117 protein-coding genes and 1 tRNA gene (1 of these 118 only partly in view) are annotated in these 115,343 nt (G+C 34.4%); 78 read left to right on the top strand and 40 right to left on the bottom strand.

Annotated elements, in window-relative coordinates; all coding sequences use genetic code 11:
• Positions 1-86: 86 nt before the first annotated feature.
• The 30 genes from rplB to VB798_RS06105 all read left to right on the top strand — a co-directional run bounded on the left by rplB (position 87) and on the right by VB798_RS06105 (position 18,090).
• Positions 87-914: a 50S ribosomal protein L2 gene (rplB, locus tag VB798_RS06250; RefSeq protein ID WP_323257066.1), complete on the top strand. Its 828-nt coding sequence runs from the start codon at positions 87-89 to the stop codon at positions 912-914.
• A gap of 4 nt (positions 915-918) precedes the next feature.
• Positions 919-1,197, top strand: coding sequence for a 30S ribosomal protein S19 (rpsS, locus tag VB798_RS06245; RefSeq protein WP_184128536.1), 279 nt, complete (start codon positions 919-921; stop codon positions 1,195-1,197).
• Between the two features lie 74 nt (positions 1,198-1,271).
• Complete coding sequence (gene rplV, locus VB798_RS06240) at positions 1,272-1,637, top strand: 50S ribosomal protein L22 (protein WP_184128552.1); 366 nt, start codon at positions 1,272-1,274, stop codon at positions 1,635-1,637.
• Positions 1,638-1,664: 27 nt separating this feature from the next.
• Positions 1,665-2,552 carry a 30S ribosomal protein S3 gene (gene rpsC, locus VB798_RS06235; protein WP_323257064.1) on the top strand — a complete coding sequence of 296 codons (888 nt, stop codon included), beginning with the start codon at positions 1,665-1,667 and terminating at the stop codon, positions 2,550-2,552.
• A gap of 106 nt (positions 2,553-2,658) precedes the next feature.
• The gene (gene rplP, locus VB798_RS06230; RefSeq protein WP_184128559.1) at positions 2,659-3,084 is read left to right on the top strand and encodes a 50S ribosomal protein L16; all 426 of its coding nucleotides are present in this window, start codon (positions 2,659-2,661) and stop codon (positions 3,082-3,084) included.
• Between the two features lie 94 nt (positions 3,085-3,178).
• The gene (gene rpmC / locus VB798_RS06225; protein WP_323257062.1) at positions 3,179-3,364 is read left to right on the top strand and encodes a 50S ribosomal protein L29; all 186 of its coding nucleotides are present in this window, start codon (positions 3,179-3,181) and stop codon (positions 3,362-3,364) included.
• A gap of 86 nt (positions 3,365-3,450) precedes the next feature.
• Positions 3,451-3,714: a 30S ribosomal protein S17 gene (rpsQ, locus tag VB798_RS06220; RefSeq protein ID WP_184128565.1), complete on the top strand. Its 264-nt coding sequence runs from the start codon at positions 3,451-3,453 to the stop codon at positions 3,712-3,714.
• Between the two features lie 69 nt (positions 3,715-3,783).
• Complete coding sequence (rplN, locus tag VB798_RS06215; RefSeq protein ID WP_309913324.1) at positions 3,784-4,152, top strand: 50S ribosomal protein L14; 369 nt, start codon at positions 3,784-3,786, stop codon at positions 4,150-4,152.
• Positions 4,153-4,166: 14 nt separating this feature from the next.
• Positions 4,167-4,499 (top strand): 50S ribosomal protein L24, encoded by a 333-nt coding sequence (rplX, locus tag VB798_RS06210; protein WP_323257060.1) that lies wholly within the window; start codon positions 4,167-4,169, stop codon positions 4,497-4,499.
• A gap of 87 nt (positions 4,500-4,586) precedes the next feature.
• Positions 4,587-5,141 (top strand): 50S ribosomal protein L5, encoded by a 555-nt coding sequence (gene rplE, locus VB798_RS06205; protein WP_323257058.1) that lies wholly within the window; start codon positions 4,587-4,589, stop codon positions 5,139-5,141.
• Positions 5,142-5,247: 106 nt separating this feature from the next.
• A complete protein-coding gene (gene rpsN / locus VB798_RS06200; RefSeq protein ID WP_109741979.1) occupies positions 5,248-5,517 on the top strand; it encodes a 30S ribosomal protein S14 in 270 nt (89 codons plus the stop codon).
• A gap of 134 nt (positions 5,518-5,651) precedes the next feature.
• Positions 5,652-6,047 (top strand): 30S ribosomal protein S8, encoded by a 396-nt coding sequence (rpsH, locus tag VB798_RS06195; protein ID WP_184128579.1) that lies wholly within the window; start codon positions 5,652-5,654, stop codon positions 6,045-6,047.
• Positions 6,048-6,126: 79 nt separating this feature from the next.
• Positions 6,127-6,681 carry a 50S ribosomal protein L6 gene (gene rplF / locus VB798_RS06190; RefSeq protein ID WP_323257056.1) on the top strand — a complete coding sequence of 185 codons (555 nt, stop codon included), beginning with the start codon at positions 6,127-6,129 and terminating at the stop codon, positions 6,679-6,681.
• Positions 6,682-6,799: 118 nt separating this feature from the next.
• On the top strand, positions 6,800-7,147 hold the full coding sequence (gene rplR, locus VB798_RS06185; RefSeq protein WP_184128585.1) for a 50S ribosomal protein L18: 348 nt from the start codon (positions 6,800-6,802) through the stop codon (positions 7,145-7,147).
• A gap of 61 nt (positions 7,148-7,208) precedes the next feature.
• A complete protein-coding gene (gene rpsE, locus VB798_RS06180) occupies positions 7,209-7,727 on the top strand; it encodes a 30S ribosomal protein S5 (protein ID WP_309913337.1) in 519 nt (172 codons plus the stop codon).
• A gap of 87 nt (positions 7,728-7,814) precedes the next feature.
• A complete protein-coding gene (rpmD, locus tag VB798_RS06175; protein ID WP_323257053.1) occupies positions 7,815-7,994 on the top strand; it encodes a 50S ribosomal protein L30 in 180 nt (59 codons plus the stop codon).
• Between the two features lie 81 nt (positions 7,995-8,075).
• On the top strand, positions 8,076-8,522 hold the full coding sequence (gene rplO, locus VB798_RS06170; protein ID WP_323257051.1) for a 50S ribosomal protein L15: 447 nt from the start codon (positions 8,076-8,078) through the stop codon (positions 8,520-8,522).
• 207 nt (positions 8,523-8,729) lie between these two features.
• Positions 8,730-10,052: a preprotein translocase subunit SecY gene (secY, locus tag VB798_RS06165; RefSeq protein WP_323257049.1), complete on the top strand. Its 1,323-nt coding sequence runs from the start codon at positions 8,730-8,732 to the stop codon at positions 10,050-10,052.
• Positions 10,053-10,088: 36 nt separating this feature from the next.
• Positions 10,089-10,895, top strand: coding sequence for a type I methionyl aminopeptidase (gene map / locus VB798_RS06160; RefSeq protein ID WP_323257047.1), 807 nt, complete (start codon positions 10,089-10,091; stop codon positions 10,893-10,895).
• A gap of 18 nt (positions 10,896-10,913) precedes the next feature.
• Positions 10,914-11,132 carry a translation initiation factor IF-1 gene (infA, locus tag VB798_RS06155; RefSeq protein ID WP_095160735.1) on the top strand — a complete coding sequence of 73 codons (219 nt, stop codon included), beginning with the start codon at positions 10,914-10,916 and terminating at the stop codon, positions 11,130-11,132.
• An 89-nt stretch (positions 11,133-11,221) separates the two neighbouring features.
• Positions 11,222-11,338, top strand: coding sequence for a 50S ribosomal protein L36 (gene rpmJ / locus VB798_RS06150; protein WP_109324399.1), 117 nt, complete (start codon positions 11,222-11,224; stop codon positions 11,336-11,338).
• 60 nt (positions 11,339-11,398) lie between these two features.
• Complete coding sequence (rpsM, locus tag VB798_RS06145; protein ID WP_323257045.1) at positions 11,399-11,776, top strand: 30S ribosomal protein S13; 378 nt, start codon at positions 11,399-11,401, stop codon at positions 11,774-11,776.
• Positions 11,777-11,891: 115 nt separating this feature from the next.
• Positions 11,892-12,287: a 30S ribosomal protein S11 gene (gene rpsK, locus VB798_RS06140; RefSeq protein WP_184128614.1), complete on the top strand. Its 396-nt coding sequence runs from the start codon at positions 11,892-11,894 to the stop codon at positions 12,285-12,287.
• A gap of 111 nt (positions 12,288-12,398) precedes the next feature.
• On the top strand, positions 12,399-13,004 hold the full coding sequence (rpsD, locus tag VB798_RS06135; protein ID WP_309914672.1) for a 30S ribosomal protein S4: 606 nt from the start codon (positions 12,399-12,401) through the stop codon (positions 13,002-13,004).
• A 326-nt stretch (positions 13,005-13,330) separates the two neighbouring features.
• Positions 13,331-14,320 carry a DNA-directed RNA polymerase subunit alpha gene (locus tag VB798_RS06130; protein WP_309913354.1) on the top strand — a complete coding sequence of 330 codons (990 nt, stop codon included), beginning with the start codon at positions 13,331-13,333 and terminating at the stop codon, positions 14,318-14,320.
• A gap of 176 nt (positions 14,321-14,496) precedes the next feature.
• Entirely contained in the window at positions 14,497-15,033 is a 537-nt protein-coding gene (rplQ, locus tag VB798_RS06125; protein WP_323257043.1) for a 50S ribosomal protein L17, read from the top strand.
• Between the two features lie 120 nt (positions 15,034-15,153).
• Positions 15,154-15,693: a hypothetical protein gene (locus VB798_RS06120; protein ID WP_323257042.1), complete on the top strand. Its 540-nt coding sequence runs from the start codon at positions 15,154-15,156 to the stop codon at positions 15,691-15,693.
• A complete protein-coding gene (locus tag VB798_RS06115; RefSeq protein ID WP_323257040.1) occupies positions 15,690-16,649 on the top strand; it encodes a hypothetical protein in 960 nt (319 codons plus the stop codon). The genes VB798_RS06120 and VB798_RS06115 overlap by 4 nt, the downstream gene beginning before the upstream one ends.
• A gap of 121 nt (positions 16,650-16,770) precedes the next feature.
• Complete coding sequence (gene rsmH, locus VB798_RS06110) at positions 16,771-17,700, top strand: 16S rRNA (cytosine(1402)-N(4))-methyltransferase RsmH (RefSeq protein ID WP_323257038.1); 930 nt, start codon at positions 16,771-16,773, stop codon at positions 17,698-17,700.
• A gap of 12 nt (positions 17,701-17,712) precedes the next feature.
• Complete coding sequence (locus tag VB798_RS06105) at positions 17,713-18,090, top strand: FtsL-like putative cell division protein (RefSeq protein WP_323257036.1); 378 nt, start codon at positions 17,713-17,715, stop codon at positions 18,088-18,090.
• Between the two features lie 16 nt (positions 18,091-18,106).
• Here VB798_RS06105 and VB798_RS06100 read toward each other — a convergent pair whose 3' ends face one another.
• Entirely contained in the window at positions 18,107-18,691 is a 585-nt protein-coding gene (locus VB798_RS06100; protein WP_323257034.1) for a Crp/Fnr family transcriptional regulator, read from the bottom strand.
• A gap of 297 nt (positions 18,692-18,988) precedes the next feature.
• A complete protein-coding gene (locus tag VB798_RS06095; RefSeq protein ID WP_323257032.1) occupies positions 18,989-19,330 on the bottom strand; it encodes a hypothetical protein in 342 nt (113 codons plus the stop codon).
• A 160-nt stretch (positions 19,331-19,490) separates the two neighbouring features.
• On the opposite strand from VB798_RS06095, the gene VB798_RS06090 reads away from it, so the two are divergent.
• The 11 genes from VB798_RS06090 to VB798_RS06040 all read left to right on the top strand — a co-directional run bounded on the left by VB798_RS06090 (position 19,491) and on the right by VB798_RS06040 (position 36,078).
• Entirely contained in the window at positions 19,491-20,477 is a 987-nt protein-coding gene (locus VB798_RS06090) for a Kelch repeat-containing protein (RefSeq protein WP_323257030.1), read from the top strand.
• A gap of 272 nt (positions 20,478-20,749) precedes the next feature.
• The gene (locus VB798_RS06085) at positions 20,750-22,840 is read left to right on the top strand and encodes a penicillin-binding protein (RefSeq protein ID WP_323257028.1); all 2,091 of its coding nucleotides are present in this window, start codon (positions 20,750-20,752) and stop codon (positions 22,838-22,840) included.
• Between the two features lie 165 nt (positions 22,841-23,005).
• Complete coding sequence (locus VB798_RS06080; RefSeq protein ID WP_323257026.1) at positions 23,006-24,466, top strand: UDP-N-acetylmuramoyl-L-alanyl-D-glutamate--2,6-diaminopimelate ligase; 1,461 nt, start codon at positions 23,006-23,008, stop codon at positions 24,464-24,466.
• A gap of 150 nt (positions 24,467-24,616) precedes the next feature.
• Positions 24,617-25,831 carry a phospho-N-acetylmuramoyl-pentapeptide-transferase gene (gene mraY, locus VB798_RS06075; RefSeq protein ID WP_323257024.1) on the top strand — a complete coding sequence of 405 codons (1,215 nt, stop codon included), beginning with the start codon at positions 24,617-24,619 and terminating at the stop codon, positions 25,829-25,831.
• 322 nt (positions 25,832-26,153) lie between these two features.
• On the top strand, positions 26,154-26,417 hold the full coding sequence (locus tag VB798_RS06070; protein WP_323257022.1) for a DUF4834 family protein: 264 nt from the start codon (positions 26,154-26,156) through the stop codon (positions 26,415-26,417).
• A 203-nt stretch (positions 26,418-26,620) separates the two neighbouring features.
• Entirely contained in the window at positions 26,621-27,106 is a 486-nt protein-coding gene (locus VB798_RS06065; RefSeq protein WP_323257020.1) for a hypothetical protein, read from the top strand.
• Positions 27,107-27,413: 307 nt separating this feature from the next.
• On the top strand, positions 27,414-28,517 hold the full coding sequence (locus VB798_RS06060) for an efflux RND transporter periplasmic adaptor subunit (RefSeq protein ID WP_323257018.1): 1,104 nt from the start codon (positions 27,414-27,416) through the stop codon (positions 28,515-28,517).
• Positions 28,518-28,602: 85 nt separating this feature from the next.
• Positions 28,603-31,749 carry an efflux RND transporter permease subunit gene (locus tag VB798_RS06055; RefSeq protein ID WP_323257016.1) on the top strand — a complete coding sequence of 1,049 codons (3,147 nt, stop codon included), beginning with the start codon at positions 28,603-28,605 and terminating at the stop codon, positions 31,747-31,749.
• A 3-nt stretch (positions 31,750-31,752) separates the two neighbouring features.
• Complete coding sequence (locus VB798_RS06050) at positions 31,753-33,198, top strand: TolC family protein (RefSeq protein ID WP_323257015.1); 1,446 nt, start codon at positions 31,753-31,755, stop codon at positions 33,196-33,198.
• A 162-nt stretch (positions 33,199-33,360) separates the two neighbouring features.
• Positions 33,361-34,953 carry a M28 family peptidase gene (locus VB798_RS06045; protein WP_323257013.1) on the top strand — a complete coding sequence of 531 codons (1,593 nt, stop codon included), beginning with the start codon at positions 33,361-33,363 and terminating at the stop codon, positions 34,951-34,953.
• Between the two features lie 96 nt (positions 34,954-35,049).
• Positions 35,050-36,078 carry a M28 family peptidase gene (locus tag VB798_RS06040; RefSeq protein WP_323257011.1) on the top strand — a complete coding sequence of 343 codons (1,029 nt, stop codon included), beginning with the start codon at positions 35,050-35,052 and terminating at the stop codon, positions 36,076-36,078.
• Here VB798_RS06040 and purN read toward each other — a convergent pair whose 3' ends face one another.
• Complete coding sequence (gene purN, locus VB798_RS06035; protein ID WP_323257008.1) at positions 36,079-36,648, bottom strand: phosphoribosylglycinamide formyltransferase; 570 nt, start codon at positions 36,646-36,648, stop codon at positions 36,079-36,081.
• A 98-nt stretch (positions 36,649-36,746) separates the two neighbouring features.
• Between purN and VB798_RS06030 the strand changes: the two genes are divergently transcribed.
• Positions 36,747-37,280: an META domain-containing protein gene (locus VB798_RS06030; RefSeq protein ID WP_323257006.1), complete on the top strand. Its 534-nt coding sequence runs from the start codon at positions 36,747-36,749 to the stop codon at positions 37,278-37,280.
• A 238-nt stretch (positions 37,281-37,518) separates the two neighbouring features.
• Here VB798_RS06030 and trxA read toward each other — a convergent pair whose 3' ends face one another.
• Positions 37,519-38,232 carry a thioredoxin gene (gene trxA / locus VB798_RS06025; protein ID WP_323257004.1) on the bottom strand — a complete coding sequence of 238 codons (714 nt, stop codon included), beginning with the start codon at positions 38,230-38,232 and terminating at the stop codon, positions 37,519-37,521.
• A gap of 226 nt (positions 38,233-38,458) precedes the next feature.
• Between trxA and eno the strand changes: the two genes are divergently transcribed.
• The 5 genes from eno to gpmI all read left to right on the top strand — a co-directional run bounded on the left by eno (position 38,459) and on the right by gpmI (position 43,108).
• Positions 38,459-39,736 (top strand): phosphopyruvate hydratase, encoded by a 1,278-nt coding sequence (eno, locus tag VB798_RS06020; RefSeq protein WP_323257002.1) that lies wholly within the window; start codon positions 38,459-38,461, stop codon positions 39,734-39,736.
• A gap of 112 nt (positions 39,737-39,848) precedes the next feature.
• Complete coding sequence (locus VB798_RS06015) at positions 39,849-40,157, top strand: FtsB family cell division protein (protein ID WP_323257000.1); 309 nt, start codon at positions 39,849-39,851, stop codon at positions 40,155-40,157.
• Between the two features lie 135 nt (positions 40,158-40,292).
• Positions 40,293-40,790, top strand: coding sequence for a low molecular weight protein-tyrosine-phosphatase (locus VB798_RS06010; protein WP_323256998.1), 498 nt, complete (start codon positions 40,293-40,295; stop codon positions 40,788-40,790).
• Positions 40,791-41,393, top strand: coding sequence for a DUF1684 domain-containing protein (locus VB798_RS06005; RefSeq protein WP_323256996.1), 603 nt, complete (start codon positions 40,791-40,793; stop codon positions 41,391-41,393).
• A 194-nt stretch (positions 41,394-41,587) separates the two neighbouring features.
• Positions 41,588-43,108, top strand: a complete 1,521-nt coding sequence (gene gpmI / locus VB798_RS06000; protein ID WP_323256994.1) for a 2,3-bisphosphoglycerate-independent phosphoglycerate mutase — start codon at positions 41,588-41,590, stop codon at positions 43,106-43,108.
• Between the two features lie 268 nt (positions 43,109-43,376).
• On the opposite strand, the gene VB798_RS05995 is transcribed toward gpmI, so the two are convergent.
• From VB798_RS05995 to VB798_RS05980, 4 genes are all read right to left on the bottom strand, one after another.
• The gene (locus VB798_RS05995) at positions 43,377-44,075 is read right to left on the bottom strand and encodes a LysM peptidoglycan-binding domain-containing protein (RefSeq protein WP_323256992.1); all 699 of its coding nucleotides are present in this window, start codon (positions 44,073-44,075) and stop codon (positions 43,377-43,379) included.
• A gap of 78 nt (positions 44,076-44,153) precedes the next feature.
• Positions 44,154-44,639: a 5-(carboxyamino)imidazole ribonucleotide mutase gene (purE, locus tag VB798_RS05990; RefSeq protein ID WP_323256990.1), complete on the bottom strand. Its 486-nt coding sequence runs from the start codon at positions 44,637-44,639 to the stop codon at positions 44,154-44,156.
• Positions 44,640-44,753: 114 nt separating this feature from the next.
• On the bottom strand, positions 44,754-45,734 hold the full coding sequence (locus tag VB798_RS05985; RefSeq protein WP_323256988.1) for a DUF2167 domain-containing protein: 981 nt from the start codon (positions 45,732-45,734) through the stop codon (positions 44,754-44,756).
• A 254-nt stretch (positions 45,735-45,988) separates the two neighbouring features.
• Positions 45,989-47,122, bottom strand: coding sequence for a 5-(carboxyamino)imidazole ribonucleotide synthase (locus VB798_RS05980; protein WP_323256986.1), 1,134 nt, complete (start codon positions 47,120-47,122; stop codon positions 45,989-45,991).
• A 246-nt stretch (positions 47,123-47,368) separates the two neighbouring features.
• Here VB798_RS05980 and VB798_RS05975 point away from each other — a divergent pair, with 246 nt between their 5' ends.
• Positions 47,369-47,935 carry a DUF6580 family putative transport protein gene (locus tag VB798_RS05975; protein WP_323256982.1) on the top strand — a complete coding sequence of 189 codons (567 nt, stop codon included), beginning with the start codon at positions 47,369-47,371 and terminating at the stop codon, positions 47,933-47,935.
• 454 nt (positions 47,936-48,389) lie between these two features.
• On the opposite strand, the gene VB798_RS05970 is transcribed toward VB798_RS05975, so the two are convergent.
• The 3 genes from VB798_RS05970 to VB798_RS05960 all read right to left on the bottom strand — a co-directional run bounded on the left by VB798_RS05970 (position 48,390) and on the right by VB798_RS05960 (position 50,790).
• The gene (locus tag VB798_RS05970; protein WP_323256980.1) at positions 48,390-49,625 is read right to left on the bottom strand and encodes a 3-phosphoshikimate 1-carboxyvinyltransferase; all 1,236 of its coding nucleotides are present in this window, start codon (positions 49,623-49,625) and stop codon (positions 48,390-48,392) included.
• A gap of 141 nt (positions 49,626-49,766) precedes the next feature.
• Positions 49,767-50,234: a hypothetical protein gene (locus VB798_RS05965; RefSeq protein WP_323256978.1), complete on the bottom strand. Its 468-nt coding sequence runs from the start codon at positions 50,232-50,234 to the stop codon at positions 49,767-49,769.
• A 1-nt stretch (position 50,235) separates the two neighbouring features.
• On the bottom strand, positions 50,236-50,790 hold the full coding sequence (locus VB798_RS05960; protein WP_323256976.1) for a YqgE/AlgH family protein: 555 nt from the start codon (positions 50,788-50,790) through the stop codon (positions 50,236-50,238).
• Between the two features lie 141 nt (positions 50,791-50,931).
• Here VB798_RS05960 and folK point away from each other — a divergent pair, with 141 nt between their 5' ends.
• Positions 50,932-51,441 carry a 2-amino-4-hydroxy-6-hydroxymethyldihydropteridine diphosphokinase gene (folK, locus tag VB798_RS05955; RefSeq protein WP_323256974.1) on the top strand — a complete coding sequence of 170 codons (510 nt, stop codon included), beginning with the start codon at positions 50,932-50,934 and terminating at the stop codon, positions 51,439-51,441.
• Here the strand turns inward: folK and VB798_RS05950 are convergent.
• The 5 genes from VB798_RS05950 to bshA all read right to left on the bottom strand — a co-directional run bounded on the left by VB798_RS05950 (position 51,420) and on the right by bshA (position 56,906).
• Positions 51,420-52,793 (bottom strand): HAMP domain-containing sensor histidine kinase, encoded by a 1,374-nt coding sequence (locus VB798_RS05950; RefSeq protein ID WP_323256972.1) that lies wholly within the window; start codon positions 52,791-52,793, stop codon positions 51,420-51,422. The two genes, folK and VB798_RS05950, sit on opposite strands and share 22 nt — an antisense overlap.
• Positions 52,794-52,827: 34 nt before the next feature.
• On the bottom strand, positions 52,828-53,511 hold the full coding sequence (locus VB798_RS05945; protein WP_323256970.1) for a response regulator: 684 nt from the start codon (positions 53,509-53,511) through the stop codon (positions 52,828-52,830).
• 93 nt (positions 53,512-53,604) lie between these two features.
• Positions 53,605-54,255, bottom strand: coding sequence for a sterol desaturase family protein (locus VB798_RS05940; RefSeq protein ID WP_323256968.1), 651 nt, complete (start codon positions 54,253-54,255; stop codon positions 53,605-53,607).
• 181 nt (positions 54,256-54,436) lie between these two features.
• On the bottom strand, positions 54,437-55,729 hold the full coding sequence (locus VB798_RS05935) for an NAD(P)/FAD-dependent oxidoreductase (RefSeq protein WP_323256966.1): 1,293 nt from the start codon (positions 55,727-55,729) through the stop codon (positions 54,437-54,439).
• Between the two features lie 7 nt (positions 55,730-55,736).
• Positions 55,737-56,906: an N-acetyl-alpha-D-glucosaminyl L-malate synthase BshA gene (gene bshA / locus VB798_RS05930; protein ID WP_323256964.1), complete on the bottom strand. Its 1,170-nt coding sequence runs from the start codon at positions 56,904-56,906 to the stop codon at positions 55,737-55,739.
• Between the two features lie 183 nt (positions 56,907-57,089).
• Between bshA and VB798_RS05925 the strand changes: the two genes are divergently transcribed.
• Positions 57,090-57,983, top strand: coding sequence for a geranylgeranylglycerol-phosphate geranylgeranyltransferase (locus tag VB798_RS05925; protein WP_323256962.1), 894 nt, complete (start codon positions 57,090-57,092; stop codon positions 57,981-57,983).
• 73 nt (positions 57,984-58,056) lie between these two features.
• Here VB798_RS05925 and thiL read toward each other — a convergent pair whose 3' ends face one another.
• Positions 58,057-59,085 (bottom strand): thiamine-phosphate kinase, encoded by a 1,029-nt coding sequence (thiL, locus tag VB798_RS05920; RefSeq protein ID WP_323256960.1) that lies wholly within the window; start codon positions 59,083-59,085, stop codon positions 58,057-58,059.
• A gap of 114 nt (positions 59,086-59,199) precedes the next feature.
• Positions 59,200-59,670 (bottom strand): hypothetical protein, encoded by a 471-nt coding sequence (locus VB798_RS05915; protein ID WP_323256959.1) that lies wholly within the window; start codon positions 59,668-59,670, stop codon positions 59,200-59,202.
• Between the two features lie 85 nt (positions 59,671-59,755).
• Between VB798_RS05915 and VB798_RS05910 the strand changes: the two genes are divergently transcribed.
• Positions 59,756-59,998, top strand: a complete 243-nt coding sequence (locus VB798_RS05910; protein ID WP_323256956.1) for a cytochrome b5 domain-containing protein — start codon at positions 59,756-59,758, stop codon at positions 59,996-59,998.
• A 43-nt stretch (positions 59,999-60,041) separates the two neighbouring features.
• On the opposite strand, the gene VB798_RS05905 is transcribed toward VB798_RS05910, so the two are convergent.
• Complete coding sequence (locus VB798_RS05905) at positions 60,042-62,627, bottom strand: YCF48-related protein (RefSeq protein WP_323256954.1); 2,586 nt, start codon at positions 62,625-62,627, stop codon at positions 60,042-60,044.
• 137 nt (positions 62,628-62,764) lie between these two features.
• Between VB798_RS05905 and VB798_RS05900 the strand changes: the two genes are divergently transcribed.
• Entirely contained in the window at positions 62,765-63,619 is an 855-nt protein-coding gene (locus VB798_RS05900) for an N-acetylglucosamine kinase (RefSeq protein ID WP_323256952.1), read from the top strand.
• 195 nt (positions 63,620-63,814) lie between these two features.
• Positions 63,815-65,239 carry a TonB-dependent receptor gene (locus VB798_RS05895; protein WP_323257253.1) on the top strand — a complete coding sequence of 475 codons (1,425 nt, stop codon included), beginning with the start codon at positions 63,815-63,817 and terminating at the stop codon, positions 65,237-65,239.
• Between the two features lie 91 nt (positions 65,240-65,330).
• Here the strand turns inward: VB798_RS05895 and mnmD are convergent, their stop codons facing one another.
• The 4 genes from mnmD to atpD all read right to left on the bottom strand — a co-directional run bounded on the left by mnmD (position 65,331) and on the right by atpD (position 69,446).
• Positions 65,331-65,984 carry a tRNA (5-methylaminomethyl-2-thiouridine)(34)-methyltransferase MnmD gene (gene mnmD / locus VB798_RS05890; protein WP_323256951.1) on the bottom strand — a complete coding sequence of 218 codons (654 nt, stop codon included), beginning with the start codon at positions 65,982-65,984 and terminating at the stop codon, positions 65,331-65,333.
• Positions 65,985-66,159: 175 nt separating this feature from the next.
• Positions 66,160-67,257: a glutamine-hydrolyzing carbamoyl-phosphate synthase small subunit gene (gene carA / locus VB798_RS05885; RefSeq protein WP_323256949.1), complete on the bottom strand. Its 1,098-nt coding sequence runs from the start codon at positions 67,255-67,257 to the stop codon at positions 66,160-66,162.
• Positions 67,258-67,620: 363 nt separating this feature from the next.
• Positions 67,621-67,851 carry an ATP synthase F1 subunit epsilon gene (gene atpC, locus VB798_RS05880; protein WP_309913518.1) on the bottom strand — a complete coding sequence of 77 codons (231 nt, stop codon included), beginning with the start codon at positions 67,849-67,851 and terminating at the stop codon, positions 67,621-67,623.
• A gap of 77 nt (positions 67,852-67,928) precedes the next feature.
• Positions 67,929-69,446 carry a F0F1 ATP synthase subunit beta gene (gene atpD / locus VB798_RS05875; protein WP_323256947.1) on the bottom strand — a complete coding sequence of 506 codons (1,518 nt, stop codon included), beginning with the start codon at positions 69,444-69,446 and terminating at the stop codon, positions 67,929-67,931.
• A gap of 935 nt (positions 69,447-70,381) precedes the next feature.
• On the opposite strand from atpD, the gene VB798_RS05870 reads away from it, so the two are divergent.
• The 7 genes from VB798_RS05870 (at position 70,382) to VB798_RS05840 (ending at position 78,109) form a co-directional block, all read left to right on the top strand.
• Positions 70,382-72,835 carry a tetratricopeptide repeat protein gene (locus VB798_RS05870; protein WP_323256945.1) on the top strand — a complete coding sequence of 818 codons (2,454 nt, stop codon included), beginning with the start codon at positions 70,382-70,384 and terminating at the stop codon, positions 72,833-72,835.
• Between the two features lie 37 nt (positions 72,836-72,872).
• Complete coding sequence (locus tag VB798_RS05865) at positions 72,873-73,334, top strand: hypothetical protein (RefSeq protein WP_323256943.1); 462 nt, start codon at positions 72,873-72,875, stop codon at positions 73,332-73,334.
• A gap of 81 nt (positions 73,335-73,415) precedes the next feature.
• Positions 73,416-74,144: an ABC transporter ATP-binding protein gene (locus tag VB798_RS05860; protein ID WP_323256941.1), complete on the top strand. Its 729-nt coding sequence runs from the start codon at positions 73,416-73,418 to the stop codon at positions 74,142-74,144.
• A gap of 165 nt (positions 74,145-74,309) precedes the next feature.
• A tRNA-Met gene (locus VB798_RS05855) sits at positions 74,310-74,382 on the top strand.
• Between the two features lie 158 nt (positions 74,383-74,540).
• Positions 74,541-75,446 carry a GTPase Era gene (gene era, locus VB798_RS05850; RefSeq protein ID WP_323256939.1) on the top strand — a complete coding sequence of 302 codons (906 nt, stop codon included), beginning with the start codon at positions 74,541-74,543 and terminating at the stop codon, positions 75,444-75,446.
• Positions 75,447-75,722: 276 nt separating this feature from the next.
• Complete coding sequence (gene der, locus VB798_RS05845; RefSeq protein ID WP_323256937.1) at positions 75,723-77,045, top strand: ribosome biogenesis GTPase Der; 1,323 nt, start codon at positions 75,723-75,725, stop codon at positions 77,043-77,045.
• A 152-nt stretch (positions 77,046-77,197) separates the two neighbouring features.
• Complete coding sequence (locus tag VB798_RS05840) at positions 77,198-78,109, top strand: DMT family transporter (protein WP_323256935.1); 912 nt, start codon at positions 77,198-77,200, stop codon at positions 78,107-78,109.
• A gap of 131 nt (positions 78,110-78,240) precedes the next feature.
• Here VB798_RS05840 and VB798_RS05835 read toward each other — a convergent pair whose 3' ends face one another.
• Together VB798_RS05835 and VB798_RS05830 are read right to left on the bottom strand one after the other, a co-directional pair.
• Positions 78,241-79,281, bottom strand: a complete 1,041-nt coding sequence (locus VB798_RS05835) for a WD40/YVTN/BNR-like repeat-containing protein (protein ID WP_323256933.1) — start codon at positions 79,279-79,281, stop codon at positions 78,241-78,243.
• 99 nt (positions 79,282-79,380) lie between these two features.
• The gene (locus VB798_RS05830) at positions 79,381-82,320 is read right to left on the bottom strand and encodes a T9SS type A sorting domain-containing protein (RefSeq protein WP_323256931.1); all 2,940 of its coding nucleotides are present in this window, start codon (positions 82,318-82,320) and stop codon (positions 79,381-79,383) included.
• Positions 82,321-82,760: 440 nt separating this feature from the next.
• Between VB798_RS05830 and VB798_RS05825 the strand changes: the two genes are divergently transcribed.
• The 3 genes from VB798_RS05825 to VB798_RS05815 all read left to right on the top strand — a co-directional run bounded on the left by VB798_RS05825 (position 82,761) and on the right by VB798_RS05815 (position 86,769).
• Positions 82,761-84,431, top strand: coding sequence for a fatty acid--CoA ligase (locus VB798_RS05825; protein WP_323256929.1), 1,671 nt, complete (start codon positions 82,761-82,763; stop codon positions 84,429-84,431).
• Positions 84,432-84,648: 217 nt separating this feature from the next.
• A complete protein-coding gene (locus VB798_RS05820; protein ID WP_323256927.1) occupies positions 84,649-85,242 on the top strand; it encodes a precorrin-2 dehydrogenase/sirohydrochlorin ferrochelatase family protein in 594 nt (197 codons plus the stop codon).
• 9 nt (positions 85,243-85,251) lie between these two features.
• Entirely contained in the window at positions 85,252-86,769 is a 1,518-nt protein-coding gene (locus tag VB798_RS05815) for an NAD(P)H-hydrate dehydratase (protein WP_323256925.1), read from the top strand.
• A gap of 1 nt (position 86,770) precedes the next feature.
• Here VB798_RS05815 and VB798_RS05810 read toward each other — a convergent pair whose 3' ends face one another.
• The 3 genes from VB798_RS05810 to VB798_RS05800 form a co-directional block, all read right to left on the bottom strand.
• A complete protein-coding gene (locus VB798_RS05810) occupies positions 86,771-87,415 on the bottom strand; it encodes a TIGR04282 family arsenosugar biosynthesis glycosyltransferase (RefSeq protein ID WP_323256923.1) in 645 nt (214 codons plus the stop codon).
• A 168-nt stretch (positions 87,416-87,583) separates the two neighbouring features.
• Positions 87,584-89,704, bottom strand: a complete 2,121-nt coding sequence (feoB, locus tag VB798_RS05805) for a ferrous iron transport protein B (protein ID WP_323256921.1) — start codon at positions 89,702-89,704, stop codon at positions 87,584-87,586.
• Positions 89,705-89,860: 156 nt separating this feature from the next.
• Positions 89,861-90,079 (bottom strand): FeoA family protein, encoded by a 219-nt coding sequence (locus tag VB798_RS05800; protein ID WP_184134924.1) that lies wholly within the window; start codon positions 90,077-90,079, stop codon positions 89,861-89,863.
• A 267-nt stretch (positions 90,080-90,346) separates the two neighbouring features.
• Between VB798_RS05800 and VB798_RS05795 the strand changes: the two genes are divergently transcribed.
• The 7 genes from VB798_RS05795 (at position 90,347) to VB798_RS05765 (ending at position 97,159) form a co-directional block, all read left to right on the top strand.
• A complete protein-coding gene (locus tag VB798_RS05795) occupies positions 90,347-91,012 on the top strand; it encodes a heme exporter protein CcmB (RefSeq protein ID WP_184134922.1) in 666 nt (221 codons plus the stop codon).
• A 266-nt stretch (positions 91,013-91,278) separates the two neighbouring features.
• Positions 91,279-91,938, top strand: a complete 660-nt coding sequence (locus VB798_RS05790) for a cytochrome c biogenesis protein (protein ID WP_323256916.1) — start codon at positions 91,279-91,281, stop codon at positions 91,936-91,938.
• Between the two features lie 4 nt (positions 91,939-91,942).
• Entirely contained in the window at positions 91,943-92,164 is a 222-nt protein-coding gene (locus tag VB798_RS05785) for a CcmD family protein (RefSeq protein ID WP_323256914.1), read from the top strand.
• A 120-nt stretch (positions 92,165-92,284) separates the two neighbouring features.
• Positions 92,285-92,722: a cytochrome c maturation protein CcmE domain-containing protein gene (locus tag VB798_RS05780; RefSeq protein ID WP_323256912.1), complete on the top strand. Its 438-nt coding sequence runs from the start codon at positions 92,285-92,287 to the stop codon at positions 92,720-92,722.
• A 119-nt stretch (positions 92,723-92,841) separates the two neighbouring features.
• Complete coding sequence (gene ccsA, locus VB798_RS05775) at positions 92,842-95,415, top strand: cytochrome c biogenesis protein CcsA (protein ID WP_323256910.1); 2,574 nt, start codon at positions 92,842-92,844, stop codon at positions 95,413-95,415.
• Positions 95,416-95,488: 73 nt separating this feature from the next.
• Positions 95,489-95,776: a hypothetical protein gene (locus tag VB798_RS05770; RefSeq protein WP_184134906.1), complete on the top strand. Its 288-nt coding sequence runs from the start codon at positions 95,489-95,491 to the stop codon at positions 95,774-95,776.
• A gap of 81 nt (positions 95,777-95,857) precedes the next feature.
• Positions 95,858-97,159 carry a hemolysin family protein gene (locus VB798_RS05765; protein WP_323256907.1) on the top strand — a complete coding sequence of 434 codons (1,302 nt, stop codon included), beginning with the start codon at positions 95,858-95,860 and terminating at the stop codon, positions 97,157-97,159.
• Between the two features lie 7 nt (positions 97,160-97,166).
• On the opposite strand, the gene VB798_RS05760 is transcribed toward VB798_RS05765, so the two are convergent.
• Entirely contained in the window at positions 97,167-98,417 is a 1,251-nt protein-coding gene (locus tag VB798_RS05760; protein ID WP_323256905.1) for a chorismate-binding protein, read from the bottom strand.
• Between the two features lie 144 nt (positions 98,418-98,561).
• Complete coding sequence (locus VB798_RS05755) at positions 98,562-98,984, bottom strand: hotdog fold thioesterase (RefSeq protein ID WP_323256903.1); 423 nt, start codon at positions 98,982-98,984, stop codon at positions 98,562-98,564.
• Positions 98,985-99,131: 147 nt separating this feature from the next.
• On the opposite strand from VB798_RS05755, the gene VB798_RS05750 reads away from it, so the two are divergent.
• The 4 genes from VB798_RS05750 (at position 99,132) to VB798_RS05735 (ending at position 102,681) form a co-directional block, all read left to right on the top strand.
• Complete coding sequence (locus VB798_RS05750) at positions 99,132-99,791, top strand: histidine phosphatase family protein (protein WP_323256901.1); 660 nt, start codon at positions 99,132-99,134, stop codon at positions 99,789-99,791.
• Positions 99,792-99,994: 203 nt separating this feature from the next.
• Positions 99,995-101,095, top strand: a complete 1,101-nt coding sequence (locus VB798_RS05745) for a sensor histidine kinase (protein ID WP_323256899.1) — start codon at positions 99,995-99,997, stop codon at positions 101,093-101,095.
• Positions 101,096-101,254: 159 nt separating this feature from the next.
• The gene (locus VB798_RS05740; protein ID WP_184134900.1) at positions 101,255-101,992 is read left to right on the top strand and encodes a LytR/AlgR family response regulator transcription factor; all 738 of its coding nucleotides are present in this window, start codon (positions 101,255-101,257) and stop codon (positions 101,990-101,992) included.
• A gap of 56 nt (positions 101,993-102,048) precedes the next feature.
• The gene (locus VB798_RS05735; RefSeq protein ID WP_323256897.1) at positions 102,049-102,681 is read left to right on the top strand and encodes a DUF3267 domain-containing protein; all 633 of its coding nucleotides are present in this window, start codon (positions 102,049-102,051) and stop codon (positions 102,679-102,681) included.
• Position 102,682: 1 nt separating this feature from the next.
• Here the strand turns inward: VB798_RS05735 and VB798_RS05730 are convergent, their stop codons facing one another.
• Both VB798_RS05730 and VB798_RS05725 read right to left on the bottom strand, forming a co-directional pair.
• The gene (locus VB798_RS05730; RefSeq protein WP_323256895.1) at positions 102,683-103,741 is read right to left on the bottom strand and encodes a response regulator; all 1,059 of its coding nucleotides are present in this window, start codon (positions 103,739-103,741) and stop codon (positions 102,683-102,685) included.
• Between the two features lie 103 nt (positions 103,742-103,844).
• A complete protein-coding gene (locus tag VB798_RS05725; RefSeq protein WP_323256893.1) occupies positions 103,845-105,434 on the bottom strand; it encodes a sensor histidine kinase in 1,590 nt (529 codons plus the stop codon).
• Positions 105,435-105,590: 156 nt separating this feature from the next.
• On the opposite strand from VB798_RS05725, the gene VB798_RS05720 reads away from it, so the two are divergent.
• The 4 genes from VB798_RS05720 to VB798_RS05705 all read left to right on the top strand — a co-directional run bounded on the left by VB798_RS05720 (position 105,591) and on the right by VB798_RS05705 (position 109,135).
• Positions 105,591-106,001: a hypothetical protein gene (locus VB798_RS05720; RefSeq protein WP_323256891.1), complete on the top strand. Its 411-nt coding sequence runs from the start codon at positions 105,591-105,593 to the stop codon at positions 105,999-106,001.
• A gap of 12 nt (positions 106,002-106,013) precedes the next feature.
• On the top strand, positions 106,014-106,385 hold the full coding sequence (locus VB798_RS05715; protein WP_323256889.1) for a hypothetical protein: 372 nt from the start codon (positions 106,014-106,016) through the stop codon (positions 106,383-106,385).
• Between the two features lie 293 nt (positions 106,386-106,678).
• Positions 106,679-107,413: a hypothetical protein gene (locus VB798_RS05710; RefSeq protein WP_323256887.1), complete on the top strand. Its 735-nt coding sequence runs from the start codon at positions 106,679-106,681 to the stop codon at positions 107,411-107,413.
• A 126-nt stretch (positions 107,414-107,539) separates the two neighbouring features.
• Positions 107,540-109,135 carry a hypothetical protein gene (locus tag VB798_RS05705; protein WP_323256885.1) on the top strand — a complete coding sequence of 532 codons (1,596 nt, stop codon included), beginning with the start codon at positions 107,540-107,542 and terminating at the stop codon, positions 109,133-109,135.
• 67 nt (positions 109,136-109,202) lie between these two features.
• Here the strand turns inward: VB798_RS05705 and VB798_RS05700 are convergent, their stop codons facing one another.
• The 8 genes from VB798_RS05700 to VB798_RS05665 all read right to left on the bottom strand — a co-directional run.
• Positions 109,203-110,228, bottom strand: coding sequence for a 2-hydroxyacid dehydrogenase (locus tag VB798_RS05700; protein ID WP_323256883.1), 1,026 nt, complete (start codon positions 110,226-110,228; stop codon positions 109,203-109,205).
• Positions 110,229-110,401: 173 nt separating this feature from the next.
• Positions 110,402-112,303: an AAA domain-containing protein gene (locus tag VB798_RS05695; RefSeq protein ID WP_323257251.1), complete on the bottom strand. Its 1,902-nt coding sequence runs from the start codon at positions 112,301-112,303 to the stop codon at positions 110,402-110,404.
• 52 nt (positions 112,304-112,355) lie between these two features.
• Positions 112,356-112,631 (bottom strand): SdpI family protein, encoded by a 276-nt coding sequence (locus tag VB798_RS05690; RefSeq protein ID WP_323256881.1) that lies wholly within the window; start codon positions 112,629-112,631, stop codon positions 112,356-112,358.
• Positions 112,631-112,945: a hypothetical protein gene (locus tag VB798_RS05685; protein ID WP_323256879.1), complete on the bottom strand. Its 315-nt coding sequence runs from the start codon at positions 112,943-112,945 to the stop codon at positions 112,631-112,633. Before VB798_RS05685 ends, VB798_RS05690 begins: the two co-directional genes overlap by 1 nt.
• A gap of 52 nt (positions 112,946-112,997) precedes the next feature.
• The gene (locus tag VB798_RS05680; RefSeq protein ID WP_323256877.1) at positions 112,998-113,390 is read right to left on the bottom strand and encodes a hypothetical protein; all 393 of its coding nucleotides are present in this window, start codon (positions 113,388-113,390) and stop codon (positions 112,998-113,000) included.
• A gap of 206 nt (positions 113,391-113,596) precedes the next feature.
• On the bottom strand, positions 113,597-114,421 hold the full coding sequence (locus tag VB798_RS05675) for a universal stress protein (protein WP_323256875.1): 825 nt from the start codon (positions 114,419-114,421) through the stop codon (positions 113,597-113,599).
• An 87-nt stretch (positions 114,422-114,508) separates the two neighbouring features.
• A complete protein-coding gene (locus VB798_RS05670) occupies positions 114,509-115,222 on the bottom strand; it encodes a sulfite exporter TauE/SafE family protein (RefSeq protein WP_323256873.1) in 714 nt (237 codons plus the stop codon).
• 79 nt (positions 115,223-115,301) lie between these two features.
• On the bottom strand, positions 115,302-115,343 hold the end of the coding sequence (locus VB798_RS05665) for a FixH family protein (protein WP_323256871.1). Its footprint extends 384 nt past the window's final position; the window shows 42 of its 426 coding nt (coding positions 385-426); the start codon falls outside the window, past its right edge; the stop codon is at positions 115,302-115,304.

The raw sequence follows: 115,343 nt of genomic DNA, 5'->3' as shown, positions 1-115,343 counted from the left end.
GGAATTCGATTTCATCTTCAAGTTATCAAATCTTCAAATTACTTAACTATGGGAGTTCATCCCGATAAATTGAACAAAGCACAGAAATGGCAGCTACTAGAAAATTAAAACCAACAAGCCCGGGCTCACGCCACAGGATTGCTGCGACTTTCGAGGAAATAACAGCCTCAAAGCCGTACAAGCCTTTGTTAGCCCCAGTAAAAAGAACAGGTGGTCGTAATGCAGATGGACACCGTGCCATGCGTTATATCGGTGGGGGTCACAAACGTCGTTATCGTTTAGTTGATTTCTTCCGTAACAAATTCGATGTTGAAGCAACAGTTTTAACAGTTGAATACGATCCAAACCGTACAGCTCGTATCGCTCTTATCGAATATGTCGATGGCGAAAAAGCATACATCATCGCTCCAGCAGGAATCGTTGTTGGACAGAAAGTAATCTCAAGTGCTACAGCAGCACCAGAAGTAGGTAACACTATTCCATTAGCAAATATCCCAACAGGTACAATTGTTCACGCAATTGAACTTCGTCCAGGTGGTGGTGCTGAAATGGCTCGTTCTGCAGGTACTTATGCACAATTGTTAGCTCGTGATAGCAAATATGCTACGTTAAAATTGCCTTCAGGTGAGATGCGTATGGTATTGTCAAGATGTTTAGCAACAGTAGGTTCGGTATCTAACAGTGATCACATGAATACCGTAATGGGTAAAGCAGGTCGTCATCGTTGGTTAGGTCGCCGTCCAAGAGTTCGTGGTGTAGTGATGAACCCAGTCGATCACCCAATGGGTGGTGGTGAGGGTCGCTCATCAGGAGGTCACCCTCGTTCACGTAAAGGTTTATTAGCGAAAGGTAAGAAAACTCGTACGCCGAAGAAACAATCAAATCGTCTAATCATCAGTAGAAAGAAAAAATAGGTAGATGGCACGTTCATTAAAAAAAGGACCTTATATTGACTACCGCCTTGACAACAAGGTGCAAGTCATGACCGAATCAGGAAAAAAGTCAGTTATTAAGACTTGGTCACGTCGTTCGATGATTTCACCTGATTTCGTTGGGCACACTTTCGCAGTGCATAATGGAAACAAATTTATTCCAGTATTTGTGACAGAGAATATGGTAGGTCATAAATTGGGTGAATTTGCTCCAACACGCAACTTCCGAGGTCACACGGCAAAAAAAGATAAAGGCAAACGTTAAAATTATGAATAATGAGTTATGGATTACTTAATATCAATTCATAATTCAAAATTCAAAATTCATAATTCAAAAAAATGGAAGCAGTAGCTAAGTTAAATAATGTTCCGACTTCACCTCAGAAAATGAGAATCGTGGTAGACATGATTAGAGGTCAGAAAGTAAATAAGGCTCTCGGTATTTTGAAATACGAGCCTAAGGTTGGCGCAAGACACGTTGAGAAATTATTACTCTCGGCTATCGCTAACTGGCAAAATAAAAATGAGGATGTAAAGTTAGAAGATGCTGACTTATACGTTAAAACCGTTACAGTAGATGGCGGTAGCTCATTAAAGCGTTTGCGTCCAGCTCCACAAGGTCGTGGTCATAGAATCTTAAAACGTTCTAACCACATTACACTTGTAGTTGCTTCAGCAACCGCACCAACAATAATCACAGAATAATTAGAGAAAAAATCTAAATATCAAAAAATGGGACAGAAAATAAACCCCGTTGGTTTTAGACTTGGTATCGTCAGAGGTTGGGATTCTAACTGGTATGGTGGTAAGAGTTTTGCCGATAAATTAGTTGAAGACGATAAGATTCGTAAATATGTTGCCGCACGTATTCCAAAGGGTGCAATCTCTAAGGTAATCATTGAGCGTACTTTAAAACGAATTACTTTGACTATCAATACTGCTCGTCCGGGCGTTGTAATTGGTAAAGGTGGTCAAGAAGTTGATAAAATCAAGGAAGAATTAAAGAAAATCACAGGCAAAGATGTTCAAATCAACATTTTTGAAATCAAACGTCCTGAGATTGATGCTAAATTAATTGGTGAGGCTATCGCACAACAATTAGAAGCTCGTATTTCATTCCGTCGTGCTATGAAGCAAGCTATCGCATCAGCAATGCGTGTAGGTGCTCAAGGTATCAAATTGAAACTTTCAGGTCGTTTAGGAGGTGCTGAAATGGCACGTTCTGAAGGATACAAAGAAGGTCGTATTCCTTTGCACACACTTCGTGCTGATATTGATTATGCAATTTCTGAAGCATTAACTGTTTACGGAAAAATCGGTATCAAAGTATGGATTTTCCGTGGTGAAGTTTATGGTAAGCGTGATTTATCTCCAAATGCTGGAATGGCTGCTCAACAAGCTGCTGGTGGAGCGGATGCTCGTGGAGGTAATAACCGTGGTGGACGTGGCGAAGATGGCGATCGTAAAGGTCGTGGTGGACGTGACAACCGTGGCGGTGCTGGTGGTCGTGACGATGCACAACGTCGTAATAACAACAATAACAACCGTGGTGGCGGAGCTAACAAACCTGGCGGAAATCGTCCTGGCGGTGGCAACAAACCAGCGGGTGGTAAGAGATAATTCGTAAATTCTCGTCAGTGGTCAGTAGTAAATATAAGAGAAGAGTGTTTTTAACAACTCATTTTCTTAATTCTTGAAACCACCGACCCATAGACTTAATAAGAAAATGTTACAACCAAAAAGAACCAAGTTCCGTAAGCAACAAAAAGGTAGGATTAAAGGAAACGCTACTCGTGGTCATGAACTTGATTTCGGTACGTTCGCTATCAAAGCTTTGGAACCAGGACGCATCACTGCTCGTCAGATTGAAGCGGCTCGTATTTCAGTAACTCGTGCCATGAAACGTGAAGGTCAAGTTTGGATTCGTGTATTCCCTGACAAACCTATTACGAAGAAACCAGCAGAGGTACGTATGGGTAAAGGTAAGGGTGCTCCAGAATACTGGGTGGCACGTATCAAGCCAGGAACAATTTTGTTTGAATCGGCTGGTGTACCTTTAGAATTGGCACAAGAAGCGCTTCGTTTAGCAGCTCAAAAATTGCCACTTCGTACTTCATTCGTAGTGCGTAGAGATTATCAAGAAGCACAATAATTTGAAAATTTGGTTAGTTATGATTTGATGGCTTTCCAAAGTTTATCAAATCAATTAATTAGTATTCAGATTATAATATTTCATAATCAAAGTCATGAAAAACGCAGAAATCAAAAAATTAAGCGCAGAAGAATTAGTAAGTACTTTAGCCTCTGAAAAAGAGGCTTTAGCTCGCCTAAAGTTTGCTCACGCTATTTCTCCAATTGAAAATCCATTACGTATCCGTGAGGCTCGTAAAGTTATCGCTCGATTGGAAACTGCTATCTCAGCAGCGAAATAAATCGAATTACTGAAAAGTAATTATAACAGACCTCATCAACATAACGCTTGAGGTCAATCGTGTAACAACAATTAAAAAATCCAACGATGGAAGAATTAAAAAGAAATCTGAGAAAAATCAGAGTAGGGCGTGTAGTGAGCGACAAGATGGATAAATCAATCACTGTAGCCGTAGAAAGAAAAGTAAAACATCCACTTTATGGTAAGTTTATGAAAAAAACTTCAAAGTTGATGGCTCATGATGAGAACAATGAATGTGGTATTGGTGATACAGTGAAAGTGATGGAAACTCGTCCACTTTCAAAAAATAAACGTTGGAGATTAGTTGAAGTTATCGAGAAAGCGAAATAATTTCCTTCCCAACAATCAATATTATTAAGAAGTTAAATTTTTCGTTAAAATCAGTATTCCAATCATAAAATGGTACAGCAAGAATCAAGACTCGGCGTAGCAGATAACTCAGGAGCTAAAGAAGTTCTAGTTATCCGTGTGTTGGGCGGTACAGGAAAAAGATACGCTTCAATTGGTGATAAAATTGTAGTGACTGTTAAATCAGCACTTTCATCATCAAATATGAAGAAAGGTACGGTTTCTAAAGCCGTAGTAGTAAGAACTAAAAAAGAGATTCGTCGTAAAGACGGTTCATATATTCGTTTCGAGGATAACGCAGCCGTTTTGTTGAATGCCAACGACGAGCCACGTGGTACTCGTATTTTCGGGCCAGTAGCACGTGAATTACGTGATGCAGGTTTCATGAAAATCGTTTCATTAGCCCCAGAGGTGCTTTAATCATAATTCGTATCATGGAAAGAAAGTTTAATAAGCAGCCAAAACTGCACATCAAATCTGGTGATACAGTTATCGTTATCGCTGGAAACTCAAAAGGTAAGACAGGCGTAATCAAAAAAGTATTGGTTGATAAGAACCGTGCAATCGTTGAAGGTGTGAATCTTCAAACAAAACACGTAAAACCAAATGCTAATACTCCGCAAGGTGGTATTGAGAAACGTGAAGGTTCTATTCACATTTCAAATTTGGCAATCGCTGAAAATGGTAAGCCAGTTCGTACTGGTCGTAAATTGAACGAAGAAGGAAAGTTGCAGAGATTTTCGAAAGCAACTGGAAAATTCATTTAATTAAATCTCAAATAATAGTTTTGGTACATAATCAATAACTATTCAAATTGAAAAAGTGGGTCGGAAATCCACATAAATTTTCATAAAATGACAACTACAAGACTGAAAGATAAGTATGTAAATGAAATCGTTCCTGCTTTAAAGGAAAAATTTCAATACAAATCAGTAATGCAAGTTCCAAAAGTTACTAAAGTTGTAATCAACAAAGGTATTGGTGCTGCTGTGGCTGACAAGAAATTGATTGATACGGGTGTTGAAGAAATCACTCTTATCGCTGGACAGAAAGCTGTTGCAACAATTTCTAAGAAAGCAATTTCGAACTTCAAATTACGTGAAAACATGCCAATTGGTGTTAAAGTAACGTTGAGAGGACAAAAAATGTACGAATTTCTTGACCGTTTGATGACTGTATCACTTCCACGTGTACGTGACTTCAAAGGAGTATCGGACAAAGGATTCGATGGTCGTGGTAACTATACATTAGGTGTTAAAGAACAAATTATCTTCCCTGAAATTTCTATTGATAAAGTAAATAAAATTTCTGGTATGGATATCACTTTTGTAACTACCGCAAAAACTGACGAAGAAGCGAACGCATTGTTATCAGCAATGGGAATGCCTTTCTCAAATCAGAAGAAGTAATTGATTCAAGTTATCTGTGAACTGTTATTATTGATATTATTTTCTAAATAACATTTACCGATAACGGATACAGATAACCGATAACAAATAAAGATTCTCAACACAAATGGCAAAAGAATCAGTAAAAGCAAGAGAAAGAAAAAAAGAAGCAACAGTTGCTAAGTATGCCGCAAAGCGTGCAGCCTTAAAAGCAGCTGGAGATTATTTAGGACTTGATAAGTTACCTAAAAATGCTTCACCAGTTCGTTTACACAACCGTTGTAAGCTTACAGGACGCCCAAGAGGTTATATGCGTAAGTTCGGTATCAACCGTGTTACTTTCCGCCAAATGGCTTCTGATGGGTTGATTCCAGGGGTAACTAAATCAAGCTGGTAATATCAAACGACTTCAGATAATTGATAATTAAGTAATTAGATTTATTTTAATTATCAATTAACTTGTCTTCTTAATTTTTATTCCGTAATTTTGCGAGCCTTTTCAGGAAGGGTTCGTTTCAAATATCGAAAACAATGACAGATCCAATAGCAGATTACTTAACACGATTGAGAAATGCCATCAAGGCACGCCATAGAATCGTTGAAATCCCTGCTTCTAACATCAAAAAGGAAATCACTAAGGTGCTTTTTGATAAAGGATATATTCAAAACTATAAATTTGACGATACAACTGTTCAGGGTACCATCAAAGTTGCTTTGAAGTATAACCCGGTTACTAAGCAGTCGGCAATCGTTAAATTAGAAAGAATTTCTAAGCCAGGTTTACGTAAATACAAAGGTGCAACTGAGTTGCCACGTGTATTGAATGGTTTAGGTATTGCAATTCTTTCGACATCAAAAGGGGTTATCACCGACAAAGAAGCTCGTGTGTTAAACGTAGGTGGTGAAGTACTTTGCCACGTTTATTAATATTTCTTAACGCTGAAAGAAGCTTCAATTTAATCTTTTGATTTTATTGACTTCCATTTAAGCAAAACAATTAACAATTATGTCAAGAATTGGTAATAAAATCATTACGTTGCCAGCGGGAGTTGTTGTAACGATTGATAAAAATCATGTATCGGTTAAAGGTCCTAAAGGAACTTTGGAGCGTACAATTGATCCAGATATTATCGTTGAAGTAGAAGGTGTTGAACTTGCAGTTAAACGTCCTACTGAACAAAAACGTCACAAAGCTCTTCATGGTTTGTATCGTTCTTTAATCAATAACATGGTTATTGGTGTAAGTGAAGGATATAAATCTCAGATGGAAATTGTTGGGGTTGGTTACAAAGCATCTAATCAAGGAAACATTCTTGAGTTAAGTTTAGGATATTCTCACGCTGTATTTGTTCAAATTCCTAACGAATTGAAAGTGACAACTGCAATGGAGAAAGGTCAAAACCCTAAAGTAACTTTAGAAGGAATTGATAAAGAATTAATTGGCCAAGTTTCAGCGAAAATTCGTTCATTACGTAAAATCGAGCCTTACAAAGGTAAAGGTATTCGTTTTGTTGGTGAGCAAATTCGTAGAAAAGCTGGTAAAACTGGTGGTAAAAAATAATCATAATTTGAAGATATTTGAATATTTGAGAGTTTTGTTTGATTTTCAAATATTCAAATTATTAAGTTTTCAAATTGAAATCGTGGGTCGGTAATCCACAAAACATACAAATATTACAATGGCTACGCAAAAAGATTCAAGAAGATTACGCATAAAACGATCAATAAGAGCAAAGGTTTCTGGTACAGCTACCAAGCCAAGATTATCTGTGTTTCGTTCAAACACAGGTGTGTATGCACAAATTATTGATGACGTTCAAGGACATACATTAGCAGCAGTTTCTACAAAGGAACTAGGCTTAGCTAATGGTAACGTCGATAATGCTAAACAAGTAGGAGTAAAAATCGCAGAGAAGGCATTAGCGGCTGGTATTTTAGCGGTTGTTTTCGATCGTAACGGATACTTGTATCATGGTCGTGTAAAAGCAATTGCTGATGGTGCAAGAGAAGGTGGTCTTAAATTCTAATTAGTTAATTTGACAGTATTTTATATATTTTCAAATTCACAAATTTTCAAATTCAGAAAAAATGTCGCAATTAATATCAAAGCCAATAAAGGTTAACGAAGGCGAATTAAAAGAAAAAGTTGTTGCTATCAATCGTGTAGCGAAAGTAGTAAAAGGTGGACGTCGTTTCAGCTTCTCTGCAATCGTTGTAGTTGGTGACGGAAAAGGTATCGTAGGTTTCGGATTAGGAAAAGCTAATGAAGTAACTGATGCTATCGCTAAAGGTATTGAGGATGCGAAGAAAAACGTATTCCAAGTAGCTTTATTGAAAAATTCTGTTCCACACGAACAAATTGGTAAATTCTCAGGTGGTTTCGTATTGTTGAAGCCTGCAGCTCCGGGTACTGGAGTAATCGCTGGTGGTGCAATGCGTGCTGTATTAGAATCTGCTGGTGTGCATGACGTATTAGCTAAATCTAAAGGTTCTTCAAACCCACATAACGTGGTTAAAGCAACAGTTGATGCTCTTGTGAAAATGAGAAACCCACATACAGTTGCTTTCCAAAGAAGCGTTTCCTTAGCAAAAGTATTCAACGGATAAGATAAGAGATATGAAATCTGAATTATGAGATATGAAGTCAATAATAATTCACAATTCATAATTCAGAATTCACAATTCAAATAAGCCATGTCAAAGGTAAAAATTACACAAGTAAAGAGTACAATCAGACGTCCACAAGTTCAAAAACGTACTATGCAAGCACTAGGCTTGGGTAAGATGAACAAAAGCGTTGAAGTAGAGGTGAATCCTGCAATCCAAGGTATGATTCGTGCTGTTCAACACATGATTGTAGTTGAAACTATCTAATATTACTGAGTTAAGCTCATTAATATAAGCGAGTTACTCCACAGGGGAGTAGCGTTTAGCAAACATTTAACAAAAAATACAATGAATCTTTCTTCATTAAAGCCTGCTGAAGGCTCAACAAAAGTTAGAAAAAGAGTTGGTCGTGGTGCTGGTTCTGGTTTAGGTGGAACTTCTGCTCGTGGTCACAAAGGTGCAAAGTCTCGTTCAGGTTATTCTCGTAAAGCTGGTTTTGAAGGTGGTCAAATGCCTTTACAACGTAGAGTTCCTAAGTTCGGATTTAAAAATATTAATCGTGTAGAATACAAGGCTATTAACCTTGATACTTTACAAGCTTTAGCTGATGCTATTGGTGTAACAGTAATCAATCATGATGTACTTTACAATAATGGATTAGTTTCTAAAAATGATTTAGTGAAAATCTTGTCACGTGGTGCAGTAACTTCTGCATTAGAAGTAACAGTAAAAGGTTTCTCTGAATCTGCCAAAACTGCTATCGAAGCAGCAGGAGGTAAAGCAATTGTGGGGTAGTTTGAAATTATGAAAATTTGATACTGAAAATCTTTTTTATATTTTTGTAGGTATTCATTTTTCAAAATCCCGATTTTCAAATTAATTAGATAGGCAACAGAAATATTTGAGTAATCGTGTAAAAACTGGCAACAGATTTGTGATTAAAGAAAAAGTTGAACAATTTCAGTTTTCATTCATTATTTGACGATTATTTAAACAGATAGCATGAACAAGTTTATTAACACTATCAAAAACATTTTCTCAATAGAGGAGCTAAGAGGTAGAATCCTTAACACTCTGTTGTTTATCACCTTTTTTCGCTTAGGTTCTTATATTGTTTTACCAGGTATTGATGCTGCAAAATTAGAACAAAAAGGAGAAGGCGGTTTATTAGGATTATTGAATATGTTTTCGGGTGGAGCATTTAACAATGCTTCTATATTTGCGTTAGGTATCATGCCTTACATCTCTGCTTCTATCGCTATTCAATTGTTAACAATTGCATTGCCATATTTTCAGAAGATGCAAAAGGATGGAGAATCAGGAAGAAAAAAGTTAAATCAAATTACCAGAGTTTTAACTATTTTTGTTACTGCTGCTCAAGCAACTGCTTATTTACAAACAACAATCCCTGCTGATGCCATTATCGTAAGTGCGTGGTCTTTCCGTTTATTTGCTGTGATTATCTTGATTGCTGGAACAATGTTCTGTATGTGGTTAGGAGAGAAAATTACTGATAAAGGTGTTGGTAACGGTATTTCAATGCTAATTATGATTGGTATTGTATCTCGTTTCCCAGGCTCAATCATCGGTGAAGCTCAATCTCGTGGTATGTCAGGTGCTTTATTATTTGTAATAGAAATTGTAGCGCTTTTCTTCGTTGTAATGGGTGCTGTAATGGTTACTCAAGCAGTTAGAAGAATCCCTGTTCAATATGCTAAACAAGTAGTTGGTAACAGAACTTCATCAGTAGGAGGTGAACGTCAGTATATTCCTTTAAAACTTAATTCTGCTGGTGTAATGCCAATCATCTTTGCACAAGCTTTAATGTTTGTTCCGGGATTATTAGCAGGTTCTTTTGCAGAAAAAAGTGAATTTGCTCAATCAATTGCTCAAAAATTTAGTGACTTCACTTCATTAGAATACAATTTGTTATTTGCTTTCTTGATTATCGTATTTACATTTTTCTATACGGCAATTTCAATTAATCCAACACAAATTTCTGATGATATGAAAAGAGGTGGTGGTTTTGTTCCAGGTGTTAAACCAGGTGAAGCAACATCTACTTTTATCGCTGATATTTTAGATAGAATTACATTGCCAGGAGCTTTTATGTTGGCATTAATCGCTATCCTTCCAGCTTTAGCAAGTTTATTCGGAATTACTCGTGGTTTTGCATCTTTCTTTGGAGGTACTTCTTTACTTATCTTAGTTGGTGTAGTGCTAGATACTTTACAACAAATAGAAAGTTACTTATTGATGCGTAAATATGAAGGATTGATGCAATCAGGTAGAGTAAAAGGTAGAACAGAGGCGGTTGCTCAGTAATAATTTTAGGATTTTAAATTCCTAAGCGCAATAAGAATGATTTATTTAAAAACAAATAGCGATTTAGAAGTAATTAGAGCAAACGGTATTATACTTGGTCAAACTCATGCAGAGGTTGCCAAAATGATAAAACCAGGTGTGACGACTAAAGAGTTAGATAAAGTAGCTTACGAGTTTATTAAAGATAACAATAGTATTCCTTCGTTTCTTAATTATAATGTAAGCGGAAACAAGTTCCCAGCATCTTTATGTATTTCTGTAAATGATGTAGTTGTTCATGGAATTCCTAATAATTATCAATTAAAAGACGGAGATATTGTTTCAATTGATTGTGGTGTATTCAAAAATGGTTTTCACGCTGATAGTGCTTATACTTACGCTATCGGGAATGTAAATGAAGAAACGCTTCGTTTATTGAAAACTACAAAAGAATCATTGTATGAAGGCATTGAACAAGCGGTACTAGGAAAAAGAATTGGTGATATTGGTTTTGCTATTCAAACTTACAGTGAAAAATTAGGTTTTACGATTGTGAGAGAATTAGTTGGACATGGAGTAGGTAAATCTCTTCATGAAAAGCCAGAAGTAGCAAATTACGGTAGAAGAGGCGATGGTGCAAAGCTAAAGGAGAACATGGTTATTGCCATTGAACCAATGGTAAATCAAGGAAAGAAAGCTATTCATCAAGAAAATGATGGCTGGACTATCAGAACTCAAGATAGAAAGCCTTCTGCCCATTTTGAACACACAGTAGCAATTAAAAAAGACAAAGCAGATATATTAACTACTTTTAAATTTATAGAAGAAGTAATCGCTAAGTCAGAGTACATCGTTAATATTTGAAATTTTCAAATTGAATTTATGGCAAAACAATCATCAATAGAAGTAGATGGAATTATCATTGAGGCTCTTTCAAATGCTATGTTTAGAGTAGAGTTAGAAAATACCCATCAAGTGATTGCCCATATTTCTGGTAAGATGCGAATGAATTACATCAAAATCTTACCTGGTGATAAGGTGAAGTTAGAAATGTCTCCTTATGACTTAAGTAAAGCAAGAATTGTGTATCGTTACAAGTAAAATAGGCAGTTGGCAATTGATAGTTTATTCAAACTTTAGCGATGCTTTTGCAAAACTGTAATTAATAGAAACATTAATTAAATACTACAATGAAAGTTAAAGCGTCTATCAAGAAGCGTAGTGCTGAATGTAAAGTAATCCGTCGTCACGGAAAACTTTATGTTATTAACAAAAAAAATCCAAAGTTCAAACAAAGACAAGGATGATTATTAACATGAGGTAGTTGAGAAACTTCCTTCATTTAAAATCTAAAAAGCTAAAAAAGTATGGCTCGTATTGCAGGGGTTGATATTCCCGACAAAAAAAGAGGCGAAATTGCTCTGACTTACATCTTCGGAATAGGTCGTAGCACTGCTCAGAAAATTTTAACACAAGCTAATATTTCTTTCGACAAAAAAGCTGGCGAATGGAACGATGATGAGGCAAGTGCAATTCGTGCGATTATCGCTGGAGAATTCAAGACTGAAGGTCAACTTCGTTCTGAAATCCAGTTGAACATCAAGCGTTTGATGGACATCGGTTGTTACCGTGGTCTTCGTCACCGTAAAGGTCTTCCATTACGTGGTCAGAGAACTAAAAACAACTCTCGTACTCGTAAAGGTAAGCGTAAGACTATTGCGAACAAGAAAAAAGCTACTAAGTAAAAATTAGGCTGAGTTTAAGGATATAATATTCTTAATTCGTCGAGTTCTAAGATGAGAAGGTTGCTCTTCGGAGAATGTACGAACTCAAAACTGGAATTGAAAAACAAATCTAACAATGGCACAGGCTAAAAGAAAAGACAAAGCAAAGAAGAGAGTTGTTGTAGTTGAACAGCATGGTCAAGTACACATCAAAGCTTCTTTTAATAACATCATTATTTCTATTACTAACAGTCAAGGACAAGTAATCTCTTGGGCTTCTGCTGGTAAAATGGGCTTCAAAGGTTCTAAGAAAAACACTCCTTATGCTGCACAAACAGCCGCAACAAACTGCGCTGCCGTAGCTGTAGAAGCTGGAATGAAAAAAGCTGATGTTTTTGTAAAAGGACCAGGTTCAGGTCGTGAATCAGCAATTAGAACTATTTCTAACGCTGGTATCGAAGTAATCTCTATCAAGGATATTACTCCACTTCCTCACAACGGATGTCGTCCTCCAAAACGTCGTAGAGTTTAATCTTCTTAAAAATTTACTGGAAACGTTAATTAGTAATTATTAACGTTTTCTTTTATTTATCCTAATTACTTCATCGAACAAAAGAGGTTTGATGACTTATTAATTTTAGAAATGGCAAGATATACAGGTCCAAAATCAAAAATTGCTCGTCGTTTTGGTGAGCCAATCTTAGGTCCAAGTAAAGCGTTAGCTCGCAAAAACTATGGTCCAGGTCAGCACGGTAAAGGTAAACGTGGTAAAGTTTCAGAATATGCTTTGCAATTAAAAGAAAAGCAAAAAGTGAAATATACTTACGGTATCCTTGAAAAGCAATTTGAAAACTTATACCACAAAGCGGCTGTAAGAGAAGGTATCAAAGGTGAAAACCTTTTGAAACTTTGTGAAGCTCGTCTTGATAACACTGTTTATCGTTTAGGAATTGCTCCTACTCGTCGTGCAGCTCGTCAGTTGGTTATTCATAAGCATATTCTTATTGACGGTGAAATTGTAAACATTCCATCGTATTCTCTTAAGCCAGGACAATTAGTAAGTGTACGTGAGAAATCTAAATCATTAGAGGTAGTTTCTAACTCACTTGCTGGAAAAGCTGGAAAACGTTTCAACTGGTTAGAATGGGATACTCCTACAATGACTGGTAAATTCGTTTCTTATCCAGAACGTTCTGATATTCCAGAGAACTTCAATGAGCAAGCAATCGTTGAACTTTATTCTAAGTAATCATATATTTTGACAGAGTAAATGGTCAAAAATATTCTGACAATTTAATTGAAAACTTTGTGACTTAGATTTTACATATTTGTTTGTAAAATCTAAGTTTGTTTGATTTTGTGTTTATTCAATATTAGATGTACAATAATTAATATTGTTTATTCTAAGGGGGCTTAAATTTTCTGTAAACTTGTAATATAGATGATTTCTTCTGAAATGTCAAGGTTTTATCGAAAAAATAGTAACCCTAAATGCTAAAATTACAGAGTTAATTCGTAAATTGCGAATTGATTACTCTATTCTTACACATTCCAAGGTAAATTACGCTACGAAATATGTCAATATTAGCATTCCAAATGCCCGATAAAGTTGTCATGGAAAAAGCTGACGACTTTCACGGGTTATTTGAGTTTAAGCCACTCGAAAAAGGCTATGGCGTTACAATCGGTAATGCACTTCGTAGAATCTTGTTGTCTTCATTAGAAGGCTACGCTATCACAAGCGTAAAGGTTGGCGGAGTTTTGCACGAATTTTCAGCCATTGAAGGAGTAATTGAGGATATGACTGAAATTATTTTGAATTTGAAGAAAGTTCGATTCAAAAAAAGTCAGGAAATCCTTGAGAATAAAATCAATGTTAGAGTGAAAGGTCAAAGCACTCTAAAAGCAGGCGATATTGCTAAGTTTACAAATTATTTTGACATCTTAAATCCAGATTTAGTTATCTGTAATTTAGATGAGTCAAAAGAATTTGAGATGGAGATTATCGTTGAAAAAGGTCGTGGATATGTTCCTTCAGACGAAACTAGAAACTCAGAACCTCCTTTTGGTCACATTCCGATTGATGCAATCTTTACGCCAATCAAAAATGTGAAATTCAGCATCGAGAATACTCGTGTTGAACAAAAGACGGATTATGAGAAATTAGTTTTGGATATTGAAACTGACGGATCAATTCACCCTGAAGACGCATTGAAAGGTGCAGCTTATATCTTGATTCAACACTTTATGTTGTTCTCTGACCAAACTATGACTTTCGAGTCTATGAAGGCAGAAGAAGATAACGTGGTAGATGAAGAAATGCTTCACATGAGAAAATTATTGAAGACTGCTTTAGCAGATTTAGACTTGTCAGTTCGTGCTTACAACTGTCTAAAATCAGCTGATGTTAGAACTTTAGGAGACTTAGCTAGATTAGAAATTTCTGACATGATGAAATTCCGTAACTTCGGTAAGAAATCATTGACTGAATTAGAACAACTAATCGAAGAAAAAGGACTTCACTTCGGTATGGATGTTGCTCGTTATCGTTTAGACGAGGATTAATATCCAATACTTACTTAGTAATTAGAAAATTTTAGTGTTTGCTACAATGTAGTAAGCACTAAAATTTTAATTTTTAATAGTAGTAATAGGTGAGTTGATGTGAATTAACTTAACCGCAATGATAGCTTCTTTCCGCTGGGAATTAAGTGATTCATTTTAAACTTACGAACAACACAATGAGACACGGTAAAAAATTCAACCATTTAGGTAGAACTGCTCCTCACAGAGCCGCTATGTTATCGAACATGGCATCTTCTTTGATTCTTCACAAAAGAATCGAAACTACAGCTGCTAAAGCTAAAGAATTAAGAAAATACATCGAGCCTTTGATTACTAAATCAAAAGACGATAGCACTAACAACCGTCGTGTAGTATTCTCTTATTTACAAAACAAAGAGTCTGTTAAAGAACTTTTTGGTATTGTTTCTGAAAAAGTTGCTAACCGTCCAGGTGGTTACACTAGAATTATCAAATTGGCGAATCGTCTTGGTGATAATGCTGAAATGTGCTTAATGGAATTAGTTGACTTCAACGAAACTTTATTAGCAGCTACAGCTGAGAAAGCAGTGAAAACTCGTCGTGGTCGTCGTTCTGGAGCTAAGAAAACTGAAGATACTATCGAGGCTGCACCAGTAGCTGAGGTTCCTTCGGCTGAAGTAGTAGAAGATGAAACTCCTGCTGCTGAAACTTCGGAAGAAAAAGCTGAAGAATAATCTAATTTAGATTTTTCTATTTTTCAAAAGGACTTTGACTTTGGTCGAAGTCCTTTTGTTATTTTTGGTCGATTGTAAATTTACACTACTTATATCAATAGACATCCGTAATTTTGTAATATGAAATCATCCATTACAATACTTGTTATGCTTATGTTGTTTGTTTCTTGTAAAGAGGAATCTACAACTAAGATTCATAAATACTATGATTTGAAAATTGCCATTACTAATCAAATCAGTGTGCTTGATAAAAGGAAACCTACTTTTTCTAAAACAGTTTGGAGTGAGAATGTTCCTGAAACAAAGAATGTAAAGATTGAAGACTGGTCTAAAGAGTTTGAATTATTCTTACAAACAGATTTAAACAAACCTGCTTATTTGAATAGCTACGAAATCAATCAGTCTGACTCTTCGATTGTTTATCAGCTAAAGAAATCTGAAAACTTACCCGTAAAAGACATCAAAATTCTACTAAAAAATAATCAGTTGACTGCAATGGAAGCAACGATAGCTAATCAGAATTATCTTTATGAAACTGATAAGCATGTTAAAATGACTTTAGCAGATAATGCTGTGAATTATTATTTAATAGAAGGTACACAAAAATTAGTTTTTGGAGATAAAAAAGCATTTAAGATTGAAGCGAAATTAATAAAATGATAAAAAGGTTTTTCAAGAAAATAGCTTTGTTGTCTTTCCTAATTATCATTAGTTTGTATGCTTTGGCTTTTGTGGTTGATAATGGTTTAAGGAAATCTAGGAATGAGTATTATGCTGCTTGGAATGATTTATTCGACGCTAAAATCAATGCTGATTTACTCATCTTAGGTTCATCAAGAGCTGAGTTTCATATTTCCCCTAAAATTATTGACAGTACTCTTCACCTCAATTCTTATAATTTGGGTATGTCTGCTTGGCATTTTGATATGCAATTGGCTCGTTTTAAATTATACTTAGCGCATAATAAAAAACCCGATTATATTATCCACAATGTTGATGTATATGGTTTTGCCAAAAGAGCAGATGTAGTGAATCCTGAACAATTTTTGCCTTTTATCAACGAACCCATTTTATTAGCAACTACTCGTGGGCATAAAGGTGAGTTTGATATTTATCAACAAAATATTCCTTTATTGAAGTATAAGAATCAACAATCTTTGGCTTGGGAAGGCATTTGTAATTTTGTACATCTTACTGCTTTGTATGATACTACTTCAAAATACAAAGGTTACAAAGGTAATGTTTATGAATGGAACCAAGATTTTGAGCGTTTCAAAAAGCGTTATCCAAAAGGAGTAAAGTATTCTTTTAACAAAGAAATTAAAAAACAGTTTGAAGAATATCTCGCTTTTTGTGAACAGCAAAATATTAAAGTTGTGCTTTTGTATGCACCAGAATATTATGAAGTTCAACCTTTCTATAAAAACAAAGCTACAATGATTGAAATGTGTAAAAATGCTTCAAAACGTTATCATTGTTACTTTTTAGATTATTCAAACGATTCACTTTGTTATCAAAGAAAGTATTTCTACAATTCTCAACATTTGAATAAACGTGGCGCTGAGATTTTCTCTCAGAAATTAGCATTAGATGTAAAGCGTTTACTTCATCTTTAATAAAAATCAACCGATGGTTTCTTTGATGCTATGTTTATACAAAACATCTTGCTCGATTGAAATCCTTTATCAATTTCCATTAAGTTTATCCATAAATTTGTATTCTAAGATTCAAGAAATAATGACTATCAATACTGATTACCATCGCCCAATTATGCTTCAAGAATGTCTTGATGGACTTAATATTCGTCCTGATGGCGTTTATGTAGATGTTACTTTTGGTGGCGGTGGTCATTCAAGAGCTATTTTAGCACAATTAGGAGAGAAAGGTAAGTTATATGGTTTTGACCAAGACCCCGACGCTAAAGTAAATGCTCAGGCTTTCAATGACCCACGTTTTACTTTTATTGAAGCCAATTTCAGAAACATTAAAAAATATTTGCGTTTATATGGCGTAAAGAAAGTAGATGGCATTTTAGCCGATTTTGGTATTTCGTCGCATCAAATTGATGAACCAACTCGTGGATTTTCGACACGCTTTGAAGGAGATTTAGATATGCGCATGAATCAAAAGGCAGATGTTTCGGCATATACTATTGTCAATGAATATTCTGAAGCACAATTACATAAAATTCTGGGTATGTATGGCGAAATCAAGAATGCCCGAACTTTGGCAAATGCTATTCATAGTGCAAGATTGAATGCACCCATCAAAACAACGGGAGAATTGAAGGCTATTTTAGAAAAATATGCTCCAAAGTTCAAAGAGTTCAAGTATTTTGCACAGGTTTTTCAAGCCATTAGAATTGAAGTAAATCAGGAATTGGAAGTGATTGAAGAGTTTTTGGAACAGATTCCTGATTTATTGAAAGATGATGAAAGTAGATTATGTATCATGACTTTCCATTCACTTGAAGATAGATTGGTGAAGAATTATATCAAAGCTGGAAACTTCAAAGGAGAGCCTGATAAGGATATTATTTATGGAACTGTGACTAAGCCTTTGATGGCAATCAATAAAAAGCCAATAGAAGCTTCTCCTGAAGAATTATCTATCAATGGAAGAAGTAGAAGTGCTAAACTTAGAATTGCAGCTTTGTCTGAAAAATAAAAAGAAATAACTATGGCAAAAAATGTTTCACGTGCACCTAAAGTTAGTCAGCCAAGTAATAGACCTAGCAAGGGTATTTTTGCTTTTTTTGATAAGATTTTTAACATGGATAGAATATTGGGTGGCGAATTTCCTGCCAGCCAATTACGCTATGTATTGTGGGTTTCGGCATTGATTGTGATTTACATCGTTTCATCACTGAATGCCGAAAGTTTGATACATAAAATAGACAAAGCGAAATTTGCTTTAGAAGAGAAAAGAGCAGATTATACTACTCAAAAAGCTGATTTTATGAAAGCAGGAAAGCAGTCTGAAATCATTAAAAAGGTAGAATCAATGGGTTTGGAAGAAAACAAAGTGCCACCAACCAAAATTGTGGTAGAAGAATAAGATAAACTGCTAATGTTTATATCTTAATACTGTTGATTAATTTACTGAAATTGCTTGGGTCTATACCAATGTAATTTGCTAAGTATTTATGTGGCACAATTTGTAAAATGTGTGGACTTCTTCGTAATAATTGCTGAAACTTTTCTTCCGACGAAAAGCATTGTAGTTCTACCAATCTCTCTAATATACCAGAAAAAGCTCCCGTTAATCCTTTTCGTAATAAAACTTCTATAGATGGTTTGCTGGTCAACAATTCCTCTATTTGAGAATATGAAGCCCGCAAAAAAATGGATGGACTTAGCGTTTCATAATAGTATTTTGAAGGTTTTTGATTCATCATTGAATCCAACACTCCACCGAAATTTGCTTGATAAGAGAATACCAAAGTCGCTTCACGATGATGCTCGTCCAAATAATACAATCTTTGTAAGCCCTCCAATACAAAATACAAATACTTTTCCACACTCCCAGCTTGTGTTAACACTTCTTTTCTTTTTGCAGTATAAGGTTTAAACAAAGCATAGAAAGCCTCAAAGTCTTCTTCTGATAACGGATGAATATGATTGACTGTTTGTTGTAGTAAAAGCTTTTGATGATTCATTGTTTATTACATTGGGAATAAAGCGAAGATAAGGCAATTTGTAAATTGAATAGGTTGAAATTATCATAGTACTAGCAATTTTTATGAGATTAATTTTCATGTTGTAACAAAAAGAGAAATTTTTGTCAATACTTTAGGCTATAGTTTAAGAAGATTGAGAAATCTATTTTTTAACAATAGTTAAGTTTTTCAAAAGATGAAAATATGTATTTTTTCATTCTGATGGAATTTTTCCTATAAGCGAAGAGATTTTCCGTATAGGAAACAGAGCATTTCTTATACGAAAAATTGTTTTTCCTATAGGAAATGAAAGTTTTCCTGTAGGATATAAGCATTTTCTATAAGCGAAACTATTTTTCCTATAGATAATAAATCATTTCTTATAAGCGAAACTATTTTTCCTATAGATAATAAATCATTTCTTATAAGCGAAACTATTTTTCCTATAGATAATAAATCATTTCTTATAAGCGAAACTATTTTTCCTATAGATGATAAATCATTTCTTATAAGTGAAACTATTTTTCCTATAGATGATAAATCATTTCTTATAAGCGAAATCATTTTTCCTATAGATGATAAATCATTTCCTATAGGCGAAACCATTTTTCCTACAGGAAATAAAGCTAAATAAATCATTAAAGGCTGATGTTAGATATTTTTACATTTTGAATAATAGCTTTTAAACACCATAATTACAGATGGATAATTAACCAATGTAAGCGACAGAAAAGGCTTGAAATATTAAAGAACCTCATTAAATTGAAGCAAATAATACTTTTAAACAATTTAATTTATCATGAAAATTAATCGACACATTTTAACGCTTTCTTTGTTGTTTATTGCTTTGATAGACAATCACTTGCATGCCCAAACTTGGGAGAAAATTTATTCTGAAAACAATTGTACTAAGCGATTAGAAAATACATTAGCTGCTGTTGGGGATAAATTAGTTTTATTGGGTGGAAGAACAGTGAAATCTACCGAAGTATTTGACATTAAAACAAAAACTTGGACTAAACTTGCAGATGCACCCTTAGAAATACATCATTTACAAGCTGTTACTTTTCAAAATGAAGTTTATGTAATGGGAGCTTTGACGGGACAATATCCGCATGAAACGCCCATCCCTAATATTTACATTTTTAATCTTCAAAAGAATGAATGGAGAAAAGGACCAGAAATTCCTAGCGATAGATTAAGAGGTTCTGCGGGTTGTGTAGTGTATAAAAATAAAATTTATATGGTTTGTGGTATTCAGGATGGACATTGGGACGGTCACGTTGCATGGTTAGATGAATATGACCCACAGAAAAATACTTGGCGTAAGCTTGCCGACGCTCCGCATGTTCGTGACCACTTGAGTGTAGCCGTGATTAAAGATAAATTATACTTGGCGGGAGGCAGACGTTCAACAGCTAAGATTAATCAAGTATTAAATCTAACAGAAGCTGCTGTAGATGTTTATGATTTTAAGCAGAAGACATGGGAAACATTGCCCGAAAACTTAAACATTCCAACACAAAGAGCGGGCTATTCAGCAGTAGCATTAGGGAATAAAGTGTTGATTATTGGTGGCGAAAGCCCTGCGCAAGTTCCTGCACATAGCGAAGTAGAAGCTTATGATGTTGATAAAAAAGTATGGTTAAAATATCCAAGTTTAAATCAAGGTCGTCATGGAACAGGAGCAGTTGTGGTAAAAGGGAAAGTTTATACCATAGCAGGTTCAGGAAACAGAGGTGGAGGACCTGAACTTGAAGCGATTGAAGTGTTGGTTAAGGAATAGCTAGTTGTAATTAAAATAATAAGTAAGAGGTTCATTTAAGGTTTTATTTCAATGTTAATTTATATAGATGAAGCCTTTATCTGAATGATAATCAAAGGATAGTAGATTGAGAAATATTTCAATCTACTATTTTCATTTCATCCCCTTCATGCTTTCTTCAAGCCTAATTTCCAATTTTTAGTATATTTGTGGATATTGTAGCGTGAAAATACGTGCTGAAGCGTTTCTCTATCAGATTTCTTATATCAATGAACATCAAAAAAGACATAGTAATGAGGCTACGCCTCGTGTTTTTGCTAATCCTTTGCTTTGCAGGAGGTATCATTTGGCGTATTGTTCAATTGCAAAATATTGAAGGTGAAAAATGGCGTAAAGCATCTAGTCTCAGATACGTTAGTGAAAGAACGATTGAAGCTGTTCGTGGGAATATTTATGCAGACGATGGTAGTTTGCTGGCTACTTCTTTGCCTAAATATCGTTTAGGTTTCGACCCGCTCGTTTCTTTATCAGATAAAAACAAAAGGATTTTTGATGATGGAATCGAAGAACTTTGTAAAAAGCTCTCCAACTTTTATGGTGATAAAGATTGGAAAGATTATTACTCTATGATTAATCTGGCTCGTCATGAAAAAGACCGATACATTCTTTTAAACAATTCTTTGATTGACTTTCAAGATGTAAAAATGATGAAGAAATGGCCTATTTTCAAAGAAGGAAAGTATAAAGGCGGTGTAGTTTTTGAAAAAGTAAATGTGCGTTATAATCCTTTTGGTAAAATGGGTTTCCGTACTATTGGTTATAAAAAAGACAAAGAAAAAGTAGGGATTGAAAACAGTTTTGATAGTCAATTAGCGGGAGTTCCGGGTAAAGGTATTTTTGAAAAGATAGGACAAGGAAGTTTTCGTCCGATAGATGGCGGAGAAGAAGCTATTCCTATTCCCGGTTTAGATATTCACACCACTATTAATGTGAATATTCAAGACGTTGCAGAAAGTTCTTTATTGAGAGCTTTGAAAAGGTCGGGTGCAGATAAAGGTTGCGTAGTTGTGATGGAAGTAGCCACAGGAGAAATCAAAGCAATGACCAACCTTACTAGAATGCGTGATACTTCTAATTATGCAGAAACTTATAATCATGCAGTATTAGGGTTGACCGATCCGGGTTCTGTATTCAAATTAGCTTCGATGGTTGCTTTGATGGAAGAATGGAATCTATCTAATGATGAACTAGTAGAAACAGGAGATGGAAAAATAAAAATAGGAGATAAGATTCTGGAAGATTCTAAAACAACAGGTTACGGAACAATAACAGCCCAATCTGTTTTTGAACATTCTTCAAATGTTGGTACAGCCAAATTGATGTTAAAGTATTTTGGAAAAGGAAATGAAAAGAAGTATTACAAAAAATTACATGATTTTCATTTAGATCAAAGACTGAATTTTCAATTAAGACCTGATGCCATTCCAAGAATTAGTCCACCGAAAAAAGGGGATATTACAGGTTTACCTTGGAATTCTATCGGATATGGAATGTTACTGACGCCCCTTCAAATGTTAACCTTTTATAATGCCATTGCAAATGATGGCAAATGGATTCAGCCCATTATCGTAAAAGAAACAAGAGTAGCGGATAAAGTAGAAGATGATTTCAAACTAAAACAAGAAGTAGATGAAAACCCGATTTGTTCAGAAGAAACACTTAAAAAAGTAAGAAAAATGCTTGAAGGTGTGGTAGAAAGAGGAACAGCATCGAACATCAAAAATGATTTATATAAAATTGCAGGAAAAACAGGTACTTCTCAAAAACTAATCAATGGCAAGTATCGTAAAGGAATGTATTATACTTCATTCATTGGTTATTTTCCTGCAGATGCACCCAAGTACAGTTGTGTAGTAGCGATTGATAATCCGAGAGGTGTAAAAAGAGAAGCTCTTTTTGCAAGTGATGCTTCGGCACCAGTGTTTAAAGAAATTGCAGATAAGATTTATGCTTGTGATATTCAAATGCACAAATTATTGGCAAAAGGTGCAAACGGAGGAGTAAAGCTTACAAGTCAGAAGCAGATTGCCCATACTTCAGACATTAAGGCAATCAATGAAGAATTTGGTATTGAAAGAAAACCAAGTAACGAAGGTTGGGCAGTAATGCAAGCTGAAAGCGGTAAAGTACATTATGAAGAACATAGTAATCCTAAAAATAAAGTACCTGATTTAAGAGGAATGTCTCTGAGAGATGCACTTTATGTTTTAGAAAACAAAGGTTTTAAAGTAAGTTACTCGGGTTTTGGGAAAGTAAAGAGCCAATCCATTCCTCCGGGAGTAATTGCTGCGAAGAATAGAACCATTGGTTTAGTGTTGAATTAGAAGTAAATAGTTGTGAATTGTGAATGATGAGTTGTGAATTTAGGAGGTTAAATTGTAGCAACAATTTACAAAAGAACAGTACATCAACATTTTTGACTCGCAATTCATCACTCACAATTCACAACTCGTACTGATTAAAAATAAAATTCCTTTTAAATATTTATTATGCAAATCCTGTCCAATCTTCTTAAAAATATTCAAACGATTACCATCATTGGTGATTCGTCAGTAGAAGTATCCTCTATTATTATTGATTCTCGTGTGGTGACAGAAGGGTCAATGTTTGTTGCTTTAAAAGGAACACAAGTAGATGGACATACTTTTATTGAAAAAGCAATTGGATTGGGAGCGAAATCAATTCTTTGTGAAGATTTACCTGAAGTACAAGCAGAAAACATTACTTATATCCAAGTAAAAGATGCTTCAGAAACATTGGGTTATGTAGCTTCTACATTTTATGGTAATCCTTCAGCGAAATTAAAATTAGTTGGCATCACAGGAACTAATGGAAAGACGACAACCGTAATGTTATTATTCCGTTTGTTTCGTCAATTAGGTTATCGTTGTGGTTTGATTTCAACTGTTCAAAATCAGATTGATGAAGAAGTAATTCCATCAACACATACCACGCCCGATGCTGTAAGTTTGAATAAACTTTTGGCAGAGATGATTCAAGCTGGCTGTACTCACGCTTTTATGGAAGTAAGTTCTCATTCAGTGGTGCAACATCGTATTACAGGAGTAACTTTTGCAGGAGCAATTTTCTCGAATATTACGCACGACCATCTCGATTTCCACGGAACATTCGATAATTATATCAAAGCCAAAAAAGGCTTTTTTGATGCTTTACCCAAAACAGCTTTTGCATTAATCAATGTAGATGACCGTCGTGGTTCGGTAATGGTTCAAAATACCAAAGCAAGTATCAAAACGTACTCTTTAGAAACGCTTGCTACAGTAAAAGGCAGAATCGTTTCAGATAGTATTTATGGCTTGCAAATGGAAATAGATGGACGAGAAATACATTTCCAGCTTATCGGTACTTTCAATGCTTATAATTTAATGGCAATTTATGGTGCAGCTACTTTATTGGGCGAAGACCCAGACGAAGTATTGGTTGAAATGTCTGGTTTGAAAACCGCACCGGGAAGGTTTGAACAAATCGTTTCTATTAAAGACAGAAAAATAGGCATTGTAGATTATGCTCATACGCCAGATGCGCTAGAAAATGTGTTGAAAACTATCAAGCAAATTAAAGGAGATGACCAACAAATAATTACTGTAGTAGGTTGTGGAGGAAACAGAGATGCTACCAAGCGACCAATCATGGCAAAAATTGCTTGTAATTTATCTAACAAAGTAATCTTGACTTCTGATAATCCAAGAAAGGAAGACCCAATGGAGATTTTAGCACAAATGCAAAAAGGAGTTCCGCCGATTGATTTCAAGAAAACTAAAACGATTGAAGATAGAAAAGAAGCCATTTTTTATGCAGTAAATACTTTGGCACAAGCAGGAGATATTATTTTAGTAGCTGGGAAAGGACATGAAACTTATCAGGACATACAAGGAGTGAAACACGATTTTGATGATAGATTAGTATTGAAAGAAGCTTTTGCGAACTAACAAAAGTTTTCAACAAAAGAGATAAAGGATTAGCAACTGAATATTGCTTTAAAACTCAATAACATTAGTAAATTTGCTTCTGTGTTTATTTTTTAAAAGCTATTTGAGTCTGTCCTCATAATTTTTCGCCATCATTCTAACCAAATTATTATGCTTTATTATTTATTTGATTATTTAGACAAACACTTCAATTTTCCTGGAGCGGGTTTGTTTCAATACATCACTTTCCGTGCTTTTGCAGCGGTAATTACCTCTTTAGGAATTGCGGCGATATGGGGAAAAACAGTTATCAACTTACTCAGAAAATTACAAATTGGCGAAGCCATCAGAGATTTAGGTTTAGAAGGACAAATGCAAAAAAAGGGAACTCCAACAATGGGAGGATTCATCATTTTGCTTTCATTAATTGTGCCTACACTTTTGTTTGCCAAGCTCGATAATATTTATATCATCTTATTATTAGTAACAGCAGTTTGGTTAGGTGCTGTAGGTTTTATTGATGATTATATTAAAGTATTCAAAAAGAATAAAGAAGGACTTTCGGGTAAATTCAAAATTGTTGGTCAGATTGGTTTAGGTTTAATTGTAGGACTTACGATGTGGTTTAACGATGGCATTAAAGTACGTTTTTACGAAAAAGCTAAGATTGCTTCGAACATTGGAGAAGTACAAAAATTTACCGATTCAAAAGCTCTGATTTCAACTGTACCTTTCTTGAAAAACAACCAATTTGATTATAGTTATTTGATTCCAGACTTTTTAGGATTAGATGAATATACTTGGGTAGTTTATGTAATTGCAGTGATTTTTATCATTACGGCGGTATCGAACGGAGCTAATATTACAGATGGCATTGATGGATTAGCCGCAGGAACTTCAATGATTATCGGAATCGGTTTAGCAGTATTAGCTTACGTTTCTGGAAATAAAGTATTTTCACAATACTTGAATGTAATGTTTATTCCTAATTCAGGAGAGTTAGCTGTTTTTTGTGCCGCCTTTGTCGGGGCTTGTATTGGTTTTTTATGGTACAATTCATTTCCAGCACAAGTATTTATGGGCGATACTGGTAGCTTAATGTTAGGTGGAATCATCGCTACTTTGGCCATTGTAATCAGAAAAGAATTGTTGATTCCTGTGCTTTGTGGTATTTTCTTGATAGAATTACTCTCTGTAATTATGCAAGTGAGTTATTTTAAATATACAAAAAAGAAGTTTGGCGAAGGGCGAAGGATTTTCCTGATGTCACCATTGCATCACCATTTTCAGAAAAAAGGCTACCATGAAGCGAAATTGGTAACCCGTTTCTGGATTATCTGTATTCTTTTAGTCGTAATATCAGTAGTAACTTTGAAATTACGATAGCATTTAAAGAACTGGTTTCCCAAAAAACACTTTCGGCAAACCGAAAGTGTTTTTTGTTTTTAACCTAATAATAAACGTTTTTCTTAATTCACATGAATATACGACCATTCGTAAAAACTTTCCAGATTTTATAATGAGACAAAAAACTAATTTGTAATTTTGACGTTATTAATTTGTGAAGTTTAGTCAATCAAGCTTACCAATGCAGTACAGCAAATTAGCGAGATTACATTAAGTTTGTTTTGTATTGAGATGACGTACACATAAATGGTAAGTTGAAATACTTATTTAATTTTATCTTTTTAGTAAATCATAGCATATCATGTTAATCAAGATCATCCTCATCATTTTATTTATCATATTCATTTTTCCAAGTTTGTTAAAATGGGCTTTTAGAGGATTTGTGGTTTCTCAAATCAATAAAGCACAGCAAGACTTTCAGCAACAACAACGTACTCAACATTCGTCTAATCATAAAAATAAAAGAGAAGGACAAATTGACGTTGATTATGTACCTACTAAAAAAGGAAAAGGAACTGAAAACTTCAATGGAGGTGAATATATAGATTATGAAGAGGTAAAATAAACCTCTTCGCTACACTTATGTTGATGAATTTTATCATCTTATAACAAACAGGGGTATTCGTATCATTATTCTTCTGATTTGTCTAAAATCAAGTTTAAAAATTTTGATTTCATGATAAAAATTGTATTTTTGTTAAACGTGAATTTGTACTTTTTGTGGAATTAAGCCCAAAACATATTCTTTTTTGCATTAAATGCACATTTTTGATACTTTTCTTCATCAAAACAAATCCAATATCTGCGAGTAAAAATAGTACTAATCTAAGTTTTTTTGTTGATGAACATAGCGTTATTTTAAATAACAATTCGATATTATCTTCTAAGGATTTCTCTAAAATGAATGGCTTTTCATGCCAAAACAATAATAACTCATCAAAGCGATACAAGTCATTAAAAGCCTTACGTAATCATGCTTATTTTTTCTCATTAGAAAACCTCATTTTGGGTTTTGATGATTCTGATTTGGATGATGACGAACAACAACAAGTTCAAAAAAAAACAAAGACTTCAAAACGTAACAGAACAGCTTGTATAGGTAATATCTTTAGCCCAGCTGATACTTTTATATTTGATATTAATAATCTTCATGAGACGAAAAGTAATTTCATCTACAAAGATGCTCATTACCTCGACGTCATTATTTTATTCCACTCACCACCCCCAGAATACTCCCTTTTTTTAGTGGCTTAGTATTCCAAAAACTTTCTTAAAAATTTGTGTTAATGATTGATAGAGCCTTCGTTCCTTACGAAGATTTATCGCTATGGCTATTCTTTTTTGAAAGATTTTGATCCGTAAAATCTTAATGTATTGTAAAACTGAAAATTTATTCAGTATCTCAGAAACTCCTAGAAAAGTTTCCTGATAGCGTATTGATTTTTGATAAAACATCTCACTCTTTTTAGTGAGGAAGACTTTATTGGGTTTTGCCTAAAGCACTCTATTTACCCAAATGTATTTATTCACTTAATTTATTTATGTAATGAAAAAAGTATTCATGCTTACATGCTTCAGTGCTGTTTTATTGATGACGGCATGTTCAACAAACAAAGACAGTAAAGAAAAACAAGAAGAATTTCCGACGACTAACCCAATCGTCATTGATACAGAGTACAATAATGATTATGTGTCAGACATCAACGCTATCAAGAATGTAGAAATTCGTGCGAGAGTAAAAGGTTATATCGAAAAAATTTATGTGGACGAAGGGAAATTTGTAAAGCAAGGACAAATATTATTTAGCATCAGTAGTCAAGAATATAAAGAAGAAATCTTGAAGGCAAAAGCATTGCTAAAAAGTGCTATTGCAGAAGCAAAAGCAGCAGAATTGAATCTGCAAAATGTGAAATTGTTGGTTGATAAAAATGTAGTTTCTAAAACAGAATATGAAATGGCAAAAGCAAAATTAGATGCTTTGAATGCCAGAATTGAAGAAGCACAGTCGCATGAAACAAGTGCTAAATTAAAATTATCATTTACTGAAATCAAAGCACCATTTGATGGCATTGTTGATAGAATTCCGAACAAAATAGGAAGTTTAATCGACGAAGGAACATTACTAACCACAATTTCAGACAACCAAGAAGTATTTGCTTACTTCAATGTATCTGAAAAAGAATATTTAGAGTTTGCTAAAACCATCAGAGAATCTGCAAAAAGCGAAGTGTCTCTAATTTTGGCGAATAACGAAACACATAATTATAAAGGAAATATTGAAACGATTGAGGGAGAGTTTGATAAAAATACAGGAAGCATTGCTTTTAGAGCTCGTTTTTCAAATCCTGAAAAAATATTAAAACATGGTTCAAGCGGTAAAGTAAGAATTAAAAATAATGTAAAAGGTGCGTTAGTGATTCCGCAGAAATCAACTTTTGAAATTCAAGATAAGATTTTTGTGTATGTGTTGGATAAAGACAATAAAATACAAACCAGAAGCATAGTACCAAGGTTGAGAATCCCACATTTGTATGTCATAGAATCAGGCGTTACAACAAGTGATAGAATTATTTATGAAGGTATTCAGAATGTGAAAGATGGCATGAAAGTCATTCCAGAAATGATTTCGATGACAAAAATTATTGATGATTTAAGAAATAAGTAATCATCATCTTTCAAGCTGTAATCGACATTATCAGTATTGAAATGTTTCGATTAAATATCTTTCATCAATCCAAAGACGAAAAAATATGTTTACAACATTCATCAATAGGCCAGTGCTGTCAATCGTAATTTCCCTGATAATTCTATTATTAGGGCTTTTAGCAATGACACAACTGCCCGTTACACAGTTCCCAGATATTGCTCCACCAGCAGTAACGGTTACAACAAAATATACAGGTGCCAATGCCGAAGTATGTGCCAAAGCAGTAGTTACACCTTTAGAGCGTGCCATCAATGGTGTTCCCGGAATGACTTATATGACATCCGTTTCAGGTAATGATGGAACAAGTATCGTACAAGTATATTTTCAAGTAGGAACAGACCCAGATTTAGCGGCTGTAAACGTGCAGAACAGGGTTTCAACAGTTTTGGATGAATTACCCGAAGAAGTAATTAAAGCGGGGGTTTCTACCGAAAAAGAAGTAAACAGTATGTTGATGTACCTAAACATCATGACGAGTGATACTACTGCGGATGAGAAATTCCTGTACAATTTTACTGACATTAACATTCTTGCAGAATTAAAAAGAATTGATGGAGTAGGTTTTGCCGACATCATGGGGCAACGTGAATATTCTATGCGTGTGTGGTTAAAACCAGATAGAATGACAGCCTATAATGTTTCGGCAGAAGACATCATGAATGCCCTAAGAAGCCAAAACGTTGAAGCTGCACCCGGAAAAATTGGAGAAAGCTCTGGTAGAAAAGCACAGTCTTTACAGTATGTATTACGTTACACAGGTAAATACACCAAAATTGAACAGTATGAAAATGTAATCATCAAGGCTAATCCTAACGGAGAAATACTTCGTTTAAAAGAAGTTGCTGATATAGAATTTGGCTCGCTTGATTATGACGTACTTTCTAAAGAAAATGGAAAACCGTCTGCGGCGATTATCTTGAAACAAAGACCGGGTTCAAATGCGAGTCAAGTAATTGCAAATGTAAAGAAAAGAATGGCTGAGTTAAAAGTAGCAACTTTCCCTCCCGGAATGGACTACAATATCAGTTATGACGTTTCTCGTTTCTTGGATGCCTCTATTCACGAAGTAATCAAAACCCTTATTGAAGCCTTTATTTTGGTGGCTTTGGTTGTATTTATTTTCTTACAAGATTTCCGCTCTACTTTGATTCCTGCATTAGCAGTACCTGTTTCTTTGATTGGTACTTTCTTCTTTATGCAGATTTTCGGGTTTTCGATTAACTTATTAACCCTTTTCGCATTAGTATTAGCTATCGGGATTGTAGTGGATAATGCCATTGTTGTTGTGGAAGCAGTACACGCAAAAATGGAAACAGAACATCTGGATGCCAGAGAAGCAACGATTTCATCTATGAACGAAATCAGCGGAGCTATTGTAGCGATTACTTTGGTAATGACAGCCGTGTTTATTCCTGTTGCATTTCTATCTGGCCCAGTTGGGGTTTTCTATCGGCAGTTCTCTATTACCATGGCGATTGCCATCGTGATTTCTGGAGTAAATGCCTTGACATTAACGCCAGCACTTTGTGCCATTATGTTGAAAAACAATCATGGGAAGCCTAAAAAAGCAACCTTGGTAAGCAGATTTTTTGACCAATTCAATAAGAAATATGATGGTTTGTCAGATGGATACAAATCATTATTAGGTTCGATTGCTAATAGAAGAGTTGTTACTTTCTTGATGTTAATTTTCTTTATTGTCGCTACTTGGGGTACAAATATCTTTTTACCTTCTGGCTTTATTCCAACCGAAGACCAAGGTACAGTTTATGCTAACGTAACTACTCCGTCAGGTTCAACAGTTGAAAGAACGGAAGCCGTAATGGATGAAATTCAGAAAGCAACAACTGAAATAGAAGCAGTAGAATCAATTTCTACTTTATCAGGTTTTAGTTTGTTGACAGATGGTTCTGGAGCTTCTTTCGGGATGGGGATGATTAACCTAAAAGCTTGGGAAGAAAGGAAAGAATCTGTTGATGATGTGGTTGAGATTTTGAAAGAAAAAACTAAAAATATCAAAGATGCAAGTATTCAGTTTTTCCCACCGCCAGCAGTACCAGGTTATGGTAATGCCAGCGGTTTTGAATTAAGAGTACAAGACAGAACAGGTAGTGGTGATTTACAAAAACTTCAAAAAGTAACAGAAACTTTTATTGAAGAATTGAACAAACGTCCAGAAATTCAGAATGCTTTTACCAGTTTTGATGCGAGTTTTCCACAATATTTAATCAATGTGGATAACGATAAAGCTGCACAAAAAGGAGTTTCTGTGAATAATGCAATGGATAATTTACAGTCTTTAATTGGTAGTTTCTATGCAACAAACTTTATTCGTTTTGGACAAATGTATAAAGTAATGATTCAGGCATTGCCAAAATACCGTGCGCAACCAGATGATATTTTAAGAATGTATGTAAAAAATGATAAAGGTGAAATGGTCCCTTATTCTGCTTTTATCAGAGTAGAACGAGTTTACGGACCAGAACAGCTTACTCGCTATAATATGTACACTTCGGCGATGATTAACGGTGAACCTGCTCCGGGTTTTAGTAGTGGTAAAGCCATTGAAGCCATCAAAGAAGTAGCTTTAGAAAAACTTCCTAAAGGATATACTTATGATTGGTCGGGGATGACAAGAGATGAAATCTTATCAGGCGACCAAGCTATTTATATTTTTATCATTTGTTTGGTCTTCGTTTATCTTCTATTGGCTGCCCAGTACGAAAGCTTCTTATTGCCAATTCCAGTAATTCTTTCTTTGCCAACGGGTATATTCGGAGCATTTGCTTTACTCTTAGTTTTAGGTTTACAGAACAACATTTATGCACAAGTAGCACTTGTCATGCTGATTGGTTTATTGGGTAAAAATGCCATTTTGATTGTAGAGTTTGCCATTTTAAAACAAAAAGAAGGGCGTACTCCACTTGAAGCCGCTATTGAAGGAGCAGTATCAAGATTAAGACCAATTTTAATGACTTCTTTTGCCTTCATTGCAGGACTAATTCCTTTGATGACAGCATCTGGTGCTGGTGCTATCGGTAACAGAACCATCGGTTCGGCAGCAGCAGGCGGTATGCTTTTCGGAACAGTATTTGGCGTAATAATCATTCCCGGATTGTACGTGATTTTTGCAACAATGGCACTGAAAAAAACTAAGAAAAATAAGAAAGAAGAATTAATTCTTAATTAGAAAATGATGATTAAACTAAAATATTATTTACTCTCTTTTGGGCTTTTCTTGGCGTTGATGTTTACGAATTGTAAACCCTTGAAAACCTACAAACAGCCTTTGTTGAAAACAATGCCTGAATCTTATAACAGTAAAAAGGATTCAACCAACGATGCAGCGATTAATTGGAAAAGCTATTTTACAGATGAAACGCTGATTGCTTTGATTGACACAGCTTTGACCAATAATATTGATTTGTTAATGACTTTGCAAAAAATTGAAATGGCGCAACAGCAACTCAACTTTGCAAAAGTGTTAGGAAAACCATTTGTGAATGCTGGAGTTTCGGTCGGACAAAAAAGATTTGGAAAATATACGATGGATGGAGTGGGAAACTACGACACCAATTTTTCAAATAATATTACCGACGACCAAAAAATATCAGAACATCTTCCTGATTTTAATATTGGCTTACAAAGTTCTTGGGAAGTTGATATTTGGGGTAAATTGCGCAATAAAAAAATGGCAGCCATTGCTCGTTATTTAGCAAGTGTTGAAGGTAAAAACTGGATTATAACTAATTTGATTTCTGAGATTTCAGCAAGTTATTATAGCCTGATTGCTTTGGATAATGAATTAGATATTATCAAAGAAACCAGAAATCTTCAATTGAATGAGTTGCAAATTATTAAAGCGCAAAAAGAAGCTGGTTATGCCAACGAATTAGCGGTGAAGCAATTTGAATCGAGAATTCTCAATACAAGAAGTTTAGAAGTAGAAATTTTGCAATCGATTGTTGAAATTGAAAATAAAATCAACTTTTTGTTAGCGAGGTATCCGCAACCTATTTTTCGTGATAAATTGCAATTTACCAAACCTTTGCCAACGCAAATCCGAATGGGAATTCCGACACAATTATTGAGAAATCGCCCAGATGTGAAAAAAGCAGAGTATGAAGTAATGGCAGCCAAAGCAGATGTTGAAGCGGCACGTTTGGCTTTTTATCCTTCATTAAATATCAATGCGAATGTTGGATTCCAAACCTTTAATCCAGCTTATGTTGTTTCTCCACAGTCAATCGCCTACAATCTTTTAGGTGGTTTGTCGGCTCCAGTAATCAACAGAAAAGGATTAAATGCAGATTTCGGCATGGCGAATGCCATTCAAACAGAAGCTTTGTATAATTATCAAAAAAGTATCATTGGCGCTTATACAGAGGTTTATAATGAGATGTCGAACATTAAAAATCTTAATTTAATTCAGGAATTAAAGAGCCAAGAAGTAAGTATTTTAACGGAATCTATCGTTACTTCTACCGATTTATTTAAAACTGGTAGAGCCACTTACTTAGAAGTTTTAATCACTCAAACCAATGCTTTACAAGCCAGAATCGAATTGATAAATGTGAAAAAACAACAATACGATGCCGTTGTGAATATTTATAAAGCATTAGGCGGAGGTTGGAGATAAATTGTTTTGGGATTCTTCATAGAGGAATATTTCCTTAAAAGAAGAATCCCATTTACAACATCGACAAATGTAAGTGAATGGTATTTTTGAGAAAATAGCGAAGGAAATGTTTCCAAATAATTTCCTTAAATTCGTATCATCAATAAATTAAAATTACCTTTCATGAAAAAAAATACACTTCTAATCAGCATCTTATGTTTATCAGCTACTTTTTTCCAGACAAATGCTCAGAAAATCGCTGAAAAATATGCTAAAACCATTACGGTAAAAGACCTAAGAAAACACCTGACTTTTATCGCTTCAGATAGTCTAAAAGGACGAGACACAGGTTCGCCAGAACAAAAAGTAGCCGCAGAATATATTGCCAAACAATTCAGTAATTATGGCTTTAAAGCTCCCGTAAATGGAAAATCGCATCTTCAATTGGTAGATTTAGTAAAACGTGGTTGGGGCGATTTTTACTTAAAAACAAAGAATAAAGAATTCAAATACTTATCAGATTTCATAGCTAACAGTATTTCGCCAATGCCACAAGAAGAAAACTTTGAAACGGTTTTTGTAGGATACGGGATTGAAGATAAAGCTTTGAACGATTACGAAAGCACAAAAGTAAACGGTAAAATCGTAGTCGCTTTTGAAGGAGAACCACGTTTGGCCGATGGAAGTTATTTGATTTCTGGGAATACAGAAATGTCGAAATGGAGTAAAGGCGATGCATGGAAGGAAAAAATGGCAACTGCCAAAAGTAAAGGAGCGAAGGCTTTATTGTTGATTTCAAAACAAAGTGTTGAGGAATTTGAAAAAGTAATTAAGCAACGCCAAACGATGTTAAAGCGTTTTGGAAATGCCAGAATTAACTTTGCAGAAGAGAAAGACCCACAAAGTTCAGATTTCGCAGTTTTGACGATTGGACAAACAATGGCAGCCGATTTATTCAATACTACTGTTGCTGAATTAAGTAATCTGAAAGAAAAGGCAATTACTAAAAGTGTTGCTAATCAATTGGAGAAACAATCTGTAAAGATTAAAATTGAAAGAACTGTTCAGCCTGTTGAAACTTATAACGTATTAGGATATTTAGAAGGAACGGATAAAAAAGATGAATTAGTGATTGTTACTTCTCATTATGACCACGTAGGAGTAACCGATGGGAAAATCTATAATGGTGCTGATGATGATGGTTCTGGAACGGTTTCGGTTTTGGAAGTAGCTCAAGCATTTAGTGAAGCTGCAAAATCAGGAAATAAACCAAGAAGAAGTATGCTTTTCATGACGGTTACTGGCGAAGAAAAAGGCTTGTTGGGTTCTGAATATTATGTAAGACATCCAGTTTTTCCATTAGAAAGTACAGTTTGTGACATTAATATCGACATGGTTGGTAGAACCGACAAAGAACATGAAGGTAAAGGTGATTATATTTATGTGATTGGTTCAGATAAACTTTCTTCAGAATTGCACGCTTCTTTGATTGAACAAAATGCAAAGCATAATCCAATTGATTTAGATTTTCGTTTCAACGACCCGAACGACCCAAATCGCTTCTATTATCGTTCAGACCATTACAATTTTGCCAAAAATAAAATCCCAGTAGCGTTTTTCTTCAATGGTGTGCACGACGATTATCACCAACCGACCGACGATGTTGAGAAAATAGAATTTGATAAAATGGAGAAAAGAGCCAAGTTAGTATTCTATTTAGCTTGGGATATTGCTAATCGTGATAAGAGAATCGTGGTAGATTCAGATAAAAAATAGGTTTCTCTTTCTGTCATTTTACGTTAATCTGATAAATCTAGGCTTCAATTTGTGAATAAATATTCCAGATTGAAGCCTAGATTTGTTAATCCATTTATGAAAAAATACTTCTTTTTACTTCTTCCGTTTTTTGCGGCTGTTTCTGATAAACAGACGGTTACTTATTTCGCCGATACAATTTCCACTGAAAACTTAGAAAAACACTTGAGTTTTTTGGCAAGCGATAGTTTAAGAGGTCGTCTGACGGGTTCAAAAGAACAGAAAATTGCGGCTGTGTATCTGGCAAAGTATTTTCAAGAAAATGGACTGAAAGCAATTGTTGCTCAGAATACTTCTGATTCCTCATTTTTCCAGTCGTTTTACATCAAAAAATATTTTGGAGGACAACATAGTATTATGTTGAATCCTACCAATAAAATGAGCCGAGCAAAGAATGTAATTGCTACCGAAAACGTAATAGGCTTTTTGGAAGGAACTGATAAAAAGGAGGAAGTATTGGTTATTTCTGCACATTACGACCATATCGGCACCAAAAATGGAACAGTATTCAACGGTGCTGACGATGATGGTTCTGGAACAGTAGCGATGATGGAAATGGCGAGAGTATTTTCAGAAGCTAAAAAGCAAGGGAAAAGTCCAAGAAGAAGTATTTTGTTTATCGCATTTGCAGGAGAAGAATATGGACTTTTAGGTTCAGAGTATTATACAGAAAAGCCCGTTATTCCATTAAAAAATACGATTTGTGATTTGAACATTGATATGATTGGAAGGATAGACGAACTCCATGCCAATCAAAAAAACTATGTTTATTTGATTGGTTCAGATAAAATTTCTCAAGAATTGCATGCTCTGAGCGAACGTAATAATGCACTTTTTACAAACCTGAAATTAGATTATAGCTATAATTCAGAATCGCACCCACAACAATTATACTATCGCTCAGACCATTATAATTTTGCTAAAAATCGTATTCCAATCATTTTTTACTTCGATGGCGAACATCCAGATTATCATCAATCTACCGATGATGTGGATAGAATAGATTTTGAATTACTCAAAAAAAGAACTCAATTGGTATTTTACACCGCATGGGATATTGCCAATCGAGAAGGAACATTGAATTAATTATTGCCCAAGAATTGCTTTTTCGATTACTTCTGGAAAATGTTTATGTTCTAATACTTGTCCTTTTTTAGCAACATCTTCAGGCGTATCGGTTGGCAAAACTGGATAGGAAGCTTGGAAAATGATAGCGCCTTCGTCGTAATGTTCGTTAACCAAATGAATAGTAATACCCGATTCTGTTTCTTTGTTTTCTACCACAGCTTCATGCACAAAATGCCCGTACATGCCTTTTCCTCCAAATTTTGGTAAAAGTGCTGGATGAATATTGATAATTTTATTTGGAAACGCTTCTACTACATTTTTAGGAACAAGCCATAAAAAGCCCGCTAAAATTACCCAGTCGATGTGGTTTTCTTTCAGAATATCAACTACTTCACCAGACTTGAATTGTTGACGATTGAACATTACCAAAGGAATATTTAATCGTTCGGCTCTTTGAATTACACCCGCTTCAGGATTATTACAAAGAAAAAGTTTTACGTTGATTTCTTTCGAATCTGAAAAGTATTCAACGATGCGTTCGGCATTTGAGCCTGAACCAGAAGCGAAAATGGCAATATTTTTAGACAAAACAGATTGGATTTAACAAATTTCAAACAAATTTAAGGATAGAATTACAACCTAGCCCAACTTTTAGGTGTCTTTGTTTCAACTTAAATATCTAAATCATGAAAAAGAATATTTATCGTACTGTAGCAGTTGCTCTATTAACAACACTTGTTTGGGCTTGTGGCGTAACACTTGACCCAACGCCTTTGTGCGGATGTTCGCCAGTTCCTAGTCTGAGTGACATCATGGTTGGAAAATGGAATTTTGTCGGTTATGTCAAAGAAGATAGTTTGGTGATTGAAAAAGAGTTAGTGAAGACAAGCACAGCAAAGTTTCCTGTTGATTTGGAGATAGCTCGTAGTAATACAGCCCAAAATGCCAACGATTTAACAATCAATGGAAAATCAGCTGTTAATACCTATAATGGAAGTATGACTCTAGCTACAAGTACTAGTTGGAGGGATTGGACTGGTTTGGCAAGTGGAAGTTTAGGGCAGACCAAAATGGCAGGTTCACCAACTGAAATGGCTTTTGAATTAAAGTATTTTAATAGTTTACTGGCAAGTGAACAGGTTAAAATTGAAGATGGAATGAATCTCTTATTAAGAATCAAAATTCCAAATGATGAGATGCTTTTTGTAAGAAAAAGATAAATACGAGTCATCTCGAATTTTTTCTTTATATAGTGAGGTTAAGGAGAATTTGAAAGGTTATTGTCTAGTCCTTACTTTTCTTTCCTTGATGAAAGAAAAGTAACAAAAGAAAATCAAGAATTCCTAAACTCGCTTCGCTCAAACAGTAGGAATTCATTGCTAATCAATCACAAAAAAGCGGTCAAAATTAGTTTTTTGACCGCTTTTTTGTGATTTTAAAATTCGGGATGACTCATGATCAAAGTTGATTCGTAATCATTTTCTGTAAAGCCTTTTCTTCCAAATATCCAGTTGAACGCTTTACTTGCTTTCCATTTTTGAAAATGATAAAGGTTGGAATTTCTTCAACTTTATAGTTTTCTATCACAGCCTTGCTGGCATCAGCATCTACTTTTACAAATTTCACTTTCCCAGTTAATTCCTGAGTAAGTTTATCTACAGTCGGCATCATTTTGATACAAGGGCCACACCAAGAAGCAAAGAAGTCTAAAACGACTACATCATTTTCTTTCAAAATAGTCTCAATTTCTGTTTTAGAGTACCCTTTAGCATTGGTATTTTCCTTTGAGCCTTCAACAGGTAAGTTGTTCGCTGTCCATTTTAAATAACCACCTTGTAATTCATAAACCGAAGAAAAACCATTTTGCTTCAATACTTCAGCCGCTGCCTTGCTTCTTCCTCCAGACAGACAATACACGAAAACAGGTTTAGTTTTATCTAAAGTATTTATTTTTTGAACGAAATCTGGACTACGATAATCAATATTCAGCGCTTTCGTCAGATGACCTCCGCCAAATTCTCCAGCAGTACGAACGTCTAAAAGCTGTGCATTGCTTGTTTCAGAATATTTTTTCTGAAATTCATCAGTTGACAAAACTTGTGAGAAGCAATTACTTATATTTGCAGTAGAAAGTATGGTAAAAAATATAAATGTGCGAATAATATTTTTCATTATTTTTAGTATTAAAATTAAGTAACTATGAAAGTATTAGAAAAGTACAAGCAATCTTGAAAAAAGGCTTAAATTTGTTTTCAAGAATTTGAATAAAGTATTCAGTTCACTTGAAAATGGTTTTGATTTTCAAAGATTGAATAAATATTTTACTTGAAGAAGAGAGAGTATTATCTAATTTACAAAAATTCCCTCCGTTTATAACCAAAAACAAAATTTACGCAAAATGAGTGCAATTCAACATGTACACGCAAGACAAATTTTGGATTCTCGTGGAAATCCAACAATCGAAGTAGATATCCGTACCGAAGATGGTGCTTTTGGACGTGCCGCTGTGCCTTCTGGAGCTTCAACAGGTATTCACGAGGCCGTTGAATTACGTGATGAGGATAAAAGCGTTTACGTGGGTAAAGGTGTTTTAAAAGCCGTTGAAAACGTAAATACTGCTATTGCTCAAGAATTGTGGGGCTTAGAAGTTTCTGAGCAAAATATGATTGACCGTTTGATGATTGAGTTAGACGGAACGCCTAACAAAGGTAATTTAGGAGCAAACGCTATCTTAGGTGTTTCTTTAGCAGTAGCTAAAGCGGCAGCTCAAGAGTCTGGTTTGTCTTTATATCGTTATATTGGTGGTGTTAATGCTAACACTTTGCCAGTACCAATGATGAATATCTTGAACGGTGGTTCTCATGCTGATAACTCTATCGACTTCCAAGAATTCATGGTAATGCCAGCTAAAGCTGAATCATTCTCGCACGCTTTGCGTATGGGTACTGAAGTTTTCCATGCTTTGAAAGGTGTATTGAAATCTAAAGGATATTCAACTAACGTAGGTGATGAAGGTGGTTTTGCACCAAACATCAAATCTAACGAAGAGGCAATCGAAATCGTTTTACAATCAATCGAAAAAGCAGGTTACAAACCAGGTGAAGAAATTTTCATCGCAATGGATGCTGCTGCTTCTGAATTCTATAACGAAGAAACTGGTCTTTATACATTCAAGAAATCAGATGGCAAGCAATTGAACAACATGGAAATGGCTGCTTACTGGAAAACTTGGGCTGATAAATATCCAATCATCTCTATCGAAGATGGTATGGCTGAAGATGACTGGGCTGGTTGGGCAGAGCAAACTAAATTGATTGGTAGCAAAGTTCAATTAGTAGGTGACGATTTATTTGTAACAAACGTAAAACGTTTACAAATGGGTATCGAACAAGGTGTTGCTAACGCTGTATTAGTAAAAGTAAACCAAATTGGTTCTTTAACTGAAACTATCGACACTATTAACTTAGCGAAACGTAATTCATACAAAAACATCATGTCTCACCGTTCAGGTGAAACTGAAGATGCTACAATTGCTGACTTAGCAGTAGCATTGAACACAGGTCAAATCAAAACTGGTTCGGCTTCTCGTTCAGACCGTATGGCTAAATACAACCAATTACTTCGTATCGAAGAAGAATTAGGCGCAAACGCTTACTTCCCAGGATTGAATTTCTAATTGGAAATAACAGATTTAAAAGAGCCTTGCAGAGTTTTTGCAAGGCTCTTTTATTTTTTAGGGCTGAAATACTTTATATTTGTATATCTAAAAAGCAACACTTGCCATTGCTATGAAAAAATTACTCTTAGTAAAATATAGATTTTATACACTTACACTATCAGTATTGGTAGTTTGGATGTTTTGTTTTGATGATAATAATGTATTTACTCAAATTAAAATGTACCGAGAATTAAGCAGATTAGAAGATGAAACTGCTTATTACGCTGAGAAATTAAAGGAAGTAGAAAAAGAAAAAATAGAAGTAATGGGAAGTCCGAGTTTGATTGAAAAGTTTGCTCGTGAAAAATATCTGATGAAAAAGCCCAATGAAGAGATTTTTGTTATTGTCGATGAAGACAATCTGCCATTAGAGAAGTAAATCTTTTCAAAATAAAAGCAAATGAGCCTGTATTACTAAGCCGTTTTACAGGTTTTTTTGTGAAATTTGTAATCCAGCTTTATTTTACACAATTCTTAGTTTGGATGAATCTCTGAATTGTTATCGTTAAAAAAAATGATGTTAAAAATCTTATTTGTTTGTACTGGTAATATTTGTCGTTCGCCTATTGCGGAGGAAACTTTTAGAAGAGCTGTGAAAGCCCGTGGTTTACAGCGTGTCATTCAGTGTGATTCTGCCGCTACTCATGCTTATCATATCGGAGATTTACCTGACCCACGTACTCGTAAAAATGCAGAATCGCATGGGCTAGAACTTACTCATCATTGTAGAAAGCTTTCTGGAGAAGATTTTTCTGTTTTTGACTACATCGTAGCGATGGACAATTATAATATGGAAAATATTCAAACCATCAGCGCACGTTCTATCGGCATTAAACAAGCAGAAGAAAATTGCTTTTTGTACAGAAAATTTGACAATGTACTTCAAAATAAAGTAATGGAAGTGCCTGATCCATACTATGGAAATTCTGATAATTTTGAAGAAGTTTATCAAATTGTGAATCGTTGTGCGGATACTTTTTTAGATTTCTTAATTGATAAACATCATTTGTAGATGAAAAGATTAATCTTAATATTACTGACATTAATTTCGAGTGAGATTTCAGCGCAATCTTATCAAGAAAGTATAGTAAAACATCGAGAACATTATAAAAATGAGTTTTTGGAAAGTGGTAGTAATAGCCCTTTAAAAAAGGAGGATTTGGCATTTCTTCGCTTTTATGAACCTGATGAAAGCTTCAAAGTAAATTGTACTTTTAAAAAGTCAGATAATGTTAGTCCATTTAAAATGATGACATCGTCTGGCAAAAAGAAAGAATATTATAAATATGGAGTACTCTCTTTTCAGTTGCAAGGGCAAAATGTTGAGTTGAATGTTTATCGAAGTATGGATTTGATGTCGATACCGAAGTACAAAAATTACTTATTCATTCCATTCAAAGATGCTACAAATGGCAAAGATACTTATGGCGGCGGACGATATTTAGCGCTTGAAACTACCGATATTCAAAATGATAGCGTAATTTTAGACTTTAATAAAGCATATAATCCATATTGTGCCTTTAGTGATGGCTATAGCTGTCCAATTCCTCCTAAAGAAAATCATTTAGTGGTTTTGATTGAAGCAGGAGAGAAAACTTTCGGAAAAGAACATTAATTGATAATGGTGAATTGTGAGCGGTCCGCCGCAGCGGTGATGAGTTGTGAATAGTTTGAAGATAAGTTTCAAAGTTCTGATTTGCAGTATGTTACTTGATTAATCGAATTTTAAAAATTATAAAAAACTAAAAGCTCATTGCTCAAAGCTTACAGCTAATTTCTAACGCTAATAAAACAAATCAAGCAATACACGTGGACAAAAAAGTAATTTTAATTATCCTTGACGGTTGGGGAATAGCTCAGAAGGGTTATGAAGACCGTTCGGCAATCATTGCAGCCAAAACGCCATTTTATGATTCTATTCTGGCGAATAATCCAAACAGTACTTTGGTTACATTTGGTCCTGAAGTAGGTTTACCAGAAGGACAATTTGGTAATTCAGAAGTTGGGCACATGAATTTAGGGGCTGGTCGTACTGTAAAACAAAGTTTGGTACGTTTGAATGATGCGATTGAACAAGATACTCTTCGCCATGAACCAGTTTTAGTGAAAGCGATTAAGTATGCTAAAGATAATAATAAGCCTTTCCATTTGATGGGTTTAGTGTCTGATGGTGGTGTACATGCACACATCAATCACGTAAAAGCATTGTGTAATGTTTTGAAAGATAATGGTTTAGATAAAGTATATATCCATGCTTTTACAGATGGACGTGATACTGATCCTAAATCAGGCAAAGGGTATATTGAAGATTTATCTTCTTTCTTAACAACTTCTGTGGGTAAAATTGCAAGTGTAACGGGTCGTTATTATGCAATGGACAGAGATAACCGTTGGGAACGTATCCAAAAGGCTTACGATGTAATGGTAAAAGGAATCGGAACTGAAACAGAAGATGTTTTGGCTTCCATTGCGGCATCTTATGAAGCGGGTGTAACAGATGAGTTTATCGACCCACTTTTAGTAACAGAAAATGGAGTACCAGTTGCTACGATTGCAGAAGGCGATGTAGTATTATGTTTCAATTATCGTACAGACCGTCCGCAGGAAATCACAAAAGCGTTAACGCAACAAGATTTCCCTGAAAATGGTATGAAGAAATTGGATATTCAGTACTATACTTTAACAAATTACAACAAATCGTTTGTCGGAGTAAATGTAATTTTTGATGACAGTAACTTGCCTGCTACTTTAGGTGAAGTATTATCTGAAGCTGGTAAAAAACAAATCAGAATTGCAGAAACTGAGAAATATCCACACGTTACTTTCTTCTTCTCTGGCGGTCGTAATGAAGAATTTGAAGGCGAAAGTCGTATTCTTTGTAATTCACCGAAAGTAGCTACTTATGATTTACAACCAGAAATGTCTGTGTATGAAGTACGTGATAGTTTGGTACCTGCTTTGGTAGATGAAAAAGCTGATTTCGTTTGTTTGAACTTTGCTAATCCTGATATGGTTGGTCATACTGGCGATTTCCAAGCGGTAGTTGAGGCTTGTGAAGCAGTAGATCAATCTTTAGAAGCTGTTGTAAATGCTGGGGTTGAACATGGTTATTCTGTAATCGTATTAGCTGACCACGGAAATGCTGATTATATGATTAATGACGATGGTTCACCAAATACACAACATAGCTTAAACCTTGTACCTTGTATTTTGATTGACAAAGATAAAAAAGCAATCAAAAATGGTAAATTAGGTGATATTGCTCCAACAATTTTAGATTTGATGGGTGTTGAAAAGCCAGCAATTATGACTGGTGTAAGCTTAGTTTAGAGTGTAGAGTTGTGAGTGAACAAATAAAACATGAGTTATCAAAACAATAAAAAGCGGTCGAAAAACTAATTTCGACCGCTTTTTATTGTTTTGATGAGCAATGAATTCCTACTGTTTGAGCGGAGCGAGTTTAGGAATTCTTGATTTTTTTGTTACTTTTTGTATCAAGACAAAAAGTAAGGACGAGTATAAATACAAAATCTCTAAAAACCTCTAGAACTAGTTTTAAGAAAAAAATCGGGATGATTCTTGCTTTTGCTTTTCTATTTTAAGGTAATGGAATAATCAATTTTTCGCCTCTTTCAGTAATGTCTTTTGTCTTTTTATTAGCGTCCATGATTGACTGTTTGCTAACACCATATTTCTGAGCAACGACTCTTAAAATATCACCCGGACCTACTGTATGAATCGCTTTTACTTTTACATTCAATTTAGTAATGCCAACTTTAATACCTTCAGGTTTTACATCAGGATTAAGTGTTTGTAAAGCAGCTTTACTGATATGATAACGATTCGCAATACCATAAAAAGTTTCTCCAGCTTGTACTGTATGTACAAAGGTTGTTCCCTTTAAAGGTGCTTCCGTAGTTTTCTTTTCAGTTTTGGCTACTTCTTCAACCTTTTTGGTTTCTTCTTTTTTCTTCTCTGCTACTTTTTCTTCTTGAGCTTTTTTGTCTTGCTTTTCTGCTTCATCAACTGTTGTTGATGCTTTTTTATCTTCTTTTTCTGCACCTTCTTCTGGCATTTCAGTTGTTGGGGCAGTTACGAGATCAGCATCTTCTTGCCCTTTCATCGCATCCGATTTGGGTGGAGTACTTAGAACAACTTCAGTTTTGGTGGTATCATCACTCATCGACTGCCAACCAACATAAAGCAAAGCAATTACCAATGCCACTAATACCAAAAGGGTAATCATGGGAATGTTTGAATTTTCTTCTGCTGGGCGAGGATTACGATAGTCTTCCATATTTCGTAAGGATTGGTGAGGTTTGTTTAGAAAGAAAACAGTTTTCGATTATTAAAATTATAAAAATCTCTAAAACTATTATTTATTTCCTTTCAATTCTGTAACCATTTCTGCAACTTTTTCGCTAAGTTCTGCTTTATAGTTTTGCAATTTAGTAGCAATTTCCTGATTTTCAATGCCCAACATTTGAATTGCCAATATTCCCGCATTTTTAGCACCATTCAATGCAACTGTGGCTACTGGCACGCCTGATGGCATTTGTAAAATTGAAAGTACTGAATCCCATCCATCAATTGAGTTAGAAGATTTTACAGGTACTCCAATTACTGGAAGTGTTGTGATAGAAGCAACCATACCCGGTAAATGTGCTGCTCCGCCTGCACCAGCAATAATTACTTTTACACCTCTTTCACGAGCAGATGTTGCATATTCAACCATTTTCAAAGGTGTTCTATGAGCCGACACGATGTCTATTTCATACGCTACGCCAAATTGTTTACAAACGTCGGCAGCTTCTTGCATGACTTTGATGTCTGAAATACTGCCCATGATGATTCCTACCATTATCTACTAACTAATTAAATTGCGTTAAATGAATACAAATTTAGGGCTAAAAATCGAAAAAGCCTCTATTTCAAATTGACTAGAGGCTTTTAAAACATATAATAAGCTTATATACTAAACATTTTCAGAAGGTTCGTCTGTTGATGGCTCCGTTGGTGTTTCATCAAGAAGAGTTGCTGTTGGTTCATCTTCTTTGCGTTTACCAGTGATAAAACGCCAGATAGCAGAAGCTCCTGCGCCAATTGCTACAATACCCAATTTCCCAAACTTGAGCAAGGGCGCAAAAAACTTAGCTAAAAGTCCTAAAAAGCCTAATTTCGCTAATACTTTTCCAGCTACTAAACCACCAATACCTACAGCGGCTACAACATCTACACTTGGGTCGAAGTCTTTGTATTTATTACCATCCGTAAATTCTACAATATTTAAAACTTTACTAATGTCTTTATTGACCGTCGGGAGTTGATTCATTCCCGCAACAGCATTCAATATTAAAACTCCCTTTCTCCCTAAAATTCTAACATTATAATTAAGCGTATTGTCTGGACTATCGCCAAATTTAATTTCTTTCGCCCAATGTAGTATTTTATGTTCTTTGTCATAAAATGGTTTGGCAGCCCAACCAACAAGCTTTATATTATCATAACCTGCTTTTTTACGTTCTTCATTGTCTGTTTCTATTTCTTCTTGCATGTCAGCGAGGAGGTCATCATAATCAATTTCATCTGCATCGTCATCTTTTACAAAGCCCATTTCGTCCCATTGAATAATGAACGAATAGCTAGACGCATCAGTTACTTTAGCATTTTCAGGCAAAATCATTCCAAGTACTTCTTGTGGTGGATTTCCCCAAATATCTGTTACTACAAAACTAGCTTGTTCGGCATTTAAGAATTTAAAACCTGCCGGAATGTTGATTTTGGCAATGGAGTTTTTTAGAACAATGGTGCCATGTTCAAATTTCATAGCATGGTCAACTGAATCTAAATAAGCAATTTGAGCCTTCATGGCTAATTCTTCGTCTTTCTCTTTCTGTGCAGAAACTACATTAATACAAGAGAGAATAAGTACGAGTAGAGCTACTGTTTTTTTCATGTTTGGTTGGTTTTATGTGTAAAACTTAAAAATATAATTAATTATTGAAATCTAAAAAATAATTTATTAAACGGTTTTTGTCGAAGCTAATGAGCATTGAGTTTTTACAGATAATGAAAGAAATTAAGATGAATATCAGTCTATTAACAGTGAAAATGCAAAAATCCCCAAAATCAATTCTAAGATGATTTTGGGGATTTTATAAACTGTTTGAATCATATCAAATAGTTAAATTAAAGTATCTTCTCTAAGATTTAAGCAATTACTTTTAACTTTTCTTTTACGATGTTTACTTTCTCTTTTAGTGAATCTAAGTTTTCATCAACTACCGTTACATGTCCCATTTTGCGGAATGGTTTGGTGATTTTTTTACCGTATAAAAATGGATAAACACCTGATATTGCCAAAGCTTCGTCCATACCAACATATTTTGCTTCACCAGTATAACCATCTTCACCTAATAAGTTTACCATTGCAGCTTTTGAATGTGCTGTAGTATCACCCAACGGCAAGCCTAAAACGGCTCTAAGATGTTGTTCGAATTGTGAAGTATGATTAGCTCTGATAGTATGATGCCCGCTGTTGTGTGTACGTGGTGCTACTTCATTGATAAGTATTTTACCCTCTTTAGTCAAAAACATTTCTACGGCTAATAATCCAACGATACCGAGTTTTTCTGCTGTTTCAATGGCAATTTGCTTGGCTTCTTCATGAATACTTTCATTAACAGCCGCTGGTGCAAATAAATATTCCACCAAATTATATACAGGATGAAACACACATTCTACCGTCGGGAAGGTTTTGATTTCTCCATGTTCATTTCTAGCAACGATTACTGCAATTTCTTTATCGAAATCAATCGCTTTTTCTAGTAAACTTGGTTCGGTAAAAGCTAAAGGCAAATCAATTTCTGAGCTTAATTTTTGTACTCCTCTGCCATCGTAACCACCTTTTCCTAATTTGTTGAAAGCAGGTAAGAAATCAAGATTTTTACTGATGTCTTCTACAGAATCGGTCAAGATAAAATCAGAAGTAGGAAGATTATTATCTAAGTAAAACTGTTTTTGAATACGTTTATCTTGAATGATTTCTAATACTTCTGGTTGAGGAAATACTTTTTTCCCTTCTGAACGAAGTTTCTTTAAAGCTTCTAAATTAACGTTTTCAATTTCGATAGTAATTACTTCACAATCTTGTCCGAATTGATAAACAGTATCATAATCAAGAAAAGAACCCACTACAAATTCTGGTGCAATTTTAGCACAAGGCGCATCTGGGTCTGGGTCAAGCGCTTTTACATGAATATCTAAATCGATAGCAGCTTGGAGTAACATTCTTCCTAATTGTCCGCCACCTAATAAGCCTAATTTGAAATTTTTAGAAAACATTTTTTATCGGGGTAAATGATTGGAGCTATAAGATTCTTTGACTTTAGGGTTTTGCTATTGTAAGACATCAAGATTAATTCAAAATGCCGTTATGGTTAGCCCTAGATTTCAATATTGGTCAAAAGTATTTACTCCTTAAAGACTCTTCTATTTTAAATTTTCATCAAAATTACGTTGAAATCTGTAAACCTTAGTAAATTTGTATATCCTAAATAAATTAGAATAGAAATTTAGGAAGAAATATTCATGAAAAATTCAATAAACCTTCGTTTTGGAGTGTTGGTTGCTATCATTTTGGTTGCTACTGCCTTTCGTTTTTTAGCGGTGATTGCACCAACTTTATCCAACTTTTCACCTGTAGGAACAATCGCATTGTTCGGAGGGGCATATTTTACAAAAAAGCAATGGGCTTTTATTGTGCCATTCGCTGCCTTGTGGTTATCTAATTTGGTGTTGAACAATGTTTTTTATAAGCAGTGGTATCCTACTTTTTCATTTGGTTTCGAGCCATCAGTGTTTATCTGCTTCGCTTTAGTGGTATTAATTGGCATTGTTATTTTAAAGAAAGTAACGATAGAAAGTTTACTTACAGCCAATGTGTTGGGTACTATTGTATTCTTTGTAGTATCAAACTTTTTGGTTTGGACAGGCGGTAAAATGTATCCACAAACTTTTGAAGGTTTAGTATCATGTTATACAATGGCTTTGCCTTTCTTGAAAAACACTTTGGTGAGTAATTTACTTTTCTCAGCAATCATGTTTGGTGCTTTTGAATACGCAAAATCAACTTCTAAAGTTTTACAATTGCAATAAGAGATTTAAGAAATCAATTATATCAGAAATAGTGCAGGCAAAACCTGCACTATTTTTTTTGTGCCTATTGCTGGGATTTATCCTAATTGCTTAATTTTCAATTCTGTAAGTATTGATTTGTCATCAATCAATGATGTTTTATCATTGATAAAACACTCTTCTTCTATGGCTAGAAACCATATTTTTCACCCTTGAAAAACTATTTTGTAGGGTAGAAATAAATATTTTCACCCTTGAAAAATTATTTTATAGGGTAGAAAAAAACATTTTCACCCTTGAAAAACTACTTCAACCGTAAGCCAAAAAATTCCTTAATCACTCATTACAAATAGGGGATAGGTATTTTAAAATGTAGTATATGGATAAAAAAATAACAGATGACTTGAATTAAATTCATGTCATCTGTTAAAATGTTATTCACAAGCTATTGTTGGTTATTCAACAAAATGGTTGATTATGCTTCAATATCAACAATCTTGGCAATATGTTTCCAAAACGAAGGATATGATTTCACCACTACATCTGGTTCTTCAATCGTAATGTCTGAAACCAAAGCTAAAGGAGCAAAAGCCATTGCCATGCGGTGGTCATCATAAGTATGAATAGCCGTATCTGCTTTAATCGCTTCTCCGCTTGCAGTTAACAAATATTTATGGTTTTTTTCTGTTTCGACTAAACTTCCACCAATTTTTGCTAGTTCAGTTTGTAAAGCATAGATACGGTCGGTTTCTTTTACTTTTAAAGATTCCACGCCTGTTAATGTAAGTGGAATGTTTTTAGCCGTCGCAACAACGCAAACTGTTTGAGCTAAGTCTGGACAATTGGTAAAATCCCAAGCCAAAGAAGCTTCCGCAGGGATTTTCGTCAATTTAAAGCCACGACCAGTATATTCAGATTTCACACCTAAATGACTCATGATGTCAGTAATCACAGAATCACCTTGTAATGAATTTTCTTTTAAGCCTAATAATTCTAATTCAGCATCTTCAAATTCAGAAAGTGCAACCATCGAAAACCAATAGCTCGCTCCCGACCAATCTGATTCAATAGCATAAGGAATTACTTCATATTGCTGTGCAGGCACAGTAATTGTCATATTTTCCCAGTCAGGAGTAAGCGTAATACCAAAACTCTTCATTTGTTGAATCGTCATTTCGATATATGGCTTTGAGCCTAAATCACCAGTAATGGTTAAAATCACTCCTTCTGGCAATAAAGGTGCAATCATTAAGATGGCAGAAATGTATTGTGAAGAAACATCACCTCTGATAGATAAATTTTTATTTCCAGAGAAATTAAAACCATTCAATTTCAAAGGCGGATAACCTTCTTTATTGATGTAGTCAATATCAGCACCCAAAGAACGAAGTGCATCTACCAAAATACCAATCGGACGCTCGCACATTCTTGGAGTACCCGTCATTGTTTTTTGCTGACCCGTTACCGAGAAATAAGCAGTCAAGAAACGCATGGTAGTTCCAGCATCAATCACATCAGCGATGGCATCATCAGAAGCTAACAAACGCATCATCGTTTGAGTATCACGAGCTTCAGCAAGGTTCGATAAATTATCTTTTCCCTTTGCCAAGGCATTGATAATCAAAGCACGATTAGATTCTGATTTAGAAGAAGGCAATGGTATTTCCGTTTGGAAAGATTTCTGTACTTTGGGAAGGAATAGCTTTTTCAATGTGTGATTTCGGATTTATTTTCGGGAAAAAACACTCCCGATATACTTCTCTGATTCGTTTTTGGGATTTAAAGAATACAAAGATAAGGGAAAAGCTTGAAAAAGTCCTGAAAGAAAGCATACTTGATGAAGGAGATTTGATTATGGCAAAGGTTCATTATCCTCGATAAGACTTTCTTTCCTAAATCGTTCCTGATACATTTCAAGTAACTGTTCTAATTGCCATGCAGTAATATCCAATTGTTGAATAGGAATTTCTTGAATTCTTCCATTATTGGTAAAAACCAAGGTTTCGGAATAATTATTTCCCTTTACTTCTGGACGAATCTGTAATCCATGAACAAATGCCCAAGAAACAAAAGGTTGTCCAACCACTTGTATGCCATCTTGACTAATAATGAGTTTAGCCTTCACCTTGATTTTTTCTAAATACTGATAAATCAAAAAAATGCTAGTGAATAAACAAATAGCGCTTGATATGTATTCTGTTCTAATCAAGAAATAGATAACATATAAAAACGTCCCTAAACCGCCCAAGAGTAATAAATGTTGGTCGGAGGGACGAGTATTAATGATTGAAATATGAGGAATATTATTGTTGTCAGACATTTTAATTCAAGCTTGGGTCGCTTGGATAATTAGCTAATACTTTGAACGAGCCACCCATTTCTTTAAGAATTGTTCTCCAAAAATTTTCTGGAGGCGTATCAAAAATAACATCAGAAGTTGTACTTGAAACTATCCAAGAATCTTTTTTGAGTTCATTATCAAGTTGGTCTTCTTCCCAACCCGAATAACCAATAAAGCAACGAATATCTTTAGGCGATAATACTCCATTATTGAGGAGGCTTTTTACTTGTTGGAAATTTCCACCCCAAGTAACACCATCCATCAAGGTGATTCCCCCGTCGATAATATCAGGACGGCGATGCACATAGTGCAAAGTATTATGCTGAACGGGGCCACCGACATAAAGTGGCACGTCAGGATAAATATTTTCTTCCAATACATCATCCAGATTTAGATTGGAAGTTTGGTTCAGAATCAATCCAAAAGAGCCTTGGTTCGTCTCGTGTTCACAAATAAGTACAACACTTCGATTGAAATTCGGATCCTTAAGAAAAGGTTCGGAAATGAGTATAGAGCCCTTTGTGATGTTTTTCATGGTAGGTATTTAAAGGATTATTGGTGAATTAAGCGATATTTATAAATCTTTGCAAGAATATACACTAAGAAAAGCGATTCTGTCTGTAATAATATAGATTATATGCTATGGAGCTTTTAAAGAAGTTTAACTAAAAATACAATGCAAAAGCTAAATCTCCAAACGACTTACTTACTTTTAGGGTCAAATTTGGGAAACAGAGCCGAAATTCTGGAAAATGCCATTCAATTAACAGCCATTAAGATTGGGTTGATTACCAAACGTTCAAAATTCTATGAAACTGCACCTTGGGGTGTGGAAAACCAACCTAATTATTTAAACTTAGCCCTTGCTGTCGAAACAACATTAAGTTCAAAAGAATTGTTGTTACAAGCACAAATGATTGAAGAAATGTTGGGGAGAGTGCGTATCGAAAAATGGGGAGCAAGGCTAATTGATATTGATATTATTTTTCATGGAAATCAAATAATCGAAGAAAATACACTTACTCTTCCACATCCTTTAATGCAAGACAGAAACTTTGTATTAGTGCCATTAGAAGAAATTGCAGCAGATTTTATACATCCAGTACTTCACAAAAGTATTCAAGCATTATATGATGCTTGTCCAGATGTTGGCGAAGTAAAACCTTATTTAATTCCCACAGAATAAGGAAGGAGTAAAGTGAAAAAAGTAGAATTATCAGAACAATGTGCATTGATACTTCCTCCATGAAGTTTCACAATTCGATTTACTAAAGATAAACCCACACCATAACCTTTGATACTCGCCGTATTTTGGCTTCTGTAGAAAGGTTCGAAAACTAAGGCAATTTCTTTTTGTGCCATTGCACCTTTGTTTTCAAATTGTACTTCAATTTGTTTTTCCAAGAAACGAATACTTACTTTCACTGTATGGTTTTCAGAGAATTTACAGCCATTTTCCATCAAGTTTACAAAAGCTGTTTTCAATAATTGAGCATTGCCTTGAATCACCAATTCTGAATCTTCATCGATTTCACTGGTAAAGTTTACTTGTACTTGATAATCCTTTTCGGCTTGCAAAAGTAAATCGCCAGCTTCCCAGATAATTTCATCGAGGCGAACTTCATCGTACATCAAACTATGGTTCAAATCACTTACTTTGGCTAATTCTAACAAAGTATTTGAAAGCTGACCAAGTTCACGAATATCTTGTCTAACAGACTGCAAAGTTGCCAAATATTGTTCTTCACTTCTGCTTTTCAATAAAGTAACATCTATTTGTGAACCGATTTTCATCAAAGGGTTTTTCATTTCATGAGAAACATTCGAAACAAATAGGTTTTGCAAACGAAATACTTCTCCGATTCTTTCTAAAAGTTCGTTGAAAGTAGCGGTAAGTTGCCCAATTTCATCTTTAGGATTTTGGATGGTAAGCCGTTGATTAACGTTTTGTGGATAAATGGTTTTTACTTGTTTGATTACTTCAGAAATAGGCGACAAAGCACGAACAGAGAAATACCAACCCGTTACTGCTACGACAGCAATCACAATAAAAAACAAACCAAACATGGTGTTTTGAAGATTTTTTAAATCTCGTTCCCCTGATAAATCTACTGCGCCAGCAATGGTTACAACTCGATTGAAACGGTCACGATAAAGGATTCCCACAATTTTAAAATCACCTTGTGTAAATCTTGAAACTCGTTCTTTTCTAACTTGGTTAAGCATTTCCGAAGAAATCTTAAACCCACTCGTATCATTACTTGAATATACTTTTAGGTTTTCGTAATCGTAAATAATAAGGTTTTCACGATAAAGAACATCCTTGTTCGTTTGGTTGATTTTCTTGAGTAATTTATAATTTACTTCGTTGATAGTAACCAATAATTTGGCAGAAGTAGAAGCTTTTTGTGTAAGACGATTATAAAATTCTTCTTTGACGTAATTATAACGTAAACCATAAATAACAATAAAAATTGTCAAAACAATTACAGACACCAGAAGTGTAAATTGTAAAGTAAGTTTTGCCCGAATTTGCATGATTTATAGAATCGTTTTTTTGATTTAACTTGAATTACTCTTCAACCTTCAAAACGTAGCCAACGCCGTATTGGGTATGAATCAATTTAGTATCATAATTTTTATCAACTTTCTTACGAAGCATCGTCATAAAAACTTCGATGACATTAGTGCCCATTTCAAAACGACTATCCCATACTTTTTCAGCAATATCAGCTTTTGAAATTACTTTTCCTTGATTGCGCAAAAGATATTCTAAAAGAGCGAATTCACGAGCAGTTAAATCAATCTTATTGCCTCCTCTGGTTACTAGGTGTGCATCCAGATTCATTTCAAGATTACTATAGCTCAGAATATTACTATTGTTTGGAAGAGGAATTAGGTTTCTCTTACTCAATACTTTAATACGAGCCAACAATTCCAAGAAATCAAAAGGTTTTACCAAGTAATCATCTGCACCAGCATCAAAACCCATCAGTTTTTCTTGGATACTTCCCATAGCAGTAAGCATCAAAATTGGCGTAGTAACACCTTCTTCACGCAATTGTTTACAAAGTTCAAGTCCATTGATACCCGGCATGATGATGTCGGTAACGATGATTTGATATTGATTTTTTCGAGCAAGATGTTTACCAATGACGCCGTCATAAGCAATATCAACTTCAAAACCATTTTCCTCCAGTCCTTGTCGAAGCGATTGAAGTGTTTTAGGTTCGTCTTCTATCAGTAATATTTTCATGAGATTTGGCGAATGAATTTAGGTTCAAAGATAAAATAAAAAACTCCGCAAGATACTGTATTTCTTGCGGAGCTATTGCTAAATAAATATTTCTTATAAATTCTCAGAAACTTTCGATTTGTCCATCGTTGCCATTGTTCCAAAAACATAATCCCAGATTGGTGAAGAAACACCAAAAACAGCATTTCCATCTTTATAATGATGCACAGCGTGGTTAATCCACAATTGCTTCATGAAATTCTTTGGTGGCGCATAAGCATGAACAGAATAATGTACTAATAAGTAAGCTGCATAACCCCAAATAAAACCAGGGAAAAAAGCATAAGCGGCTTCGCCCATCAATACAAAAAAGACTGAAAACAAAGTGATAGCCACAATTACAGCGACAATCGGAGGCATTGCTAAACGAGTTTTATCTTTTGGATATTCGTGATGTACCCCGTGAGCGATGTATTGGAATTTTGCTCTTGCTTCAGTGGTTGGTTCGATATGATACACACTTCTATGAACCCAATATTCAATAAAAGTAAATGTAATTGCACCAACTATGAATAGCATACCGATTGCCCAGTTGGCTAATTCGGTATGAGTAAAAGCATAATATCCAAGCACAAAACCTGCAACGAAAAACATACTAACAGGAATGGCAATGTGTGTGTGTGATAGTTTCTCTAAAATTGGATTATCGAATAATTGTTTAGAGCCACTATTTTTAGGTCTTATTTTTGTGTTTTTCGCTTCCATAATACTATTTCAGATAAGTAGGAGAGTTAGCGTATAAATTGTACTAATTTTATATAAAGAGCTTAATACCTATCAATTTGTTGAATTATAACGACAAAGATACTGAAGATTTATTTACAATAAAATACCGTTTGTCATGTTATTTGATGATAATTTGTTTATGTGATTAATAGTCAGTTCGCTAAGTTTGATTGTTTTTAGGAGATTTAGCTTTGATGATTAACCTTAATGACTGGTCGTAAGTAATATAATTCCACAACCAGTTGATAAATATTAACACTTTGTTTTTTACACCCACAATAGCAATAAGGTGAACAAACATCCAAGTAAGCCAAGCAAAGAATCCTTGAAAATGCCAAAATGGTAAATCTACTACAGCTTTGTTTCTACCAATAGTTGCCATAGAGCCCAAATCTTTATAATAAAAATCTTCAACGGCGTTTCCTTTTAGCATGTTTTTTAAATTACTAGCTAATAAATTCCCTTGTTGAATAGCGGGTTGTGCTACTTGTGGATGACCATTCGGAAATTTATCCTCTGTCATATAAGCCACATCGCCTACTGCAAAGATATTTTCGTATCCTTCTACAAGGTTTTGTCTGTTTACTTTTAAGCGCCCGCCACGAACCATGATTTCTGGTTTTATTCCTTCTATCACATTGGCTTTCACTCCAGCAGCCCATACTAAATTATTGGTTCTAATGGTTGTACCATTGTTAAAATAAACATGCTTTCCATCAAAATCTGTTACTCTGGTATTTAGATGAACTATTACGCCTAATTGCTCTAAATATTCTTTTGATTTGATTTGTGCATTTAGGGACATTGGTCCTAATAATTCTCCGCCAGATTCTATGATGTGAACCTGCATTAAATCAAAATCTAGTTCTGGATAATCTTTAGGCAACACCATTCTTTTCATTTCTGCCAAAGTACCCGATACTTCTACACCAGTTGGGCCACCGCCAACTACCACTACATTCATCAAACCAATTTTATCTTCTTCTTGGTCGGCAAGTAAGGCTTTTTCAAAATTCTCTAGTAATCTATTTCTAAGTCCAAGTGCTTCGCCGACAGATTTCATCGGAAGGGCATTATCTTCAATATTTTTATTGCCAAAAAAATTGGTGTCAGCCCCAATTGCAATTACCAGATAATCGAAAGAGAGTTCACCAATATTGGTTTCAATAAGATTTTGTTCAGGAATAATTTTTGTGACAGTCGCCACCCTTACATACACATTTTCATAGTGATGAAAAGCCAATCGAAGCGGAAAAGAAATCGCCGAAGGTTCAAGTCCTGCGGTGGCTACTTGGTAGAATAGTGGTTGAAATTGATGATAATTATTTTTATCAATCAAAACAACTTCAAAGTCAGCACTTCCTGCTAATTCTTGAGCAAGTTTCAACCCTCCAAAACCAGCACCAATAATGACAACTCTTTTACGATTACTTACTTGTATGTTTAGGGGCATATTATTATTAATTTAAACTATCGACTGCACAAGGTTGTGGTGGGAATTTCCAACTTTTGGCAGTTACTTCTTCATAATAACGTTCGTAAAGGGGTAAAATATTGGCGATGTCAAACTCTTTAGCTCTTTCATGCGCATTATGTTTGAAACGAGCGAGTACTTCATCATCTTCCAAAATTGAAATGGCATTTTTTGCCATATCGTCGGTATCGCCAATTTTAGAAACATAACCCGTTACGCCATGCACATTTACTTCTGGCAATCCACCAGCGTCCGAAGAAATAATTGGTACTTCACAAGCCATTGCTTCTAAAGCTGCCAAGCCGAAACTTTCTTTTTCAGAAGTCAGCAAAAACAAATCTGCCAAAGAAAGTACTTCTTCTATCACATCAAGTTTACCTAAAAATCTTACATCTTGCTGAACGCCCAATTCTCTACAAAGCATTTCTATTGAAGTACGTTCTGGTCCATCGCCAACCAAGAGTAATTTTGAAGGAATTTTTTGATTTACTTTATGAAAAACATGGACAACATCTTCAATTCTTTTTACTTTTCTAAAGTTAGAAGTGTGCATCAATAGTTTTTCGCCATTAGGGCAAATTGCTATTTTGAAATGATCTTTACGAAGTTTTTTGAAACGTTCTAAATCAATGAAATTTGGAATTACTTCTATTTTACTTACAATTTCAAATTCATCATAAGTATCGTTTTTCAGACTTTCTGACACTGCCGTAACGCCGTCAGATTCGTTAATCGAGAAAGTAACGACTGGTTCAAAAGATGGGTCTTTGCCTACCAAAGTAATGTCTGTTCCATGCAACGTAGTAATAAATGGAATATGAATACCTTTTGATTTTAGAATTTGCTTTGCTAAATAAGCCGCAGAAGCATGAGGAATGGCATAATGAACGTGTAATAAATCAAGCCTTTCGTTGATAACTACATCAACAATTTTACTTGCCAAAGCCGACTCGTAAGGTAAGTATTGGAAAAGTGGATAGCTAGAAACACTTACTTCATGATAATAGATATTTTCGTTAAAAAAGTCTAACCTTGAAGGTTGTGAATAGGTGATAAAATGTACTTCATGACCTGCTTTTGCAAGTGCCTTACCTAATTCTGTGGCTACAACACCACTACCTCCGTAAGTAGGATAACAAACAATTCCGATTTTCATTAATCTAATATTGAAGCGGTTCGCCGCACGTTGTGGATATGTAAAGTTAAGTCTTAGCGAATAGACTTATCAAAAGTCTAACACACAAAAACAAAAAAAAATCTCTTCTAATCACTAAAAAAGTTTTTTAAGGGATGAAAATGGAATAAATTTGGTTGTTATAGCGCATAACAATCTTCTAATATGATGTTGAGAACCCCTCGGAAAGTTACATACCTACAAGTACTTACAGGTTTTACCCGACTAATTCGTTGGCAAAATTTAGCAATTATCGTATTTACGCAATATTTTACAAGATATTTTTTGATTAGAGATAAACCACTTTCTTTCGGTCATCTCCTTGATATTTTATTAGAAAAAAACTTATTCTTGATTGTTTTAGCGACCGTTTTGGTGGCTGCCTCTGGTTATATCATCAATGATTATTATGATATAAAAATTGATTTGGTGAATAAACCCGAACGAGTAGTAATTGGGCGATACATCAAAAGAAGATGGGCTTTATTGATTCATCAAATTTTTAATGCTTCTGGAATTTTATTGGGTTTATTGGTAGATAGAAAAACAGCTTTTGTGAATTTATGTGCCGTTTTTTGTTTGTGGCTTTATGCCAATAAATTAAAAAGATTGGCTTTTTGGGGAAATTTGATGGTGGCTATTTTAACGGGTTTTTCTTTGTTGGTTTTAGCCGTTTATTATCCCGGTCATCAGCGAGAAGTATGGGTTTATGCTACTTTTTCATTTTTCATTACTTTAATTCGTGAGATTATTAAAGATATGGAAGATGTAAAAGGCGATGAACGTCATGGTTGTAGAACTCTTCCAATTATTTGGGGAATTGCCAGAACCAAAAATCTTGTTTATGGATTAATTGCCATTTTTATCAGTATTTTATTCATTCTGGCAAGTCAATTACCGAACGAAAGAATTGCTTATATTTTTCTATTAATGATGTTTCCCGTTGGTTTTCTGACTTATAAATTAGTCTATGCCGACAAACCGAATGATTTTGCTTTTCTGAGTAATGCCTGTAAAATTATTATGCTAATAGGAGTTTTAACAATGATAGCAGTTTGATTGTAATGATAAATTCAATAAAAATGGCTTCGTTTTGCGAAGCCATTTTTATTGAATTTTATTTTAGAAAGCATCAAAAATGCTCAAATCCGGGCGAAGTAACGTTGATTAAAGTACCCGATTTCATCATTAATTTTACACCATCTACATCGTTAGTCATATAACCCAAGAAACTTATATCAGACATGTTTTTGATCGTTTCAAAATCTTCTTGTTTTACTGTAAAAAGTAATTCATAATCTTCTCCGCCATTCAATGCTGCCGTCATCGGGCTAAAGTTTAATTCAGTTGCTACCAAATAAGTTTGGTCGTCGATTGGAATTTTATCTTCAAAAATAACTGCACCAGTACCAGAATTTTTACAAAGATGTAATATTTCAGAAGCCAATCCATCTGAAATGTCAATCATTGAAGTAGGAATTACGCCTAAATCACGCAATTCATAAATTACATCCATTCTGGCATTCGGTTTCAATTGGCGTTCTATCACATAATCTTTATCTTTATCCAATTGAGGTTGCATATCAGGGTTTGCCAAAAATACTTGTTTTTCTCTTTCAAGCGTTTGTAAACCAATGTAAGCAGCACCTAAATCTCCCGAAACACAAATAATGTCGTTCGTATTCGCAGTATTTCTTCGAACGATATTTTTCTTTTCCGCAGTACCCAAAGCAGTAATTGAAATCACCAAACCAGAGCGTGAAGCCGAAGTATCACCACCTACTAAATCTACTTTATATTCATCACAAGCAATCTTGATACCTTCATATAATTCTTCAATGGCTTCTACCGAAAAACGATTACTCAAGCCCAAACTTACAGTAATCTGTTTAGGAATAGCATTCATCGCAGCAATATCAGAAACATTTACGGCAACAGCCTTGTAACCTAAATGTTTGAGAGGAGTATAAGCTAAATCGAAATGGATACCTTCCATTAAAAGGTCGGTAGAAATTACCAATTCTTTTCCAGCAGTATCGATGATGGCTGCATCATCGCCAATTCCCTTGATGGTTTCTGGATTAATGGTTTGAAATTTCGAATCGATTAACTTTATCAAGCCAAATTCTCCGATTGTACTTAATTCTGTTCTTGTTTCCATAATACAAAGTTACGTTTGATTTTGTGATTGAGAGAATCGATGGATTGATATTTTATGGAAAAGAAAAAAGCCATCCTGTTAGAGATGGCTTCGTGGTAATAATTTATGTTTGGTTTAAGGATTTACTAATTGTAAATTAACAATAGAATTACTTGCTTTAATGTCTGGTTGTAAAGACTCAAGTGTTACTGCTGAACCAGTTCCATCAATTGTAACGATTGTAAATTCAATTGTTCCAGTAGTTCCAGTTGGATTCGCTCCTGCTGAAGTTTTTAATCCAGTTAAACTTAAAGTTTTGTCTGTATTTGTCAATGCCCAAGTACCCGTGAATGTAGTATTATCTTTCGCCGTTAATGTAGCCGACTTTGTACTACTTAAACTTAATTTGTAATTAGAATAACCAGAAGCAATGTTTGTTGTTTTAGTTTTGTTGTAAACTTCAACACCACCTTCTTTTGCAATGCTAACGGTAAAAGTTTTTGTCAACTTTTCTGTTAAAGTTGGTTCAGGTGCATCTTTTCCACAACTGCTTAGTATTAAAACAAAGGCAAAGAGAATAGGGAGGGATAGAATTAGTTTTTTCATTATCTGTTAGATTTTATTTTTGAGGGATAAAAATGATAAAATAAATTGAGTTCAACAAATTTGATACAATATATAAAAAATAATTATGCTAAAAAAATACACAAAATCTCAATTGGCTTTAAGGAACGGTCAAGATCGTGACGAAATCTGGATTGCCTTCAAAGGGTTTATTTATGATGTTAGCAATTCCAGACTTTGGCGTAATGGTAAGCATTATGAACATTGGGCTGGTCAAGATTTAACCGATGAACTAAAAGACGCTCCGCATACCGACAAAGTTTTTGAAAAATTTTTGGTTGTGGGTGAGTTAGTATCTAATAATTCTTGATTTCTTTAAACTTATAGACACAACTTGGTAATTTTTGGTTGCATTATTTTACAACACTTATTTTAACCACAGATTTTTGTTCGCCTGAAACCACTTGTAAAAAGTATATGCCAGAAGATAAACCTTTGAGGTCAACTTCTCCTGCGAATGAGTTATTTTGAAGTTCAAGCTTTTGATTATGAACAGATAATCCATCAATACCAATTAGTTGTAGTTCAGCTACTCTGCCATTTTTTAAATTGGAATAGTCTATTTTTAATACTCCATTATTATTGGGGTTTGGATAAGCATTTAAATATGAGGTTTGAAAAGGGTTATCAGATGATAAAATACTTACTTCAACTGGCTTTGAAAACTCTGAACAGAAATTTGAGTCACTTACACGTACACTGTATGTTCCGGAGCTAGTTGGAAAGAAGGTCGTGCTAGTAAAGTTTTTTATTTCATTATTTCCTCTAAACCAAGAAAACAGTACAGGTTGTGTTGTACTTGTGGCAATTAGACGACCCTCATTGTTACTCCAAGTTAAGTTTGGAACATTCGGTTTGGGATTAATCATAAGCGTATTTGAAGTGGCTAAAACTTGTTGCTCATATTTAAGTAGAGTATTGCCAGTGCCTACTGCCCACCCGTTTTGAGTATTTGAAAAAAACAGTCCATTTAAGGTTTTAGAGCTATTATATTGTTGAGTTTCCCAATTAATCCCACCATCAATGGTTTTTAACAACAATCCACGCTCACCTGTTATCCATCCAGTTTTATTATCTGTAAAAATAATAGACTTTAATGTTTGGTTTTCTACCTCAAAGTCTGTCCAAGTAATTCCACCATCAGTAGTTTTTAATATAAGATTAGGATATTTAAGAACCCAGCCATTTTTTGCATCATTGAACCATACAGATCTAAATTCGCCATTTTTATGTTTTTCGTCAATACTGAGCTTGGTCCATGTTTCGCCACCGTCATTAGTTTTAACAATATTACCAGGATTACCAACTGTCCAACCATTTTTTGAATCAGAAAAGAAAACAGACTCTAAATGTTGATTAGAATCGAGAGTGGTTTTTACTTTATTCCAAGTAACACCTCCATCTTTAGTATTATAAATAGCATTTTTATACCCAACAACAAAACCATTTTTAGCATCATTAAAAAACATTGCATTGATAAATTCTAAATAAATAGTTTTGGGATATATAGTGTGATTTGTCCAAGTATTTCCACCATCAACAGTTCTCAATACACTACCTTGACTTCCTTGAACGCCACCTTTGATTAAAGCCCATCCAGTATTTTCATCAACAAATTTCACTTTAAAGATAGTATTATTAACGCCAGAATTTTGCTTTTTCCAAGTGACACCACCATCAATGGTTTTTTCAATTAATCCATAATTTCCTACTTTGTAGCCAATAGAGGAATTTACAAAATTAATATCAAATAACCATTGTGTATTTCCTCTAAGTATTTTCCACTTAAGTCCACTGTCTGTAGTATTAATAATTGTTCCTTCATTACCAACAGACCATATATTGTTTTTACCAAATAAAAAGTAAATACTTATCGGTGTATTCAAGTCTATACTCTTTTTTATCCAAGTATTTCCTCCATCGGATGTTTGTAGATATTCACTGCCATAAGTAAAGGCAAAACCATTTTTAGCGTCACTAAATTGAATTTTGTTGAAAAAAAGGTTATCATTAATACCTTTTTTTCTTGTCCAACTTAAACCTCCATTTGATGTAGTAACCATTATACCATTTGATCCGACTGCCCATCCATTATTTTTATCTGTAAAAGATATTGAAAGGAAAAAACCAAATTCTTGGGGTACATTAAAAGGTTTATCACCATTAAGATAATAACTTTCTTGCCAAGTAGCACCACCATCTGTTGTTTTATAAATACTGCCAAAATAATCTGCTATCCAACCTGTTTGAGCATCAGTAAAAAAAATAGCATACACACTTACATAAGGAGAGGATTGAGGTAGAGATGTCCATGTCTCCCCACCATTAGTAGTTTTTAACAATAATTCACTTCCTAAAATCCATCCAACTTTAGAATTAAGGAAAAAAATATTTTCAAAATATCTATTATAATTCCAAGTTTTAGGAGCTTTTCTCCAATTCACCCCTCCATCATTGGTTGTTAATATCTCTCCTACCATACCAACTATCCATCCGTTTTGTTCGTCAATAAAGAAAACACGACGAAGTGTCTCAGTCGTGTTTGATATTTGGCTTTCCCAAGAAATTCCGCCATTTAAGGTTTTAATAATAGTTCCATTATTACCTATGGCATAGCCAATTTTTTCATTTACAAAAAAAACATCTAATAGATGATCAAAGTCTTCAGTTGGACTTTTTCTGACCCAGTTATTAGTACCACTCACTGCTTTTACAGAATAACTCCCTGAAGCTGAAGTTTGGTAAGTTTTTGCATTAGCATTTAGAATGTCAATGCCATTTTTTTGCCATTGGATTGAGGCATTAGTCGGAATACCTGTCGCATCAAAAATAATATTTGTCCCTTCACAAAGATTTGCAGAATTTGTCGCAATTTTGAGTTGAGCAGAAAGTTTCCATGAGGAAATAAGAAGTACAAACAGTAGTAGATTTTTTTTCATTTTAATAAAGGTGCCTCTCACCTCTTAATCGAAGGCGTTTGATTTTTTTGTTGTATAATTGTGTCTCAGAGGTGTCAAACACATCTATAAAAGTAATATAATTTCTTTTTTTTTTACAAAATATTATTTGATTTATAATGATTTTAATCGCAGAAAGTGGCTCAAGTAAAACAGATTGGCGAATGATTTCTCCAAACGGAGAAGTTTCCCAAGCCAAAACAATTGGGCTAAATCCATATTATCAAACTACTGATTCAATTATTGAAGAATTACAAAAAAACTTATTGCCATCGCTCAACAATCAAGCAGTTTCGGAAGTTTTTTATTATGGAACGGGTGTCACCAATGGAGAAAAAGCGGAAATTATTCGCTTGGCTTTCAAAACGATTTTTCCAACCGTAAAAACAATAGAAGTACACAGTGATATGTTGGCGGCGGCTCGTGCTTTGTGTGGTCGTGAGGCTGGCATTGCCTGTATTTTAGGAACTGGTTCTAATTCTTGCTTTTATGATGGTAAAGATATTACTTTTCAAGTACCACCTTTAGGTTTTTGGTTGGGAGATGAAGGAAGCGGAGGTTACCTTGGCAAACAATTAGTATTAAGTTATTTGCACAAAGAAATGCCTATTGATATTCGTGAAAAATTCGAAAAGCGTTTTGGTGCGAAAGACCGTCTGGAAATTTTAGATAATGCTTATCAAAAACCTTTTCCTAATCGTTACTTTGCTTCTTTTTCAAAATTTATTTTTGATAATCGCAATCATCCATTTACGTTTGGTTTAGTTAAAAGTGCCTTTGATTTATTTTTTGAAAAATATTTATTAAAGTATCCAGATTACCAACAGTATAAAATTCATTTCACAGGTTCTGTCGCATTTTATTACTCTGATATTCTAAGAAGAGTAGCCATCGAAAAAGGCTTTAGTGTAGGAGTGATTATGGAAAGTCCGATTGCTGGTTTGACTTTGTTTCACAAATCACAATTAGCCTAAATTGAATGAGCTATATTACGTTTTATACTTTTGTTTGTTTAAAACCTACTCAACTGCTTGCTAATTCGTTTTTTGTATTAATTTTTAGATAAAGAATTATATTTTTGGTAGATTTTTGTCAAGCTTTGCCCATTGAATTGTAAATTAGGAAATGCTTTGAGTGATAGGGTACAATTAAATAAAGAGAATAATGTCATGGTAAATTACGATAGAAATTTAGGCACAAAACAGAAGGCTCTTCGCATCAATCTCGACCGCCGAATTTATGGCTCTTTTGCTGAAATCGGGGCTGGGCAAGATGTCGCTGCTAATTTTTTTAAGTCGGGCGGAGCATCAGGAACGATTGCAAAAACTATTTCAGCTTATGATATGGCTTTCTCGGATGCCATTTATGGGGAAGAAGAATCTGGGCGTTATGTAGTAGAAGCCCGTTTAATGAAAATGCTTACTCGTGAGTATAAATTATTAAATGTACGTCTGACCGAAATGGCTTCTGAACGTACATTTTTTGCTTTTGCTGATACTGTTGCTGCGCTAAACTATCAAAAAAATAATGACCCACATGGGTGGATTGGCTTACGTTTTCAACTTGAACCAAATGGCGAACCAAACGATGTTGTCATTCACGTAAGAATGAAAGACAATGACAATGTTTTACAGCAACAAGCTTTAGGTGTTATTGGTGTAAACTTGATGTATGGTTGCTTCTATTATAATGCACAGCCTGAAATTTTACTTCAATCTTTAATGGATGATTTATCGTCTGATAGAATTGAGATTGATATGATTCGTTTTCGTGGTCCAGACTTTAAAGGTGTGGACGACCGTTTGATGTCGCTTCACTTAGTAAAAAATGGTTTTACCAATGCCGCACTTTTCGGACCAGACGGAAACGTAATGCAGCCTTCAGAAGCCTTCTATAAAAAACATATTGTGGCAGTACGTGGACGTTTTAGACCTGTTACGAATGTATCTTTAGACATGATTAAAACGGGTTTGAAACAGTTTGAAGCCGAACCAGACGTTGATGACGATAAAGTAGTTTTATTAGCTGAACTTACTTTGAAGAATTTACAAGCAGGTGGTGAACAAATAAATGAAAGAGATTTCCTCGATCGTGTAGATATTTTATGTTCGCTAGGACATACCGTTTTGATTTCAAATTTTCATGAATATTATCGTTTGGTGCAATATCTATGTGGTTTTACCAAATTAAGAATGGGGCTGATTCTAGGAATGCCTAACCTTGATTATATTTTTGAAGAAAAGCATTATACCAATATTTCAGGGGGAATTCTTTCAGCTTTTTCTACCTTGTTTGCTCCCAAAATTAAATTGTATTTGCACCCAATGCTCAATGCAGATGGTGAAATTGTAACCACAAAGGAATTTACTCCTCCTTCGCACTTAAAAGGCTTGTTTCAATATTTGCAAGACAACGATAAATTTGCCGATATTAAAAATTACGATAAAGAACTACTCAAAATTAATACAGATGCGGTCTTGAAACTAATCCAATCTGGCGAATCTGGTTGGGAAGAATTAGTGCCATCAGTCGTATCGAAATTAGTAAAAGGAAATTGCTTATTTGGTTATCCTTGCGAAGTAACGCCTGCTTGAGATACTAAAAAAACTTTTTTGATAATATAATTCTCAAATCCTTTCCTATTAGGCGGTGACTTAAGTCGCCGCCTAATAGGAATTGTAGTTTTTATAACTTAATGGCTCTCACTACCTCTCTTTTACCCCATATTCCTACATGCTTTTCTACTTTAAATCCTGCTTGTTCCATTGCCCTTCTGACAATAGTTTTTGAACAATAAGTAGTCAGGAATCCTCCTTTTTTTAAGAAAGACGCAACATGAGTAAATGTTTCCACAGTCCAGAGTTCTGGTTGTGACGAAGGAGCGAAGGCATCGTAATAAACTACGTCAAATAGCTCGTCAGTTTTAAAATCTTGAAGCGTACTCTTTACTTTTTTGAGTGAAAAATTAGAGGAGATTTCAATGTTTTCTTCCCAGTTTACTGAATGAAGCTTTTGGAGTAAATCAGTTGCTGTGTCCGTCTGATAATTTAATAATTTGACATCTTCTTCTGAAATGGGAAATGGCTCAAGACTGGTGTAATGTACTTTTAGCTGATTTTTTTTAGCTTCTCCTGCGGTTATCAAAGCATTTAACCCAGTACCAAAACCCAATTCCAATATGCTAATTTCTTGTGTTTCCTGCATTTTAGCCAATAAACCCAATTCAATATATACTCTTTGGGTTTCGTCTAAAGCACCACGAACAGAATGATAAAATTGGTTAAACTCTGCACTGAATAAAGTAGTAAAACCGTCGTCAGTAATTCTTACTCTTTGCATTTTTTATTTAGATATAAGATTTTAGAAGCAAGATACAAGACCAATGATAGCAAATGAAAGAGTTTTTGAAAGGGAATAGTTTTTACAAAACAATAAAGACTTGAATTTGAAAGCTACATACTTTCAAATTCAAGTCTAACACTCTTGTTTCTTTTCTCTTGCTTCTTGAATCTACTTAAAGCATTCCCACAAAATTATCAAACAAATAGCGAGAATCGTGTGGACCTGGAGATGCTTCTGGGTGATGTTGTACCGAGAATGCAGGTTTATCTTTTCTTCTTAACCCTTCAACAGTTTTGTCGTTTAGGTTGATATGTGTTAATTCTACATTTTCGTTAGCTTCCAATTCCGACATTTTTACGGCAAAACCATGATTCTGAGAAGTGATTTCTGATAAACCAGTAATCAAATTCTTCACTGGGTGATTCAAACCACGGTGTCCGTTTTTCATTTTATAAGTAGAAAGACCAGACGCTTGTGCTAAAATTTGGTGACCTAAACAGATACCAAAAGTAGGGCTATCGTTTTCTACAATTGCCTTAACAGTTTCAATGGCATAAGGCATCACTGCTGGGTCGCCAGGGCCATTCGAGATAAAGTATCCGTCTGGATTCCAAGCTTGCATTTCTGAATAAGAAGTTTTCGCTGGGAATACCTTTAAATAACAATCTCTATCAGTAAGATTACTTAAAATACTTTTCTTTACGCCTAAATCTAAAACGGCTACTTTGTGTTCTGCTTCTGGATTTCCCAAGAAATATGATTCTTGTGTACAGATTTGAGAAGATAACTCAAGTCCTTCCATTGGCGGTACTTTCGCTAATTCTTTTTTCAATTCTTCTACATCCAAAATCTCTGAAGAAATGATGCAGTTCATTACACCAACCTCACGGATATGACGAACAATTTGACGAGTATCAACGCCTGAAATACCAACGATTCCAGCCTTTTCGAAGTAGTCTTGTAAAGAACCATCAGCAGTTTTACGTGAATGAATTGGTGAGAATTCATTACAAACCATTCCAGAAATGGTTACAGTGCCAGATTCTTCTTCTAAATCGTTCACTACTCCATAGTTTCCGATATGAGAAGTTGTATTTACAATTACTTGTCCAAAATATGAAGGGTCAGTATAAATTTCCTGATAGCCAGTCATACCTGTATTGAAGCAAATTTCTCCGCCACTCGTCCCGATTTTTCCGAGAGCATTCCCTCTAAAAACTGTACCGTCTTCCAACAACAAAATAGCTGCTTGGCTTTGTGTTACTTTCATTTGATTGTTTCTTGGTTACTGAAAAAAGATTGTACTATAAAAAAGGAGGTCAATTAACTTGACCTCCTAATAAAAATATTTTTTAGAAACGATAACACAGCCTTTTTTTGAAGGTAAATCTTTGGACATTTTCCAAAAGTTACTCGTAAAAACTGCTTGTATCATCATTTGTTTCATTTCTGGTACAAAGATAGGGAATAAATGATTTTTGGACAAATCCAATATTCTTAATTTTGAATTAGATGAAAAATATATCGTAAATCATTTATTATAAGTGCAATAAAAAAGCACAAACTCCAATGAGCCTGTGCTTTTAATATAGTTTTTGTAATTGAGAACGAATCTACAATTACTATATACTAATTACAATACTGCTTCTGCCAATACCAAGATTTTGTTGTTCAATACTTCAACAACACCACCATCAATGATGAATTCTTGTTTGTCAGCCGCTAATGTTCCTTTTCCTAAAGTCGAAACGATAGGAGCGTGGTCTTTCAAGATTTGGAAAGAACCATCTGTACCCGGTAGCGTAACTACATCTACTTCGCCAGAGAACACTTTTTTGTCGGGAGTAATGATTTGTAAATTCATTTTTTTTCAGTTTATGAGTGTATGAGTTAAAAGTTTATGAGTAAGGTTTTACTCATAAACTCATTTACTCCTAAACTTTATTTCGATGCTTCTGCTACTAATCTTTCTCCTTTAGCAATTGCATCTTCGATGCTACCTACTAAGTTGAAAGCTGCTTCTGGCAAGTGGTCATAATCACCATCAATGATAGCGTTGAAGCCTTTGATAGTATCGTTAATATCAACCAATACTCCTTTTAAACCTGTAAATTGTTCAGCCACAAAGAATGGTTGTGACAAGAAACGTTGTACACGTCTAGCACGAGATACTACCAATTTATCGTCTTCAGATAATTCGTCCAAACCAAGGATGGCGATAATATCTTGTAATTCTTTATAACGTTGAAGAATCTCTTTAACACGTTGAGCAGTGTTATAGTGAACATCACCTAAAATGCTTGGAGATAAAATACGTGATGAAGAATCTAATGGATCCACCGCTGGGTAGATACCTAATTCAGCAATCTTACGTGATAATACCGTTGTAGCATCTAAGTGAGTAAACGTAGTAGCAGGAGCAGGGTCAGTTAAGTCATCGGCAGGTACATAAACGGCCTGTACTGAAGTAATTGAACCTCTTTTTGTTGAAGTAATACGTTCTTGCATCGCACCCATTTCTGTAGCAAGCGTTGGTTGGTAACCTACCGCTGAAGGCATACGACCTAAAAGAGCCGATACTTCAGAACCTGCTTGTGTAAAACGGAAGATGTTATCGATAAAGAAAAGGATATCACGACCTTGGTCTTCTCCTTCTGCATCACGGAAATATTCAGCAACTGTCAAACCTGAAAGGGCAACTCTAGCACGTGCTCCTGGAGGCTCGTTCATTTGACCGAACACCAAAGTAGCTTGCGAACCTAAAAGAGCTTCTTCATCTACTTTAGATAAATCCCATTCTCCTTTTTCCATTGCGTGTTTGAAATCTTCACCGTAACGAATTACGTTTGATTCAATCATTTCACGCAATAAGTCGTTACCCTCACGAGTACGCTCACCAACACCAGCAAATACCGAAAGACCTTCGTAAGCTTTAGCGATGTTGTTGATAAGTTCCATAATTAATACAGTCTTACCTACACCAGCACCACCAAATAAACCAATTTTACCACCTTTTACATAAGGAGCAAGCAAGTCAATTACTTTGATACCTGTAAAAAGCACCTCAGTTGAAGTTGCCAATTCGTCATATTTTGGAGCAAGACGGTGGATTGGCATTGATTTGTTAGACTTAGGTTGAGGAATACCATCGATTGCCTCACCAACTACGTTGAAAAGACGTCCTTTGATACTGTCACCAGTTGGCATAGACATAGGTTGTCCTAAGTCTCTTACTTCCTGACCTCTTTGAAGTCCTTCTGTTCCTTCCATTGCAATGGTACGAACACGGTCTTCGCCTAAATGTTGTTGTACTTCGAGAATAACTTTGGTGCCGTTGGCTTTTGTAACCTCCAAGGCATTCAAAATTGTGGGGAGATGAGAGTTAGCACCCTCGAAGCTCACGTCCACAACTGGTCCGATTACTTGCGTAACTTTCCCTGTATTGACTGCATTTGCCATTTGTATTGTGATTTTGTTATCTGATTGTCAAGTGATTACGTTTTTTATGTACTTAACGTAGTATTTCAGACTGCAAAACTACTTGGTAAAATTCAGATTAACAATTCTGTTTTTGGATTTTTACCATATTTTTTGCTTAAAAAGTATCGTTTTGTTGGATTGCTTTAAGAGTGACCCCAAAAAATACTTAGATTTTTGGGATTTTGGGGCAATTTTCCAAAAATCAAAATTCGAAAATATTTTTTCGCCTCAACACGATAAAGTTTTGATGTCCTTTTGTTTCTAGGTCTTTAAAAGTGAATCAAATATTTTTTACAAGATTCAAGATACTTTTATGAGGAGCTATATGCTTTGTTGAAGATGATAGACAACATTGACAAATTTCACAATGATACAATTTGTGATGAAATGATATTTACTAAAAAACCGCAATTTCCCGCAAAAAAGACGGAATGTTCCCTGTTAAAATAGCAATATTGGTACTTTGAATAGAAAAATTGCTACCTAAAACCGCAATATCCCGAAGTTTACTAGGGATTTTCTTAGTTAAAACCGCAATTTCCCGTAAAAATATAGGAAAGTTGGTATTTGGATTAGCAACTTTCCTACTAAAAGAGACAAATTTTCCTCTTTTAGTAGGAAAGTTGATGTAAAAAGGATAAAATTTTATCCTTTTAGTGGAAAATTAGAGATTCTCTTTTTCATGATGATATAAAAGAGTTGGTTTCGGAAAAACGATAGCTTGGGCTATCTATACTTTCTTCGCTAAGAAATAAGTTGATAGATTTCCAATCAAGTATAATAATTGCGAATTTTGTCTGTTGTACAAAGGCTAAATGCTTTATTCATCTTTCAAAAAGGCTTGTGCTTTATGCCAATTGCTTTTTAAATAACCATTACTTTACGCTACCAAAGGCTTAATTTATCATATCAATATGAATTCAATACAATTCTGGAAAAACTGGCAAAAAGCTTCTCGTCTGCTATATTTTTTCTCAATCAGTATTTTGTTGTTTACAGTGGTTGCATTTACTTTCTTTTATTTCAAAGGATTAGAAAATGTGGTGCATTGGAATATTTTGGCTGAATTAGGGGAAGTCCCTTTTGTGTTGGATTACTTTGATGTTGGGCAGGAAACACTTTCTTTTCCAAGTAAAACTTTCACAGTAACAGAACAATTCTTGGCTTCACCGATGGAAATAAACCTTATCGGGAATTATATTTTTCTATCACTCTTTGTCTTTGCCTTTGTTTTAATGCTCTCAGCACTTTCGTCGCTGGCTCGTTTTTGGTATTTGTTGTCGATGGGGCTTGTTATTTTACTCTTGGTTACTTTCAACCTTGAATTATTATATAATGCCAGTAACAGATACTTGACGATGGCTTTGATTATACTCTATGTAGGTCTTAGTTATTTCTTCCACGCTTTTCGTCCCGATATTAATATTTTCAAAAAGTTTTTGTCTTTCTTTTTAATAAGCATCTTACTCATTTTTGGGATTCTTTACAGCACAAAAGTGAACACGCCTTTTTTATTATTAGCGAGTTATAGAACTGCGGGAGCGATGATATTGAGTGTGGTTTTTATTTTTATGATTGCTTATGAAATCGTTCAAGGTTTTTTGGTACTGACAACCTCTTCAAAAAGTCCACAGGCATTAAAGAATTTCTTATTGATTTCTTTGATTTATTTAGCCAATGTATTGCTTGTTTTTTTACATAACAACAAAGTAATTGACTGGGAAATGATTTACATCAGCCCATTTGTCTTATTAATTACCTCTACATTTTTAGGCATTTGGGGTTTCAAAAAACGATTGGAGGGAAACAAGCAAATTGTCGACTTTGAAGATGCTGGTTCGTTTATTTATTTGGGATTAGCTATTGTTACCTTAGCCACTTGCGGGCAAGCCTTTGCCACTGGCAACGACCCCATGATAGAAGTATTAGAAGATGCAATTACTTACACGCATTTGGCGATGGGATTGGTGTTTTTAATCTATGTCTTAGTGAATTTCTTGCCGCTTTTCAAGCAAGGTTTTGAAGTACACAAAGTAGTTTTTAAACCCATAAACTTACCGATTTGGACAGCCAGAGTATTGTCAATTATTATCATTGCTGCTTTATTAGTGTTGAAAAATTTCTTTACATTTCAGCAAGCAAATGCTGCATATTATAATGCTTTGGGCGATTATTATGCTTTTGACAAACAATATAGAGTGGCAGAATCGGAGTACCAAATGGCTTTGGCTTACGAATATCGCAACCATAAAAGTAATTATGCTTTGGCTTCTTTGGCATTATGGCAAAACGATAATGAACGAGCAGCATTGTACTTCAAAAAAGCTTTGGCTAAAAATCCATCAGTCTTTGCTTATGAAGGATTGAGCCGTTCTTTTTATGATGGCGAGCATTTTTTTGATGCCATGTTTACCTTGAAAGAAGGCTTAGCCAAATTCCCGACAAGTGGAGAATTGCAGAATAATTTGGCTTACCTATTCAACAAATCGAATGTGGTAGATTCAACTGTTTTATATTATGAAATGGCAGTGAAAAATGCCCGAAAGCCAGAAGTACCCGCTAGTAATTTGTTAGCATTTTGGGCAATGAATGGAAAAGAACAAGCCATTCAGGAATTGTTGGAAAAGCCAGAAAACATCACATACAGTTCATACCAAGCTAATGTGCTTGCCCTGAAAAATGTATTGAAAAATAAAAAAGTAATCGCTTCAGAAGAAATCACACAATTAGATTTACCCAAAGATTCTGTACTAAGTAATATCGCTGATTTCGCAAGATTGTACAATCAAGCACTTTATCAGAAAGCAAAAGGAGAAATTCTGCCATTAAGAAGATTGTCGGAACTAGATGAAAATCAAGCAGATATTGAAGATTTACTTTTTGCAGATATTGTTCAAGAATATTATAAAGGAGATAAAATAATAACTTTTCAAACGCTACAAGCTTGGTCGCTAGGCGATTCTACCGATAAAAAAGGTAAGTATTATCAATTGTTATTGAATACTTTATTAAAGAAAGAAGCAACAGAAAAAGTAGATATTTCAAGCATCAAAAATATTGCTGTAGATGGCTTGAAACAACATCCTGTTAATGAAGAAGTACTGACGAAAGCCATTGAAATACTCAACCAACAAAAGCAAGGAGATAAAGCTTATGAAGCTAGTTTGAATGCCATTGCTTGGCGAAAAGATTCTCCAGGGCTATATCAATTATACATCCTTCAAGCTTTAAAAGTTGGGATGAAAGATTATGCTGTAGATGGAATGAAGATACTTCAAAAATTATCCCCAACCGACTATCAGCGTTTTCTACCAACCTATCAAGCTAAATTAGCTTCTATCGAAAAGGCAAGTGCTGGTTTTCAGTAAATTATTAAGTTTGTTTATTAAGAATAATTTTATGGACATGAGAGAGCAACTAACCTTCTCTAAAGATTTTTGGAGTTCCACTTACGAAGTCAAAGATGGCGCTCAAGTACTTGTTAAAACAGAAAAGAAATCTATTTGGTCTTATGACTCAAATGTAAGGATTGGAGATAAAGAATATTTTTTTGATGTAACAGGCTTACTCTCCGATACTGTGATTATCTACGAAGATAAAGACAAAGTAATAGGAAGAATTAATATCAATTTTTGGAATACAGAAGCCTATATTTTATTAGAAAACGAAGGAAAGTTTTTCTTCAAACAGATAGGTTTAATTGCTAATGAATGGGAACTACATAATGAAGAAGGTTTAATGATTCATTTTTCAAAAAGCTTGTTTACCAATGATGGAACAATAAAAATCTATCATGAGAATAACAAGTGTTTAGCCATCGGAATTTTTCTCATTTCAATATATCAACAAAAGAGTAATAATTCATAAATGATTTATCATTTTGAAGAAACACATAAAATATGAGCCTCTAAGCTCAACTGATCAAAACTTTATAGTTAAGGAAATAATATGAAAATCATCGAAACTAGCCACATCTCCAGACGTTACGTAATGGGTGAAGAAGTAATTCAAGCCTTAAAAGATGTAAGTATCGCAGTCAGCAAAGGTGAATATGTAGCTTTTATGGGACCATCGGGTTCTGGGAAGTCAACATTAATGAATATCATCGGCTGTTTGGATACTCCATCAACAGGGAGGTATATTCTGAACAATCAAGACGTAAGTGAAATGTCTGAAAATGAATTGGCAACGGTTCGTAACAAAGAAATTGGTTTTGTATTCCAAACCTTCAATTTATTACCACGTCAATCTTCTTTAGAGAATGTTGCTTTGCCGTTGATTTATGCAGGCTACAATAAAGCAGACCGAATAGAAAAAGCCATGTTGGCTTTAAAAGGAGTAGGTTTGGAAAATAGAGCTGGACATAAACCAAATGAGCTTTCAGGTGGTCAGCGTCAGCGTGTAGCAATTGCCAGAGCTTTAGTGAATGACCCTTCGATACTTTTAGCCGATGAACCTACAGGTAACTTAGATTCTAAGACTTCTTATGAAATCATGGATTTGTTCGACCAGCTTTATTCTAAAGGAAACACCATTGTAATGGTAACGCACGAAGATGATATTGCGCAATACGCCCATAGAATTGTAAGATTAAGAGATGGCTTGGTAGAATCAGATAAGGTAAATACCAATGTTAAAAAGGCAAAAGACTTAATGGCGGGTCTTCAAGGTCATTGAAATAAAATAATTTGAAAATAATTTACTTAGATAAGTCTCTGTTTATTAGTAGATTAAAAGTTTATTTGAATTAAGTATAAAATATTTTTCATTTTTAATTCAGTAAACGCTTGTAGAATAAAAAAACTATCGTACCTTTGCAGTCCAATCAAATGGAAACAACACCGCAGGATGGAGCAGTAGGTAGCTCGTTGGGCTCATAACCCAAAGGTCACAGGTTCGAGTCCTGTTCCTGCTACAGAGAGAAGACGAGTCATACGGCTCGTCTTTTTATTTTAAAATTTATACAAATCGTTTTGTCATCCCGTAGGGAACTCGTTAGCCACTCCCCAAAACTATCTTGATTCCTTCCTCTACTGATTTTTCAGTAATTTTGACAAATAAACGAGGATAATAATGGAAACAATTAATCATAAAGCAGGCTTTGTCAGTATTGTCGGAAAACCAAACGTTGGGAAATCTACTTTGATGAACGTTTTGGTAGGAGAACGCCTTTCAATTATTACTTCAAAGGCACAAACTACTCGCCACCGTATCATGGGTATCTTGAATGGTACGCATAAAGGAACTGATTTTCAATTGGTTTACTCTGATACACCCGGAATTATTCTTCCAAAATACGAGTTACATAAATCAATGATGACTTTCGTGCATAGTTCTTTAGAAGATGCAGATGTGATTTTGTTTGTAACGGATATTTTTGAAAAGTACGACGAAGACGATGTTATCAATAAATTAGCAAGGATTGACCATGTTCCTGTGTTGTTGTTAATCAATAAAATTGATTTAGCAACCGAAGAACAAGTACAAGAAAAAATTGCGCATTGGCGTGAACGTTTTCCAACACAAGCCATCATTCCAATTTCGGCTTTGAAAGAAGAAAACATTGGTCAGATTTTTGATTCTATTGTAGAGCAATTACCCCTACACCCACCGTATTTTGATAAAGAAGAATTAACTGATAAACCCGAACGCTTTTTTGCATCGGAAATTTTAAGAGAAAAAATCTTCTTGAATTATAAAAAAGAGATTCCTTATTCTTGCGAAGTAGTAATTGTTTCTTTCAAAGAAGAAGATAATCTTATCAGAATCTCGGCAGAAATTTATGTGGAAAGAGTAACACAAAGAGCGATTCTGATTGGTCATAAAGGAGAATCTATCAAAAAAGTAGGAACTCAGGCACGTGAAGCGATGGAGAAATTCTTTGGTAAAAAAGTGTTCTTAGAGCAATTTATCAAAGTAGAACCAGACTGGCGTTCAAAAGCACAGAAAGTAAAATCATTTGGTTATAGCCAAGACTAATTTGGCAGTCGGAAATCGGAAATCAGATTTCGGCTTTAAATTAGAATAAATAATCGTATTTACATCAACTGACAGCTCACTCAAAGCTAAATGCTGATAGCTGATAGCTGATAGCTGATAGCTGATAGCTGATAGCTGATAGCCATTCTACCCCTAATTTTTAACAGTATATTATAATCTTTAACGTTGAGGTGCTTGTTAAGCCAAGATTGAACGACTGACATTCAGGAAATTAATCATAAAAGGTACGCAGGGAACAGCTCAAAAAATTAAAAAATGTCAAACATTGTTGCAATTGTAGGTCGCCCAAACGTGGGTAAATCTACGCTTTTTAATCGCCTTATCGAACAGAAAAAGGCAATTATGGATAACGTTTCAGGCGTTACTCGTGACCGTCACTATGGATATGGTGAGTGGATTGGTAAATTTTTCACCATTATTGATACTGGTGGATATGTGCATGGTTCTGATGATACTTTTGAAGGGGCCATCCGTGAACAAGTAGAATTGGCTATTGAAGAAGCAGACGTTTGTTTGTTTGTTGTAGATTGTTCTACTGGAGTAACCGATTTAGATAAAGACTTTGCTAAAGTGCTTCGTCGTTCTAAAAAACCTGTTTATATTGTAGCTAACAAAGCTGATACTTATGAAAAAGGAATGGAAGCGGTTGAGTTCTATGAATTAGGAATGGGCGAACCTTTTCCAATTGCTGCTGAAAGTGGTTCAGGAACAGGAGATTTATTAGATGCAGTTGTTAGCCATTTCCCAGAAGAAGGTATTGAAAATCCAAATGCAGGTATTCCGAAAATTGCAATTTTAGGAAAACCAAATGTAGGAAAATCATCTTTCTTAAACGCCCTTTTAGGGAAAGAAAGAAGTATTGTTACAGATATTGCTGGAACTACTCGTGATGCAATTGATAATCACTATACTTTATTCGGAAAAGATTTTATCATTACCGATACCGCTGGAATTCGAAGAAAAGCAAAAATTGATGACAATATCGAATATTATTCGATTTTGCGTTCAATTAAAGCGATGGAAGAATGTGATGTTGCGGTGATTATTGTTGATGCCACTACAATCGACGTACAAACTGGCTTACAAGCACAAGATATGAACATCGTATCGATGGCTGATAAAGCAAAAAAAGGAATTGTGTTGATGATTAATAAATGGGATTTGGTTGAAAAAGATTCAATGACTGCGAAGCGTATTGAAGATGCGGTACGTCAGAGAATGGCACCAATCAATTATATGCCAATTATCTTTACTTCGGTAAAAGATAAACAACGTATTTTCCAAGCTGTAGAAAAAGTACTGGAAGTGTATGAAAACAAAACCAGAAAAATTCCTACTTCTAAATTAAATGATGTAATGTTGAAAGTGATTGAAAACTATCCTCCACCAGCTTGGAAAGGAAAGTATATCAAAATCAAATACATGACTCAATTACCAACAAAAGCACCTTCTTTTGTAATGTTCTGTAATTTACCACAGTATATTCGTGAGTCTTATGAACGTTATTTAGAAAACCAAATGCGTGAGCATTTTGATTTTAATGGTGTGCCAATTCAGATTTTCTTTAGAAAAAAATAATTATCAATGAATATGATTTCAGCAAATTGGTTACTTCTCGCAATCAACCCACAAGGTATGAGATAAGTAGCTATTTGATAAAATATATTATTAAAAAGACCTTTCTCAGCGATGCGAAAGGTCTTTTTTTTTACCTCAATTTTTAATAAGCCATGAAGGAAATAAGTAAAGCGAAGTATTTTGTTGGAGTAATTTTAGTGTTGACTGGCGCAGTTTTATTTGCCGGGAAAGCCGTTTTGGTAAAGTATAATTATATACATTATCATGTGGATACCGTTTCATTATTAGCTTTAAGAATGCTGTTTTCAGCGCCTTTTTACCTAATAATTTTATTTTTTCAACAGAAAAAAGAGGAACAAGTAAAGCTAACTGCTAGACAATGGTTTTGGATGTTTGCCATTGGTTTAGTGGGTTATTACTTAGCTTCGCTTTTTGACTTTTGGGGTTTAAATTATATTACAGCTAGTGTTGAGCGTCTAATCCTTTTTATCTATCCCACTATTGTGGTTGTAGTTTCTGCAATTTTCTTAAAAAAGCCTATTCATAAAATCCAATATGTGGCTTTAGTGATTACTTATTTGGGGGTGGCTCTAGCTTTTATACCAGATTTGAAGTTGGGTTTACAGAAAGATTTAGTAATTGGTAGTTTCTTGATTTTCTTAAGCGCTTTTACTTATGCTTTGTTTTTGGTAGGAAGTGGAGAAATGATTCAAAAGGTTGGAGCTTTGCGTTTTACATGTTATTCAATGTTGATTTCTACAGGCATGGTAATTATTCATTATTTAGCTTCAGTAGGGAAAGGGTTGTTGGCGTATGAAGCTGGAGCATATTGGCTGAGTCTTTCAATGGCAGTATTTTCAACGGTAATTCCTTCTTTTATGATTTCGGAAGGTATCAAGCGAATAGGTTCAGGTAATGCTTCAATTATCGGGAGCATCGGACCTGTCGCAACGATTATTATGGCGAATACTTTTCTTGAAGAACAAATATCAGCTTGGCAATTAACAGGTACATTCGTAGTACTGTTTGGAGTATTGATGATTTCTTGGAAAGGGAAGAAGTAATAGGAATTATGAGTTTTGAATTAGGAGTTATGAGTTTTTGCGGTTAAGACATATTTCATTTTAGCGAAGGATTAGCTTTTTCTTTTTAGGGTATAAATTTTAGTTTATACCCTGAAGCTTTTAGCGTTTAATTACTTTTCGAAAAATGAAGTATCTAATTTAGCAATACTTCCTTTTCCTCCAACTGCCCAAATACTATTTACAAAAATACTAATGGCATGAAAAGGAGAAGTGTCGATTACTTTCCATGACTTCCCAAAATCTTTTGAAAAACTTGTTCCAGATGGTCCAACGGCTATCAAGATTTTTTTCTTATAAATTGCCACTCCTTCTTTTAATCCAGCAGGGTTTGTTTGTGGAGCATCCAGCCAAGTTTTACCTCCATCGTTTGTTAGTAAAACATTGGGAATGGCTTTATTAATTTCTAAATAATCTCCCCCAACGGCAATACCATGAAGATTATCCCAAAATCTCAAACCAAATAATCCATTAGTTTTTCCTGCGGGCATTGAAGTATTGATTACTTCCCAGTTTTCACCTTGATTAATACTTTTAAATATTCTTGCATTTGAAGCACCGCCTGTACAGATATAAACATTATTCTTGCCAGAAACAATTAAACTTGTACCACTTGCCGCAAAGGCTGCTTCACCTTCTTGATTATTTGGAATATTTTCTGGATTGATAGGAGTCCATGTTTTTCCTCCATCTTTGGTTTTAATAATAAAAAAATGTCCATTAATTGGGTCGCTGAAAGCGATACCATTTTGTTTATCCCAGAAATCTATTCCGTCGAAAAATATACCTTTTTCAGAAGTTTGATAAACAATATTCCATGTATTGCCACCATCTTCAGTTCTATAAATTTTGGCATGTCCTAGTTCCGCTTCTCCTGCGCTCATCAAAATAGCAGTATTTTCATCAAAGGCATGAACATCCCTGAAATCTAATTTTTCTGCTTCTGGTACTTGTTTTACTAGCCAATTTTTTCCTCCATCTGTTGTTTTAATGAAAGTTCCTTTTGAGCCTCCAATCCAAACTACTTTTTCAGAAATGGCATGTATCGCTCTAAAACTAGCATCTGTAGCAACGTTTTGTTTTATCCATTGAGCATAAGTATTTTGATGCAATAATAAGATGAATAAGTAAGTAATATATTTTAGGGTTGTCATTGATGAAATGGTTTAAAAATGAAATACTAATGTACAAAATAGACATAAAAAAAAGCCTTCCCAAAATAATTTGAGAAGGCTTTTCTTTATTTTTTACAACTATCTATTTACGATAATACGTTTAGTTAAATCAAAATCTCCAGCTTTAAAGCGAAGCATGTATTCTCCCTCATTATTATTTCTTAAATCGACAATTACTTTTCCTTTAATCGTTGGTAAAGTACTAGCGTAGATTTGTCTTCCAAGAAGGTCATAAATCAGAATCTGAGGATTATCATAATCAGCTAATGTTTCGATGGTTAATAAACCATTACTTGGGTTTGGATAGATAGATAAACCTTTAAAAATAGCTTCTTCACTAAATGTAAATGCTTTAGAGAAATTAGAGAAACAAGCTAATTGCCCACCTGGTGCTGAAGCAATAGCAAATACTGTTTTAACTCTAGCACTATAATCGCCATATCTATTTGCTTTAATTACACCTTCTTTAAATGCTAATACTTCTGAACCATATTTCCATTCATATTCATTTCCAGTAGGGAAATTAACAGCTTTCAAAGTATATGTACCATCTTTTTCAATACTTGCTGCTGAAGCATCAGGGTTATTTCTAACAATGATGTTGATTGGTGCCGATTTCGCAGAAACACAACCTGTTGTAGTATTTTTAGCAGTTGCAGTATATTCTCTTGAAATATCAATGAAAGTTCCTTGACTATTAATAGAAGTAAGATTAAGTGTTTTACCTACTAAACCTGTACTCCAAGTTACTTCAAAATTACTAGTTGCTAATAAATTTACAGAGTTGATTTTGCTGTAATCTGCATTATCTCTCGAACAGAAAATCGTAAGTCCATCAGCTGCAATAGTTGGTGCATCTGGTACTGGTAAAGCAGTCGTTGTAACGATGTCAGACGAAGGAGACACACATCCACGAGGGTCAATTACTTTTACAAAGAATGTCCCAGTTGTTTTTACAGTAATTGATTTAGTAACATCAGCACTACTCCAAAGATACTTTGTTACTTCACCATTTGGTAGATCAGAAGAAGTAATGATTACACTTTGGTCAGCACAAAATGCAAGGCTACTGCTAGACGTAATTGTTGGTTTTGCAGGTAAAGCATAAACTGTAACTTTTACTAAATCAGAAGCTGGAGATTTACAGTTGTTTGCATCAATTACTGCTACTGTTAAATCTTGAGAAGTTTTAATCGTGATAGCTTGAGTAGCTTCGTTATTACTCCAAACATATTTAACATTAGGCGTTGAAGTCAAAGTAACTGCACCACCATCACAAAATGCTAAAACACCACTTGCTGTAATTACTGGTTTAGCAGGAAGAGCATTAACGATAACAGTTGTTGTATCAGATGATTTTGATACACACCCCTTTTCATCAGTAACTTTCAAGGCATATTTGCCAGAAGTTTTAATGTTGTCAATACTTCTAGTTGTAGCTCCTGTATTCCAAGTATAGCTAAATCCTGAAGTTGACGTAAGCATTACAACATCGCCATCACAAATAGTAGCATTCAGTTTTGAAGAACTAATAACTGGTTTTGCTGGTAATGCAAGCGCTGTTAAATTAACTGTATTAGAAATAGGAGATAAACATCCTAAAACGCTTTCAACACCAATGATTTGAATTGATGCAGTTTTGTTGAATGAATCGACGGTATTTGTAGTCCCTAGAGTATCTTGTTTCGCACCATTAATGAACCACTGGAATGACGTAGCAATAGCACTGCTTGTTGCTTTTAACGAAACAGTTTTATCTTCACAAAATTCTAAAGCACTTGCTGTGATTACAGGTTTAGTTGGAACCGGAACAGCTTTAAGTGAAACCGCTTCAGAAATTGGAGAGATACAATTTAGAACACCTTCAACAGCAATTACTTGAACCGAACCAGTTTGATAGAATTTATCAATATGACTGATTGTACCTAGATTATTATTTCTAACACCGTTTAAAAACCATTGATAATTTTTGATGATTGATGAACTATCCGTTTTAAGAGAAATACCTTTGTCTTCACAAAAATCTAAAGCACTTGCAGTAATAACAGGCTTCGCAGGAACTGGAATAGCTTGTACTGTAACAGGATTTGAAATTGGAGAAAGACACCCCAATCTAGCTTCTACAGAAACAACTTGAACTGAACCAGTTTTTTGGAATTTCTCAATATGGCTGATAGTTCCCATGTTAGGTTGCCTAACACCATTCAAATACCATTGATAGCTCTTAATAAATTGAAGACTGTCTGTTTTAAGAGTAATACCATTGTCTTCACAGAAAGTAGTAGCTGATGCAGTAATTACTGGCTTTGGTAAAGAATAAAACTCAGCAAAAACTACTCCACTTGCATAAGCAGGAGCTTGAGGACAGCTTGGAGAAACAACAGAAAGGTAATAATAACCTGACAAAGTAGCTTTTAAGGTAGGTGTTCCAAAACCTTCTGTATTGTGGTCTATAATATTAGGAGCCGAAGGAGTATTGTTTATTCCTAGTGTACGCTCCCAACGATATTCATAATTTGGATTAGTAATACTAGACTTTAACGTTATTTTCTCTCCATCACATGCAATACTTCTGTCAAGTGTGATAGTTGGAATTGTTGACGGAGCAGCTTGATATTGAACATTTACACTATTAGAAGGATCTCCAAAACCAAATCCATCATAACATTTAGCATAAACAGTAATGTTAGAAGTAATTTCTAAAAACTTAAGGTCACGACCTGGAGAGTCTAAGCCTAAATCGTTGTTGTTAGAATCATACCAATGTGTTTGACTAGAACCACATCCTGTTGCTCTCACAATAACTACACTAACAGGATCACCAATAGATTGATAACCACACCTATCAATACCAACGTATTCAACGACTGGCCGAGCAGGAATTACTGACTTCCCCGAAGTTTTTGTGGTACTTGTGTTCTCCTCTGAAGTTGAAGTAGAACCATTTGCCCAGACAACACCTAAAGACGCTATCACAAACAAAATGACTAAGAGTGTTCTTTGAGTAAGGTTGTTCATAATTAAAAATATTTTTTGGTAAAATTTTTAGGTTGAGATTTCAGAAAGTTTAAAGATTGATAGTGGCTTTGTACGAGGCAATTTACCTAATATATTCTAAATAAATGCTATGCCCTGTAAAGTATGAAGTAAAAATAAGACAGGACTGGCTTAAAACCATAAAAAAATCATTAAACTTTTTGATTTCGGGATTTTAAATTTTTCAGGAAATATTTTACAGTCTTATATGTCATAGATTTTCTAACTTGTTTTTGAAGAGTATTTTCTTTTATAAAGGCTGAAAATAACCCTAAAATGCCTTTAGCTCGTTATTTCGCTAGTTTTTCCAAATAAAAAATAAACATTTATTTACTTTAATTTATCAAAACATATACCTTTGTAATATTATTAATAATTTTATATTTTTTATAATAAATCAGTGATTGTTTTCACGATTTTCAATGAATATTCGCAAATTACCACCAGCAAGTCAAGCTTTTAAATATCCTTTACTGATTAAAAGTATCCTTGCTTATTCTACTATGTTAGAGCCTTATAACGAAATTGTTTATAAGGATACTTTGCGATACAATTATTTCGAACTAAACAGAAGAGTACGAAAACAAGCAAATATTTTTAAAAATTTGGGAATTGATGGTGGAAAAACAATTGCTGTAATCGACTACGATTCTCATCGTTACTTAGAATGTTTTTTTGGCATTCCGATGACAGGAAACGTTTTGCATACTATTAATTGGCGTCTTTCTCCTGCTCAGGTTTTATATACAATCAATCATGCTCAAGATGAAGTAATAATTTGCCATATTGACTTTTTGCCACTTTTGGCTTCAATATTTGATGAAATTACTACAGTGAAAAGTATTATTATTTGCGCTGATAATGGCGAGTTTGTTAATAATACTACTTTGCCAATTATTGGTGAATACGAGGCTCTTTTAGCAAAAGCTTCTGATGAATACGATTTTGAAGATTTTGATGAAGATGCAGTAGCGACCACTTTTTATACTACTGGAACCACTGGAAACCCTAAAGGCGTTTATTTTACCCATCGCCAATTGGTATTACATACTTTATCAATTAGTGTAACATTTAGTGCAATTGATGGCGCTTGTCGCTTCAATAATTCAGATGTTTATATGCCACTTACACCAATGTTTCATGTTCACGCATGGGGTTTTCCGTATGTGGCAACTATGTGTAATACCAAACAAGTTTACATAGGTAAGTTTGAGCCCGAAACCGTTTTAAAGTGTTTTGTGAAAGAAAAAGTCACGTTTTCACATTGTGTGCCAACAATTTTACAAATGTTTGTCAGCCATCCAGCTACACAACAAATTGATTTGTCTCGTTGGAAAGTTGTAATTGGTGGTTCTGCTTTACCAGAAGCACTAGCTAAAGCGGCTTTACAAAGAGGCGTTGATGTAATTACTGGATATGGAATGTCTGAAACTTGTCCGATTTTATCAACAGTTTATCTCAAGCCAGAAGATGTACAAAATACAGACATAGATTTTCAAGTAAAAGCTCGTACTCGTTCTGGAACTCCTGCAATTTTGGTTGATTTGCAATTACTTACAGAAGAGGGGAAAGTAGCAGAGAAAGATGGTGAAACAATTGGGGAGATTACCGCTAGAACACCTTGGTTGACTCAAGGTTACTTTAATGAACCTGAAAAGTCGGAAGAATTGTGGAAAGATGGCTGGTTGCATACTGGTGATGTTGCCACAATGAATCAAAGTAATTCTTTGAAGATTACTGATAGAATAAAAGATGTAATAAAGTCGGGCGGTGAATGGGTGAGTTCTATCGCTTTGGAGAACTTAATAGGTAAACATGAGGCTGTTCAAGAAGTAGCGGTTGTAGGAATTCCAGATATAAAATGGGGAGAACGTCCTCATGCAATGATTATATTAAAAGAAGGAAAAAGTTTAACGAAAGAAACACTCAAAGATTTCCTTCAAAAATATGTGGATGACCAAACAATTACTGCTTGGACAATCCCAAGTTCGGTTGATTTTGCTAAAGCGATTCCGAAAACATCAGTCGGAAAAATCGACAAAAAAGTAATAAGAGCTTCGTTGGCGAACTTAGAAGAGAAAAGTCTTTCATAATGATTTTTATATAAATGCTTGATTACTGAAACCTTGTTCGGATTCCGAGCAAGGTTTTTTGTTTGTATCTTCGCTTTTCCAATGGTTAGCTTAAATTTATACTTGAGTTGTCGAGAATTTTTTCAAGTATTTTGATTATTGTCAAGATATTCAAAACAGAATAACCAACAACGGAAAACTTGTACGAAAGTACTTAATCTCAATTAATTAAAAGACGATGCAAAATCCTTCCATAAAAAACCGATTATTTCCTGTTTTTCTTAAATTAGAAGAACTAAATGTTTTACTTGTTGGCGGTGGAAATGTTGGTTTAGAAAAACTTTCGGCAATGCTCAACAATAGTCCAGATGCCAAAGTAACCGTTGTTGGCACTTTTATAAGACCAGAATTAAGAGAATACGCCAAAGATTTTCCTCAAGTAATTTTAGAAGAAAGAAATTTCGAGAATAGTGATTTGAACGAAAGAGATTTGGTGATTTTAGCAACCGATAATCCTGACTTACATGCAAGTATTAAGCGAATAACAGCAGAACGCCATATCCTTTGTAATGTTGCGGATACACCAGCGCTTTGTGATTTTTACTTAGGCTCAATCGTGCAAAAAGGAGATTTGAAAATTGGAATTTCGACCAATGGAAAATCGCCAACGATGGCTAAAAGAATGCGTGAGTTTTTGGATGATATTATTCCAGATGATATTCAGAATCTATTAGAAAATTTGCGAGAAATTAGAAAATCAATCAAAGGTGATTTTCAGGAAAAAATCAGAGTTTTGAATGAAGTAACCGAAAGTATGATTAATAAAAAATAATCAAAGCCAATGAAAACGCTGAAAATTTTGAAAGCGAGTCAGATAAAAGCATTGGATGCTTTTACGATTCAAAAAGAAGGAATTTCTTCTGTTGATTTAATGGAAAGAGCTTCCGTTGCTTTTATGAATTGGTTTCTTCAAAAGTATTTTCACAATTCAAAATTGTCTGTCAATGTTTTTTGTGGTTTAGGAAATAATGGTGGAGATGGTTTGGCGATTGCCCGTTTATTGATTCAAAAAGGTTTTTCGGTTAATGTTTTTGTTGCTCAGTATGCTGAAAAAACAAGTACTGATTTTGAGATTAATCTTCGCAGGCTACAAGAATTAAAAAAGGTTTTTTTTATTAAAAATGAAGATGACTTTAAAGCTTTTCAACAAATCACAGCAAATGATATTATCATTGATGCCATTTTGGGTGCTGGTATAAATCGGGCTGTTGATGGACTTCTAAAAGCTTTGATTATTCAATTAAATGAATTGAGTGCTGAAAAAATATCGGTTGACATCGCTTCTGGTTTGTTTATGGATGAAGCAAATACAAAAGTAGATGTTATTTTTAAACCCAATTTTACCATTACTTTTCAGTTGCCAAAATTGGCTTTGATGCTTCCTCAAAATTATGAACATGTCGGTGAGTGGGAAGTTTTAGACATTGGTTTGAACCAAGAAATGATTTCAGAATTACCTTCTTATTATTTTTATACTCAAGACATTCAACCAATAGCTCGTCCTAAATTTTCTCATAAAGGTACTTTTGGACATACTTTATTGCTTGCTGGTTCAAAAGGAATGATGGGGGCAGCTATTTTATCAGCCAAAGCTTGTCTGCATTCGGGAGTGGGAAAACTTACTTGCCATGTTCCGAACATTGCATTTGAAATCATGCAAATTGCTGTTCCTGAAGCGATGACTTGGACAAGTTCTAACGATTTTGATTTTATTTCAACCAATTTTACGGAGAATGATTTAAGTATTTATCAGTCCATCGCAATCGGGCCGGGCATAGGTACACATCCAGATGTTTTTAAAATGTTGGAAAGCGTAATTTTGTCGGCTCAAGATAAAAAACTGGTAATTGATGCTGGTGCCTTAAATCTTTTAGCGACTGAGGAAGGGAAAGAATTATTGAATAAACTACCAAGAAATACAATTTTGACACCTCATCCAAAAGAGTTTCAAAAACTATTGGGAAAAACATGGAAAGACGATTATGAGAAACTGGCTTTACTTCAAACTTTCGCTCAAAAATATCAAATATTTATAGTGTTGAAAGGCTATCAATCCGCAGTTGCAACACCCGAAGGAGATATTTATTTTAATGCGACAGGCAATGCAGGAATGGCTACGGGTGGAAGTGGAGATGTATTAACTGGAATAATTGCTGCTTTACTGGCTCAAAATTATTCAGCGAAAGAAGCCACTATTTTAGGTGTCTTTAAACATGGAGAAGCAGGAGATTTAGCCGCTGAAACTCGTGGGCAAATGGCAATGATTGCCAGTGACATTATCGAAAATTTGAGATGGTAATTTATTGATTCAATTCATTTTTTGTAAGAATTCCTTTCTGAATAAGTAATTGCTCAAACGCTGGACTAAAATCGTGAATGGTATCAGTATCAGTCAAATAAGGAAGTAAATAATAAGGAATTCTTGAAGCCAAGAGTTCTTCACAAGTACTTTTTAAAACGCTATTGCTACTCCAAGCTTTGTTTTGAAAAATTGCGGGATAAGCTTTTCGCATTCCTAATAAATAATAGCCACCATCGTTTGCTGGACCAATTACTACTTCATGTGTATCAAGCGCATAAAATGATTTGGTAAGATGCCATAGACTAATGTCTGGACAGTCACTTCCAATAATACTTGCTTTTTTAATATTCTCTTTGCTTAATGTGTAGGTAAAAGCGTTGAGCATTCTTTCTCCTAAATCATTGCCAACTTGCAATTGCTTATCGTACAAAGTATTATCCCAAGCGTCATTGTAATCGATAAAATCAGAATAAAACAATACCTTTTTTCCAGTTAATTGATCAGTAATTGAACGAGTGATTTCAGTAAGCGTTTCATAAATTTTCAAAGCTTTTTCATCTCCTAAATCTTGAGCAATTCTAGTTTTTACTTTTCCTAATACTGCATTTTTAATAAAAATAATGAGTGCACTTTGTTGAGGCATTGTTTGTCGAGATGCGAGTGAATAAATTAATCGTTTCCTTAAATATAGAAGACGAAGAGTAATCTACCAAGAAAAGTTTTGAATGACTTTGAGAGAAAAATGTATTTTATCATAAAACAATAAAAGCAGACCCTAAGCCTGCCTTTATCATCAATCTTGTTGGAAATATTATTTCAGTACCTGATACACAATAAGTGCTGAAATATAAGCTAAGCCTGTCATGTAAAATAATTGGATGGCTGGGTATTTCCAAGATTTTGTTTCTCGATAAGTAATTGCCAGTGTACTCATACATTGCATGGCAAAAGCATAGAAAATCAATAATGAAAATCCTAATGCAGTATCATACATCGGTTTACCCGTTTCAGGGTTAATTTCTGCTCGCATTCTATTCATTACTGTCGAGTTTTCATCATCTACTTCTCCACCTAAACTATAAATAGTTGACATCGTACCCACAAATACTTCACGGGCAGCAAAAGAAGTAATCAAGGCAATTCCGATTTTCCAATCATAACCTAAAGGCTTAATGGCTGGTTCGATAACCTTTCCAAATACGCCAGCATAAGAGTTCTCTAATTTCTGAGAAGCAATCTTGTTGTCTAATTCAATGCCAGAAAGTGTTGGGTTTTCTGCTTTTACTTTAATTTCTGCTTGTTCTATGGCATCTCCAGGTCCATAACTTGCTAAAACCCACAATACAATTGAAATGGCTACAATAATTTTACCTGCTTCAAATACGAATGCTTTAGTAGAATTTAATATCGTGATAGCAACGTGCGAAAATCTCGGTCCTTTATAAGAAGGTAATTCCATGATGAAATAACTTCTTTCTTGCACTTTTAGCAATAACTTCATAATCCAAGCGGAGAATAAAGCCATGAAAAAACCTAATAAATAAAGTGCAAAAAGTGCTACTCCTTGTAAATTGAAAATGCCAAATAATGAGCTTTTTTCAGGAACAACCAAAGCAATCAACACCGTATAAATTGGCAAACGTGCTGAACAAGACATCAAAGGCGTTACCATGATTGTAATCAATCGGTCTTTCCACGAACTAATACTTCTGGTACTCATGATGGCTGGTACGGCACAAGCGATACCAGAAATTAAAGGCACGACAGATTTTCCACTCAAACCAAATCGGCGCATTAGTTTATCCATGATAAACATTACTCTCGACATATAACCTGTTTCTTCTAACATGGAAATAAACAAGAATAAAAAGGCAATTTGTGGAATAAAAATCAACACACCGCCAATACCCGAAATCAACCCATCGGTTAATAAATCGGTAAGTTTTGAATTAGGAAGTTCAGTTTTGAGGAATTCGTTTAATGAGGCTACACCACCGTCAATCAAATCCATTGGATAAGTTGCCCAAGTAAAAATTGCTTGGAAAACAATGAACAAAATGCCCAAGAAAATAAAATAACCCCAGAAACGATGTAAGAAAATTTTATCAAGTCGGTCGGTCCAAGTATTGATAGGTTCTTCTTCAACAGGCATTTCGTGTAAACAGTTATCCACAATTTCATTCAATTGTGCATACCTTGCCATCGTTTCTTTTGATTGCGCTTCTTGCGTTTTCCAACCGTACTTTTCTTGAAGTGCATCAAAACCTATTCTTTGTTGCGTATTGAATTGTCTTAAATTATCATGTTCCGAAAGCCAAAGTAAAGCATGGTAATCATCGGTATCGCCATATTTTTCTTTGATTTCTTCTACCAATTCTTTTGAATAAGACATTGGTAGCGAATCATTTGAATTATAGCCAGATTCTAAGGTTTTATTGACTGCCAAACGCAAACCGTTTAATCCGATTCCTTTTTTAGCATTGATTTCAGCAATTTCAACATTCAATTCACGAGATAATTTCACAGAATTAATCACAATTCCTTGCGATTCTGCTACGTCAATCATGTTTAGTGCTAAAACTGTTGGAATTCCTAAATCACGTACTTGGCTGAAAAGTAGCAAATTACGTTTAAGGTTTGAAGCATCAGCAACAACAATGGCTAAATCTGGATAATCGGGATGTTTTGGATTGGCTAGAATGTTGATAACTACTTGTTCATCCATTGATTTTGGATAAATACTGTAGATGCCGGGTAAATCCAGAATTTCGGCTTCATCCCCAGTTTCTAATTTCCACTTACCAATTAGTTTGTCCATCGTTACTCCAGGGAAATTTCCAGTTTTCTGACGAAGTCCTGTTAGTGAGTTAAATAACGATGATTTCCCAGCGTTTGGATTCCCGATGAGAGCTATTTTTGGAGATTTTTTCAATTTATTAAATTAATTAACGGCAATTTCTTGAGAGCATCCTTTGTTTAAAGAAGCTTTAAAATGAAGTAATTGAATAACATCAAATGTTATTTTCACTTTTTTGATAAGTTGTTTTCATCACGAAAATACAAATATCATCAAATTGTATAATTACTTTTAGGCAACTACAATCGTTGAGGCTTCATTTAACCTCATTGAAAGTACATAACCCGAAACTTTTACTGCGATAGGGTCGCCGAATGGGGCGATGTGTGTCATAGTGACTTGAGTACCGGGTAGGCAACCCATTTCAAGTAATTTCAACGATAAACCTTGGTCTGTGAAATTTACGATAACTCCTCGTTCTCCTATTTTTAAATCTGCAATGGTTTTCATGGGCTTTGTTTTCATCAGTAAAAACTGAATAAATACTCAAATACTATAATCGGAATCGAACAGCTAATTAGATCTAAAGAAAAATGATTTATTTAGACTTATTCTAAAACAAATGCAAATTAACAAAGAGTTCCTTCATTAGAAACAATTAATGACTAAAATCATTTTGGAATGTCAAAATATTATTTTGTTTCATGACCAAGCGTTTTGTTTGTGTCGTAACTTTGCAAAAAAATACAGAAAGTAGGCATTTGCCTATTCCCGAGAATGTTTAAAGAGATTAAGGCTTTAATAGAAAAAGAAATTACGCTTGAACTGAGACAGAAATATGCCTTAAACGGCATGTTACTCTATATTGTTAGTACAGTGTATGTTTGTTATTTATCTTTTCGAATGAAAGCCAATCAGATTGATAAAATTACGTGGAATACGCTCTTTTGGATTATTTTATTATTCACTGCGATGAATGCCATTGCTAAAAGTTTTACACAAGAGCGTTACGGAAGGCTTTTGTATTATTATACTTTGGCGAGTCCTGTCGGAATTATTCTTTCAAAAATTGTTTATAATACACTTTTGATGTTAGTGCTGGCTTTGGCAGGTTTTGGTGTGTATGCTGTAGTGATGGGAAATCCAGTTGGAGATATGCCTTTGTATTTGGCAAGTATTGTGTTGGGGGCAGTTGGTTTTGCAAGTACGCTTACAATGATTGCTGGAATTGCTTCAAAAGCTGAAAATAGTGCTACTTTGATGGCAATCCTTAGCTTTCCAGTTATTCTACCAATGCTTTTGATGTTATTGAAGATTTCTAAAAATGCTTTGGATGGACTCGATAGAGCCAGTAGCTTGGACGAAGTATTCATGCTTTTAGCAATAGATGCTATTGTCCTTGTTTTGAGTGTGATTCTTTTTCCTTTTTTGTGGAGAAGTTAGTTTTGGGGATTTTAGAGACAAGAAGCAAGAGGCAAGACGCAAGATTCAAGACTTTAGGATTTTGAGACAATAAGTAAGACTTTAAATTTGAGTTTGTTGGCTTGAATAGTAAAATGGAAATGATATAAGTTGAGGTTGATAAATAGATTCTGGAAATTATCAATCAATAGCTTACAAAAAATAATAACAAGAGAGTGAGAAAATATGGAGTGAAATAGTAAATCACTAACTCATTAATTCACAACTCACTCAATCACAAATAAATAATGAAACAAAACTGGTATAAAATCTTGGCCGTAGTGCTATTGGCTTATGTAGTAATTTGGGGTTTTCTGGGTAGAATACCTAGCCAACCGATACTTCACGAAACCGCTCGTAATCTTTATTTTCATGTACCGATGTGGTTTTCGATGTTTGCCATGCTAAGTGTTTCGGTATGGAATTCAATTCAATATCTTCGTAATCCACTTATTAGTTTTGATGACAAAGCGGCTGAATATGCCAATACGGGCATTGTTTTTGGAATTGTTGGGATTGCAACAGGAAGTATTTGGGCAAGATATACTTGGGGTACTTGGTGGACAAACGATGTGAAACTGAATGGTGCTGCAATTGGTTTATTAATTTATTTTGCCTACGTTATTTTAAGAGGTTCTTTTACAGATGAACAGCAAAGGGCAAGAATTTCAGCGATTTATAACATCTTTGCAGTTGCTTTGTTGATACCATTATTGATTATTTTACCAAGAATGACAGATTCGCTTCATCCGGGAAATGGCGGGAATCCAGGTTTTAAACCAATGGATACTGAACATACGATGAGAATCGTTTTTTATCCTGCCTGTATTGGTTGGATTTGTTTAGCTTTCTGGATTACCAGCCTTCGTTTAAGAATTAGAAAATTGATAGCATTGAATCAAGATTAGAAATATGAAAAAGACACTTTCGTTAATCATTTGCTTACTTATTTCAGTAAGCCTTTTTGCACAAGATAATGCCGCTGGAGAACCAGAAATGGCTGATAAATTATTTGCTGACGGTAGAATTTATGTAGTAGTAGCAGTTGTTGCAACCATTTTCGCTGGAATCATCGTTTACTTAATAAATCTTGATAGTAAAATTTCTAAGTTAGAAAAACAAATAAGAAAATAGTGGGAAGCTGTGAGCTACGAGCTTTAAGCTTTCAGAAATGAGTAATTCGGAATGTTAGATTTTAGGATTATTAACGAATCACTAACTCACAATTCACTCAATCACTAATTATAAACAAATATGAAAAAGACGCATATCATCGGACTAATTGTGATTGCTATTGCCGTAGCAATTCTTGTTTCAACAGGTACAGAAGCAAGTACTTATGTTGATTTTTCTGTCGCTGAAAACATGGCAAAAACTGGCGACAACGACCAAGTACATGTAGTTGGCAAATTGAAAAAAGATGCTGCTGGAAATATTCAGGATTTGGTCTATAATCCAACGCTTGATGCCAACCACTTAGAATTTATGCTGATTGATAACAATGGGCGTGAACAAAAAGTAGTTTACAATGCTCCGAAACCACAAGATATGGGCAGAGCAGAGCAAATGGTTATCATTGGTAACATGGATGGAAATGTTTTCAAATGTGAAAAAATCTTGCTTAAATGTCCTTCAAAATATCAAGATGGTAAAGTAGAGTTTAAAGAAGCAAAACCAGAAAAGCAGTCATAATCTTTATAATTTGTATAGGAAGCTATCGAATATTACGATAGCTTTTTATTAACGATTTTGGAAAGAACATTTCGGTTTTAAAAATCCGAAACCCGAAATCCGAAGTCCCCAATCCCTTTATGTTACATACAACCATCGGAAATATTGGTCACTTGTTTATTATTTTGTCGTTTGTGGCATCATTAATTTCAACATTTGGCTACTTCAAATCGGTACAAACCACTGATTTATTAGAACAAGCTTCTTGGAAACGTTTTTCTCGTTTCGCATTTTATATACACGGAGCCGCTGTTATCGGTATTATTGCAATTTTGTACACCATTATTTACAAGCATTATTTTGAATATCATTATGCTTGGTCTCACTCATCAAAAGCATTACCTGTTTATTATATCATTTCCTGTTTTTGGGAAGGGCAAGAAGGCAGTTTCTTACTTTGGATATTTTGGCATGCCGTTTTAGGAATTGTACTAATCAATACCAATAAACATTGGGAAGCACCAGTAATGGCTATTTTTGGCGCAGTACAAGTGTTTTTATGTTCAATGATTTTGGGAGTAGTATTACCAATAATTGATTTAAAAATTGGCTCATCACCATTTTTATTAATGCGTGAAGCCATGCCAGATTTGCCGGTTTGGGCAATGAAACCTGATTTCATTCCTGAAGATGGTAATGGCTTGAATCCATTACTTCAAAACTATTGGATGGTTATTCACCCACCAACCTTATTTCTAGGTTTTGCAACTACTTTAATTCCATTTGCTTATGCTATTGCAGGGCTTTGGAGAAAAGAATTTAGTTCATGGATTCGTCCAGCTTTGCCTTGGGCATTGGTTTCGGCTTTAGTATTGGGTGTTGGTATTATTATGGGTGGTTATTGGGCTTATGAAACCTTAAACTTTGGTGGATATTGGAACTGGGATCCAGTTGAAAATGCTTCATTTGTGCCTTGGTTAGTATTAGTAGCGGCAATTCACTGCATGATTATCTACAAAAATAATGAAGCAGCTTTGCGTACTTCATACATTTTAGTAATTGCTACTTTTGTATTGGTTCTTTACTCTACTTTCTTGAATAGAAGTGGAATTTTAGGAGAAGCGTCTGTACACTCTTTTACTGATTTAGGACTTTCTGGTCAGTTATTGATTTACATGTTGTTTTTCTTATTTGTTGCGATTGTCTTATTAGTAATTCGTTGGAAAGACATTCCTTCAGATGAAAAAGAAGTATCAACCTACAGTCGTGAATTCTGGATTTTTATGGGAGCAACTACACTTTGCTTGTCGTCCTTCCAGATTATTGCGGCTACTTCACTGCCAGTTTATAATAAAATTGTTGAAGGACTAGGCTTTGTTTCAAAATTAGCGCCACCTGCCGATGCCCCAACTTATTATTCTAAATTTCAAATTTGGTTTGGTGTTGGTATTGCTATTTTCTCTGGAATCGGACAATCATTTTGGTGGAGAAAAATCAAAAAAGAAACCCTCAGTAAACATTTATTAACACCACTTTTGTTAAGTTTAATTTTGACTTTCGTAGCGATTTTCTTCACAACAAAATCACAAGTAGGTGATTTCTTCAGTACGCCAACTTATATTACTTTGTTGTTTGCAGGAATCTTCTCAATCATCACGAATGGTACTATTTTGCTAGATATTTTCAAAGGAAATTATAAATTATCAGGCGGAGCTGTTACGCACATTGGTGTGGCAATGATGCTTCTGGGCATTTTGTTCTCTTCCGGTTATTCAAAAGTAGTTTCAATCAATAATAGTGGTTTTGCGATTTCTGAAAAAGACGAAGCTTTCACGAAAGACAACGATAAAGAGAATAAAGAAAACGTAATTCTTTGGTTGAATACTCCTTCTGAAATGAGTGATTATACACTTACTTATAAAGGAGTAAGAGTAGAAGGAAGAGAATTACCAGAATATCTTCATCCAAAACAAGTAGAATTGATTGAAAATGATTTCCATGCAGTAGCTTTGGAAGACATCGTTCAGCAAGGAAAAAAATATTATTCAGCAGGTGATACTTTACCAGTTTTTCCAGAAAACAAATTCTATGAAATTGATTTCAGAGATAAAGAAGGAAAAATAACAACGCTTTTCCCAAGATTTCAGATTAATAAAAAGATGGGAAATGCTCCATCTCCAGCGTTAAAACATACCATTGGTGGTGACCTTTATACTTATGTGGCTTTAGCACCAAATTTGGAAGAAAAGGAGTGGAGTAAAACCGAAAACTTTACAGTTGCTTTGAAAGATACTTTCTTCTTGAACGACTATGTAGCTGTGTTAGACCAAGTAAAACGTGTTGATACTTACGAAGGCAAACCTTTAGGACCAAACGATGCAGCAGTTCAAGCTACGATAAAAGTAATGGGTAAAGATTTCAGACCTTACGAAGTAAATCCGATTTTTGTGATTAAAGAAGGTTTGGTAGCCATGCCAGCAATAGAAAATGATGAAATTGGCGTGAGAGCAAAGTTTACCAACATCGACCCTAAAACTGGTCAGTTTGGTTTTGCAATCAACACCACACAAAGAGATTTTATCATCTTGAAAGCCATTCAGAAGCCATTAATCAATTTACTTTGGGTAGGAACTTTGGTATTAATTGTTGGTTTTGTAATGGCAATCATCAGAAGATACAGAGAATTCAAATTGATGAGAGACAAAGGTTTTTAAGGAAAAATTATAAGCGTTTTGGTATTAAACATAACGCTTATAATTGTTTTAAAGCTTAAAATGAAAGATTAACATGAGTAAAAAAGAAATACTTCTTCTATTTGCAGCCATTGGTTTTATCATCATGTGGATTTTAGATTTACGTGCAGGTTTACCAGCTGGGCTAGAACCTACCTTTTGGAATAAGATATTTTATCATTATTCATTCCTAATGTTTGCGATGGTTTGTTTGTTTTACTTCCAATATTCTAAACAAATTCGTTTGAAAAAAGAAGAGAAAGAAGCAGAAAACAAACCTGTCGAAACAGCAAAAGATGATAAACAAGCCCAAAGAAAGGCTTTATTGAAAGGGAAAAAGTAAGTGATTTTAAAGATTTCTTTCTATATTTGAGAAAGAAACAACAATTTTGTTAGGCAAATCTCTAAGCTCCTAACCCAAAATATGGACTCCCAACAAGCACTAAGTATAATAATCGCCATTATCGCCTCGGCATTTTTTTCAGGTGTGGAAATGGCTTTTGTATCTGCCAATAAACTTTATTTTGAACTCCAAGCCAAACAAGGAGTAATTACAGGGCAGATTATCTCTAACTATCTAAAGAATCCTTCAAAATTTATCGGAACGATGCTCATTGGAAATACACTTTCCTTGGTAGCCTACGGTATTTTTATGGAAGGATATTTACATCATGAGATAGAGGCATACTTGCCAATTTCCGGGATTGCTGCGGGTTTAATTGCATCTTTTATTGGTACAGTTATCATTTTAGCGACATCTGAATTTACGCCTAAAAGCATTTTTTTATTAAATCCTGATGGATTTTTAGAAGTATTGGCAATTCCAATTCTTATCGTTTACACATTGATGTATCCATTGGTTTGGGCAATTGTTGGTTTGTCTAAATGGTTTATTAACAATATTTTACGCTTAGAATATTCGGAAGAAAGACCCGCTTTTGGCTTGACAGATTTGAACAATTATCTTCAAAATCTGAACCGCAAAACATCCACAGAAGAAGAAGCAGAAGTAGATACTAAAATCTTCAATAATGCACTTGAATTCAAACAAGTACGTGTACGTGATTGTATGATTCCAAGGACGGATATTGTGGGGGTGGATATTGAAGACGGTATTGAAGAATTGAAAAAAGTATTTGTAGAAAGCGGGCATTCAAGAGTATTGATTTATAAAGAAACAATGGAGGACGTCTTGGGATATTGCCATTCTTTGGCTTTATTCAAAAAACCCAAAGAGATTCAGGGCATTTTAACGCCTATTCCAATTGTGCCTGAAGCGATGCCTGCGAAAGATTTATTATTCCGTTTTTCTAAAGAACATAAATCGCTCGCTTTAGTGGTTGACGAGTTTGGAAGTACCGCTGGTTTAGTAAGTATGGAAGATGTAATGGAGCAGATTTTTGGTGAAATTGAGGATGAATACGATGACAATGAAAATCTTACCGAGAAGCGACTTGAAGATAAAACCTATTTACTTTCTGCAAGATTAGAAATTGATTATTTGAATGATAAATACGACTGGAACCTTCCAGAAGGTGATTATGACACTTTAGGTGGTATGATTATCAGTATTAATGAAGACATTCCAGAAATTAATGAAACCATTATTTTTCATCCATTTAATTTCCAAATTATTGAGATGACGGATGCTAGAATTGATATTGTAAAATTGATGATAATTGGTGACATCGAAAAAAAATCAGAGTCTTACACGATGAAACATTAGGCTGATTTTACAGAATCACGTTGATTAAAGTCTGACTTTTCATTTCTGTTTCATACCATTCTTTTACTGGATTAGAATCAGCAGTAATGCCGCAACCTGCAAAAAAAGTAGCGTGATTTCCTTGAATTTTTACTGTTCTTAGGTTAACAAATAAATGACTTTCATCTTTAATGTTGACTGGACCAAGAAAACCGCTGTAAAACTCTCTGTTGTGTAATTCTGTTTCGGCAATCAAACGCAAAGCTGCATTTTTGGGCATTCCACAAACAGCTGAAGTTGGATGCAGTAATTCAAGCATTACTGTTCCTAATTGAGGAAAATTAAGTGCTTTTGTATCTACTTTAAAGTCGGTTCGCAAGTGCATCAAATTACCCGCTTGCACTGTTTTTGGCCCACTTTCGCAGTATTCTCTCAAACGAATTTTCTTGAAACATTCAATAACGTATCTACTCACAAAAGCCTGTTCTTCAATTTCTTTGTGCGACCAGCGAATACTGATTGGCGAAAGCATTTCACCATTATCGCCAATGGCAGACTGAGTACCAGCTAAAGACATCGTTTTGAAAATGCCTTGTGCATCTACACTAACCAAGGTTTCGGGTGTTGCTCCAAGCCAAATCGCTTCAAATTCTGGCAAATACACCAAAGAAACAAAAGCATTGGGATAAGCCTTACATAATTTCTGGAAAGCATCAATTATTTCAAAACTTTCGGGTAAAGTAACATTTTTTGTTCTTGATAAAACTACTTTTTGCATTTCACCATTTTCAATGGCAATAATGGCTTTTGAAACCATTTCTGCAAAAATCATTTCATTATATAATCCACCATCCCATTTTTCTAAAGTACTTTCTGAAATGTGAACTTGTTGGTTTTTGATATTATTTTTTGTCGAAGAATTTACTTCGTCCTCTTCTGAATAATCTAAATATTTTCGTTCAAACACTTCTGCTTCAAGTGTTTTTCCTTTGATAGAATCTTCAATTTCATGATTATTTGTATCAAAACGATAGTATAAATCACCCCTAAGAAATAGTGATTCTCCCTGAAAAGGACTCATCACAAATCCCGCAGGTAATTCATCTAAATCTATTTTTGTACGTTGTGTACTTCCAGAAAGATCAATGATTAATTGTTTCTCAGTAGATTGTGGCAACTGCCAAAGTGCCAAAGGAAAACCCTCTGAAAAAGCAATTTGCGAGAGTCTTTCTAACTTATGTGTTTGTTGTGAAATATGAAATTCCGAAGTCGGGGTCATATCCTGAAGTGTTTAGTAATTTATAAAGAACTATAAAATTAACATCTTGTGTATGAATGCGGTTTCAGAAATTTTTAAATTTTTTCTAAATATTTATAAGTCTTTGAATGTTAAAAGTTTAAGTTTTTTAAAATTTAACATTAACTATCTTTTATCAATAATTGCAGTGGTTAATCTGCTGGCACAAACCAAATCACCCTTTTCATCGGTTATTTTAATGTCCCAAACATGGATTTTTCTACCAATTTTTAACGGATAACATTTGGCATAAACAAAGCCTTCACGAGCTGATTTTAAGTGATTAGCATTGATTTCAATGCCTACTGCGGCTTGAGTTTCAATGTTTTCTAGCATCATCCAAGAAGCAATACTTCCCAAAGATTCTGCCAATACCACTGATGCTCCGCCATGAAGTAATCCCATCGGTTGTTTGGTGCGTTCATCGACGGGCATTTTGGCAGCAATATAAGTATCTGTTATTTCAGTGAATTCAATTCCTAAAAGCCCAACCATATTGCCTTTGCTTCTTTCATTAAGTTGTTCGAGTGTATAGGATGTTTTTATCATGTTGATGATTTGATTTATGCTCAAAAACTGTATTTTTGCGGGAAATTAGTCAAACTAAATGATTTTTTTATTGATTAACTTTACATAATTTGTAAAAAGGCAATTAACCCATTAAAAGATTGTCATAAAATATAATCCTTCAAATCAATGTCTAACGAGCAATCACAAACTCCCAAAATTAAGACCGTTTATTTAATCCGTCATGGAGAAACAGATTTCAACCGTCAAGGTATTGTACAAGGCAGTGGCGTTGATTCTGAATTGAATGAATTAGGGCATGCTCAGGCAGAAGCTTTTTTTCAAAAATATCACCATATTAATTTTGATAAAGTATATACTTCTGCATTACAGAGAACGCACCAATCGGTAAAGAAATTTCTTGAAAAAGGACTTCCTTGGGAACAACACGAAGGACTAAACGAAATCAGTTGGGGCGTGCGTGAAGGAAGAGTACCTAATGACGTCGATAACGAGTATTATAAAATACTTATTGATAGTTGGATTAATGGTAAGGTAGATATGCCTTCAGAAGGCGGAGAAAGCCCATTAGATGTAATTACTCGCCAAAAGCCTGTGATTGATTTGATTGTATCTCGTCCAGAAGAAGAAACTATTTTAGTCGCCATGCACGGAAGAGCCATCAGAATCATTTTAACATTATTGTTAGAACGTGAACTGCAAGAAATGGATACTTTTGAACACGCCAATCTTTGTTTGTACAAACTTACTTATGATTACGAGCAAGGTAAATTTTTTGTAGAATTAGAAAACGACCTTTCACATCTCGACGACCTTATCGTCGAATAATCATATTCAAGGGAAATATGTAAAAATACTTCTTTCATATTTCCCTCAATTCTTCATTTCCTCTTTTATCCGTTTATCAAGCCCACTTTCCGTTTACTGAATAATTCCATTGCTTTTTAGTACATTGCCTTAATTTGTCGTAAAAAGGTAGAAGAAACGGGAGATTTACATTTCATTTTAGAAGTGTAGTAGAAAAGATTAATATGTCTAGAGCTAAGTTATATTGGATTTTGCAAGTATTCGGCTGGTCGGCGTGGTTGGCCAACGAAGCTTTGATTTATTCGAATGATTTTGGTTGGTCTTTAGATTGGTTTGTTGCAGCACTTTTGAATGTTGTTGTTGCCATTGTAATTACTCATAATTTCAGAAAAATCATTAAAAAATACGGTTGGGTAGAATTGCCAATCGACCGAGTAATTCCTCGAATATTGGTTGCAGTAGGTTTTATGTCAGTTTTTATGGCATTTGTCAATATTCCATTAGATTCTTATTTGTTGCGAGAAGAAGAAGAAAGAGACCTTTGGTCTTTCTTTTTTGTGATGCAGTTTATATTTAGCTGGGCAAAACCATTGATGATTTGGACACTATTTTATTATGCTTCACATTATTTCGAAAGAAAATCTGAAGTAGAAGTAGATAAAATTCGCTTAGAATCATCAGTCAAAGAAACAGAATCAAAAGTATTAAGAGCGCAAATGAATCCACATTTTATGTTCAATGCTTTGAATAGTATTCGTGCTTTGATTTTGGAAGAACCCGATAAAGCCCAAAAAGCAGTAACGCAATTATCCAATATTCTAAGAAGTTCTTTGCTGGCAGATAGAAGAAAAACGGTTTCACTTTCTGAAGAATTAAGAACGGTTGAAGATTATCTAGCACTAGAAAAAATTCGTTACGAAGAGCGTCTGCAAATCAGAAAAAATATTTATCCAGACACGATGCACGTACAAGTACCGCCAATGTTATTACAAACTTTGGTAGAAAATGCCATAAAACATGGTGTATCGAAACCTGTAAAAGGTGGTTTTGTGAGTTTAGAAGCAAAATTGGTCGGAAAGAATTTATTAATCATTATTAGTAATACAGGTATTTTAGAAACCACAGATTCGGGAGGTTTCGGACTAGAAAACACCGCACATCGTTTAGAATTACTCTTTGGACCAGAATCTAAATTTAGAATTTATCAAGCATCCAAAGATGTTGTTACGGCTGAAATCACGATACCGATTCCGTCTGCTGAACCTGAAAAAGATACTCCGTTTTCAAAAATTACTAATATTGTAAAACCTAAAGTGACAATCTAAGTAGTGATTTGTAAACTGTGATTGGTGAACAGTCCGCCATCTCGGTAGCATTTCAAAGTTCTAGTTATCAGTTGTTTATGATAAATGAAAACGCTACTTTAATTGTATTGATTACTTAAAAAGATGATTAGAAGCTAATCAGAAACCATAAAATTTAATATGAAGGCTATCATTGTTGATGACGAACGTTTGGCAAGAAACGAATTAAAACGCTTGCTAGAGAATTTTCCTAAAATAAACATCGTTGGAGAAGCTGCCAATGCAGATGAGGCAGTTGTGATGATTGACGAACTGCATCCTGATTTGTTATTTTTGGATATTCAAATGCCAGGCAAAACAGGTTTTGATTTATTGAGTGATTTGGAAGGATATGTGCCGGAAGTAATTTTTACAACTGCTTACGACGAATACGCTATCAAAGCCTTTGAATTTAATGCTTTAGATTATCTGCTTAAACCAATTGAATTACACAGATTAAGCGAAGCAATTCAGAAAGTAGAAGAGGAGTTTGACCGCCAAAAACAGCTTACTGAAACAGTAAAAGATAGTACGGTTGTTTTAACTGAAAATGACCAAGTTTTTGTGAAAGATGGCGAAAAATGTTGGTTTGTTCGTTTAGGAAATGTTCGTTTGTTTGAATCGATGGGGAATTATGTGAGACTTTATTTTGATGATCAGAAACCGTTGGTTTTAAAATCATTAAATGCTTTAGAAGATAGACTTGATCCAAAAACCTTTTTCAGAGCCAACAGAAAGCATATCATTAACCTTAAATATATTCAGAAAATAGAACCTTGGTTTTCAGGTGGCTTACAAGTAACCTTGCGAGAAAGTGGAGATAAAATTGAAATTTCTCGTCGCCAAGCAATCCGATTTAAAGAATTGTTAAGTTTATAAACATTAGAGGATGGTCGTTAGTTTTGTTTTAAACTAACGACCATTTTTTCTTTTATATGAAAAAGCCCAGCATTGACGAACTCCATAACCCAAATCATTTTTCACTCGTAGAGTCATTTAAGATTGATGAAATGATGACGTTTCTAATGAAAGAATTAGGAGCCAACTCAACTAAACCCAAAACAGGCAATAAAATTATGAGAATTGTTCTGATAGGAATGGTTGGAGCTGTTGTTGGCTATTTTATTGGGAAACAAATTGGGAAGTTTAAACTTGATTCTTGGCAATTTTTAGAAGCCTTTGGACTATTGATTTTTGTTCTATTGCCCATTCATGAAGGCATTCATGGATTCGTATTTAAAATACTTGGGGCAGAGAAAGTAGGTTTTGGTTGGACTCCCAAAACATTGATGGTTTATGCTTATGCTCAGAAATTTGTGATGAGTTTAAAAGAAAATGCTATTGTTGCAGTGATGCCTTTTTTAGTGATTACTTTGGCTTTGCTAGTTGCCTTTTTTGCTGTGCCAGAATACAAAACGCTTGTTGTTTCAACTTTCATTTTACACACCTATGGCTGTTTGGGAGACTTTATTCTGATAAAATATTACTTCAAATATCGTCATAAACAAATGTTTACTTATGACGATATTGATGAGGCAGGAATGACTTATTTCTTTGAAAAAGATTAATCTAACCCCTGAGATTTGCTAATTTTTGTTCTTCGATAATGGTGATTTCGCTTCCACTTACTTCAATCAATTTATCAGATTTAAAATCGCTTAATGTTCGGATGAGTGATTCAGTGGCAGTACCTACAACAGAAGCTAAATCGTCTCTAGAAATTCTAATTGAAAATTTATCTTGCTTTTCGGTTTTGTATTTTTTCGATAACATCACCAAGGCATCAGCAGTACGTTTTCTTAAAGAATTATAAGCCATTTGAGTCAACTGCTTTTCTTTTTCTTGAATATCATTTGCTAATATTTTGATGAATTTATTTGCAACAGATTGATTTCTTGTAATTAATTCTAAAAAATCGTTCTTAGGAATTCCGATTACTTCACAGTCTTCAAGTGCTTCTGCAGATTCTTGGTATTCAGTTGATTCAATAATAGCAATGTGTCCAAAAAAATCTCCAGAATTATATAAACCTGTTACAAATTCCTTTCCATCTCGGTTTGATTGATACGTTTTAATTTTCCCAGATTTTAGGAAGTAAAACTTAATCGGTTCATCGCCTTCAGTGTAAATCAATTGTTTTTTCTTAATTGCTGATACTTTTCTATCTTTAGAAAGCGAGTTAATATCAACATATTCACGGGCTTGTTGATAAAGTTCTTCTAATTCTAATTCCGTATTTTTAAATGATTTAGAAAGGTTATCTATCTTTTTCAATCTACTTTCAATGGCATTCAAAAGTTCGATTTCTTGAAAAGGCTTCGTTAAGTAATCGTCAGCGCCCATTTCCATCCCTTTTCGATGGTCTGAACGTTCAGCTTTTGCCGTTAAGAAAATAAATGGAATGTTTTGTAATTCTGGGTTTTGGCTAAAAATATGCAATACTCCATATCCATCCAAAATTGGCATCATAATGTCGCAAATCACTAAATCGGGTTTTACTTTTTGGGCAAGTTCAACCCCAACTTTTCCATTTTCGGCAGTCAGAACATTGTAACTTGCAAGTTCTAAAATTTCAGCGGTTGTTTCTCTGATATCGTCACTGTCTTCTATAAGGAGTATTGTTTTCATTTGCGAGTATTTAAGGGTGTTTCTTGTTAATTAAAATTCCAGAAAGATTTCTGCCAAAAATAAAAAGATTAATTATATTTTGAGATATTGGTTACTTTAAAAATCACAGAGCAAATTTAATACTGAAAGTTGTACCACGATTTAAGGTACTTTCAACAAATACTTTTCCATTCAATAATTCGGCGTAGCGAGCTACGATGTGTAAGCCCAAACCTGTTCCTTGAATATTGGTAACATTGGCGCCTCTGAAAAAACGGTCAAATAAATGTTTTTGGTCATCTTCTGAAATACCCACACCTTGGTCGGAAACCTTCAAGATAAGCATATTGTCGAGTTTTTCAGTAGAAATATTGATGACGGAATTCTCATTTGAGAACTTGATAGCATTTGAGCCTAAATTGATAATGATTTTTCGGAATAAAGATTTGTCTAAACAAACGATGGTTTCTCCAAAATGTTGATATGCTATTTGTTGATTTTTCTTGAGCATATTCTTGAGGTCGTTGGTACTTTCCTCTACTAATTTTGGTAATTCGAAATTTGCCAATTTAGCATTTACTTTTCCTTCTTCAAGTTTGCCAACAGAAAGGAACTCTTCCAGAATATCTGTTAAATTTCCAACGGCATTCATTATTCGTTGGGTATGGCGTTCTCTTTTTTCTTGGTCTTCAGATTTTGTATATTTCTCAATCAAGGAAGCCGCCGAAAGTATAGCCGTAAGAGGAGTTCTGAATTCATGTGAAGCCATGGCAACAAACCTAGATTTAAGCTCGCCTAAGTCCTTTTCTTTATTCAGTGCAACTTCGAGTTCTTTTTTAGATTGCTCCAGATTTTTAAGTGTTTCTACCAAAGCATTTGTTCTATTCACTACTTCTTTTTCAAGACTATTATTGAGTTTTTGAATCTCAGTAGTTTTGATTAATAAATCGGTTTCAGCTTTTTTCTTGAAAGTGGCATCATTGATAAAAGAAATATAGTAAGGTTTATCACCAGATTTAAAATGACTCAAGCTGATTTCTACAGGAAAAAGCGTACCATCTTTTTTACGAGCTTTTAAATCAAGACCAATCCCCATAGGTCTTGATTGCGGTTTATTGGTATAATTTGTATAGGTTTCACGGTGTTTTTCTCTGATATTTTGTGGAATCAGTATTTCCAATTGTTTACCTTCCAATTCTCCTTGTTCGTAGCCAAACATAACATTGGCAAAGCGATTAGATAAAATGATTACTCCTTCACGGTCAACCATAATTAATCCAATGGCAGAGTGCATAAACAATGCTTCAAAGCGATTATTATCATCCTTTAATTGTTGTTCCGCCTTTTTTTGGTATGAAATATCGTTAATACGCACCAAGTAATACTGAGTATCCTCACTTTCGAACATAGAGATTTGTAAAGTTCCCCAGAACTCAAGATGATTACTTGTTTCAAAAAGTGTATCTTCTATCCAAGTTTGATTCTCCTTTAAATGCTGATAGATTTTACTTTGGGTTTCAAGATTGAGTTTATCTTTTCTGAAACCACGTGGGTATTTAGCCGTAAAATCATCTAAATCAGTAGTTTCTAACATACTTAGCCCCACTTTGTTAATAAAAACATAACGATGAGTAGATATGTTATAGATACCCATAAAAGCTGGAGTATCTTCTAAAATAGTTTTTAAAAGTATAGTATTGATAGGGAAGTCCATAGTAATATTTTTTTGATAAATAAAGGTACAAATTTGCTTGATGCTAAGAAAATAAACTTGAGATATGTCAGCTTAATATATGATTTTTATACTAGGCAGTCCATTAAAAAGAGGAGAAATTTATAGTATAAAATTTAATAATTAAGAAAACAAACTATGGAGAAGGTAGAAAATAATGTTTATGATACTCAGGTATTTAAATATGGCGTGTATCATAAAGAGAACGTAAAATGGTTACAAAATCTAACTTTTTATCGAGAGGAATTATCATATTTTGATACATTGATTGAGGACGTAAAAGCTAAGAATACCATATTAGAAGTATTGAATCAGGTTTTTGTCTTTGAAAACCGACTACAAAGTCTGCATAGAGAATCAGACGAATTATTACAGGTGATTAATCAAGAACAATGGGGTTTTGTAGATGATGCCTTGGGTAAAGAGTTTTTATTAGGAGAAGAAATATGTACTCAACATTTTTCACTGCGTGAGCGTTATCAAGTTTTCGAAAATGAATTTATTCGTACAAAACACGATTTTTATAAATGTTTATCAAAAATACTTTAATCTTAGAATGTTATGAAATTTGATGTATGTCACCACGAAAACATGCAATGGATAGATTCATTGGCATTTTATGCTGATGAGTTGAAGTACTTCCAAAAGTTGATTGAAGAAGTAAAAAATAAAAATACTGAAGAAGAATTGTTGCTGGAAGTAAATACCTTCAACCAAGAGTTTAGTAATGCAAAAGAAGTAATTGAAAATTTACTAATTGGTATTAAAACTCAGGAAGAACGTTTTGCAGATTATGCTCAAGCCCAAAGTTTTTTATTTGATGAGCAAATGGAATTAATTCACGAACGACAAAGGTCAGCTTTCGAAACGCTTGAAAAAGACTTTATCTTACATAAACATCAGTTTTATCGTTTATTGGGTAAAATACTTTGATTCGGAAACCATTTTTTAGTTTTAAAGAGAAGGAGTTAGTACTTGTACTAGCTCTTTTTTTGTTGAATAGCATTAAACGTATAAATATAAAAATAGCATATTTTATATACGTTTTACTTGTTAAGTGATTAAATTCAACCTAAATTTATCAATCTTACATTTTTCATTTCCAATAAGTAAACTTCTTCGAAGCACCTTAGAACTATAATTGATGTATTATTACTTGTTTTCATATTTTTACTAAAACTATCATATCAGAATTTTAACTTTTAAATAATTTGACTAGACGCTTTATGAAAAAACTCTTTTACTTTCTAATTGCATTTGGTATTACTAGCCAAGTAGTAGCACAATCCATTCCCTCATCACAAGAACCGCCAATTTTAACTGAATATCAGTATGGAAGAAACTCTATTAGTATCCAATTTGGAACAATGGGTTTTGGTGGAGAAGTAGCTCAAGCATTAAAACTAGACAATTCCTTGAACCTCAGAATTGGTGTTAGTTATTTTGATGTCAGTATGTTTGTTACCCCGCCCATTACAATTTCGCTTGGCGATGATGCTTCCGATATTGATGTTACTCCAAAAGTTAAATCAATATTGATAGATGCTTTTGTGGATTATCATCCATTTAAAAACAAGTCTTTCAAATTAGTTGGAGGCTTGGCTTATGGAACAGGAGATTCTGAAGTAATGGCAGAACCCACAATTAAAACAGGTACTTTTAAATTTGCATCAGACTTTCAAATGGATGCTGAAGATTTCGGAAAAGCGAATCTTAAAGTATCTGGAAATGCTATTCGCCCATACGTAGGTTTTGGCTTTGGTAGAGCGATTCCTAAAAGACGTGTAGGTTTTGGCTTTGAGTTAGGGACTTATTATTCTGGTTCGCCTAAATTGACGTTAGACCGTTCTGGAGTTGTAGAGACACTTATTACTGATGCCAACATTCTGAGTATTCAGAATAATGTCAAAAACTATTCATTTATTCCAAAACTATCTTTTTCGATTAGAGTTAAAATCTAATTTATAAAGGGTAATTACGGTCTAAAATCTTTAATTCTAAGATTGATGAATGATGCGTGGGCAATTCCTTAAAAAGAAATCACACAATCATTTGTTGAAATTTAACTTAAAACGATATTTCAGAAGATGAAAAAATATATTAATTACGCAATTTTAATTTTTGCTGCCATTACAATAAGTTATTCCTGCACGCCACCTTTAGAGGGTGTTCAGTTTAAATTTCCAGACGCTGTTACTGGGTCAAGTATTATTGTACAGTACTCTCAAGCAAATGATAATGTAGGAGAAGTGCCAAATACAATGAATGTACGTATTGGTGGAAAAGATTCTTCAAAAGTGGTTGATAGCTTTAACAAAAAAGTTTATAAACCCAAAAATGGTATCATGATTTTAGCGTTAAAACCAGGCACAGTTGCAAGCGCTGCTTCACCGATTAAATTTTCAATCATTACAGAAAGTGAAGGTTATTTGAAGGAAATTACTCCTATCGAGATAACCAGTAATGATGAACAAAAAGTTATCATTAAAATCACTAAAATTGCCACACCGCCTGAAGGTACAACCGTGATTCAAAAAGCCGAAGATGCTGATAATACCGGAAAAACCACAAAAGCTATTCAAATCACTACACCAGCTTTAGCTGGAAGCAGTCATAATGCTACATTGAGTATCAATGCTGGAATTACAATAAAAGATGCTGTTGGAAGCCCTGTAGCTGGGAAATTGAATGTTGTATTAGTACAAGTTGACCCTAAAAAATCAAGTGTAATTGTAAATAAGCAACAAGCTGGAATGAAAGTTGTTGACAAGAACGATAACGCTATTCCTAATTTCAGTATCAATCCAATTTCAGCGGTGAGTGCGGAAATTTCAAACGAAAGTAGCCAGAAAGTAAAAACATTCTCTGCACCGATTGAAATTAAATTTCAGTTTGGAGTAGGTACTAAAAATTCGGCAGGACAAGATATTAAAGAAGGAGATGTTTTAAGTTTTGCAAGTTACGATGAAGATGCTAAAACCTTAAAATATGAAGGCACAAGTACTGTTAAGAAAAATGGGAATGTGTTGGAATTTGTAGCCTCAGTAAATCATTTAACAGAATTTTACTGTGGTGATTTATTATCAGAATGCTCTAATCTTAAATTAAATGTTTTAAGTGATCCTCTTTATGTTGGAGAAACAATACATACAACTGTGGTAGATAATAGCGGAAGAGTATTATTTAATGAATCTCATGGATTAGGTACAACATTAAATTGTAAACTTTTTGTGCAAGGTCAAATAGGAGGGAATGCGCCAACTTCATCTAATATCACTGTAACGACAAAAAGTATTACTGGAAAAACTCTTTTTACCAAAACACTTAATATAAGTTGTGCTAATGTAAATGCAGTAACAAATGTTGATGTTGCGTTGATAAGTCCAATCAACTACGTTAAGATAACAATTAATCCTAAATGCGATAATGGTTTTGCCTTTAAGATTGGAGACGTTCAGGCTGCTGCAGACTTAAAAGATGGAAAAGGATATACAAGTATTGGTGTATTAAAAGCAACAGCTGATAATAAATTGGTTGCTCAGAGTACACTTTTAAATAGAGGAGAAAAATATAACTTTATGTTCAATCTTGGTGGAATTTGGTATTATCAGAACGATTTGTGGATTGATAATTCAGCAGAATTGAATTCTAATTTTAGTTTACCTTCGTTTTTATGTAAATAAGGTCAATCAATACAAACAAAAAGGCTTCCGAATTCGGAAGCCTTTTTCATGAATATTCACCCTAAAACTAATGTAATAATTCTTCTAGTCCTGCTATTTTTCCTATTTTTGAATTGCACTCTTTATAGTATTCGTTTTCCCAATCACTTAAATTTTCGATGGTTTTATCTGCAATATTTGTTAAAGCTTCATTGGTTAAAAAGGCTTGATGCCCTGTTATTAACACATTTTTATGTGCTAATAAAGCCAAAAGCAATTCGTCTTTTTTCTCTTTTTCTTCGTGATTTTTAAAGAAAATACCTCTTTCTTTTTCGTAAACATCTAAACCTAAATAGGCTATTTTTCCAGTCTTTAAAGCTTCAAGTACTTCTTTGGTATTAATAATTCCTCCACGACTAGTATTTATCAACATTACACCGTCTTTCATTTTAGCGATACTCTCTTGATTGATTAAATACTTTGTTTGAGGGGTAAAAGGTAAATGTAAAGTAATAATATCTGCCTCTGCATAAAGTGTATCTAGCGAAACATACGCAAAATGTTGAGTCAAAGCTTTCGTATAGTCATGTTTTATATCATAAACTAATACTTTACAACCAAAACCATTTAAAATTTTGGCTACAATCGAACCGATTTCACCCAGTCCAATAATCCCAACTGTTTTTTTATTCAAATCAAAACCAATCAGCGGAGCTAAGTCGAATTGATATTGATGAGCATTTTCGTTTGCTAGGATTAATTTTCTGTTCAATGCCAACATCATTCCAATGGTATGTTCGGCTATTGAATATGGCGAGTATGAAGGTACATTGCCAACTTTAATATCCATTTGTTTGGCTGCAATAAGGTCGATATGGTCTGTTCCTACCGACCGTGTCGCAATATATCTCACACCTGATTCTCGCAGTAATTGTAAAACTTCTGCGGAGGCATCATCATTGGTAAAAACAGAAACTGCATCATAACCAGCAGATAAAATGGCGGTTTCAGCTGCTAAACTTTGATTACTAAAATTAGTTTCGTGTTTATCTTGATTGGCGTCAATAAGGTATTGTTTTTCAAATTCCTTAACACTATAAAAAAAAGTCTTCATTTGAGCTAGATTTAGATGAATTTGACGGTCAAGACAAAATCGTTGTTGTCTTAACTTTATTCTGTGGATAAAAACAATGATTATTTATCTGTTTTCTTGGGTCAAAATTACATACTTCTCTAGCTTTGAACTATGATATTTGTTAGTACAATTATTGATTGAATGCAGTGAATTTAATTGATAAACTCCCAAGCACTTTGGTAAGCATTTAGGTTTTCGGCATATTCTATAAAATCTGCATAAAAAGGAAATTGTGCGAGTGTTGCACTATCGCCAATGATGACTAATTTTTTTCTAGCACGAGTCATCGCCACGTTCATTCGACGGATGTCGGATAAGAAACCAATCGCACCTTCTGCATTGCTTCTAGTCATGCTGATATAAACGATGTCTCGTTCTTGTCCTTGAAAACTATCAATTGTATTTACCGAAATTTTATCTGTAAAAATTTGTAATGCTGGCGTATGTGCAAGCTGTTCTTTCAGTAAACTTACTTGCTGTTTGTAAGGCGATATAATGGCTACAGTTGGAAACTTTTCAGGTTTGTATTCTAAAGCCAATTCATCACTAAATAAGCTAAGATGTTTCATCAAAAGTGCGACTTCTTCTGGATTTGTTGAGCTAGTTCCTTCAATTTTTTCTTCAAAACCACAGCCAGCAGTATCAATAAATAGCAAAGGGGTATTATCACTTTTCAAAGTGTGATTTGCCACCGAAGTATGCGCTTTGAGTTTATTTTGATAGAATACTTGTGAAGAATAACCCATAATTTGCTCGTGCATTCGGTATTGTTCAGCCAATAAAGTAACTGATTCGGGATGTAAAGCGATACATTTTTCAAACAAAGTAACATCCAAACCATTTTTCGCCGCTTCGTTTGATTTAATCGTTGGCGATAATTGACAATGGTCGCCAGCCAGAATTACTTTCTGGGCTTTCAAAATCGGAATCCAACAAGCAGGCTCTAAGGCTTGACCAGCTTCGTCGATGATAACGGTATCAAATTTTAAATTTCTTACGGTATAATGCGTTGCGCCGACTAAAGTTGCCGTAACTACTTGTGCTTTTGCCACCAAATCATCAATGATGTACTGTTCGGTATTGCCGACTTCCTTCATGATTTTATGGGCTTCCTCAAAAAGTAATTTACGTTGGTCACGTTCCGATTTTCCGAAACTACGCTTATACTTATGTGCCATATTTTTGTATTCCTGTGCCTGTTTTTTGAGTTTTTTAGCATCACGAATCATAGAATGGTCAGCCATTTTATAATCTAAAGTAAGGGCTAATTGTTTTTCATTTACTCTGGCTGGATTTCCAACACGTAATACATTTAAACCTTCTTCATGTAGTTTTTCACTCAATAAATCTACAGCAGTATTACTTGGAGCAACCACTAAAATTTTCTGATTATCTTTTTGAATCAATGCTTTTATCGCTTGAATCAAAGTCGTCGTTTTTCCAGTGCCTGGAGGACCATGAACAATGGCTAATTCGTTGGCAGATAATATTTTATTGACTGCTTCATTTTGCCAAGTGTTCAAGCGGGGAATTGAAACGCTTGGTAAGTTCTCTTGAAAAGTAGGTGTTTTTTCGCCAATTAATACTTGTACTAAATTACTTTCGGATTTTTCAGCCAATGTATCAGCTTGTTTAAGAGCCGACTGCATTTCATCAAAACTATTGTCGTCAAACAACACATCAATTCCTAATTTCCCATCACGACTCCACTCTGGTAATTCGTCCGTTTTCAAAGTAATTTTTAAACGATTGCCATTTTGATGTGAAACTGTTCCTTCAATTCTATCATTTTGTGGGTCGTGATTACTGAAAAGTACAGCAGGCATTCCAAATCTGAATTGATGAGGAAGATCTTGATGAGTAGTGCGTTCGATTTCAACCGTGAGATAATCTCCACGACCAATTTCTGAACTTCGAATCGCAATAGGATACCAAGTAAGTCCGTTCGCTCGGCGTTCGCTCACGGATGATTTTTCAGTAAGTTGGATGTACTGATTCAGACTTTCATCTCTTTCAGTTTTTAGTAAGTTGAGTAGTTTTTTGAAATAATCCATACACAAAGGTAATGGATTATTCACTTTTCAGAGAAATGACTTGTTCAGAAGCTCAAGCAAATTTCTGTTTATGAAGTTTTCGGGCGTAAAAGTAGGGAAGAGCTAATAATGAAATAAAGTAAATAATGATGGAGAAATAATTGAAAAGTTCGGGCAAAGTCAACACAAGTATAATCGTTATTAATGCCCCCAAAACCTGTATTTTTCCTAAAAATCTTTTTGCTTTTTTGTTTATTTCTTCGTCATCAAAGTAAAAGCTGATTGTTTCTTGATTGACTTCAATATTTGCACGGTAGTTTCCTACAATCATCATCCAAATCAAATACATTACACAAGTAATTTTGGATCTGAGATAATATCTTTTACATATAAAACCAATATTGCAAAAGAACTGATAGCCATAAAAAGCATGAGGTATTGCCAAATTTGTATGTATTTTTCTGCGTTTGGATGTTCTGTGAGTTTAAGGTCACGTTTAGCACCCCAATACCAAAAGTAAAACCCTAACAATGCACCTGAAGTTACACCAACAATGAAGTCTGTACTTTTGCCCAATCCTCCTTCAAAAAAAGCAGTAACATAAAAAGAGCCAGCCATAAAAAGCACAATCAAGATTTCCAGCAATATAGATTTGAGTTTCATGTTTTATTAAATTTAGAAGTTATTATCTGATAATTATGTTTGAAAACAGACTTTAAAATGTCCATATTTCTGTTCCATATAAAACTTTTACTTTCGTCCTATTTTTTAAATAATCGTTGTAATTATTAGAATTCGTAAAATCTATTTTTGTCCCATCGCACTTATATTGGTGAATATTAGTGGAGGAGCAAAGTGAGCATTGAATCTCAATTACATTATCTCCTTTGTAACCATATAAGACCACACCGTTAATTTTTTCAGAATTTATCCTATAAAATTCCCTAAACTTCATTTCATCAGCTAACCAATTCAAATCATTTATAGGGTCTTTTGTACCACAAACTAATATGTCGGTATCGAGCGTAGGATTTACCTCTTTTTTACAGGATGAGAAAACAGATAAGAATACACCTGCTATTAATATTAAAAATGATTTCGTTTTCATAATAATTTTTATTGGTTTTAGATAATTAGAGAAATAGCTGTAATCGGTTTAGGATGAGTTGTTTATATTCTGTAAAATATAATTCAAATATATAGATTATGCTGATATTGTTTGATTTTTAGATAAGTAATTTATAAAAAACATTAGACAAAAAAAGCGACTTCTTCATCAAGAAAAAGTCGCTTTTTTATTATTAAAATATACCTTTAAACTAAAGCCAATACTGGAATATCACAATGATTTACCACATCTTCAGTAACACTTCCTGCAAAAAGTAAACTTAATCCTTTTCTGCTATTGGTTGTTAAAACAATCATATCAGTTTTCATGTCTTTCGCACAAGCAATAATACCTTTGGCAATGCTGTAATAATTATAAATCAAGAAATCCATTTCTTTGATACCCAATTCTTCACCTAGTTTAAACATTTTTTCGGTAGTAGTATGGCTATCCTCAAAACCATCAGGAGTATTGATAAACACAAAAGTTAATTTAGCTTTTGTAGCATGTAATTTTTTGATGAATTCAGTCGAAACCCTTGTTTCAAAATCTACCGCTACCATGATGCGTTTCATTTTGAATTTTTTGTCTGATTCTTTGACAATCAGTACTGGGCAATGTGAATTTCTGATAACAGATTCTGCATTTGAACGACTCAATAAGTCTTTCCATCCTTCAGCACCTGTTGAACCCATCACGATTAAATCTACATCAGATTGTTGTGTGATGGCATCTTCAATTGGAAGATAACTATCTCCTAAAATTGGAGTAATCGTCACGCCATCATAAATGGGTGCTTCAGCAATTTTATGAAGTTTTTTTGTCGCTTCTTCTACTTCGTATTTATATAAATCCAAATCTAAATTTGGCATCATTGTTACAGGAAATGGATCTGCACTAATCATGTAGTGCATTGGCTGAGCATGGAAAAGTAATATTTCGGCTTTTGATTGCTGAGCGATTTCTACGGCTGTATCTAATGCAAGCAATGAAAGGTTAGAAAAGTCGGTTGGAACAAGTATTTTTTTCATGGCAATGTTAGTTTAATTCAGGTTATGCTATTGAAACGCATATTAATAATAACGAGTTTCAAAAGATATAATTATAAATATTTTTGGTTAGTTTTTTGTTTTTTCGTGACAGATAGGAATTTGTTGGCTAATCGGTACTTTTTCAAACTTTGGACTAATATATGGAATTCCTAAATTCAAACCTCTAAAAATAAAAAAAACAGCTAATATCAATGAGTAAACGGGAAGATATTTGTTGATTTTCTGCCGAACGTTCAAGCTTAAAAACTTAGGTAAAATACTCACTGAAAACATTAATGGGGCTGTTCCTAAACCAAAAAGTGCCATGAAAATAGCCCCATCAATCGGAGATGTGGTAGCTGTTGCACCTGCTAAAGCAAGATATACAGTACCACATGGTAAAAGTCCGTTGAGTGTGCCTAAAATTAAAAAACCAATTAGTGAGTGGGTATTTAGCAACGAGCCGACACTTTTTTTTAAAATACTTGAAATTTGATAAAATGGATTGAAACGAATTGATTTACTCGGAATCATCAACATGAGCATCAATACTCCAATCGAAATAGATAATTGTTGTTGAAAACCAGCTACAAAAATTTCTCCTCCGAAATAGCCAAAAACATAACCCAGTGTTCCGTAAGTAATAATTCTTCCTAGATTGTATAAAACACGTGCAAAAATTGCTTGAACATCAGTAAGCTTCCCGACGGGTAAGGCTAGGGCAATTGGACCACACATACCAACACAATGAAAACTGCCAGCCAAACCCGTCATGAAAGCGATGGAAAAAAGAATGTTCATGATTAAAATGGTGTTTCACGAAATGAAATTCCGTGTTACGGAAATATTAAAAATGGTTAATGGTTAAGTCTAAAAACGATTAACGAACGACAAACTCATCTTCTAAATAGTACTCTCTAAT

The sequence above is a fragment of the Arcicella lustrica genome (genome assembly GCF_034930985.1).
Lineage (GTDB): Bacteria > Bacteroidota > Bacteroidia > Cytophagales > Spirosomataceae > Arcicella > Arcicella lustrica.
Note: the sequence above shows the minus strand (reverse complement) of the source record. Positions and strands in the feature narration are given on the sequence as shown.

What these genes read in the sequence shown, in the direction of transcription:
- rplB (WP_323257066.1), top strand. Translation starts at nt 87, where the DNA reads ATGGCAGCTACTAGAAAATTAAAACCAACAAGCCCGGGCTCACGCCAC.
- rpsS (WP_184128536.1), top strand. Translation starts at nt 919, where the DNA reads ATGGCACGTTCATTAAAAAAAGGACCTTATATTGACTACCGCCTTGAC.
- rplV (WP_184128552.1), top strand. Translation starts at nt 1,272, where the DNA reads ATGGAAGCAGTAGCTAAGTTAAATAATGTTCCGACTTCACCTCAGAAA.
- rpsC (WP_323257064.1), top strand. Translation starts at nt 1,665, where the DNA reads ATGGGACAGAAAATAAACCCCGTTGGTTTTAGACTTGGTATCGTCAGA.
- rplP (WP_184128559.1), top strand. Translation starts at nt 2,659, where the DNA reads ATGTTACAACCAAAAAGAACCAAGTTCCGTAAGCAACAAAAAGGTAGG.
- rpmC (WP_323257062.1), top strand. Translation starts at nt 3,179, where the DNA reads ATGAAAAACGCAGAAATCAAAAAATTAAGCGCAGAAGAATTAGTAAGT.
- rpsQ (WP_184128565.1), top strand. Translation starts at nt 3,451, where the DNA reads ATGGAAGAATTAAAAAGAAATCTGAGAAAAATCAGAGTAGGGCGTGTA.
- rplN (WP_309913324.1), top strand. Translation starts at nt 3,784, where the DNA reads ATGGTACAGCAAGAATCAAGACTCGGCGTAGCAGATAACTCAGGAGCT.
- rplX (WP_323257060.1), top strand. Translation starts at nt 4,167, where the DNA reads ATGGAAAGAAAGTTTAATAAGCAGCCAAAACTGCACATCAAATCTGGT.
- rplE (WP_323257058.1), top strand. Translation starts at nt 4,587, where the DNA reads ATGACAACTACAAGACTGAAAGATAAGTATGTAAATGAAATCGTTCCT.
- rpsN (WP_109741979.1), top strand. Translation starts at nt 5,248, where the DNA reads ATGGCAAAAGAATCAGTAAAAGCAAGAGAAAGAAAAAAAGAAGCAACA.
- rpsH (WP_184128579.1), top strand. Translation starts at nt 5,652, where the DNA reads ATGACAGATCCAATAGCAGATTACTTAACACGATTGAGAAATGCCATC.
- rplF (WP_323257056.1), top strand. Translation starts at nt 6,127, where the DNA reads ATGTCAAGAATTGGTAATAAAATCATTACGTTGCCAGCGGGAGTTGTT.
- rplR (WP_184128585.1), top strand. Translation starts at nt 6,800, where the DNA reads ATGGCTACGCAAAAAGATTCAAGAAGATTACGCATAAAACGATCAATA.
- rpsE (WP_309913337.1), top strand. Translation starts at nt 7,209, where the DNA reads ATGTCGCAATTAATATCAAAGCCAATAAAGGTTAACGAAGGCGAATTA.
- rpmD (WP_323257053.1), top strand. Translation starts at nt 7,815, where the DNA reads ATGTCAAAGGTAAAAATTACACAAGTAAAGAGTACAATCAGACGTCCA.
- rplO (WP_323257051.1), top strand. Translation starts at nt 8,076, where the DNA reads ATGAATCTTTCTTCATTAAAGCCTGCTGAAGGCTCAACAAAAGTTAGA.
- secY (WP_323257049.1), top strand. Translation starts at nt 8,730, where the DNA reads ATGAACAAGTTTATTAACACTATCAAAAACATTTTCTCAATAGAGGAG.
- map (WP_323257047.1), top strand. Translation starts at nt 10,089, where the DNA reads ATGATTTATTTAAAAACAAATAGCGATTTAGAAGTAATTAGAGCAAAC.
- infA (WP_095160735.1), top strand. Translation starts at nt 10,914, where the DNA reads ATGGCAAAACAATCATCAATAGAAGTAGATGGAATTATCATTGAGGCT.
- rpmJ (WP_109324399.1), top strand. Translation starts at nt 11,222, where the DNA reads ATGAAAGTTAAAGCGTCTATCAAGAAGCGTAGTGCTGAATGTAAAGTA.
- rpsM (WP_323257045.1), top strand. Translation starts at nt 11,399, where the DNA reads ATGGCTCGTATTGCAGGGGTTGATATTCCCGACAAAAAAAGAGGCGAA.
- rpsK (WP_184128614.1), top strand. Translation starts at nt 11,892, where the DNA reads ATGGCACAGGCTAAAAGAAAAGACAAAGCAAAGAAGAGAGTTGTTGTA.
- rpsD (WP_309914672.1), top strand. Translation starts at nt 12,399, where the DNA reads ATGGCAAGATATACAGGTCCAAAATCAAAAATTGCTCGTCGTTTTGGT.
- VB798_RS06130 (WP_309913354.1), top strand. Translation starts at nt 13,331, where the DNA reads ATGTCAATATTAGCATTCCAAATGCCCGATAAAGTTGTCATGGAAAAA.
- rplQ (WP_323257043.1), top strand. Translation starts at nt 14,497, where the DNA reads ATGAGACACGGTAAAAAATTCAACCATTTAGGTAGAACTGCTCCTCAC.
- VB798_RS06120 (WP_323257042.1), top strand. Translation starts at nt 15,154, where the DNA reads ATGAAATCATCCATTACAATACTTGTTATGCTTATGTTGTTTGTTTCT.
- VB798_RS06115 (WP_323257040.1), top strand. Translation starts at nt 15,690, where the DNA reads ATGATAAAAAGGTTTTTCAAGAAAATAGCTTTGTTGTCTTTCCTAATT.
- rsmH (WP_323257038.1), top strand. Translation starts at nt 16,771, where the DNA reads ATGACTATCAATACTGATTACCATCGCCCAATTATGCTTCAAGAATGT.
- VB798_RS06105 (WP_323257036.1), top strand. Translation starts at nt 17,713, where the DNA reads ATGGCAAAAAATGTTTCACGTGCACCTAAAGTTAGTCAGCCAAGTAAT.
- VB798_RS06100 (WP_323257034.1), bottom strand. Translation starts at nt 18,691, where the DNA reads ATGAATCATCAAAAGCTTTTACTACAACAAACAGTCAATCATATTCAT.
- VB798_RS06095 (WP_323257032.1), bottom strand. Translation starts at nt 19,330, where the DNA reads ATGATTTATTTAGCTTTATTTCCTGTAGGAAAAATGGTTTCGCCTATA.
- VB798_RS06090 (WP_323257030.1), top strand. Translation starts at nt 19,491, where the DNA reads ATGAAAATTAATCGACACATTTTAACGCTTTCTTTGTTGTTTATTGCT.
- VB798_RS06085 (WP_323257028.1), top strand. Translation starts at nt 20,750, where the DNA reads ATGAGGCTACGCCTCGTGTTTTTGCTAATCCTTTGCTTTGCAGGAGGT.
- VB798_RS06080 (WP_323257026.1), top strand. Translation starts at nt 23,006, where the DNA reads ATGCAAATCCTGTCCAATCTTCTTAAAAATATTCAAACGATTACCATC.
- mraY (WP_323257024.1), top strand. Translation starts at nt 24,617, where the DNA reads ATGCTTTATTATTTATTTGATTATTTAGACAAACACTTCAATTTTCCT.
- VB798_RS06070 (WP_323257022.1), top strand. Translation starts at nt 26,154, where the DNA reads ATGTTAATCAAGATCATCCTCATCATTTTATTTATCATATTCATTTTT.
- VB798_RS06060 (WP_323257018.1), top strand. Translation starts at nt 27,414, where the DNA reads ATGCTTACATGCTTCAGTGCTGTTTTATTGATGACGGCATGTTCAACA.
- VB798_RS06055 (WP_323257016.1), top strand. Translation starts at nt 28,603, where the DNA reads ATGTTTACAACATTCATCAATAGGCCAGTGCTGTCAATCGTAATTTCC.
- VB798_RS06050 (WP_323257015.1), top strand. Translation starts at nt 31,753, where the DNA reads ATGATGATTAAACTAAAATATTATTTACTCTCTTTTGGGCTTTTCTTG.
- VB798_RS06045 (WP_323257013.1), top strand. Translation starts at nt 33,361, where the DNA reads ATGAAAAAAAATACACTTCTAATCAGCATCTTATGTTTATCAGCTACT.
- VB798_RS06040 (WP_323257011.1), top strand. Translation starts at nt 35,050, where the DNA reads ATGAAAAAATACTTCTTTTTACTTCTTCCGTTTTTTGCGGCTGTTTCT.
- VB798_RS06030 (WP_323257006.1), top strand. Translation starts at nt 36,747, where the DNA reads ATGAAAAAGAATATTTATCGTACTGTAGCAGTTGCTCTATTAACAACA.
- trxA (WP_323257004.1), bottom strand. Translation starts at nt 38,232, where the DNA reads ATGAAAAATATTATTCGCACATTTATATTTTTTACCATACTTTCTACT.
- eno (WP_323257002.1), top strand. Translation starts at nt 38,459, where the DNA reads ATGAGTGCAATTCAACATGTACACGCAAGACAAATTTTGGATTCTCGT.
- VB798_RS06015 (WP_323257000.1), top strand. Translation starts at nt 39,849, where the DNA reads ATGAAAAAATTACTCTTAGTAAAATATAGATTTTATACACTTACACTA.
- VB798_RS06010 (WP_323256998.1), top strand. Translation starts at nt 40,293, where the DNA reads ATGATGTTAAAAATCTTATTTGTTTGTACTGGTAATATTTGTCGTTCG.
- VB798_RS06005 (WP_323256996.1), top strand. Translation starts at nt 40,791, where the DNA reads ATGAAAAGATTAATCTTAATATTACTGACATTAATTTCGAGTGAGATT.
- VB798_RS05995 (WP_323256992.1), bottom strand. Translation starts at nt 44,075, where the DNA reads ATGGAAGACTATCGTAATCCTCGCCCAGCAGAAGAAAATTCAAACATT.
- purE (WP_323256990.1), bottom strand. Translation starts at nt 44,639, where the DNA reads ATGGTAGGAATCATCATGGGCAGTATTTCAGACATCAAAGTCATGCAA.
- VB798_RS05985 (WP_323256988.1), bottom strand. Translation starts at nt 45,734, where the DNA reads ATGAAAAAAACAGTAGCTCTACTCGTACTTATTCTCTCTTGTATTAAT.
- VB798_RS05980 (WP_323256986.1), bottom strand. Translation starts at nt 47,122, where the DNA reads ATGTTTTCTAAAAATTTCAAATTAGGCTTATTAGGTGGCGGACAATTA.
- VB798_RS05975 (WP_323256982.1), top strand. Translation starts at nt 47,369, where the DNA reads ATGAAAAATTCAATAAACCTTCGTTTTGGAGTGTTGGTTGCTATCATT.
- VB798_RS05965 (WP_323256978.1), bottom strand. Translation starts at nt 50,234, where the DNA reads ATGTCTGACAACAATAATATTCCTCATATTTCAATCATTAATACTCGT.
- VB798_RS05960 (WP_323256976.1), bottom strand. Translation starts at nt 50,790, where the DNA reads ATGAAAAACATCACAAAGGGCTCTATACTCATTTCCGAACCTTTTCTT.
- folK (WP_323256974.1), top strand. Translation starts at nt 50,932, where the DNA reads ATGCAAAAGCTAAATCTCCAAACGACTTACTTACTTTTAGGGTCAAAT.
- VB798_RS05950 (WP_323256972.1), bottom strand. Translation starts at nt 52,793, where the DNA reads ATGCAAATTCGGGCAAAACTTACTTTACAATTTACACTTCTGGTGTCT.
- VB798_RS05945 (WP_323256970.1), bottom strand. Translation starts at nt 53,511, where the DNA reads ATGAAAATATTACTGATAGAAGACGAACCTAAAACACTTCAATCGCTT.
- VB798_RS05940 (WP_323256968.1), bottom strand. Translation starts at nt 54,255, where the DNA reads ATGGAAGCGAAAAACACAAAAATAAGACCTAAAAATAGTGGCTCTAAA.
- VB798_RS05935 (WP_323256966.1), bottom strand. Translation starts at nt 55,729, where the DNA reads ATGCCCCTAAACATACAAGTAAGTAATCGTAAAAGAGTTGTCATTATT.
- bshA (WP_323256964.1), bottom strand. Translation starts at nt 56,906, where the DNA reads ATGAAAATCGGAATTGTTTGTTATCCTACTTACGGAGGTAGTGGTGTT.
- VB798_RS05925 (WP_323256962.1), top strand. Translation starts at nt 57,090, where the DNA reads ATGATGTTGAGAACCCCTCGGAAAGTTACATACCTACAAGTACTTACA.
- thiL (WP_323256960.1), bottom strand. Translation starts at nt 59,085, where the DNA reads ATGGAAACAAGAACAGAATTAAGTACAATCGGAGAATTTGGCTTGATA.
- VB798_RS05915 (WP_323256959.1), bottom strand. Translation starts at nt 59,670, where the DNA reads ATGAAAAAACTAATTCTATCCCTCCCTATTCTCTTTGCCTTTGTTTTA.
- VB798_RS05910 (WP_323256956.1), top strand. Translation starts at nt 59,756, where the DNA reads ATGCTAAAAAAATACACAAAATCTCAATTGGCTTTAAGGAACGGTCAA.
- VB798_RS05905 (WP_323256954.1), bottom strand. Translation starts at nt 62,627, where the DNA reads ATGAAAAAAAATCTACTACTGTTTGTACTTCTTATTTCCTCATGGAAA.
- VB798_RS05900 (WP_323256952.1), top strand. Translation starts at nt 62,765, where the DNA reads ATGATTTTAATCGCAGAAAGTGGCTCAAGTAAAACAGATTGGCGAATG.
- VB798_RS05895 (WP_323257253.1), top strand. Translation starts at nt 63,815, where the DNA reads ATGGTAAATTACGATAGAAATTTAGGCACAAAACAGAAGGCTCTTCGC.
- mnmD (WP_323256951.1), bottom strand. Translation starts at nt 65,984, where the DNA reads ATGCAAAGAGTAAGAATTACTGACGACGGTTTTACTACTTTATTCAGT.
- carA (WP_323256949.1), bottom strand. Translation starts at nt 67,257, where the DNA reads ATGAAAGTAACACAAAGCCAAGCAGCTATTTTGTTGTTGGAAGACGGT.
- atpC (WP_309913518.1), bottom strand. Translation starts at nt 67,851, where the DNA reads ATGAATTTACAAATCATTACTCCCGACAAAAAAGTGTTCTCTGGCGAA.
- atpD (WP_323256947.1), bottom strand. Translation starts at nt 69,446, where the DNA reads ATGGCAAATGCAGTCAATACAGGGAAAGTTACGCAAGTAATCGGACCA.
- VB798_RS05870 (WP_323256945.1), top strand. Translation starts at nt 70,382, where the DNA reads ATGAATTCAATACAATTCTGGAAAAACTGGCAAAAAGCTTCTCGTCTG.
- VB798_RS05865 (WP_323256943.1), top strand. Translation starts at nt 72,873, where the DNA reads ATGAGAGAGCAACTAACCTTCTCTAAAGATTTTTGGAGTTCCACTTAC.
- VB798_RS05860 (WP_323256941.1), top strand. Translation starts at nt 73,416, where the DNA reads ATGAAAATCATCGAAACTAGCCACATCTCCAGACGTTACGTAATGGGT.
- era (WP_323256939.1), top strand. Translation starts at nt 74,541, where the DNA reads ATGGAAACAATTAATCATAAAGCAGGCTTTGTCAGTATTGTCGGAAAA.
- der (WP_323256937.1), top strand. Translation starts at nt 75,723, where the DNA reads ATGTCAAACATTGTTGCAATTGTAGGTCGCCCAAACGTGGGTAAATCT.
- VB798_RS05840 (WP_323256935.1), top strand. Translation starts at nt 77,198, where the DNA reads ATGAAGGAAATAAGTAAAGCGAAGTATTTTGTTGGAGTAATTTTAGTG.
- VB798_RS05835 (WP_323256933.1), bottom strand. Translation starts at nt 79,281, where the DNA reads ATGACAACCCTAAAATATATTACTTACTTATTCATCTTATTATTGCAT.
- VB798_RS05830 (WP_323256931.1), bottom strand. Translation starts at nt 82,320, where the DNA reads ATGAACAACCTTACTCAAAGAACACTCTTAGTCATTTTGTTTGTGATA.
- VB798_RS05825 (WP_323256929.1), top strand. Translation starts at nt 82,761, where the DNA reads ATGAATATTCGCAAATTACCACCAGCAAGTCAAGCTTTTAAATATCCT.
- VB798_RS05820 (WP_323256927.1), top strand. Translation starts at nt 84,649, where the DNA reads ATGCAAAATCCTTCCATAAAAAACCGATTATTTCCTGTTTTTCTTAAA.
- VB798_RS05815 (WP_323256925.1), top strand. Translation starts at nt 85,252, where the DNA reads ATGAAAACGCTGAAAATTTTGAAAGCGAGTCAGATAAAAGCATTGGAT.
- VB798_RS05810 (WP_323256923.1), bottom strand. Translation starts at nt 87,415, where the DNA reads ATGCCTCAACAAAGTGCACTCATTATTTTTATTAAAAATGCAGTATTA.
- VB798_RS05800 (WP_184134924.1), bottom strand. Translation starts at nt 90,079, where the DNA reads ATGAAAACCATTGCAGATTTAAAAATAGGAGAACGAGGAGTTATCGTA.
- VB798_RS05795 (WP_184134922.1), top strand. Translation starts at nt 90,347, where the DNA reads ATGTTTAAAGAGATTAAGGCTTTAATAGAAAAAGAAATTACGCTTGAA.
- VB798_RS05790 (WP_323256916.1), top strand. Translation starts at nt 91,279, where the DNA reads ATGAAACAAAACTGGTATAAAATCTTGGCCGTAGTGCTATTGGCTTAT.
- VB798_RS05785 (WP_323256914.1), top strand. Translation starts at nt 91,943, where the DNA reads ATGAAAAAGACACTTTCGTTAATCATTTGCTTACTTATTTCAGTAAGC.
- VB798_RS05780 (WP_323256912.1), top strand. Translation starts at nt 92,285, where the DNA reads ATGAAAAAGACGCATATCATCGGACTAATTGTGATTGCTATTGCCGTA.
- ccsA (WP_323256910.1), top strand. Translation starts at nt 92,842, where the DNA reads ATGTTACATACAACCATCGGAAATATTGGTCACTTGTTTATTATTTTG.
- VB798_RS05770 (WP_184134906.1), top strand. Translation starts at nt 95,489, where the DNA reads ATGAGTAAAAAAGAAATACTTCTTCTATTTGCAGCCATTGGTTTTATC.
- VB798_RS05765 (WP_323256907.1), top strand. Translation starts at nt 95,858, where the DNA reads ATGGACTCCCAACAAGCACTAAGTATAATAATCGCCATTATCGCCTCG.
- VB798_RS05760 (WP_323256905.1), bottom strand. Translation starts at nt 98,417, where the DNA reads ATGACCCCGACTTCGGAATTTCATATTTCACAACAAACACATAAGTTA.
- VB798_RS05755 (WP_323256903.1), bottom strand. Translation starts at nt 98,984, where the DNA reads ATGATAAAAACATCCTATACACTCGAACAACTTAATGAAAGAAGCAAA.
- VB798_RS05750 (WP_323256901.1), top strand. Translation starts at nt 99,132, where the DNA reads ATGTCTAACGAGCAATCACAAACTCCCAAAATTAAGACCGTTTATTTA.
- VB798_RS05745 (WP_323256899.1), top strand. Translation starts at nt 99,995, where the DNA reads ATGTCTAGAGCTAAGTTATATTGGATTTTGCAAGTATTCGGCTGGTCG.
- VB798_RS05740 (WP_184134900.1), top strand. Translation starts at nt 101,255, where the DNA reads ATGAAGGCTATCATTGTTGATGACGAACGTTTGGCAAGAAACGAATTA.
- VB798_RS05735 (WP_323256897.1), top strand. Translation starts at nt 102,049, where the DNA reads ATGAAAAAGCCCAGCATTGACGAACTCCATAACCCAAATCATTTTTCA.
- VB798_RS05730 (WP_323256895.1), bottom strand. Translation starts at nt 103,741, where the DNA reads ATGAAAACAATACTCCTTATAGAAGACAGTGACGATATCAGAGAAACA.
- VB798_RS05725 (WP_323256893.1), bottom strand. Translation starts at nt 105,434, where the DNA reads ATGGACTTCCCTATCAATACTATACTTTTAAAAACTATTTTAGAAGAT.
- VB798_RS05720 (WP_323256891.1), top strand. Translation starts at nt 105,591, where the DNA reads ATGGAGAAGGTAGAAAATAATGTTTATGATACTCAGGTATTTAAATAT.
- VB798_RS05715 (WP_323256889.1), top strand. Translation starts at nt 106,014, where the DNA reads ATGAAATTTGATGTATGTCACCACGAAAACATGCAATGGATAGATTCA.
- VB798_RS05710 (WP_323256887.1), top strand. Translation starts at nt 106,679, where the DNA reads ATGAAAAAACTCTTTTACTTTCTAATTGCATTTGGTATTACTAGCCAA.
- VB798_RS05705 (WP_323256885.1), top strand. Translation starts at nt 107,540, where the DNA reads ATGAAAAAATATATTAATTACGCAATTTTAATTTTTGCTGCCATTACA.
- VB798_RS05700 (WP_323256883.1), bottom strand. Translation starts at nt 110,228, where the DNA reads ATGAAGACTTTTTTTTATAGTGTTAAGGAATTTGAAAAACAATACCTT.
- VB798_RS05695 (WP_323257251.1), bottom strand. Translation starts at nt 112,303, where the DNA reads ATGGATTATTTCAAAAAACTACTCAACTTACTAAAAACTGAAAGAGAT.
- VB798_RS05690 (WP_323256881.1), bottom strand. Translation starts at nt 112,631, where the DNA reads ATGTATTTGATTTGGATGATGATTGTAGGAAACTACCGTGCAAATATT.
- VB798_RS05685 (WP_323256879.1), bottom strand. Translation starts at nt 112,945, where the DNA reads ATGAAACTCAAATCTATATTGCTGGAAATCTTGATTGTGCTTTTTATG.
- VB798_RS05680 (WP_323256877.1), bottom strand. Translation starts at nt 113,390, where the DNA reads ATGAAAACGAAATCATTTTTAATATTAATAGCAGGTGTATTCTTATCT.
- VB798_RS05675 (WP_323256875.1), bottom strand. Translation starts at nt 114,421, where the DNA reads ATGAAAAAAATACTTGTTCCAACCGACTTTTCTAACCTTTCATTGCTT.
- VB798_RS05670 (WP_323256873.1), bottom strand. Translation starts at nt 115,222, where the DNA reads ATGAACATTCTTTTTTCCATCGCTTTCATGACGGGTTTGGCTGGCAGT.